Here is a 112,959-nt window from a genome sequence, read left to right as displayed (position 1 = left end):
CGTAACCGGTCTGGCCGGGAAAGGCCCGCGCCGCGTCGGTGGAGATGTTCACGACGCACAGGGGCTCCCCCTCCCGGCGCCGCCCCACGACCTCGGAGGTCAGCACGGCCGGAGCGACGGCGTTGACCCGGTAGTGGCGCTCCAACGAGGCGTGCGTGAACGACCCGACACCGTCGGGGCTCTCACAGTGCGCGGCGTTGTTGACCAGCACGTGGACCGCCCCGGCCCGCTCGGCCACCTCACCCGCAAGAAGGGACGGCCCCTCGGGGTCGGACAGGTCGGCGCTCACAGCGAAGGAACCGTGGCCCAGCTCGCTCGACAACCGGTGGGCCTCCTCCTCGTCGGGGGTCACGTGCGCCCACACGGTGTCCTTGGGCGCGGGCCGCTCCTGTGCCAGACAGTGGACGGCCACGCGCGCCCCCTGCGCGGCGAAGGCGCGGCTGATCGCCGCGCCGATGTTGCCGGAACCGCCCGTGACCAGGACGGTGCGTCCCGCGAGGCCGGTGTCGATCATCAGTTCCCCTCCATGGGTGTTGGCTCGAACAGACACAAGAACACACCGGACGAGGAGGGCCACGGGGCCAACACGGGAACACGAAAGAAGGAGAATCGACAGGCACGGGCGTCCTGGACCAGGGCGGGATCACCACCCGGCAGTGACGCTCGCCCTCACTCCCGAGCCAGCGCCACCACCCGCCCCAGGTGGTACTCCACGATGCCCAACATCTCAGCCCGGTCAGGATAGTCCCCGTCCAACAACCGCAACGGCCCTGCCACCAACGACAGGTGCTCGGCCCACGTGTACAACTCCGTGCGCGCCGGGTCCAACCCCGGCCGCTCCAGGTACCGGTACAGGTCACCGAACCGGAACCGCAGGAACACGTGCTCCCACTCGACGTCGAAGAACATCAACCCCTCGACGTCGATCAGCACCGGCTCCCCCGCCGGGTCCACCAACACGTGGTCGGGCCCCAGTTCGCTGTGCACCAACCCGTGTTCGAACCTGGGCCCCACCCGTTCGAACAACTCGTCCAACCGCACCCGCACCCGGGAGGAGACCTCCGCCAACTCCGGCCTGCGCCGCGCCCCCTCGTCCAGATCCACCAACGCGTGCTCCACCACCAGCTCCGCACACGAACGATCCCGCACCAGCGGCCGCGACACCTTTCCCACCCCCGCCTCCGAACGGGTGCCCATCGCCGCCAACGCCTCACCCAACCGGCCCAGCACCCCCCGCACGAAGGCGGGATCACCGTGGGCCATGTGCTCCTCCAGCGTGGGGCCACCCACGTCCTCCACCAGAGCCACGTCCGCGCCCAACTCCCGGTGGTCGCGCTCCACCCACAACACACGCGGGGTACGCACCCCCACCGACGCCAACGCCTCGGTGGCACCCACGAACAGGTCCAGGCCGTCAGCGTGCGCGAAGGGCCCCTCCCCGGTGTGCGGCTCCGGCCAGTAGTTCTCCGCGCCACTCCACACGTAGGCGACGACACTGGAGTCATCGGCCAGCACCAACCGGTACACGCCCTTCTTCGTGCCGCCGCGCAACCGCTCCACGCCCACGACACGGCCCCGACCTCCCAGGGCGCGACGGGCCAGTTCCTTCAAGGGGGCTGTGGGAGAGAAGGCACGCATCGAACACCTCAAAGGGGGGTGGGGGGCCACAACCACATCAGCCTAGACTCCCGCCCCTTCGTCGACCCCAGGCAGGCTCACCGTCCCCCCGCGTTCACACTCCGTTACACGCCCTTGGCTAGCCTCACCAGCGTCCCGCCCCCACACGAAGGCGACCCCCTGATGACCGCCTCCCCCCGCTCGGCCACACGCCGCCCGCTGCGCATCCGCCACGCCCTGGCCCTGCTCGGCGCCAGCGCCCTGACCCTGACCCCCGTCGTGGCCCTGCCCGTCACCGCCGCCGCCCAGCAGGCCCCCGAACGCCTCACCCTGTCCCCCACCGCCGACCCCGCCACCTCCCAGACCGTGACCTGGCGCGCCGACCACGGCCCCGACGCCGTCCTGGAGATCGCCCCCAGCACCGACCCCGACCAGGTCACCCCCGTCCCAGGGCACGTCAGCGGCCACGCGGGCGCCACCCACTACGCCGCCACCGCCACCGGCCTGACCCCCGACACCACCTACCGCTACCGGGTGGGCGACGGCGACCGCACCGTCGGCGACTGGCACACCTTCACCACCGCCTCCCAGGACGCCGACCCCTTCAGCTTCCTGTACTTCGGCGACATCCAGAACGACATCACCTCGGGCGCCGCCCCGGTGGTACGCGCCGCCCTGGCCGCCGCACCCGACGCCGAACTCGCCGTGCACGCCGGAGACCTGATCGACCACGCCAACAGCGACTCCCAGTGGGGAGAGTGGTACAACGCCTTCGGCACCCGGACCACCGGCGGCATCAACCACGTGACCGCACCCGGCAACCACGAGTACTCCGGCAGCAACCTCAGCGACCACTGGACCCCGCAGTTCCCCGGCGCGGGCAACGGCCCCACCCAGGGCGCCGACCTGAACGAGACCGTCTACCACACCGACTACCAGGGCGTCCGGTTCGTGGTCCTGAACTCCAACTACCGCAACACCACCCCACTGCGCCCCGGCGCGTGGCTGGACACCCAGCAGGAGTGGCTCGACCAGGTCCTGGACGACAACCCCCACCCGTGGACCGTGGTCACCTTCCACCACCCGGTCTTCTCCAACAGCCCCGGCCGCGACAACGCCCCCCTGCGCCAGTCCTGGCTCCCGACCCTGGAGAAGCACGACGTGGACCTGGTCCTCCAGGGCCACGACCACTCCTACAGCCGCGGCAACCTGACCGCGAACCGCACCGAGGACCCCCGCACCCACACCGGCCCGGTGTACGCGGTCACGGTCACCGGACCCAAGATGTACGACGCCCGGGACGACAACTGGACCGCGAACGGCGCCGAGGCCCGCGTCCAGCTCACCGACACCCAGACCTTCCAGACCGTGGAGGTGGACGGCCCCACCCTGGAGTACGTCGCGCGCACCGCCGACGGCCGGGTCGTGGACTCCTTCACCATCGTCAAGGACGACCAGGGCAAACGCGTGACCACCACGTCCTGACCGGACCCTCCCCCTGGGGGCGCCCGAAGCCGCGTGCGGGCGGCTCGGGCGCCCCGCCCCGTCTTCGGGGTGCCTAGTGGGCCCGGTCCAGAGCCGACTGGGCCTCGGCCATGACCAGGTCGGCGTTGATCGCCGCCCCCGCCCGGTTACCCGCCGCGGCCGACCCGATCACCTGCTCACTCAGCGAGGTGACGTTGCCCGCCGCCCACACCCCCGGCACCGAGGTCGCACCCATCGCGTCCACCTCCACGTGGGTGCCCATGACGTGCTCACCCATCCGCTGCTCGCTCACCGCCACCCCCAGATCGGTCAGCAGCCCCGCACGCGCACGCATGAACGTGGGCACCACCACCGCACGCACCGCGACCACCGCGCCGTCGCGAGTGCGCACCCCGCTCACCCCCCGGTCGTCGGACTCCACCGCCCGGACCGGGGTGTCGACCACGGTCACCCCGCGTGCCAGCAGCTTCTCCCGCCCCTGCGGGCCCATGTCCCGGTCAGGGTCGGCGAACACCGTCACCCGATCGGTCCACTGCCGCCACAACAGTCCCGCGTGCACCGCCACCGGACCGTCGGCCACCACCGCCACCGGCTCATCACGCACCTCCCACCCGTGGCAGTACGGGCAGTGCAGCACCCCCGAACCCCAGTGCTCGGCCAACCCCGCGATGTCGGGCAGCTCGTCCACCAACCCCGTGGTCACCAGCAACCGCCGGGCCACGACCACCGAACCGTCCTCACACCCGACCCGAAACCCCGACCCGGCCCGCTCCACCGACACCACCCGCCCCGAGGCGACCACACCCCCGTAGGAAGCCACCTCCGCGCGGCCGCGCTCCAACAGCTCCCCCGGGGCGACCCCCTCCGACCCCAGCAGTCCGTGCACCCCCTCAGCAGGGGCGTTACGCGGACGCCCCTCGTCCACCACCAACACCGACCGGCGCGCCCGAGCCAGCACCAAAGCGCCCGCCAAACCAGCCACACCACCACCGACCACCACGACATCCACATCGTGCACGGGTGCGTTCATCACAGACCTCCCTGAGTTCGTGCCCCCATACTCACCCCCACCCCACCACCCGACAACAAACCTTGCCAGAACAGCAAAACACCAGGTGGAAACCGCCCCCACCACGCAACCCCACCCACCATGCCCTAGGCTCCCCACCCATGGACAGCCTGTGGAACACCGACACCGTCTGGCTCAACACCGCCCAGTACGGCATCCCACCCACCACCGCACACCAGGCCCTCACCCACGCCACCCACGCCTGGCACACCGCCACCGCCAACCCCCACCACTGGAACCAGGCCACCGAAACCACCCGCACCCGCTTCGCCCAACTCCTCAACGCCCCCACCGACGACATCACCCTGGGCGCCAGCACCGCCCAACTCGTCGGCACCATCGCCGCCTCCCTCCCCGACGGCGCCCACATCCTCCTCCCCGAAGGCGAATTCACCTCCACCACCTTCCCCTTCCACGCCCAGGCCGACCGAGGCATCACCGTGCACACCGCACCCCTGCACGCCCTGGCCGACCACATCATCCCCACCACACACCTCGTCGCCTACAGCCCCGTCCAATCCTCCAACGGCGCCCTCGCCCCCACCGACGACATCCTCACCGCCGCCCGCACCCACCACACCCTCGTCCTGGCCGACGCCACCCAAGCAGCAGGCTGGCTCCCCCTCGACGCCACCCGCTTCGACGCCCTCGTCTGCTCCGCCTACAAATGGCTCATGGCACCCCGAGGCCTGGCCATGGCCTACCTCTCCCCCCACCTACGCACCCAACTACGCCCCACCAACGCCGGACCCCTCGCCGACGCCGACCCCACCACCGCCTTCTACCGCGACCACTTCACCCCCGACCCCACCGCCCGCGCCTTCGACCTCTCCCCCAACTGGCTCGCCGCCGTCGCCGCCGCACCCGCCCTGGACACCCTCCTCCACCACGGCACCAACCACATCCACACCCACAACACCCGCCTCGCCGACCGCTTCCGCGCCCACCTCGACCAACCCCCCGCCCACTCCGCCATCACCACCGTCAACCACCCCGACGCCCTGACCACCCTGCGCCAAGCCGGCATCATGGCCACCGAACGCGACGGCCACACCCGCCTGGCCTTCCACCTGTACAACACCGAAGCCGACGCCGACCTCGCCGCCAAGACCCTCACCACCTGACCCCCACACACACAAAAAAGGGGACCGGCGCGCCCACCCAGCACACCAGCCCCCACACCCACCCTCAGGGAACGATCCCCGAACGCTCGGGCCGCACGTTCCCCATCACCCGCGTCACCACGATCTCGATCACCGCCCGATCCGGATTCTCACGCGGCTCCCGATACCGCAACGCGTACCGGCGCACCGCCTCAGCCACCGCCTCCGGATCACGACTCACCCACGCCTCACCCTCCAACGTCGACCACAGGCGCCCCTCCACCTGACACACCGACACCCGCGCCCCCGGCCTCGCCTCAAGGTTGCGCACCTTGAAACTCGACCCCGCGGAGATCACCCGCGCCACGTGCCGCTCCGGGTCATAGGTCACCCCCACCGGCACCTGGTGCAGACTCCCGTCCGGACGCGGCGACGCCAACGTGCACAGACGCCGCTCACCCCAGAACACCAGGAACGGATCCGTCTCCTCCAGCACGGACTCCCCCTCCACCCCACGCACACCTGGCTCTCCCACCACAGGACCCCCTCCACGCTCGAACAACTCCCCCCACCCTCCCAGCCCCACCACCACCGCCCACACCAACCCACACGAAAGAGACCCCCCATGTACACCGCCACCACCCCCCACACCAGCGGCCACCTCACCCGACCCGACGGCCACCGCCTCTTCTGGCAGGAATGCGGCAACCCCCACGGCACACCCCTCCTCGCCGTCCACGGCGGCCCCGGCTCCGGCTCCCACCCCCACTGGTCCGCCCTCACCAACCCCGACCACTACCGCATGATCCTGCTCGACCAACGCGGCACCGGCCACAGCACCCCCGACATCGCCCACCCCACCGCCGACCTCACCACCAACACCACCCCCCACCTCATCGACGACTTCGACGCCCTACGCACCCACCTCGGCATCACCCGCTGGCACGTCCTGGGCGCCTCCTGGGGATCCTGCCTCGGCCTGGCCTACGCCCAAGCCCACCCCGACCACGTCATCTCCCTCACCCTGTTCGCCGTCACCACCGGCACCCGCGCAGAGATCACCTGGATCACCCACGACATGCGCCGCGTCTTCCCCGAACAATGGGAACGCTTCCGCGCCGCCGCCGGACCCGACGCCGACCCCCGCGCCCTGCCCGCCGCCTACGCCCACCTCCTCGCCGACCCCGACCCCCAGGTCCGCCACGACGCCGCCCAGGCCTGGTGCGCATGGGAGGACACCCACGTGGCCACCGTCCCCGGATTCACCCCCAACCCCCGCTACGCCGACCCCGCCTTCCGGCTCACCTTCGCCCGCGCCGTCACCCACTACTGGGCCAACGACTGCTTCCTCGCCCCCAACCAACTCATGGACGACCTCGACCGCGTCACCCACATCCCCGCCACCCTCATCAACGGCCGCCTCGACATCAGCGGCCCCGCCGACACCGCCCACGACCTCGCCCAACGCTGGCCCGCCGCCGAACTCGTCATCGTCGACGACGCCGCCCACACCTCGGGCACCCTGGGCATCGGCGCGGCCGTGGTCGCCGCCACCGACCGCTACGCCCACCTGGACTGACCCACAGGCAACAAAGGGGGGACCGGCCCCCACCGGTCCCCCCTCTCAGGCCCTACGCCAACTCCCGCACCAACCCCACCGTGCGCTCCAACTCCTCCTCCGAGTTGTAGTAGTGCACCGACGCCCGCACCACCGCGTGCCCCGGGCCCGGAGACCACCGCTGATCAAAGGGCCGCGCCACATTCGCGCGCACCCCCCGCTCCCGCAACGCCCCCACCACCCACTCGGCCTCACGCCCGGCCACCGAGAACGTCACGATCCCCGACAACTCCCGCCCCCGGTCATGCACCACCACCCCCGGCACCCCCACCAACGCCGACCGCAACCACCCCGCCAACCCACCGATGCGCTCCCGCGCCCACCCCATCCCCACCCGCCGCGCGTAGGAGGCGGCCACCCCCAACCCGACCTGCGCCGCCACCGCGTGTTCGAACACCTCGAACCCCGCCGCGCCGGGCAACACCCGGTACTCCTCCGGACCACTCCACCGCCCACCGACGTGGTTCACCGCCAACGGCTCCCCCAGCCGCGTCCCCGCACGCACGTACAAGAACCCCGTCCCCCGAGGCGCCCGCAGGAACTTACGGCCGGTCCCCGAGAGCAGGTCACACCCGATCCGCTCCACGTCCACCTCCCACTGCCCCACCGACTGGCAGGCGTCCAACAGATAGGTCACCCCGAACCGCCCGCACAACGCCCCCACCACCTCAGCCGGATTCACCAACCCGCTGTGCGTGGGCATGTGGTTGATCGCCACCAACCCCACATCCCCGCGCCCCAACTCCTCCTCCAACACCGCCACATCCACCACCCCGTCGGCGTCATCGGGCACCACCTCCACCCGCACCCCACGCAACGCCGCCAACCGCAACAACCCCACCCCGTTACCGGAGTACTCACTGGTCGTAGTCAGCACCCGCTGCCCCGGCTCCAACACCACCGCCCCCACCGCCATCGACCACGCCTGCGACGCCCCCTCGAAGAACACCACCTCCTCCGGCGACGCCCCGATCAACGCCGCCACCTCCCGCGTGGAACCCTCCACCGACTCAGCGGCCACATCCCGCGCCTCGTACCCGCCCACCCGAGCCTCCAACTCCAGATGAGCCACCACCGCCTCGTGCACCGGGGACGGCACCAACGCCGACCCCGCGTTGTCCAGGAACACCAACCCCGCACACCCCGGCGTCTGCGCCCGCAACTCCGCGACGTCCACCAAGCACCACTCCTCACGTCCGCCAACACCCACCCCCGAACCCTGCCCCACCCGCACCGCACCCACCACCCCCGCACCTGACCAGATGTGGCCCACACCGCCCCCGCCGCCCACCCACCACAGACCAACCCACCCCCCGCCATCAGCCACAATGGCCAACAACCCACACCACCCCGAAGAAAGGGCCCCCGGCTGCCATGGCCATCCCCAAAGCCGAACTCCACCTCCACATCGAAGGCACCCTGGAGCCCGAACTCGCCTTCCACCTCGCCGACCGCAACGGCATCACCCTGCCCCACACCGACATCCAGGCACTGCGCGACGCCTACTCCTTCACCGACCTCCAGTCCTTCCTGAACCTCTACTACGCACTCATGGACGTCCTGCGCACCGAAGCCGACTTCCGCGACCTCGCCGAGGCCTACCTCACCCGCGCCGCCACCCAGGGCGTCCGCCACGCCGAGATCTTCTTCGACCCCCAGGCCCACACCAACCGCGGCATCCCCCTGGACACCGTCATCAACGGCCTGGCCGCCGCCCTGGACACCAGCCTCGAACGCCACAACATCTCCACCACCCTCATCCTGTGCTTCCTGCGCGACCGCCCCGCCAGCGAAGCCATGGACACCCTCAACGCCGCCCGCCCCCACCTGCACCACATCAGCGCCGTCGGCCTGGACTCCGCCGAGATCGGCAACCCACCCGAGAAGTTCACCGACGTTTTCCAAGCCGCCGCCGACCTCGGACTGCGCCGCGTCGCCCACGCCGGAGAGGAAGGCCCCGCCGACTACATCTGGCAGGCCCTCAACCTCCTGGGCGCCGAACGCATCGACCACGGCATCCGCTGCCTGGACGACCCCGCCCTGGTCACCCACCTGGCCACCACCCAGACCCCCCTCACCGTCTGCCCCTTCTCCAACGTGCGCCTGCGCGCCGTCGACACCCTCGCCGACCACCCCCTGCCCGCCCTCATGGACGCCGGCCTGCTCGTCACCGTCAACTCCGACGACCCCTCCTACTTCGGCGGCTACGTCCACGACAACTACCTCGGCCTCCAAGAACATCTGGGCCTGGACCACGACCACCTGCGCACCCTGGCCCGCAACTCCTTCACCGCCTCCTTCCTGCCCGAGGAACGCCGCCAGGCCCTGCTCGCCGAAGTCGACGCCTACACCTTCTGACCCACACAACCTCGAAGGGGCCCCGCGCACACGCGAGGCCCCTTCGACGTTCGACCGATCACCGCCAGGCCAACGACTGACCGTGCTCCCCCGTGTAGGCCACCACCCGACCGTCCACCGCCAACGTGAAGTCGTTCCCCACCGGCGGCCGAGCCCCCTCCCACTCCGGGAAGACCCGCCACCCCTCGTTGGACACCCAGTGCCCCGGCAACCCGCCCATCAGCCGCTCCAGATCCGCGCGCCCACCCTCGGACAGGTAGGCCGCCACCGCACTGTGCAACACCACCAACGTCGCCCCCTCGGGCGCCCGCGCCGCCAGCTCCGGCAGGGCCTCCACCAGGTCCCCCGCCACCATCACCGGCGGATCGGCCGCCACCACCGACGCCGCCGCACGCAACCGCTCCACCCGCTCGCGCCGGTGCTCCCCGGGCCAGACCAGCGACTCCAGCCAGCGCACGTCGCCCTCGTCACCGGCGTCCAACGGGTTCAGGTCCAGCCCCGCCCGCCACACCACGTCCGGCACCCGCCCGGGCAGGGGCACGCCACCACTGGTGCGGCACTCCAGCAGCACCGGACTCTCCCGCGGGCCCAGGGGTACGCCCCCGTCGTAGGAGTACCGGTACCGGTCCGGGTACAGACACAACCCCGCCGAGGCCCCCACCTCCACCAGTGCCAGCGGACCCTCCAGCCGCGCCAGGACCGGCAACAGCGTCGCGCACCGGCGCACCTCGTTGGTCTGGGTCATGCGCGCCATCACCACACCGCGCACCCGGTCCCAGTGTTCGGCCACCCAGTCCCGGAACCCCTCCCAGGTCCCGGTCGGCCCACCCAGGTAGCGCACCGCCCCCAGCAGCAGGTTGGGTTGGCGTTTGTTCCCCTCCGGCAGGGTCAGCACCAGGTCCTGCGTCCGCGCGTCCCCGGCCACCCCCAGGGCGATGCGCTCGTAGTCGGGCGAACCCCCACGCGCGTAGCTGGTCGCCAACCACCGGTACCGGTCGGCGACCCGTGCGCGCTCGCGCTCGGCCGCCGTGTCAGCACTCACCGTCGCACCCTCCTCCACGAAGACACCAGGTGCGCGGCAACCTACCGCCTCCGGTGCGGACCCCCGCGGACCGCCCCCTCCCCACGGTCCCCCACACTCCCGGAGACACCGTCACACGACCACACACCCCACCACACCAACCGAAGGACACCCCAAGTCCCACAAAAACCCCACCAAGCTGATGTCCCCCTCACCCACCCGCCCCTACGCTGAACAACGAGACCAAGGACACGAACACATAACGAGAACTCTCACACGCCCGGGACGATCCCAGGCAGGAGACAACCACCCACAGGAACGGACACCCGTGAGGCTCTCCACCCGCCACCACCTACGGCACACCACCCACCACACCCCCACCGCAACACCCCTGCTCACCCTCCACGACGTGTCCCTCACCCACCCCACCGAACCCCACCCCCTCCTCCACCACCTCGACCTCACCATCAACCCCGGCCAACACATCGCCCTCATCGGCCTCACCCCCACCGCCACCCGCGCCCTCACCCACCTCCTCCACCACCACACCACCCCCACCACCGGACACATCACCACCCACACACCCCTACACACCACCCACCCCAACGCCACCCTCGCCCAAACCATCACCGGCCACACCCACCCCAACCCCCACGACCCCCACCTCACCCACGCCCTCACCACCACCCACCTCGACCCCCGCCACCTCAACACCCCCACCGCCGACCTCGACCCCACCCTCACCACCCACATCCACCACGCCCGCACCCTCTACGCCCACCACACCGGCGCCCGCCTCCTCCTCATCAACCAACCCACCACCCCCACACCCCGCCCCACACCCACCACCGCCCACCTCACCCTCACCAACCACCCCTCACTCGCCCGCACCGCCGACCGCATCCACCTCCTCCACCACGGACACACCACAGAAACCGGCACCCACCACCAACTCCTCCTCCGCGGCAGCACCTACGCACGCCTGTACGCACTCCAGAGCACCCCCACCTAAACTGACCCCGTGCCACCCATCACCAAGGAACTCACCGTCGGCCAGGTAGCCGAACGCGCCGGAGTCGCCGTCTCCGCCCTGCACTTCTACGAACGCCAGGGCCTCATCCACAGCCGCCGCACCACCGGCAACCAACGCCGCTACCGCCGCGACACCCTCCGCCGCGTCTCCTTCATCCGCATCTCCCAACGCGTGGGCATCCCCCTGGCACGCATCCGCGACGCCCTGGACCAACTCCCCGAGAACCGCACCCCCACCCGCTCCGACTGGGCCGCGGTCTCCGCACAGTGGCGCGACGAACTCGACGCACGCATCACCCAGCTCATCCGCCTGCGCGACGACCTCACCGGATGCATCGGCTGCGGCTGCCTGTCCCTGGACACCTGCGTGCTCTCCAACCCCGACGACGAACTCGCCTCCACCGGCCCCGGCCCCCGCCGCCTCATGGTCGACTCCTTCAAAGGCGAGGACTAAACCACCCCAACACCGACCGGGACACGGCGTCGCACTCCGCGACACCCACCAACGGGCCCGACCAACGCCCCCCGATCAGGCGCACAAGCAGCGCCCCACCCCACACACGACGAAGCGGCGGCACCCCAGGGGCACCGCCGCCACACACACCCGCTACAGACCAGCGGCCTCGTCACGCCCGCGCCGGGCCAGCTCGTCGGCGCGTTCGTTTCCCTCGTCGCCGCTGTGCCCGCGCACCCACTTCCACTCCACCTCGTAGCGCGAGGCCACCTCGTCCAGGCGCTGCCACAGGTCCACGTTCTTCACCGGCTTCTTGTCGGCCGTCTTCCAACCGCGCTTCTTCCACCCGTGCACCCACGAGGTGATGCCGTTGCTGACGTAGGAGGAGTCGGTGTGCAGCAGCACCGGCACGTCGCGTTTGAGGCTCTCCAGTGCCTGGATCGCCGCCATGAGCTCCATGCGGTTGTTGGTGGTCTGCGCCTCGCTGCCGAAGAGCTCGCGTTCGTGTGCTCCGTAGCGCAGCCACACACCCCAGCCCCCCGGGCCGGGGTTGCCGCTGCACGCCCCGTCGGTGTAGATGACCACGCGTTCCGTCGACTCCTGGTCGACCTCGTCCCCGTTGTGCATGCGGGGCAATCTACCGCCCTCGCCGGTCACGAAAAGGCCACAACCCCCATGACAAGAGCCACTTACAGGGCCAATCAGCACCAATGGAGCCCACAAACCAACCATTGCGGACGACCACCCTGATCAAAGGCGCCCCCGACCCCACACAGGACCGGCCACCCGTAGACCCCCTCCCCGGGTCGCCCGCCCCCGAACACGCCGATGGGGGCGCACCGGGACACACCCGGTACGCCCCCACACGAGGCTCAGAAAGGCTCTACTCCGCCAGTTCGCTCTCCAGCTCCCGGGCGCGCTCCTCCCGGCGGGCGAACACGTTGTCGGCCATCTCGTTCATCTTCTTCAGCACCCGCTTGCGCTCACGCGCGGAGAGCCGGTCGACGTAGAGCTTGCCGTAGGTGTGGTCGGTCTCGTGCTGCAGGCACCGCGCGAAGTAGCCGCTGCCACTGAGCACCACCTCACCGCCGTCCCTGTCCAGGCCGCGCACCGTGGCGTGCTCGGCCCGCCCCAGGTCCGCGTGCGGCCCGGGCACCGACAGGCACCCCTCGCTCTCCACCACCACGGCGTCGTCGAGGTCGCGCTCGTCCAGGACCGGGTTGACCACGTGCCCCACGTGCCGCACCCCGTCGTCGTCGTGGCAGTCGTAGACGAACAGGCGCAGGTCCACTCCCACCTGGTTCCCCGCCAACCCCACGCCCTCGGCGGCGTACATCGTGACGAACATGTCGTCGATCAGCCGAGCCAGCTCGGCACCGCCCAGCATGGAGGCGGGGACGTCGGCGTTGGGCCGGTGCAGGACCTCCTCACCGGTGACCGTGATCCTCAGGACACGGCCCCGGGCGGCCTCGGGGGCCAGATCGGGATAGTCCGACACCTCCCGGCCCTGGACAACGGTTACGGGCACGGGCATGGACTGCTCCGACATGGTCCTTCTCTCAAGGCGGGCTCAAGGGGATGGGCGGCCACAACACCGCCAACCACGAAAAATAGCACGAACCGACAGGTCACGCCGGTGCGCGATGCCCCTGGGCGCCGACCCCTAACGGAACCACGCGTTGCCCTGAATGAAGCACCGCGCCAGGTAGTCGCGCAAGGACACCACCACCAGCCGCCTGCGGTCGCTCTCATGATCCCACACGACGATGCCCGGACCGTAGTCCGTGTGCACGTAGGCGAACTGGGGTCCCATGTCGGAGTCGCCGAAGAAGATCATCTCGTCGAAGGGGGCGTACAGCTCCAGGTAGTCCGGTTCCTGGCGCATGGCCAGGTTGTCCTCCAGCAGTCGGCGGGCACTCCACACCACCGCGTCCCCGTACTCGTTGGTCACCCCGTCGGTCTCCCTCAGCAGGGAGGCCAACTCGAACGGCAGGGGCAGCATCAGGTGCTTCTCGACCTCGGCCAGGGTCACCTCGTCGGCCGGATCGCTCAGATCGGCCTCGGGATACATCTCCAGGATCAGTTCACGCCACACACCCACGATCATCACAGGTCGTGGCAAGACACGGGAAATCGTGGTCGGCGAGTTGCGCCGAAAATCAACCGAATCCCCACCCACATCCACCACAAAACACCACCCAAGCCCCATAGCCGCCCACCCATGGACCAGCGGGTCAGCCCTCGCACCCATCACACCGAAGATCCACGCACACGCCCTATGTCCCTAATGCCCATAAACGCCATGGATGTCACTCTGCGTGCACACACCATCACCATTAGCACATAATGCAAGGCATGAAACACACCACACCACGGCTCCTCGCCGCCCTCGCCCTCACCGCGGCCGCCCTCCACGCGCCCACCCCCGCACACGCGGCCGAACACCCAGGCCAGGCCACCACCTACCCCGGCCACACCACCAGCCAGTACGTCCCCCTCACCAACGCCACCACCCACCACGCCCACCAGTCCGGCTGCACCCAGGCCAAGACCAAAACCCCCGGCGTCCGCGTCCTCTTCTTCGGCACCCAGGAGAAGAACAACCAACTCCGCGAACCCGGCACCAGCGCAGGCACCACCACACCCCGCACCCACACCGACAAAGCCATCGAATACGCCCACCACTGGGCCCGCGGCTACGCCGAGTGCGACACCACCAACACCCCCACCCACCTCGCCCTGGGCATCAACAACAAGGACGACGGCGGCATCAACGGCACCACCGCCGGACGCCAGTGGGCCACCCTCGTCGACAACGCCCGCAAAGCCACCACACCCCAGGTCACCCTCACCGCCGCCATCGACGCCGAACCCTCCTGGTCCACCCCCGCCTGGGCCCGCGACTGGATCAAGGCCTACACCGACGCCACCACAACCCCCCTCTACGCCGCCAACTCAGCCGACGGCTGCCCCTCCACCGGCAACGGCTCATGCAACAACGGCTGGACCCTCAAGGACGTCCACCTCGCCTCAGGCGGCAACCAACCCACCGTCGCCACCATCCCCCAGATCTACCGCACCGACGGCATCCAAGCCCGCCAGTGGGCCAACATCAGCAACTGGGGCCACACCAACACCGGCGACCCCCTCCGCTTCGCCGCCGCCATGTCCCAGAACACCGCCTGCGAACAGCGCACCTGCAACAACACCGACAACACCCCCCAACAGGCCTGGACCCAACTCAAACAAGCCCTCGACACCCACGCCAACACCCGCATCACCCACCTCGGCCCCGCCACCGACATGCGCTGGCCCTAAACCACACCCACAACACGCCACCACACACGAACACACCCAAAACCACCCCACCCACCACCAAGGCCCGGGTTCACACGAACCCGGGCCTCACCCACTCCCAACAGGGGAGCCACCACCCCCGCGACCACCCACACCCACCCCCCAGAATAGAAACGGAAGGCGCCCACCACCCACCACCGGAGACACCACCATGGCCACCACCAGCCCCAGAACCGGGCCCCTCACCCACCTGGCCTACACACTCCTCCTCGTCTCCCACAACACCGCCGCCTTCCTCCTCACCCCACTCGTCCTCGCCTCCTCCCTCCTCACCCTCATCTGGATCGGCCTCCCCTTCACCATCCTCACCGCCACCACCCTGCGCACCATCGCCAACGCACAACGCACCACCCTCACCCACCTCAACCCCCACCAACCCGTCCCCGCCACCTACCGCCCCATGCCCCCCACCGGAGTCCACGCCCGCGTCCGCGTCATCCTCACCGACCCCGCCACCTGGCGCGACATCCTCTGGCTCGCCTCAGCCCCCCTCCTCACCCTCCTCGCCCTCCTCAGCTACACCCTCTACGCCCACGCCCTCTACCAAACCCTCTACGCCCTCATCCTCTGGCGCCACACCCCCGGCCTCTACGGATTCATCACCCCCCACACCCCCACCGAAGCCCTCCTCGCACTCATCCCCGCCGCACTCACCCTCCTCCTCGCCCACTTCCTCCACCCCCTCACCACCAGCGCCCACCACAAACTCGCCCGCATCATCCTCGCCCCCTCCGAAAAAGCCCGACTCACCGCACGCGTCGCCCACCTCGCCACCAGCCGCGCCGACACCATCGACACCCAGGCCGCCGAAATCCGCCGCATCGAACGCGACCTCCACGACGGAGCCCAAGCCCGCCTCGTCGCCCTCGGCATGAACCTCGCCATGGCCGAACAAATCGTCGACACCAACCCCCACAACGCCAAACACATGCTCGCCGAAGCCCGCGAAACCACCCGCAGAGCCCTCACCGAACTCCGCGACCTCGTCCGCGGCATCCACCCACCCGTCCTCGTGGAACGCGGACTCGACGGAGCAGTCCACGCCCTCGCCCTCACCCACCACCTCCCCATCACCGTCACCACCAACCTCAACGGCAGACCCGCCGACCCCGTCGAATCCGCCGCCTACTTCGCCATCGCCGAACTCCTCACCAACACCGCCAAACACGCCCACGCCACCCACGCCTGGGTCCACATCAACCACGGCCGCCAACGACTCGTCACCACCATCACCGACAACGGACAAGGAGGCGCCAAACCCACCCCCGAAAGCGGCCTCACCGGCATCGCCCGACGCCTCGACTCCTTCGATGGCACGATGAACATCACCAGCCCCCACGGCGGCCCCACCATCGTCACCCTGGAGATCCCATGCGCGTTGTCATCGCCGAAGACCTTGCCCTCCTCCGCGACGGCCTGATCCGACTCCTCGAAGCCCACACCTTCACCGTCGTCGCCGCCGTCGATAACGGACCCGACCTCCACACCGCCCTCATCGACCACAAACCCGACGTCGCCGTGGTCGACGTCCGCCTACCCCCCACCTTCACCGACGAAGGCCTCCAGGCCGCCATCGGCGCCCGCACCCAGATCCCCGGCCTGCCGATCCTCGTCCTCTCCCAGCACGTCGAACAGCTCTACGCCCGCGAACTCCTCTCCGACGACGCGGGAGGCGTCGGCTACCTCCTCAAGGACCGCGTCTTCGACATCAACCAGTTCATCGAGGCCATCCGCCGCGTCGCCGCCGGAGGCACCGCGATGGATCCCGCCGTCATCTCCCAACTCCTCGCCCGCCAGGACCAGAGCGGCCCCCTCGCCCAACTCACCCCCCGCGAACGCGAGGTCCTCGCCGAAATGGCCGAGGGCCGCTCCAACTCCGCCATCGCCGGACGCCTCTACATCACCGAAAAAGCCATCAGCAAACACATCAACAACATCTTCACCAAACTCGACCTGCCCCCCTCCAGCGACGACAGCCGCCGCGTCCTCGCCGTCCTCGCCTACCTCAACGGCCAATGAAAAAAGGCCGCGGCCCCCACCGGGACCACGGCCACACACCCACCTCAACCACTACTCACGACGCACCCGATACAGCCCGTCGATCTCCTCGGAGAACGCACGCAACACCGCCTCACGCCGCAACTCCCCCGAAGGACGCACCAACCCCGACTGCACCGTGAACTCCTCGGCCAACACATGGAACGACCGCACCGCCAGATGCCGCGGCACACTCCGGTTGGCCTCGTACACCAACCCCTGCACCTCCCGCAGCAGATCACGGTCCCCCGCGATCTCCTCCGGCGCCATCGACAACGGCCGACCGTTCACCAGACGCCAGTACTCCAACTGATCACGCACCAGCGTCACCAGGGCACTCGCGAACGGCCGCCCCTCCACGATCACCAACACCTGACTGATCAACGGATGCGACCGCAACCGAGCCTCGAAACCCGCCACCACGTCGGCGTCCCGCGACCCGTCACCCACCGCCGCGAACTCACCCGTCCCCGACAACTCCCCCCGAGACCCCCCGGCATCCACCGCCGGAGCGACCTCCAACTCACGCGTCGGAGCCTCCACCACAGGCAGCGACGCCGTGGCCACCACCCCCGGAGCCACCTCCGTCTCCGGCTCGGCCACCACGTCGAGCACATTCGCCCGAGGCACGAACCGCCCCGGAACCTCCGCCACGGACGCCTGCGGACGCACCCGCCCCCGCACCCGGACGAACCCCTCAGCGTCCTCCTCGGCCAACACCCCCGTGGCCAACCAGCCCTCCCGGAACGCCGACCGCGAACCCTCACCGTCCGCCCAGTACCCCAGGAACACCGCACCGCCGCGCACGAACAACTCACCCTCGCGCGACACCCACACCTCACGCCCCGGCATCGCCTGACCCACCGAGCCCGCGACCCGCTCACCCGGCGCGTTCGCCACGAACACACCCGCCGTCTCAGGCACACCGAACACCTGCATCACCGGCACACCCACACCGCTGAAGTAGCTGTCCAACCGATCCGTCAGCCCACCGCCCCAGCACACCGCCAGATGCACCCGGCCACCCAGCATGTCCCGGATCTTCGAGAACGACCAGTCGTACATCGACCGCGACAACCGACGCCAGGCACCCTTCTTCGGTGACTGGTCGAACGACACCGCCGCGTCCATCGCCGCGTTGAACGTCCCCACCGAGTCCCAGTCCGTGGAGTGCGCCGTCGCCCGCTCCGAACCGTGCACCCGCTCGAACAGGTGCGGTCGGCACACCAGCACCGTCGGCCGGAACCGGTCCAGCTCACGCCGCAACCGCCCCGGAGCCACCAGACCCACCCGGACCCGGCCCACCACGCACGCCACCAACGACGCCAACCCCGGCAGCTCCGACATCGGCAGGTCCAGCACCGCGCTCGCCCGGCCCGGAGCCAGCTCCGACAACCGTGGCCACATCCGGTCAACCAGGTCAGCCGCCGCCGTCAGCAGCGCCCCGTGCGACAGCACCACACCCCGCGTCCGCCGCGAGACCGTGCTCATCGGGTACAACACCACCGCGGGATCGTCGGCGACCACCTCGTCACGACGGAACCGCACCGCCGAGGCGTCCATGTACGTCCCCAGACCCGCCACCACCGGCAGGCCCTCCTCGTACCGCCACACCCGGCCCAGGTCCGGCAGCTCACGCTGCAACCCCACGGCCGTCCGGTACTGGCGCTCCCCCTCGACCACCGCGGCCGCCGGACGCGTCTCACGCACCACGTGCTGCACCCGCTCCGCTGACGCCGTCCTCGGCAGCGGCACCAACACCGCCCGCACCGACCATACGGCGAACGCGAAACGCACCCAGTCATGGTGCGAGTCGGCCACCAACAGCACCCGGTCACCCTCGGCGACACCGGCCGCGACCAGCCCCTTCGCCAGAGCCGTCACCTCGGTGGCGAACTCCCCGGCAGTCCGACGCTCCCAGTCCCGACCCTCCAACACGGAGAACACGTGCGCGTGGGCGTCCGTGGTCGCCACCTCGTAGATCAGGTCACTCAACCCGGAGTGTTCTCGAGCCAACGAACCGGGGGTCTCGCCCATACCCACTCATCCTCTGTCGCGTCAGTAGGCGGGCCCGACACGATCCCCACCCGCCTCAGTCGGGGAATTGTGCCCTACTGTGCCCATTTCCCCACCGAACGGCAACCTCGCCGTCCGGCCCGAAATCACCCGAGACCTGGGCTCATCGGACCTTCACTCGCGCGGCCCAGACGAACGCCAGCAACGACAGCACGGCCACGGAAGCCATCACCACGGCCATGCTCACCAACGAGGCCTCACCCGAAGGCGTCAACCCCGCCGTGGCCGCGATCAAACCACCCAGAGCGAACTGCATCGAACCCATGAGCGCCGAGGCCGTACCGGCCACCGCCTTGGGCTGCCCGTCCAGAGCCGTCACCGTCGCGTTCGGCATGATGAAACCGACGCTGAACATCATCAGAGCCAACAGCCCCGACACCATCCACAGCTCGGCCAGCCCGGTCAGCGCCACCACCAACAGGCTCAACACCGCCACCAGGGCCAGCAGCAGACCCATCAGCAACCGCCGGGCCGTGTCCACACGACCCACCAGGAAACCGTTGCCCTGGGTGCCCGCCATCGACGCCAACGCGTTGACCGCGAACAACCACCCATAGGTCTGCGGCGAGATCCCGAACTCGTTCTGCGAAACGAACGAGAACGCCGACACGTAGGTGAACAGCATTCCGAAGCTCAGCCCCAGAGTCAGCACGGGGCTCACAAACCGCGGGTTGCGCACCAATCCCCACACCGTCGAGGCCAGCTCACGCGGCCCCTGGGACCGCCGGGCCTCCGGCGGCAGGCTCTCCGGCAGCCACAGCAGCACCAGCACGAAGCTCAGCGCCGACATCGCCGCCAGCACCCAGAAACTCAACTGCCACGGGCCCACCAGCAAGAGCTGCGCACCCACCAGCGGAGCCAGCAACGGGGCCAGCATCATCACCAACGCCAGCCGGGAGAAGAACCGCACCGCGTCGTCACCCTGGAACATGTCGCGCACGATGGCCCGGGCCACCACGGCACCGGCCGCCCCCGCCACGCCCTGGAGGAAGCGCAGCGCGACGAACACCGCCACGTTCGGTACGAACACACACAGCACCGACGTCACCGTGAACAGCGCGACACCCACCAGCAGCGGACCGCGTCTCCCCCAGGCGTCGCTCATCGGCCCGATGACCAGCTGCCCCACGGCCATGCCGATCATGATCGCCGTCAGGGTCAGCCCGATCTGCCCCTCCGTCGCCCCGAGTTCCCGGGTGATCTGGGGAAAGGCCGGAAGGTACATGTCGGTCGCCAGCGGGCCGGTGGCGGTGAGCACACCGAGGACCAGCACCAGCAGGGCGATCGACTTGCGCGACCGCGTCGGTTCGGGGGCGACCCCCTGGTCGGGGGAGATGGAGGGGGACGATGGGGACTGCACAGGCACTCCAGTTCGCAGACAGGCCGATCCGCACACCGGCGTACCGGAGCCGCGACGGATCAGGGATGGTTGGGAGCGTGCCCAAAGGGATGGACCACTCCATACCAACACCGAAGGGGAGGATTTCTCTCCCCACCCAACCACCCGAAGGCCTGTGATGTCCCTTACGCCGGCGTTACGGTCATCTGCACCCCCGCCACCGGCCACCCGTCACCGCACCAGCCGGTCCAGCAGCCTCTCCACCTCAGCCTCCGGATCCTCCGTCAGACCGCCGTGGATCGGCCCCGGCTGCACGATGGTGCTCCTGGGAGCGGTCAGCCACCGGAACCGCTGCCCCGGCCTCTCACGACCGGCCAGCCCCGCCTCGGCACCACCCCGGCACATCATCTCGACAGCCTCCAGTGCCCGCCGCACGCCGACGACGTCCACCGCCGCGTCCACGGCCAGCAACCGGGCCTCGTCCAGGTCCGATCGCGACGCCAGGAACGCCCGCTCCTGCGAGTAGACGATCACCCCGGCGTTCACGCACTCACCGCGGTCCAGACGCGGGATCACCCGCAGCAGCGCGTACTCGAACACCGCCCGTTCACGTTCCACACCCACCTGTCCGGTGGTCACCGTGGTGTAGCGCTCGCTCACGAGGTCACCTCCGGCAGCCAGGAACGGTCCGCCACACGGGCCACCAGGTGCTTCACGTACGCCTCTCGTACTTCCTCCGGCGAGCCGAACCCAGGCTCGCCCTCCAGCCATTCGTCGGGCACCAGACGCACCACACCGCGCAGCAGGTCCTCGTCCACGAGCGGGGCCAGGGCGGCGTCGGCCGCCGCGAGGTCGGGGGCGGCCCCCGACAGCACGTGGTCGGAGGCGTCGTAGGCGCGCCCGACGAACCGGTCGGCGTTGGCCCAGCTGTGGTGGAAGATCAGCGTCGCCCCGTGGTCGATCAGGTAGGGCCGACCGTGCCACAGCAGCATGTTCGGGTTGCGCCAGGAACGGTCCACGTTCCCGGTCAGGGCGTCGAACCACAGCACCCGACCGGCGAACTCCGGGTCCACCTCGAAGGTTAGCGGGTCGAATCCCAGGGAACCGGGGAGGAAGTCCATCCCCAGGTTCAGCCCGCCGCTGGCCTTGAGCAGCTCCTGGACCTCGGGGTCGGGTTCACCGCGGGCGATGACCGCGTCGAACTCCACCTCGGCCAGTTCCGGGACCGGAAGCCCCAGGGCCCGGCCCAGCTCCCCGGTGATGACCTCGGCCACCAACGTCTTGCGCCCCTGTCCGGCACCGATGAACTTGACCACGTACATTCCCAGGTCGTCGGCCTCGACCAACCCCGGGAGCGAACCTCCTTCGCGCAGCGGTAGCACGTACCGCGTCGCGATCACCTTTTTCAGCACGCTGGCCAGCATAGGCACCGAACCGACGACCGTGTTCACGCGCTCGTTCGCCGGCGACCGGTGTCGTCCGGCGCTCAACCGGACACAGGCGAGAGCTCCGACCAGGCCCACCCGGGGCCCGCACGTCTTTCCTCCGCGCTCGCCTAAACAGGGCTGAACACGTTCTAGATACGGGCCCCACGGGGCCCGACACACCGCACCCCTCCGGAACGAGGAGTTGGGAGGCGGGCGGCGTAGCCGCGCGAATACGGTTTTTGGTAGGGCGGTTCGACAGAACAGCCGCGCCACCTTTACGACGTAGATTTATAAGTGGAACACCCGAGCGTCTCGGAGATCCTCGGGAGGATCCGGTGCCGGGTAGTCCGCAGACACGAAGCGGGTGGTGGGCCCCGGCCCACCACCCGCTCCTCCAAACGTCCTCGGCCCCACCTCGGACCCGCGCTCCCCCGGTACCGCTAGAGGTTGTCCTCGGGGTCCTCTCCCCAGTCCCCGTCACCCTCATCCCCCGGCGCGGGGAGCGTGGGCACCGGACTGGCCGGGTCCCCCTCCCCCTCCTCGGGGCTCGGGGCCGACCCCGGCTCCTCGGCCGGCTTGGACTGCTCCGCCCCGGGCTCACTCGGAGACGGCATCTCCGGAGGAGGGAACTGCATCATCCACAGGTACAGCGCGAACACCAACAACAGGAGCAACAGCAACAGCGCGCCCAGTCCGCCGATCAGCCACCAGTTGGCCTCCCCACGGGCCACCGGACTGTCCCGGCGCCCCGCCCAGGGCGCCCAACGCACCGCCGAACCGCCCCGCTCCCCCGCCCAGTACGGCATCACCACCGGTCCGCGCAGGACCACGGGACCACCGCGCCCGGCCTCCTCCAGGAACCGGCCCGCACCCGCGCCGCCCTCCTCGTAGGGAACCGCCACCCACAGGGCCGACCTCCCGCTCGTACGCGCCGCCGCCACGCCCTCGCCGTCGCGCACCGCGCGCGCGAACCGCTCCCGTGTGGGCTCGTCGATGCCCGCCGCGTCGTTGAGCATCGCCACGCTCATCCGCTCCCCCGCGGAGTCGCGGCCCAGGTAGACCACGCCCAGACGTGACTCGTGCAGTCGTCCGAGCAGCCGGTACCCGCCGAGCTGGCGCGGGTCGACGTCGTGGAGGCCCCTCGTGGGCGCCGTCATGTCACTTCCCCTCTCCGACACGTCGCGGTCCGCCACCCGTCGTCCCGCCGTCCGTCCCGGTCCCAGTCTCGCGTTGTCTACCGGCCCGAGAGCACCTAAACAGGTAGTGTCGCCACAGGTGATCCACAACCTACTCCTTACCGGCGCCCACGCACGGGGGTGCCGAGTCCGGGAAGGACGGGACATGGCAGAAACCCCACCCGGGAACGGCCCCGCGTCCGCGCCGGGGCCGGAGAGCACTCCGGGCGAGCCGACCCGCTTGCTGCGGGCGGCGCTGCACGAGGTGTCCACGGTGATCGTGGGCCAGGAGCGCATGGTGGAGCGCTCCCTCATCGCCCTGGTCGCCCAGGGGCACTGCCTCATCGAGGGGGTCCCCGGCATCGCCAAGACGTTGGCCGTCTCCACTCTGGCCAAGGTCACCGGCGGGTCGTTCTCCCGCATCCAGTTCACCCCGGACCTCGTGCCCTCGGACATCGTCGGCACGCGCATCTACCACCCGTCCACCGAACGGTTCGACGTCGAGCTGGGCCCGGTCTTCGCCAACTTCGTACTCGCCGACGAGATCAACCGCGCGCCCGCCAAGGTGCAGTCCGCGCTGTTGGAGGTCATGGCCGAGCGGCAGGTGTCCATCGGCGGCACCACGCACCCGCTGCCCTCCCCCTTCATCGTCATCGCCACGCAGAACCCGGTGGAGTCCGAGGGGGTCTACCCGCTGCCCGAGGCGCAGCGCGACCGCTTCCTCATGAAGGTCAACGTCCACCACCCGAAGGCGCACGAGGAGATGGAGATCCTGCGCCGGATGAGTTCGACGCCGCCCACCGCCCACCAGGTGCTGGACCCGGTGACCCTGGGCGAGCTCCAGGCCGACGCCGAGCGCGTCCACGTGCACCAGTTGATCGCCGACTACGTCGTGCGCCTGGTCATGGCCACCCGCGAGCCGGAGAACCACCAGATGCCCGACCTGCGCCAGGCTCTGGAGGTGGGCGCCAGCCCGCGCGCCACCCTGGGCCTGGTCGCGGCGGCACGGGCGCTGGCCCTGCTGCGGGGGCGCGACTACGTGCTCCCGGACGACGTGCGGGTCCTGGCGCACGACATCATCGCGCACCGTCTGGTCCTGACCTTCGACGCCCTGGCCGACGGGGTCACGCCCGACCAGGTGGTCGACCGCATCCTGTCGACCGTTCCCGCGCCCCGGGTCATCTGGGACGAGCCGCCCTCGGGTGAGACCGCCTCCTTCGCCACGCAGAGGTAGGAAGGAACCAGAGGTGATCGTGTGAACACTCCCGCCATCGGTTCCGACCCGCGGCTCAGGGCCGCGCTGCGCCGTCTGGACCTGCGCATCGTGCAGCGACTGGACGGTCTCCTGCACGGCGAGCACCTCGGGCTGCGGTTGGGCCCGGGGTCCGAGGCGGCCGAGGCCCGCCTGTACCAGCCGGGCGAGGACGACGTGCGGCACATGGACTGGGCGGTGACCGCGCGGACCGACACCCCCCACGTGCGCGACGTGGTCGCCGACCGCGAGCTGGAGAGCTGGACGCTGCTCGACCTGTCTCCGAGCATGGACTTCGGCACCGGGCTGAGGTCCAAGCGTGAGATCGCCGTGGGCGCGCTGGTGGCGACCAACCTGCTCACACAGCGGGTGGGTGACCGCTTCGGAGCGCACTTCCTGCACCAGGGGCGGGTGCGGCGCTGGCCCGCGAGGTCGGGCAAGGAGGCGCTGCTGTCGTTGTTGGCGACGGTGGCCGCCGCGCCACAGGAGGACGTGCGCACGCCGGACGAGAACCGGGCCGGTCTGGCCGACGCCGTCACCGACCTGGTGCGGACCCGGCGCAGGCGGGGGCTGCGCGTGGTGATCTCCGACTTCCTCGACACTCCGGCCTTCGGAGACGAGGTGCCCTGGGAGCGGCCGCTGCGGCAGCTGGGATCGCGCCACCAGGTGCTGGTGGTCGAGGTGCTGGATCCCCGTGAGCTGGACGTGCCCGAGGTGGGTGACGTGGCGTTGCGTGATCCGGCCACCGGGCGGGTACGTGACGTGCGTCTGACCCGGGCGGTCCGTGAACGCTACCAACGGGCCGCCTCGGCGCAGCGGGCGGCGGTGCGCGGTGCCCTGCGCCGCTGCGGGGTACACCATCTGGTGTTGCGCACGGACCGGGACTGGGTCCTGGACACCGCCAGGTTCGTGATCAACCAGCGCCGGACCGCGCACCACATGGCCCGGCACACGCCGGGGGTGCCCAGGTGAGCGGCTCCGGCGGAGTGGGGATCCCGGGCCGGGACGTGGGTGCGGGAGGTTCCCGTGCGGGTACGGGCAGGGGGGACGTGGGGCGGACATGACCTTTCTGGAGCCGCAGCGGCTGTGGTGGCTGCTGATCCTGGTGCTGCTCGTGGGCGCTTACGTGTTCACGCAGCGCCAGCGTCGTGAGTACACGGTGCGCTTCACCAACCTGGAGCTGTTGAACCAGGTGGTGCCGCACCGGCCGGACGTGCGCCGACACGTGCCCGCCACGCTGTTCACACTGGCGCTGGGGGTGTTGATCGCCGCGATGGCGGTGCCCGCGATGCCGGTCGAGGCGCCCCGGGAGCGGGCGACGATCATGGTGGCGGTGGACGTGTCGCTGTCGATGGCCGCCAACGACATCGAGCCGGACCGGTTGCACGCGGCCAAGGAGTCGGCCCGGGGGTTCGTGGAGACGTTGCCGGACCGGTTCAACGTGGGGTTGGTGTCGTTCTCCTCGACGGCCACGGTGGTGGCCCCGCCCACGCAGGACCACGAGTCGGTGACGGGGTCGATCGAGACGCTGCGGCTGGGTCCGGGGACGGCGATCGGTGAGGGGGTGTTCGCCTCTCTGGAGGCGATCCGCACCTTCGACGAGGACGCCGAGGAGGACCCTCCGCCCGCGGCGATCGTGCTGCTCTCGGACGGTGAGAACACGAGTGGTCGGGACATCCTCCAGGCGTCGGCGGAGGCGGCCGACGAGGAGGTCCCGGTGTCGACGATCGCCTTCGGCAGCGGGGCCGCGATGATCGAGATCGACGGCTACCAGGTGCCGGCCGACATCGACAAGGAGGCGCTCCAGGGGCTGGCCGAGGACACCGGCGGGCACTTCTACGAGGCCGAGAGCGAGACGGAGCTGGACGAGGTGTACGAGGACATCGGGTCCTCGCTGGGCTCGGAGATGGTGCATGAGGAGATCGTCACTCGGTTCGTCATGGCGGCGATCGTCCTGGCGTTGGCGACGGCATTGACCTCACTGCTGTGGTTCCAACGCCTTCCCTGATCAGCGGCGATTCAATCCCCACGCCCGGTGATGTTGGTCACATCCCTTTAGGTGGGGTTTATACCTTTTCCCGTTCTGCCACGGGTTAGCGTTGGCATGTTTTGTCATGACCACCCCACTTCGAGGAACGATGCCGAACACACCCGCTCTCCCGGCCGCGATCTGTTTCGACCTGGACGACACACTCATCGACGACCTCGCCGCCTCGTCCGTGGGTCTGCGCACGGTCATGGAACGGCTCGGCCACCCCGACTTCGGTTCGGCCCGCGCACTGTGGGACACCCAGACCGAGATCTCCTTCGGCGCCTACCTGCGCGGCGACCTCACCCTGGACGAGCAGCGCCGCCAGCGCGTCCGCGCCCTGGCCCTCCAGGCCGGCCACTCCGACCTCGCCGACCACCACTGCGACGAGCTCTACCGCATGTACCTGGACGGCCACCGCAGCGGGTGGCAGGTCTACTCCGACACCTTCCCGGTGCTCAACGCGCTCTCGTCGGCCGGATACCGGCTCGCCGTGCTCACCAACGGCATCGAGTCCCTGCAGCACGCCAAGCTCCAGGCCCTGGAACTCACCCCCTACTTCCATGCCGTGGTCTGCGCCGACACCGTGGGCGCGGGCAAGCCCGACCCCCGGATCTTCCACACCACCGCCCAGCGGCTGGGCGTGGACCCCGGCGCCTGCTGGCACGTGGGCGACCAGATCCAGGCCGACGCCGTGGGCGCCGTCTCCTCGGGCATGCGCCCGGTCATCGTCGACCGCCAGGCCCGCGAGCCCGTGGAGGGCGTCACCACCCTGAGCGACCTGGACGGCCTCCTGCGCATGGTGGGGCTGTCCAGCAGCATGGCCGCGACGGGTCTGCTGTGACCTCGATCGACGACTGGATGGCCCGTCGGGTCACCGTCCACCTCGTCACCTCCGGACCCACCGGCCCGGTCCTGGTCGGAGCGCGCGTGCTCTTCGGCGAGGACCCCGAGGAGGTGGCCCGCGGACTGGGCGACCTGCCCGAGGGGGCTCCGCTGGTGGCACTCGACGTGCTCACCGAGACCGTGAGCCTGCCCCGCGGGCGCGCCCTGCACGTGGACCGGATCGTGTTCGCCGAACCCGGCCTCGTCTCGGCCTGGCCAGCGGTCGTGCCGACCGAGGGTCTGGTTCCCCCGGCTCCCGCCCTGGCGGCCGAGGAGGACCCCGCACCGGAGGGGGCGCGCCCCCGTATGCGCCGGTTCTCGTCCTACGGGATCGTCACCGACCCGGCCGGGCGGGTCCTGCTGAGCCTGATCGCCGAGGGCTACCCCGCCGCCGGTACCTGGCACCTGCCGGGCGGAGGCGTGGACACTGGCGAGGACGTGCGCGCCGCGCTGCGGCGCGAGGTGCTGGAGGAGTCCGGCCAGGCCGGTGTGGTCGGTGAGCTGATCACCGTGGCCAGTCACCGGCGGACCCAGAGCACCGGCACCGACATCTACGCGGTCTGGGTGTTCTCCCACGTGCACGTGGCCGAGCCGACCGTGCCCCGGGTGGTCGAGGTGGACGGCTCCACCGCCGACTGCGGATGGTTTACTCCCGCCGAGCTGACGGAGCTACCGCTGTCCACCACGGCACAGCGCGGCATGGAGTTCTTGGTCCGGCACCGCCGTCGCGGCTGACCGGAACCGACCGGGCCGGGCCGGCGGCCCGGCGCCCGGTGGGGTGTGACCGGACCGCGGAGTCCGGGCCGCGGCTAGACGAGGACGCGGTGGCGCAGCCACCACAGTCCCGCTCCCAGGCCCAGGACCAGGACCCCGGTGCCGACCACCGGCAGGGGCAGGCTGGTCGCGAGCACCACGCACCCCACCAGGCCCACGACCGGAGCGATCAGCGGCGGGCGGTTCTCGTCCGGGCCCAGGCGCAGCGCCGAGGCGTTGGTGATGGCGTAGTAGACCAGCACGCCGAAGGCGGAGAAGGCGATCGCGCCCCGCAGGTCGGCGACCAGCACGAGGACGATCACCACGGCTGCCACCACGGCCTCGGCCCGGTGGGGGACTCCGTAGCGTTCGCTCATGGCCGCCAGGGGACGCGGCAGGTGGCCGTCCGAGGCCATCGCCGCGGCGGTGTGCGAGATCCCCATCAGCAGCGGGAACAGGGCGCCCAGGCTGGCCAGGGCCGCACCGGCCACCACGAACGGCACGAGCATCGGGAACCCGGCGACCTGGACCGCGTCGGCCATGGGCGCCTGGCTGGTGGTGAGCTTCTCGCGGCCCAGCACGATGAGCAGGCCGGTGCCGATCGTCAGGTACACGACCAGGACCGTCCCCAGGGAGAGCGTGATCGCGCGGGGGATGGTGGTGCGGGGGTCGCGGACCTGACCGCCCAGGGTGGCGATGCGCGCGTACCCGGCGAAGGCGAAGAAGATCATGCCCGCCGCGCCCAGGACGCCGAAGGAACCGGGCCAGGGCCCGAGCCCGTCCACCTCCGCGACCGCGGCCAGGCGGCCGCTCATGAGCATCGCGACGAACACGGCCGTCAAGACGGCCAGCACCATCAGGAGCAGCACCTTGATGACCAGGGTCGAGCGGCGCACTCCCCGGTAGTTCACCGCCGCCAGGACGACCACGGCGGCCACCGCGACCGGTTTCTGCCACTCGGGGAGGGTGTAGGCGGCGAAGGTCATGGCCATGGCCGCGCAGGAGGCGATCTTGCCGACCACGAACGACCAGCCCGCCAGGTAGCCCCACAGGTCGCCCAGGCGTTCGCGTCCGTAGACGTAGGTGCCGCCGTCCTCGGGGTGCTGGGCGGCCAGGCGCGCCGAGGAGATCGCGTTGCAGTAGGCGACCAGGCCCGCGATGAGGATGGCGACGGGCAGCCAGGCCCCGGCGCCCAGCGCCGCGGGGGCGAAGACCGTGAACACTCCGGCGCCGAGCATCGCCGCGGCGCCGATGGCGGCCGCGTCGACGGTTCCCAGCGTCCGGGCGGGTCTGGCCTGCGGTCCGGAAGAGGTGGCCAACGGGGTCTCCTTGCGTGGGTGTCTCCGGTCGTCGACCGGTGGACGCCCCTCGTCACCGCTGGTGGAGGCCGTGGCCCGAGGGGGCCGGGGCCTCCGGAAGCGCGGCGAGGGTCGCGTCCGACTTCCGAGTGTGCCCGATACCGGTGACCGACGAGAGCGAACCCCCAGTACGGGGGTGGCCGGTTCCGGACCGTCGCCCGCTCCGCCCCGGGGGAGGCGCGGGCGCGGGTCGGGGTCCCCGGCCACGGCCGGGGACCCCTTCGGTTGCTGGGTTTCTCGATGGGTGCGGGCGCTACCGGGTCAGGTGGGACGCCAGGGTGAGCCCGCGTTGTCATTGATGTCCTCGGCCGCCACCTGACGGAGCTGGCGTGAGAGGTCTGACAGTGCCCGGGAGACGGCGAGCTCCTCACCGATCTCCGGTACGTCCAGGTCGGTCGGGTGCTTGCGGGCCATTCCGTGACCGCGCAGGGCCGTGCCGTCGTCGGCGACCAGGCCGACCTCCGCCCACGTGCGGGCGGCGTCGCCCTCGCTCTCCTCGGCGACGACCACGTCGACGTTCCAACGCTTCATCGTCTGCATGGCATCCGCTCCCTCTCCGGCCGCGCCCGGGCCGGGCGTGTGTTCGATGTGCGCGTCGGGTCCCGGGTGGACCAGAGCCACGTGCTCCGGTTCGGTACCGATCCAGTGCACCTGATAGGGCGGTGACCCCTCCGCTCCCCGGACTCGGGTGACCACCCCCGTGCGACGGTGGGTGTCGGCGTTCGGACTCTCGACGACCAGTCGGTCTCCTACCTCTGCTCGCATGGGTTCCCCCACAAACCTCGCTTATCTCCATCATCGGTGCTGTTTCGGCGCTCTGCGAGGGGTTGGTTGTTTCGTTCCCGGTGGTATGCGAGGTTTTTGCCGTCCCGTCACCCGCTCCGTGCCTGGTAGCGTCACGGCGTGGCCCAGCACTACTTCGACTCCGATCCGGGCACCGCCAGTCGGCCCTCCACCGCCGACCTGGTCCTGCCCGACCTCCACCTGCGCCTGCGCACCGACCGCGGCGTGTTCTCACCCGACAGGGTCGACCTGGGCACCCGGGTCCTGTTGGAGAGCGTGCCCGCGCCTCCCACCGAGGGGCGGCTGCTCGACCTGGGCTGCGGATACGGACCGATCTCCCTGACGATGGCCTCGCGCGCGCCTGGGGCCCGGGTACTGGGGGTGGACGTCAACTCCAGGGCCGTGGGGCTGGCCCGGCGCAACGCCGACGACCACGGGCTCGACAACGCCTCGTTCGGTGTGGTCTCCCCCGAGGGAGAGCTGGCCGGGGAACAGGGCGAGGGCCGCTCCCCGGCGTCCGAGGACCTGCTCGGCCCCTTCGACGCGATCTGGTCCAACCCGCCGATCCGCGTGGGCAAGGACGTGTTGCACTCGATGCTGCGCACCTGGCTGAACCGGCTCACCCCCGAGGGTGTCGCGCACCTGGTGGTCCAGCGCCACCTCGGCTCGGACTCCCTCCAGAAGTGGCTGGACGCCCAGGGCCTGCCCGCCGAGCGCGTGGCCTCCCGGTCCGGTTTCCGGGTCCTGGCCGTGCGCCGCGCCGCGTAGTTCCGCCCACGTCCACCGGACCGGGGACGCGCGCGAAGCCCGGACCTGCACGGACTCCGACCACGCCCGAACCACACCCCTCTGTCCGAACTTGCCGGTATGTGTCCCGGGTCACGCGTGCGCGAGCGACCCCCGACCGGTAGCCTGTACCGACCACGCCGGACCGCCCGGCCCCCACCACGAGGAACACACCGCAGTTGAGCACGCAGTTGCGTCCCACGGACGTCAAACGCCTGAACCGCCAGTGGCGCAGGCGCACCGAGGGGCGTCTGGCCCTTCTCGTCGAATCGGTCACCCAGCCCTACAACCTGGGGTCGATCCTGCGCACGTGCGCGACCTTCGGCGTGGACCAGCTCTGGCTCACCGGTAACAGCGCGGACCCCGACGACCCCAAGGTCGGCAAGACCGCCCTGGGTACCGGCGCGAAGGTCCCGCACACCCGCCTGTCCGGCACTGCCGAGGCTCTGGCCGCCGCCCGCGCCGACGGCTACAAGATCGTCGCCGTGGAGCTGGCCAAGGGCGCCGTTCCCCTGCACGCCGCGCCGCTGGAGCCCGACGTGTGCCTGGCCGTGGGCGCAGAGGACCACGGCTGCTCCCCCGCCCTGCTCACGGGCGCGGACGCCGTCACCTACATCCCGCAGATCGGCCGGGTCGGATCGCTGAACGTGGCCGTGGCCACGTCGATCGCCCTGGCGGAGGCGCGACGCCGCGAGTGGGCCACCTTCGACGACGAGGCCAACGCGCCCGTCGGAAGCTGAGCCCCCGGGAATCTTTCTTCCCCGCTGGACGTCCCTCCTGTGACACACAGACCACTCCATTCACACCCGACGCGCAAAGGCGCAGAGAGAGGAACAGTGGACCCGTCCCGAAGTACCAGCAGCATCCCCAAGGGATGCTGTGACCCAGACTCCGACGAGCCCCCTTCTGTGAAGGGCGCGCACCTTCGTAGGATCCCTGCCCACAGGCGGACCCAGGCGGTGTGTGCCCGATGATCAGCACCGTTCTCAGTATCGCCTTCGGTGCCCTGGTGGTCTTCCTGATCACCGTGGCGACGGGTTACTTCGTCGCCCAGGAGTTCGGCTACATGGCCGTGGACCGTTCGCGACTCAAGTCGCGGGCCGCGGCAGGTGACGCGGGCGCGAAACGCGCCCTGTCCATCACGAACCGAACCTCGTTCATGCTCTCCGGTGCCCAGCTGGGCATCACCGTCACCACCCTTCTGGTCGGTTACGTCGCCGAACCGATGATCGGTCAGGGTGTCGGTGAGCTTCTCGGCGGCGCGGGCGTGCCCGTCGGCACCGGCCTCGCCATCGGCACCGTCCTGGCCCTGTTGTTCTCCACCGTCATCCAGATGGTGTTCGGCGAGCTCTTCGCCAAGAACCTGGCCATCGCCCACCCCGAACCAGTGGCCCGTTGGCTGGCCCTGTCCACGGGGATCTACCTGAAGGTCTTCGGACCGGTGATCTGGCTGTTCGACCAGGCGGCGATCTGGTTGCTCAGGCTGGTGAACATCACCCCGGTGGAGGACGTCCAGCACGCGGCGACCCCGCGCGACCTGGAACGCATCATCGCCGAGTCCCGTGAGACCGGTGACCTTCCCGCCGAGGTGTCCACCCTGCTGGACCGCACCCTCGACTTCCACGACCGCACCGCCGGGCACGCGATGATCCCGCGTCCCGAGGTGACCACCGTGGAGGAGGGCGACCCGGTCAGCCGGGTCGTGGAGCTGATGGCCTCCGACCACTCCCGTTTCCCGGTCCTGGGTGAGGGCGTGGACGACATCGTGGGCGTGATCTGCCTGCGCGACGTGCTCGCGCTGGGCGACCGCGACCTGTCCGGTGTCCGGGTCAGCGAGGTGGCGCGGGCGACCGTCATGGTCCCGGCGTCGCTTCCGCTGCCGGGCGTGCTGGACCAACTGCGCGAGGCGGGCGAGGAGTTCGCCTGCGTGGTGGACGAGTACGGCGGCCTGGCCGGCGTGATCACCACCGAGGACCTGGCCGAGGAGCTGGTCGGCGAGATCGCCGACGAGCACACCCCGGAGGAGGAGGCCCCGGCCCACCTCGACGGGGAGAACGGCTACGTCGTTCCGGGCGCCCTGCACATCGACGAGGTCGAGCGGCTGATCGGCCACGACCTGCCCGAGGGCGACTACGAGACCATAGGCGGTCTGGTCATCCACGAACTCCACCGGCTGCCGCAGGTCGGCGACCGGGTGGAACTGCCGCTGCCCCGGCCCTCCAGCGCCCATGACGGCGATCCCGACATGGCGCTGACGCTGACCGTGAACGCGGTCCAGCGGCACGTTCCCAACACGGTGGAGCTGCGGCTGCGTGAGGTTGTCGAGGACGGCGCACGGGAGGTGCGGGCATGAGTGACATGAACGTGTGGTTGGCCATGGGGCTGACCGTGGTGTTCATCGCGCTGAGTGGCTTCTTCGTGGCGATCGAGTTCGCCCTGGTGGCGGCGCGCCGCTACCGGCTGGAGGAGGCCGCGCACACCAGCGCGTCGGCGCGCGCGGCGCTCAAGAGCGCCCGCGACCTGTCGTTGCTGCTGGCCGGTTCGCAACTGGGCATCACCCTGGCCACGCTGGCCCTGGGTGCGATCTCCAAGCCCGCGTTCCACCACATGCTGGAGCCGTTGTTCGGCGGTCTGCCGGACTCGGTGGGGTACGTGCTCTCGTTCACGTTCTCGCTGATCATCGTCACGTTCCTGCACCTGGTGATCGGTGAGATGGCGCCGAAGTCCTGGGCGATCTCGCACCCGGAGAAGTCGGCGACGATGCTGGCGATCCCGATGCGGGCGTTCATGTGGCTGACCCGCCCGCTGATCGTGATGCTCAACGGCATGGCCAACTGGGTGCTGCACCGGTTCGGTGTGCAGGCGGTGGACGAGCTGGTGAGCGGACACAACCCGGAGGACGTGCGCGAGCTGGTGGAGCACTCCGCCAAGGCGGGCGCGCTGGACTCCGAGCGCCGCGACCAGCTGGCCACGGCCCTGGAGGTCAACTCCCAGCCGTTGGACGAGCACTTCACCCCGCGCGAGGAGATCGCGTGGGTGGAGCCGGGCGCCGGCGTGGAGGAGGTCAAGCGGGTCTCGCGCGAGTCCACGCACCTGCGGCTGGTGGTGATGGAGGCGGGTGAACCGGTCGGGGTGCTGCACGTGCGTGAGGCGCTGAACAGCCCGGACGGGACCACCGCGGCCGACCTCATGCGCCCGGTGCTGACGTTGTCGGTGGGTACGCCGATGTACGCGGCGATGGGCATCATGCGGGACAGCCGCAGCCACCTCGCGCTCGTCGAGAGCGAAGGCGAGCTGGTGGGTCTGGTGACCCTCCAGGACATGCTGGACCGGTTGCTGCTGCTGGACACGGCGGCCTAGCGCCCGGAGCGGTAACGAACACGGCGGGGGCCGGTCACGTGAGTGACCGGCCCCCGCTTCGTGTGACCCCGTGGGGTCTGGCTGTGACCTCAGGCGGTCTTCGTGGTCAGGGTGACCTCGATGTTGCCGCGGGTGGCCCGGGAGTAGGGGCACATCTGGTGTGCGGCCTCGACCAGCTTCTCCGCCTCGTCCTGCTCCAGGCCGGGGATGGTGACGACGAGCTCGACGGCGATGTCCAGGCCCTCCTCGGACTTGCCGAGGCTCACCTTGGAGTCGACGGTGGAGCCGTCGACCTTGGCCTTGGCCTGGCGGGAGACGTTCTTCAGGGCGCCGTGGAAGCAGGCGGCGTAGCCGATGGCGAAGAGCTGCTCGGGGTTGGTGCCGGGGCCGTCGTCGCCGCCAAGGCCCGCGGGCACGGACAGGTCGACGCCCAGACGGCCGTCGTCGGTCTTGCCGGTGCCCTTGCGGCCCTCGCCGGTGACACTGGCGTTGGCGGTGTAGAGAACGTTGTAGGCCATGTTCGATCCCTCTCTGTGGCCCGGCGAGGCCGGGCCCGCGTGTGTCGTCGTGGAGTGGTTCGGGTGCGTTCTCAGGTGTCCGGGTCCGGGTCGGGCACGGAGGTCCGGCCCGCGGCTCCGGTCACCGAACGCGTGACGTGGTCGAGCAGGCCCCGGAGCTCCTCGATCCTGGCGACCGGGAGGCCGGTGGCGCGCAGGACCTGGTCGGGGACTCCCTGGGCCAGTTCGCGCAGGCGGCTGCCCTCGTCGGTGACGCTGACGTGCACGATCCGTTCGTCCTCGGGCCCGCGCCTGCGGGTGAGCAGACCGGCTCCCTCCATCCTGCGCAGCAGGGGTGAGAGCGTGCCCGAGTCCAGGCTGAGGGCGATTCCGAGCTCCTTGACCGGCAGGGTCCCGCGTTCCCACAGCACGAGCATCACCAGGTACTGCGGGTAGGTGAGTCCCATATCGGCCAGGATCTCCCGGTAGAGCCCGGTCAGGGCCCGGGAGGCCGTGTAGAGGGAGAAGCACAGCTGCCGGTCCAGGGCGAGGGGGTCGCCCTCGTCGGTTCCCGCCATGGTCACTCCTCCCCTCGTCGTCCCGCCCACCGTAACAGGAAATGGTTGTGCACAACAGTGTTGCCCACAACTATTGTGGGGCGGACGCACCCCGCATACCCCGGGAACACACGGGGCCCGGGTCCCACGGACCCGGGCCCCGCCACTCGCCCAGCGCCTACAGGAAGCGCACCCCCTGGGCCAGCGGCAGCTCGCCGCCGTAGTTCACCGTGTTGGTGGCCCGGCGCATGTACGCCTTCCAGGAGTCCGAACCCGACTCCCGGCCGCCGCCGGTGTCCTTCTCCCCGCCGAAGGCACCGCCGATCTCGGCGCCCGAGGTGCCGATGTTGACGTTGACGATGCCGCAGTCGGACCCCGCCGCCGACAGGAAGCGCTCGGCCTCCGCCTGGTCCTGGGTGAAGATCGCCGAGGACAACCCCTGCGGAACACCGTTGTGCAGCTCCACCGCCTCCTCCAGAGTGCGGTAGGTGAGCACGTAGAGGATGGGCGCGAAGGTCTCCGTGCGCACGACCTCCGTCTGCGCCGGCATGCGCACCACGGCGGGCTCGACGTAGAAGGCCCCGTCGGCGTCCTTCTCCAGCCTCCGCTCACCGCCCACCAGCACGTCGCCGCCGTCGGCCCCGGCCTGCTCCAGCGCCTCACGCATGCCCGTGTACCCGCGCTCCCCCACCAGCGGACCCACCAGGGTCGCCTCGTCGTAGGGATCGCCGATCCGCTCGCGCAGCTGCTGGTAGCCGTCCACCACGCGCTCGACCACCTGGTCGACCACGTCCTCGTGCACGATCAGGCGGCGCAGCGTGGTGCAGCGCTGTCCGGCGGTCCCCGCCGCGGCGAACACGCTGCCGCGCACCACCAGGTCCAGGTCGGCCGAGGGCGCCACGACGGCGGCGTTGTTGCCACCCAGCTCCAGGAGGTACCGGCCCATCCGGGCGGCCACCTTCGGGGCCACGGTCCGACCCATGGCGGTGGAGCCGGTCGCCGAGACCAGCGCCACCCGCTCGTCGTTCACCAGCACGTCGCCGACCTCAGCGCCGCCCAGGACCACCCGGTGGACGTCTGCGGGGGCACCGACGTCGGCGGCCGCGCGCATGAGCAGGCCGTGACAGCCCAACGCCGTCAACGGGGTGAGCTCGGAGGGCTTCCACACCACGGTGTCACCGCACACCAACGCCACACAGGTGTTCCAGGACCACACGGCGACCGGGAAGTTGAAGGCGGTGATGACGCCGACCACGCCCAACGGATGCCAGGTCTCCATCAAACGGTGACCGGGGCGCTCGGAGGGCATGGTGCGGCCGTAGAGCTGGCGCGACAGGCCCACGGCGAAGTCGCAGACGTCGATCATCTCCTGGACCTCGCCCAGGGCCTCCGAACGGATCTTGCCCGCCTCGATGGTGACGAGCTCGGCGAGGTCGGCCTTGTGCTCGCGCAGCAGCTCACCGAGCCGGTGGACGAGCTGCCCGCGCACCGGGGCGGGGGTGTCCCGCCACACGGAGGTGAAGGAACCGTGGACTTCGGCCACCGCCCGCTCGGCGGAGGCGGGGGTGTCGAACTCGACCGGGAAGAGCGTCCCACCGGTGATCGGCGAGCGGGCCTGACCGGGTGCCCCGAGGGGTTCGGGCAGACGGGTCGCGCCGCACCGTTCCAGGGCGGTCCGCGCGCGTTCGGCGAGGACCTCGGTGTCGGGGAGGGCACCAGTGTGCATGTGTGTTCTCTCTCCGTTGAGAGGGGAGGCGGTCATCACACACCTTGCCAACTCCGGGCCCGGCGGTCCACCCCCGGCGCCCGGATCGCGGGGCGTGGCGCCCGCACCTGGACCGGGTCCCGAACGGGCTCCCCGAGGCCCGCACCTGGGCGGGCGCCGGCCCGCGCGGAGTGTCGTGGGGGACCGTTAGAATCGCGGAGCCGCTCCCCCGTCCCCGACCCAGACAGCTGGCCCGTGCACCCCGACACCACCCTCGAAGAGGCCCGCGCCGACCGTCCCGAGCCGCGCCAGATCCTGGCCCGCTCCGGTTTCGGCGCCGCCGACCCCCTGTTCGCCGCGGACCTGCGCGCGAGCACCGACCTCGGACAGGCCCGGGAGGTGGTCGCCTCTCACGCCTCGCGGCTCTGGACCGAGTCCACCCGCACCGGCCCCGGCCCGGTCGACGACCGCCCCCTGTACTGGGCGCGACTGGTCCTGCGTTCCCGGCTGCGTGCCTGGGAGCCGTCCTTCCCCCTGACCGAACCGGAGCGCGCCGGACTGCTCCACCTGTGTGAGACCGCCTCCCGGGGCATCACCGACCTCGACTTCCCCCCGGGCGACAGGTGGGTGCGCGTGGTGGTCACCGGGTTCGACCCCTTCCACCTGGACACGGACCCGGGCTGCTCCAATCCCTCCGGCGCCGCCGCCCTGGACCTGCACGGGTGGACCTTCCCGGTGGGTGAGCGCACCGCGGTGGTGCGCGCGGCCGTGTTCCCGGTGCGCTGGGGCGACTTCGACGCGGGGCTCGTCGAGGAGGCGCTGGCCGACCAGTACGGGGTGGCCGACGCGGTGATCACGCTCAGCCGTGGCCGCGGCCGGTTCGACCTCGAGGTCTGGAACGGGGCGTGGCGCGGCGGCGGCACGGACAACCTCGGGGTGTCGCGGACCGGACGCGCCCCGGTGCCCGGGCCGGACGCCCCGGAGTGGACCCGCACGTCCCTCCCGCTGGATCGGATCGTCGCCGAGACGACCGGCCCGGCCGCGATGGTCGTCAACACCGAGGTCACCGAGGTGCCCGAGGGCGGTGACACTCCCGTGACACGCCCGAACGGGCCCAGCGCCGATTCCTCTTCCAGAAAGGGGGGTGGCGGCGACTATTTGTCCAATGAGATCGCCTACCGCAACACACTGCTGCGGGACCGGGCCGGTTCGAACGTGGCCGCCGGGCACGTCCACCTGCCCAACACCCGGCGTCCGGCCGAGCACACCGACACCGTGGCGCGCACCCGCGCCCTCGTGGCGGTCGTGGCCTCCGAGGCACTGACGGCCCCGCCCCCCGAGACCGACCCGGAGGCCCCTCAGGGGGGCTGAGGTTCGGCGGGCCCGGTGGTGCCGGGGTGGCCGGGAGGGCGGTGGTGACACGCCCGAGCGCGGGCCGGGTCCGCAAAATTCGCCTTCCGGCCACAGAGGGGCAATTCGTCACTCTGCGAGCACGTTCCATCACTCCGGGGTCGTCTGGCGGGCGTGCGGCTTCGATATGGTCCCCACGTGGCTGACACCTCACTGCGAAGAAATCTCACTGTCAGTGCCGCTCTGGGTCTGCTACTGGTCCCGGGCTGCCACTCCGCGGAACAGAGCCTGCCCTACGCCGAGGCGATCCAGTTCTCTCCGGACACTCTGGAGAAGCTGGTCACGCGCACGGTGGCGGTGCAGGACGACCACAGCACGGTGAGCTACCGCTATCCCATCCTGGGCGAGTCCCATCCGCTGACGGCGGAGATCCGCACCGGGATGGCCGAACGCCAGACCGCGTTCCTGGAGGAGCTGCCCGACCACGGCAGCCCCGAACTGGTCCAGGACGTGGAGCTGCTGGCCGCCTCCGAGGACGTGATCGGGGCCAGGACAACCGCCCTCACCTCGGGTGTGCGCGGGGCCGGCACCGAGACATCGACTCTTTGGTACGACGCCGGCACAGGCGAGGTCCTGCCCTGGACCTCGCTCTTCAGGGACGAGGGTTCCCTGGAGGCGGCGCACCTGGCCGTCGCCCAGGTACTCAAGGACGGTTACCAGCTCTCCGTCGACCAGATGCCCGGGCTCCTGGGCGAGATCGCCACGCGAGCGGAGGCCGACCCGGACTCCGTCTCGGCCGTGGCCTCCGAACCGGCCGCGTCACCGGAGGCGCAACCCGAGGAGAACGGGGAGGAGGCCGGGACGGACGGTGCGGCTCCCACAGCCGGTGACGCCGATCTGACCGACCCGGAACAGGCCTGGGAGGCCGCCGAACGCTGGGCGGCCTCGCCGCTGGCCGACCTGGCCTTCAGCACGGCGGGCGGTCTGGCCGTGCGGCTCGACCCGTCCGACGTCCCGAGCGCGGGCCGGGTGAGCGAGGTCCTCCTGCCGGTGGAGCCGGAGGAGACTGAGGAGGTCCTCTCCGAACTCGGCTACCACGCCCGCAGCGCCGCCGTGGGAGCCAACTCCGACCCGGAGGACTTCCCGTTGGACGGCACCCTGACTGCCGAGGGCAGCAGTCTGGACTGTGAGCGCCTCAAGTGCGTGGCGCTGACCTTCGACGACGGCCCGGGCGAGCACACCGAGGAACTGCTGGACCACCTGGGCGAGTACGACGCCAGGGCCACCTTCTACGTGATGGGTTCCCTCGTGGGCGAGTTCCCCGAGATCGTGGAGCGCACGCACGCCGAGGGCCACGAGATGGGCAACCACACCTGGAAGCACGACGACCTCACCACGCTCTCCGCCGAGGGGGTGGCCGAGGACCTGAAGCGCACGGACGAGGCGATCCAGGAGGTGACCGGGGTGGCACCGCCCACCCTGCGCCCGCCCTACGGTGCGATGAACAGCACCGTGAGCGATGCCACCGAGCATCCCATCATCCTGTGGGACGTGGACACGATGGACTGGCAGAACCGGGACACCGGCGCGGTGTCCAAGCACGCGCTCGACGAGTCCAAGCCGGGCAGTGTGGTCCTGTTCCACGACATCCACAAGTCCACTGTCGACGCCATCCCTGACGTGCTGGAGGGCATGCACGCCGAGGGGTTCCACTTCGTGACCGTGAGCGAGATCTTCGGTGAGGACGGCCTGAAGCCGGGCCAGCCCCACACGGACGCCCGGGTCGACTGACCCACCGGTCCCGCACGGGCCCCGGTCGCCGCGCTGGCGACCGGGGCCCTCCGCGTTCCGGGTCGGCGCCTCCCTGGTCACCCCCACACCCTGAGACGCGCCGCATATTGCACCTGTTGTCTGATTCGTCTAGATTTCGACGCGTGAAAGTTACCTCTTTGACGCGCAGGGTCACCGTTGGCGCCGCCGGGGCGACACTGATCACCTCCGGCCTCCTGCTCGGAGCAGCGCACCCGGTGACGGCCGCACCCTCCGAGGAGGCTCCGGACTGCGACGAGGTCGCGTGCGTGGCGCTGACCTTCGATGACGGCCCCGGGGAGTACACCGACGCGCTCCTGGACACCCTGGCCGAGCACGACGCCAGGGCCACCTTCTACCTGCTCGGGTCCAAGGTCGGCGACCACCACGAGGAGGTCCGGCGCATGGCCGAGGAGGGCCACGGGATCGGCAACCACACCTGGAAGCACGACGACCTCACCACGCTCTCCCACGACCAGATCAGGGACGACCTCGCCCGCACCGACCGCGCCGTCGCCGAGGTCACCGGCGAACGCCCCCGGAGCATGCGCCCGCCCTACGGCGCGCTCGACGACACCGCCCGAGAGACGATCCCCCACCCCATGGTGCTGTGGGACGTGGACACCCTGGACTGGCAGCACCGCGACGGCGACCGGATGCGCGAGATCGCCCTGGACGGGGTCGGTGACGGCAGCGTGATCCTGTTCCACGACATCCACGGGACCACCGTGGAGGCGATCCCCGCCCTCTTGGACGACCTCACCGAACAGGGCTACCACGTCGTGACCGTCAGCGAGCTGTTCGGGGACGACCTCGAACCGGGCACCGCGCACACCGACGCCCGGTCCGGGTAGTCCGCTCAGAGCAACCGGCGCAGGATGCGCTCCTTGACCTGGCTGATCGGCGCGTAGGCCACGCGCATGGTGTCCATCAGCAGCGACTTGTCGAGCACCGCCTTGGTGTGCGAGAAGGTGTCGATGGAGGCCGCCGAGTGGTAGGCGCCCATGCCGCTCTCCCCCACTCCCCCGAAGGGCAGTTCCGGAACGGCCAGGTGCGCGATCGGCAGACCGAAGCCCAGACCGCCCGAGGAGGTCTCGGTGGTCAGACGGCGCTTGGTGGTCTCGGAGTCGGTGAACCCGTACAGCGCCAGCGGCTTGTCGCGTTCGTTGACGAACCGGATCGCCGCGTCCAGATCGGGCACCCGCACGACCGGCAGGATCGGCCCGAAGATCTCCTCGGCCATCACGGGCGAGTCCGGGTCCACGTCGGCCAGCACCGTGGGGGCGATGTAGAGGTCCCCACGGTCGGTGCGCCCGCCCGCGACAACCTTGCCGCTCTCCAGCAGGGCGCTGAGCCGGTCGAAGTGGCGTTCGTTGACGATGCGCCCGTAGTCCGCGCTCTGCGCGGGGTCGGAACCGAACATCTCGGTGATGGCGGCGGCCAGCTCCCTCTGGAGCCTGTCCGCCGTGTCACCGACGGCCAGCACGTAGTCCGGGGCCACGCAGGTCTGCCCCGCGTTGGTGAACTTGCCCCAGGCCAGACGGCGGGCCGTGGTGGCCAGGTCCACGCCGGGCTCGACCACCGCCGGGCTCTTGCCGCCCAGCTCCAGGGTGAGGGGGGTCAGGTGCCTGACCGCCGCGGCCATGACGATCCGGGCCACCGCCGAGTTGCCGGTGTAGAAGATGTGGTCGAAGCGCTGCTCCAGGAGAGCGGTGCTCTCGGCGACACCGCCCTCGACCACGGCGACGGCCTGGCTGTCCAGGTAGCGCGGGATCAGGTCGGCCAGCGCCGCCGAGGTGGCCGGGGAGAGCTCGGAGGGCTTGACCACGGCCGAGTTGCCAGCGGCGATCGCCCCGACCAGCGGGGACAGGGCCAGGTTGACGGGGTAGTTCCACGGGCTGATGATCAGCACCGCGCCCAGGGGCTCGCGGACGCGGCGGGCCTTGGCGGGGGCCAGGGCCATCGGGACGGACACCCGCTGGGGGCGCAGCCAGGAGGCCAGGTGTCTCAGGGTGTGGTCGATCTCGTTGACCACGAACCCGATCTCGGTGGTGTGCGCCTCCACGGGGGGCTTGCCCAGGTCGGAGCGGAGCGCCTTCTCCAGGGTGGCGCGCTCTTCGGTGAGCAGACGGCGCAGCGCGCGCAGCTGGGCGCGACGCCAGGAGAGCGGCTTGGTACGCCCGCTGTCGAAGGTGGCACGCAGCCGGGCCACGATCTGGGGGATCTCGGTGATGAGCGTGAGCGGTTCGGAGGCGTTCGTGTGAGCCATGGCCCAAGAATAAACGAAAACGTTTCGTTTCCAAGTGCCCTCTCGCATACGATTCGGGTATGACGACGGACCATCTGCCGGAGGCGTCCGCTGGTTCCGCCCCAAGGGGACGGCCCCGCGACGCCAGCCGGGATCGCGCGCTGATGGACGCCACCCTCACCGAACTCCAACTGCACGGCTACAGCGGGCTGACCACCGCAGCCGTCGCACGTCGGGCGGGGGTCTCCACCGCCACCCTCTATCGCCGTTGGCGCTCCAAGGAGGACCTGGTGGTGGGGGCCGCCCGGGCCTGGGCGGAGAACCTGGGCCCCGACCACGACCACGGAAGCCTCGCCGCCGACCTCGGTGTGCTGCTCCGGGACAAGGCCGCCGCGCTGGAGGGCCCCTCCGGCCGTCTGCTGCGCGCGGTGCTGGGCGAGGCCGCCCACAACCGGGCCCTGGCCGACGTGCTCTTCGACGCCTTCGTGATCCCCCTCCAGAGCCGGGTGCTCGCCCTGCTAGACCGAGCGGTCGAGCGCCGGGAGATCCCCGAGGTGGAGGACCCCCTGGTGGTCGCGGAGCTGGTCATCGGCCCGATGGTCAGCCACACCTTCCTCGTGCCCCCGGAGACGGGCGGCGGCCACGCCGCCACCCCCGGCGCTGACATCGCCGAGCGCCTGCTCCCCTACCTGCTCAGGGCGCTGGGCGCACGGAGAGCGTGAGGGGCGCGTCGCCGCCCCGTTTCAGCTCACGGCCTTCCTGACCAGTTCGGCGATGGTCTGCTCCGCCCGTTCGCCCAGCTCGGTCACGGCGTAGGCCGTGGGCCACAGGCCTCCCTCGTCATCGAGGCGGGCCTCCGTGGTGAACCCGAGACTGGAGTAGCGCTCCTTGTCGACCTGCCCGCTGCGGAAGAAGCACACGACCCTGCCCTTCCTCGCGTACGCGGGCTGTCCGTACCACAGCTTGGGTGACAGCTCCGGCGCGTGGGCGGCGACGATCGCGTGGATCCGCTCGGCCACCGCCCGGTCGGCCGGCTCCATCTCCTCGATCTTCGCGAGCACGTCGAGCTCGGCCGTGGCCGCCTTGTTGCCGCGCCCGCGTTCGGCCTCCTTCCTCAGTTCGGCGGCGCGCTGCCTCATCGCGGCGCGCTCCTGTTCGGAGAAGCCTCCCGACCCCTCGCCGGTGTCCTGCGTCATGGGTGTCTCCTCTGGTAGCGGTACCTCTCGGGGTCCTCCAGGCTAGCCAGGCCGGATCCCGGGTGCTTCTCGATTCCTGACCGACCCTCCGCGTCGTGTCGGTCAGGAATCGAGAAGCCCGCGCCCGGACCCGCGGCCTAACCTGGTCGGGTCGGAACCCAGAGGCCACCGATCCACCCACCGAACGAAGGGACCGCGCGATGGCGCTCTCACTGGACACCGTCACCGTCGAGGCATCACGGGCGGAGGACGCGCGCGCCTTCCACGCGTCTGTGTTCACCCCGGGGGCACCGGCCGACTCCCCCGTCGTGGACCTCAACGGCACCGGTCGGCTCTCCTTCGAGGGGACCGACTCGATCGCCACGGGCTTCCGTGGCTGTGTACTGAGCGTGATCGTCGAACGGCCCGCCGAGGTCCAGGCCCTGGTGGAGACGGCCGCCGCCCACGGCGCCGAGGTGGTCAAACCTCCGAGGAAGGAACTCTTCGGCGAGTACACCGCCGTCTTCCGGACACCGGACGGGACCCTCTGGAAGCTCGCCGCCGCCACGAAGAAGAACCGCGGCGCCGTCCCCGAGCCTCCGGAACCCGTCGAGACCGCCGTGTACCTCGGAGTCACCAGCCCCAAGGCCTCCCAAGGCTTCTACGGGGCTCTGGGCATGGAGACCCGCCACGACTACGGCGACAAGTTCGTCGACTTCACCGCGGTGACCGGCACGTCCCGTCTGGGCCTGCTGCGGCGGGCCGCACTGGCCAAGGACGTCGGTGTCGACGAGCACGGCACGGGCCCGACCGGAGTGGTCCTCACCCACACCGCGGCCTCGCGCGCCGACCTCGACGCGCTCCTCTCCCGCGCGGACGCGGCGGCCGCGGCAGTCACCGTCCCCGAACCGGGCACGCACACGGGCGGCTTCACCGACCCCGACGGGCACCGCTGGCGGATCACCGCCATGGTGTGAGGAAGCGGGCTCTGGGTCCAGCGGTGCGTCGCCCGGCTGGCCAGTCGGCCGTCCGGTACCCGCGGCGTCCGCGCGAGGACCTGGACGCGTGCGCGTCAATCCCCGTTCGGGCACGGCACCGCGTCCGGAACGCCAAGGGTTGTGGCGGATGTGACCTGGGGAAAATCGGGAGGCGACGCAGATCGCGGCACCGACCGAAAAGACGGGGGACCCCTTGTTGCGCTCACCGATCCTCGACTACCTCGACGACATCATCGGCGACACCGACGACGTGCTCTCGGGCGCACGGGCCGACTACATCCCGGAACTGGCCACGGCCGATCCGGACCGGGTCGCGGTCGCGCTGTGCACGGTGAACGGAACCGTCTACGCGAGCGGGGACGCCGACCACGAGTTCAGCATCCAGTCGATGTCCAAACCCTTCGCCTACGCGCTGGCGATCGAGGACCACGGTCTGGAGTTCGTCCTCGACCGCGTCGGGGTGGAGCCCAGTGGCGAGGCCTTCAACGAACTGTCCCTGGACCCGGAGACCGGCAGGCCCCGCAACCCGATGATCAACGCCGGGGCCATCGCCACCCACACACTGGTCCGGGACGACGAACGCCCGGCCGTCGAGCGCGTCCTCGGCCTCTTCTCCGACCTCGCGCAACGACCGGTGGTGATCGACGAGGGGCTGGCCGCCTCCGAACTGGAGACCGGCGACCGCAACCTCGGGCTCGCCTACCTCCTGCACGCCTCCGGGCGCCTGGGCCAGGACCCCGCCGCCGCCGTGGCCGGGTACGTCCGCCAGTGTTCGGCCAACGTCACCGTGCGCGACCTGGCGCTCATGGCCTGCACGCTCGCCAACGGCGGCGTGCAGCCCAACACCGGTCAGCGGCTGTTCAGCAGGCGCACCACCCGGCACCTGCTGAGCGTGATGACCTCCTGCGGGATGTACGACGCCGCCGGGGACTGGCTCACCAGCGTGGGCATCCCCGCGAAGAGCGGCGTGGCCGGGGGGATCCTCGGCGTGCTGCCCGGACAGGTGGGGGTGGCGGTGTTCTCCCCGCGCCTGGACGCGCACGGCAACAGCGCACGCGGCGTGGCCATGATGGAGCGCATGTCGGAGGATCTGGGGCTGCACCTGATGGAGGCTGGCAGACCCGCCCGTTCGTCGCTGCGCGAGACCCGCAAGGAGATCGTCGACGGGGAACCGGCGACGGTCTACGTGCTCCAGGGCGACATGGTGCTCAGCAGCATCGAGGCCCTGGTGCACGAGCTGGTCGGGAACCCGCCCTCCACCCACCTGGTGGTGTTCGACATGAGTCGGGTCGACGAGGTGCTGCCCGTGGCCCGCCGCACGTCAGCCGCGATGGCCGCCAAGCTCATCGACACCGGCCACCGGATCATCCTGGTGGACCCGGAGGAGACCGTCCCCGACTTCCAGGACAGCCGGGGGCGCGGAGTGGAGCGGTGGACCCCCGAACACCTCACCCGGAGTCAGGCCCGGTAGCCGCTCGACGCCTCGGGTCCCACCGAACGTGATCCACAACCCCACCGCACCACTGGACAGGCGTTCGAAAACATGTTCGAATTGACCCCATGCGCTGGGAGAACCTCCGAGAGGGAACCAAGGACACCGGGCAGGAGTCACTGTTCGAACCCGCACCGCCGCCACCCGAACGCGGCACCGGGCGGGCCGGTCTGGGCGCGCCCGCGCCCGGGCCGGTGCTGGCCGGACAGGACGGCGAGGCGGTGGCCATCGAGATCCAGGCCCGCAGCATCATCAACCGCGTGCCCGGAGACGACCCCATGTTCCGGTGGACCATCAACCCCTACCGGGGCTGTTCGCACGCCTGCGTGTACTGCTTCGCCAGACGCACCCACGAGTACCTCGACCTGGACAGCGGCCGCGACTTCGACACCCGCATCCTGGTCAAGGTCAACGCCGCCGAACGGCTGCGCGCCGAACTCGCCCGCCCCTCCTGGCGCGGCGAGCACATCGCGATGGGCACCAACACCGACCCCTACCAGCGAGCCGAGGGCCGCTACCGGCTGATGCCCGAGATCATCGCGGCGCTCCGCGACACCGCCAACCCGTTCTCGATCCTCACCAAGGGGACCCTGGTCCTGCGCGACCTCCCCCTCCTGGAACAGGCCGCACGGGTCACCCGGGTCGGCTTGGCGGTGTCCGTGGGCTCCGTGGACACCGGTGTCTGGCGCACCGTGGAGCCCGGGACCCCGAGCCCCCGCGCCCGCCTGGGCGTGGTCCGCGCGCTGAGCGAGCGCGGACTGGAGTGCTCGGTGCTGATGGCCCCGATCCTGCCCGGGCTGACCGACTCAGCGGAGCAGATCGAGGAGACCGTCGCCGCCATCGCCGAGGCCGGGGCCACCCGCGTGTCCCCCGTCGTGCTGCACCTGCGCCCGGGCGCGCGCGAGTGGTACCGGGCCTGGCTGACCCGGGAGCACCCGCGCCTGCTGCCGCTCTACCGCGAGCTCTACGGGCGCGGTTCCTACGCCTCCGACTCCTACCAGCGGATCGTCACCACGGCCGTCCGCGAGGTCGCGGCCAGGTACGGCCTGAACAGACCCGGGTCACCCCGGGACGCAGAGAGGCCGTCCGAGCCCTCCGCGCCCCAGGGGCAGCTCTCTCTGGATCTGCCCACGTCGGCCTGAGTGCGGGGCAGGTCCGAGACACCGGCGTCGAGGTGGCGACCACGCCCCGGCTCGGTGCGCTGGCGCCGACCCGGTTCTGACGCACCGAACCAGAAACGGGGTTCGCGCGAAGCGGCGGATCGGGCCGGACCTGTCGATCGAGGCCCAGGAGTGGCCACGCACGAAAAGCCCCCTCCCGCCGAAGCAGGAGGGGGCAACAGGCCCAGGGAAGGTCAATCCCCCAGCGCAGAGAACTGGTTCACCGTGACTCGGCCCATGGACCGTCTCCGGGCAACGCGCCCGCAGGACACGGGTACGCGGCGGCACAGGGTTCGCGACCGCATGATGGCGGATGGAGCCAGGACCCCGGACCCGGAGGAACCGCACATGCGCGACCGCGATCCCGACCAGCCTCTGACCGTGCGCGTCGGTCACCGAGAACTCGTCATCCGACGGCGTTACGAGGTGTTCAGCATCCTCAACGACGTCCTGATCGCGCTGTGGTTCATCGCGGGCAGCATCATGTTCTTCTTCCAGGAACTGATGACCGCGGGAATCTGGTGCTTCCTCGCTGGCAGCCTGGAACTGCTGATCCGGCCGCTCATCCGACTCGGCCGCCACCTGCACCTGTCCCGGGTCCGGGCGGGCAGGCGCCATGCCGGGATGGCGGCCGAGACCTCCATGGACTTCTGAGCGCGGCCGGACACTCGGGGCGCACGAACCAGGAGCCGTCAACACGAGGTGACCGGGCGCCACGGACCCCACTCGTTGGACTCCGAGGGGGAGCTCTCCGAGTTCCACCACGCGGCTTCGTACTCCTTGCCCTCGTGCACGACACGGGCGCCCTCCGGGTAGGTGGCGCCCTCGGACCAGCCGCCGGAGGTACAGGGAGCGGGCTGCTCCTGCTCCTCCTGCCGGGGCTCCTCGGAGTGCTCCTGGACCGGCGGAGCGGCGGCCTGCCCCTCCTCGCGATCGTCCTCGGTACCCGTGTCCTCCTCCTGCGCGGCCTCCTCCTCGTCCTCCGCCTGCCCCGCGGAGACCGCGAGCACCACGAGTGCGCCCTCATCGACCACGGCCCCCGGACCGGGGGTGTGGTTCTCGACCTCGCCCGAGGGCCGCTCGGACCCAGCGGCCTCCTCGACCCGGGACTCCAGGCCGAGTTCGGCCAGCGTGTCGACGGCCTCCTGTTCGGAACTGCCGACCAGGTCGGGAACGGTGACACCCTCCACGACGGTGAGCACCACGGCGGCGTCGTGGGGAACGGTCTCGCCCTCCTGCGGGTCACTCTCGGTGACCGTTCCGGCGGGCAGGCCCTCGGACGGTTCCTGCACGACCTCGACGTCGGTGAACCCTTCCTCTTCCAGGGCCTCGCGCGCGTCCTGTTCCAGGGAACCGACCACCTCGGGCATCAGGACGGTCAGCGGTCCCGCCGCCACCGACAGCCGAACGTCGGCCCCCTCCACCAGCTCGCGACCGCTCTCCGGACTGGAGGCGGTGACCAGCCCGGCCTCGACGTCGTCGCTGCGTACGTCCCTGTAGGTGACCTCCAGGGCGACCGGTAGTTCGGCCAGAAGGTCGGATGCCTCTTCTGGGGAGAGCCCGACCAGGTCGGGCATGAGCGCGCCGCCGGGCTCGGCGCCCTGCTGGGTGACGGCCCACAGCGCCGCTCCCCCGACCAAGGCGACGACGAGGGCCAGGGCGGCCCACAGCAGCGCGCGGCGGCGCGGCGGCGTGCCTTCGGCGACTCCCCGGTCGGCGGGGGCCGCACGTGCCACGTGCCTGCCCTCGGCCGGGGGCAGGGATCGGACGGTCTGACCGAGCAGGGCACGGTACTCAGCCGCGTCGGCCGGACGTTGCCGGGGGTCGGGGTCGCTTCCCCGGGCCACCAGGGCGCTGATCGCCCTGCCCACGGCGTCGCGGCCAGCGTGGGAATCCCCGGCGTCCGCTGTGGCGTCCCCGGCGACCATGGCCTCCAACAGGGCGGCGACGGCGGCGATGTCGTCCTGAGGGCCGAAGACGGCCCCGCCCCGGCCCGGGCCGGTCGGCGCGGCCAGGAGCAGGAGGCCGACACCGCCGTCGTCGGCCAGGGTGACGGTCCGGGGTCCGATGTGCCCGTGGACCAGGTCCTGTCCGTGCAGGACCTCCAGCGCTTCAAGCAGGACGTCGACGATGTCGAGCGCCTCTCGGCGGGAGACCCTCTCCTGGAAGCGCTCACCGATCAGGTCGTCCACCCAGGCACCGTGGTGGGGTTCGGTGACCGCGTACGCGGTGCCCTCGCGCATCCCCCCGGACAGGACGGGAGAGAGGACCGGGTGGTCGAGTTCCTCGAAGGCCCGCAGGCGCTCCCGGAAGCCCTTGGTCAGGTCCGCTCCGTCCGCGCCGCCGACATCGAACAACTCCACACGGACGGGGTTGCGGGTCTGGGTGTCGTCCGCTTCCAGCAAGGTGGTGCGCGCGGAGAGCTGACGCTCGTCGTGCACACGGAAACGCCGCCGGAGCGTCTCGTTTCCGGGGGGTTCGGGGGAAAGGGTCACCATAGGAGGATTTCAGTAACCCTGCGAAGCCTCGAAACCCTGGCCCGACCGGCACCGGGCCCCCTCCCAGCTGCCTGAGGGAGAGTCCCTCTCTTCTTGTTCCACGCGAAATGCCGTATCGGCACTTCAGGGTGCAGATGGACGCCCAGGACGGACACAACCGGGACGCGGACGGGAAGGGGTGCGCGGTGGCGACGCCGACCGGTACTCGAGCGAACAACACGCGAGGGGCCAGGCCGTGCACAACTCCTCGGGCCGCGCGCACCGCGACCACCTGCGAGAACAACCCCTCCGAACAGAACCCCGGAGCGATCGGTGGGCCCTTGGTCACTTCTTTCGGCACGAGAGGCTTCTGTTCTCGGAGCGAGAGCGTCGTGCCTGTCAGAGTGCACGACATCGGTGCACCTTTACGTCGTAGATTCCTTACGGCGCACCATCTCGTTGATCCACACCGGCGCGAACGGGGTCAGGCAGCCGGGTGAGGTCGGGTAGTCCTTGAGCACCTCCAGGCGCTCCCCGATCCCCACGGCCCGCTCGCGGTACTCGGCGTGGTCGATGCCGATCCGCGCCAGGCAGTTGTTCATCTCCCACTGCAACCGGTCCGGAGCCGACCCCATCTCCTCCTCGATGGTGTCCAGCAGTCCCGACAGGTCCAGCCCCTCGGGCCGCTTCCCCACTCGTTCGGTGGTCAGGGCCCAGCCCGCGCTGGCGACCACCGGATCCGGATCGTCGAACCAGGTCAGGCGCAGCTCCTCAGCGTGCGGACCCTTCTTGACCACGTAGTTCACCAGCCAGTCGTGCACCTTGGGGGTGCGGGCCCCGCGCAGCATCACGTCCAGCTGGTCGCGGCCGAACTCCCTGGGCCGACAGATCAGCAGCGCCAACAGCCGAGCCGAACTGTCCCCCGTCTCCCAGAGCTCCACCGCGAGGTCCTGCTGCTTCCGCAGCCGCTTGGCCACCGCGCGCAGCTTGCCCAGGTTCACCCCGTGGTCATCGCCGTGCCGCGTGTTCACCTCACGGATCCGGGCGTCCTCCAGCCCGGCCAGCTCGGCCATCACCTCGTCCACCGTGGTCTCAGCCATCACGTCTCCCCTCCCCCACTCGACGCGTCCAATGTATGCCGCAGGTCAGACCACTCCTGGAGCAAGAAGCCGAGGTCAGCGCCAGGCCGGGGGTGGTCATCTGTGTGCACTGAGAGAGTGCGGTCCATCCCCGCGTGCTCGGGGCTCACACCTCTGAGGAGCCCTGAGCGTCCTGAGCTTTCGGTCCATCCCCGCGTGCGCGGGGCTCACGGCAAATTACCTGCACAAACGCGAGGCGTGATCCCCGCGTTATCTCTGGGGCGAGATGTGGAGAGCAGCACGCCAGCGGCCATCCCCTGTCACGCCCTGACGAGTCGCCGTCCGCTCGACTGCCGAAGCGACGACCTCTCCGGAGTGCTCTGACCTCGCAGCCGATCGCGTGCGTTGTCGATAACGGTCCTGCTCCTTGGCGAGATTCCGGATCCGAAGTGCTTTCGGGGGCCGTCATGCAGCAACGGAACCCGGGAAAGGTCACCTTCACCGAGTGAGGCGGTCATCCGCTCCCACAGCTTCGGGTCCAGGGCGGCCTGCTGCACCGCCGGGGAGGGTGCGGCCGGATCGACGGCGGGCTTCGGCTTCGGCTCGTACACGAGTTCGTCGGGCACCGAGCGGCAGAGCCGTCCGCAGATCACGCAGGTACCGCCGGGGGTGTTGCGCACGGTCGGATGGTGCGGGCAGGTACCAGCGGCTCTTCCCTGGCCGTCGACCAGGAACCGCTCCGTACGGGCGAACGGGTCGGCGTCGTCCATCACCGGCCGCCCGGGTGGGGAGGCCTCCACCCCGGCGATTCCCCGACCCAACGCACCGTCCAGGAACGCGCGTGCGGCCCGCATGTCGCGCAACCGCCGCATCAGCGCGGGGAAGGGACGCCGTAAGCGTTCCGCACCCGAGAGGAGCACCCTGATGTCGGCCGCACGCAGCCCCTGGCACAGGAGTCTCTCCGCCGACCTCGCCAACCTGTTCCGATCCGTCACCGGGTCGGTGAGCAGCGCAGCGGGAATATGGTCGATCATCTCGAACCATCCACGCCTGGGCCTTTGTCCCTTTTGTTCACCTGTGCCTGAGGGGCCACGGACGGAATCGCCCACCCCCTCATCAGAACCGTTCCCAGGGGAACGGTCTGTGGGTCGATCTGAACCGGGGGTGGGCTCAACCTGAGCTGGGGTCCGGCGCCCCCTCAACGACGGCCGGGTCTGCGGGGTGAGCGGCTCCTCCCCCAACCGGGCCCGGCAGGCGTTGATCTCCTCCAGCACCAGATCGGGGTAGTCCTCAGCGGGAACCAGGAGCTCCAGGACACACGGCAGGTGATGGGAGGAGCGGCCCCGGGCGATGTCCCCGGCGAAGAACTCGACGGTCTCCGCACGGGTCAGCTTGCGGACCACACCGGCCTCGACCAGGTCGTCGATGGCTCGCTTGAGACTGCTGACGCTGAGAGTGCCGCCAGAGCGTTTGGCCAGGTTCTCCAGCAGGAAGTAGCACCACCGCCCGTCGGCGTCCACCACGTCCGCGATGGCCATCAGAGCGGGCAACGAGCGCAATGTGGGCAGCACTCCCCTGCGGAAGACCTGCTGGACCCAGATAGCGAGGATGAAGCCGATCCCCTTGAGGGCGCCCTGGGGGCGTTTGCGCGGCGGGAAGAACCCGACCGGGTTGCGGGAATCGGATGTGCGGGAGGGAGGTGAGGCGTTAGACTCCATGATGAGTCGCCTTCCTTGTTAGAGGGGTGGGGTGGCTCAGTCGACCAACCTGTTTGTGCAGGCGTCGGCCACGACCCGATCCGGTGTTGGTGCACCGGGTCGGGTCTTTCTTTTCGGAGACCAATCTAGTGAGTCGAACAGGAGTTCGCGGGCTTTCTCTCAAATCCACAGAGGCGAGAGAAGGAAGGAACAACGCGCGAAACCACAAAGTGCGATACGCGCAATTGTGGGCAATTACGCCAGTTCTTCTTTCTCGCACGAAGGAAAGGCACCCCGCCACACGCCCGAACCGGTGCTCCGTCGCGGTGCTGGCTCCCTGGCGGCGCGGCCGTGGGTGGCCCGACAGGTGGTCCCACGAGCTCCCAGGGGTGAAGAACCCAACGACTCCTCAGGGCTTGCGGGCCACTCCGCAGTACTGGTCCACCTCGGTGGCCTCCCCCACCTCGGCCTTCGCCGGGAGCCAGAAGGGGGCTGAGACGACGCCGGGCTCCAGCAGTTCGAGCCCCGCGAAGAAGCCCTCGATTTCCTTGGGGCTGCGGAGGTGGTAGGGGATCGCGGCGGTCTCGTTCCAGCGTTGGGCGGCCTCCACCATCGGTTCGCTGGTGTCCGTACCGTCGCACAGGGCCAGGAAGCTGCCCGCGGGCAGCGCGTCCACGTAGGCCCGCACCGCCGCGTAGGCCTGTTCGGTGTCCGGAGTGTGGCCCATGGTCCCCAGGATGGTCAGACCGATCGGTTCGGAGAAGTCCAGGTGATCCCGGGCGGCGGAAAGGACGGTCGCGGGCTGGCGCAGGTCCGCGTCCACGTAGTGCACCTCGCTGAGGGCCTCGCCGGTCAGCAGGGCACGGGCGTGGGCGAGCACCATGGGATCGTTGTCGACGTAGACCACCCTGGCATCCGGGGCCACGGCGTGGGCGACCTGGTGGGTGTTGTTGTGGGTGGGCAGTCCGGTGCCGATGTCCAGGAACTGGCGGACTCCGCACGCATCGGCCAGGTGGGTGACGGCCCTGATGAGGAACTGCCGGTCGGCGCGGGCCGCACCGACCATCTCGGGGTGGGCCCGGAGCACGTAGTCACCGACCTCCCGGTCGACGGGATAGTTGTCCTTGCCTCCCTGCCAGTAGTTCCACACCCGGGCGGAGTGGGCCTTGGTGGTGTCGATCTCGGGGACGTGTGCGTTCATCGAGGGTGCCTTCCTCGGGGGGGGTGGATGCCCGCATTCTTCCGCCTGCTCCTGGTGCGGACAAACCTGGAGCTCGGCACAGGAAACGACGAGATCCAGGGCCCCACAAGGATTCGTGCGATCGGGTCGTCAGTCAGGGAGCGCGGCCGCCACCAGGTCGGCCGTGAACCGTTCGAGGGGAGGGAAGTCCTCCATGCCACCGGAGAAGGCCTCGAAGAAGCCTCGTTGGAAGCACGCTCCGACCAGCAGGGAGGCCACGGAGTCGGGATCGGTGTCCGGCCGGATCCGCCCGAGGTCGCGCTCGGCCCTGAGGTAGTCGGCCAGGGCCCGGTTGACTTTGAGCGGACCGGCGCCGCGCTGGGCCAGACCCTCACGGTGTCGCCGGAGCAGTTCCGGATCGGCGAACAGGGAGCCCATGAGCGCAGACCCGTGCTCGAAGAACCTGACCGCCCTCGTCATCACCTCGGTGAGAGTCTCGCGCACCTGGCCGTGGCCCACCCGCGTGGGCAGCTCGGCGATCACGTCGACGAAGGGAGGGAACCTGTGGCGCATGACCGCCAGCAGCAGGTCGGTCTTGTCCTCGAAGTGTTTGTAGAGGGTGGCCTCGGAGTACCCGGCGACCCGAGCGATCTCCTTGGTCCTGGCCTGCGCCAGACCGGAACGGCGCAGGACCTCGGCCGCGCTGTCCAGGATGTGCTCACGCGTCTCCTCCGCGCTCGCGCGGCGCCGCTTCCCGGGTCGCTCGTCCATCCGTCTCCAAGCGTGTCGGCTGCGGCACCGTTCGCACGTGGCCGTACGAGGACAGCAGCCGATGGCAGCGCACCAGTTCCCCCGCGACATAGGACCCGACGAAGAAGGCGAGGATCACGGCTCCGAGGGCGATCCACGCCAGCACGGCCACTCCGGGGTCGGCGATGTCCGATGCACGAGTGTACAGCCACCACGCGGACGCGGACGTGCACGCCAGCCCGGCGAGCAGGGCGAGGGCGCGCGACCGCCCCAGAGCGGCGGCGGTGTAGAGGGCGACCATCGGGGCCAGGAACATCCCGAGTTCGAAGTCACGGAGGACGAAGGCCGAGTAGGCCACGGTCGTGATCGCGAGGGTGACCACCGGGTGGGTACGGCGCCAGTAGAGCGCACCACAGCCCACCACGACGAGGACGAAGGCCCACGGGTCGGTGTGCTGTGCGGTGTTCCAGCCTGCGACGGGGTTCAGCGGTTCGCCGTCCAGGGACCCGTAGGCGTCGAGGAGTTCGATGGCGAGCACGACCCCGGCGATGAGGGCGTCGACGAGGGGGCGCGTTCTGGTCGGTTCGGGTGCCATGACTTCCTTAATTAGTAAGTACTTACTCACCAACGTAGAAGCGGAGTGGTCCCCTGACAAGCCCCCGTCGACCACCGGCACGGCGAAGGGGGTGGCGGGCCCCGCAGGCCCGCCACCCCCTCTCAGCTCCCCGTGCCTACCTCGCCGGGAGGATGCGGCCCGTGACGTCGCCGAAGTCGATCCTCGCGCCGTCCGGTCCGGGCGCCGTGGCCGTGATGGTGACCTCGTCACCGTCCTCGAGGAAGGTGCGCTCCGTGCCGTCGGGCAACCGGAGCGGCTCCTTCCCGGACCAGGTGAGTTCCAGGAAGGAGCCGCGCTGGGTCGGCTCGGGGCCGCTGACGGTCCCGGAGGCGTACACGTCACCGGTACGCAGGGAGGCGCCGTTGACGGTCATGTGCGCGAGCTGCTGCGCGGCGGTCCAGTACATCTCGGAGAACGGCGGCGTGGAGACCAGGTGCCCGTTGAGCCGCACCTCCAGGCGCAGGTCCAGACCCCACGGCCGTGACCCGCGCAGGTAGGGCAGTGGTTCGGGGTCCTGGGCGGGCTGCTCGACCCGGGCGGACTCCAGGGCGGCGACGGGCACCACCCACGGCGAGACCGACGTGGCGAACGACTTCCCGAGGAACGGGCCCAGCGGCACGTACTCCCAGGCCTGGAGGTCGCGGGAGGACCAGTCGTTGAGCAGGAACACACCGAACACGTGGTCGGCGAACTCGTCCACCGCCACACGCTCCCCCATGGGGCTCGGCGTACCGACGACGAAGCCCACCTCGGCCTCGATGTCCAGGCGCACCGACGGTCCGAACACCGGGACGGGCTCCGTCGGGGGCTTGCGCTGGCCGGTGGGCCGGACGATGTCGGTGCCCGAGACCACGATGGTCCCCGACCGACCGTGGTAGCCGATGGGCAGGTGCTTCCAGTTGGGGGTGAGCGGTTCCTGCTCGGGGCGGAAGATGCGCCCCACGTTGGTGGCGTGGTGCTCCGACGCGTAGAAGTCCACGTAGTCGGCGACCGTGAACGGCAGGTGCAGGGTCACGGCGGCGCGGTCCACCAGGTGCGGGCGCACAGCGGCCTCGTGCGCCGGGTCGGTGACCCACGAGGTGAGCGCGGCGCGGACCTGGTCCCACACGGGGCGCCCGGCGGCCAGGAGCGGATCCAGGTCGGACCCGGAGACGGCGGCGGTGAAGGGGGCGTCGAGGGCGCGGGCGAGGGACCCGAGGTCCAGGACGTGGTCGCCGATGGCCACGCCCACGCGAGTGGCGGGGTCGTCTTCGGTGGAGAACACACCGTAGGGCAGGGTGGCCGGGCCGAACTGCGTGTCCGGGGCGATGTCGAGCCAGCTGTCGGGCATGGAGTGTGCTTTCTGCGAGTGGGTGTGTCAGGCGTGGAGCGCCCCGAGGACGACGAGGTCCTCCAGGGGTTCGGCGATGCTGCACGTGCCGAAGGAGCGGAAGCTCGCCCGGACCCGGGTGGCCTCGGCGGGGGTGAGCTCCCGGGCGCGGCTGGCCAGGGCTGGCCCGTCCCGGTCGGCGAGAACCTTCACGGCCACGCCCTCGCCCCCTCCGGTGAGCAGGGCGTGGGTGGCGAGCAACACGTTGAGGAACCCGTGCTGCTCGAAGCCCTCCGGGGTGGTGTGGCGGACCGCGTGGTGGAGCCCGGCCGTGCACTTGAAGGGCACTCCCGCGGTGACGGCGGCGTCCAGGAGTGCGGCGAGTTCGTCCTCGTCGGGGTGTGCCTCGGGGGTGAGCCCGCCGGTGCGGAACTTGGCGTGGGCGCCCGTTCCGGCGAGGGCCGCGACGTCGGCGGCGGCGTCCCCGCCCCGGGCGACCTCCACGTAGCTGTCGGTGTCGGGCCCCAGCGCGCTGACCAGGGTGTGGGCGGTGGAGGCGGACCGCCCCGGGGGGGCAGCCACCTCGACGCCGGCGAGGTACAGGGCCGGATCGGAGCGCACGGCCTCGATCGCGGGTGCGACGCCCTCGGCCCCGCCGGGGACGGTGACCACGAGCGCGAGCGGAGCGTGGTCACCGTCCTCACGGGAGAGCACCGTGCGCAGCTCGGCCACCCGGGCGTCCGCGACCAGCAACGGGCCCACGTAGGGCGCCCGTCGGGACTCCCGGTGCGCCCGGTGCGCCGGGATCGCCTCGCCCATGGGCGCGTTGCCGGGCGGGAAGAGCGCAGCGTCGTCGAACAGGGTCCCGTAGAGGGTGTGGCGGGGTTCGGTCATGCCTGCTCCCGCCGCGCCCGCTGGCCCCTGGCCCAGGTCCAGGCGTAGCTGCCGTCGTCGACGGCGGTGCCGCCCTCACCCAGGTCCAGCGGGCGAAAGGTGTCCACCATGACGGCGAGTTCGTCGAAGGCCTCCGTGCCCACGCTGCGCTCATAGGCGCCGGGCTGCGGGCCGTGCGAGTGGCCGCCGGGGTGCAGGGAGATGGAGCCCTGACCGATCCCGGAGCCCTTGCGGGCCTCGTAGTCGCCGCCGCAGTAGAACATGACCTCGTCGGAGTCCACGTTGGAGTGGTAGTACGGCACCGGGATGGCTCCCGGGTGGTAGTCCACCTTGCGCGGCACGAAGTTGCAGATGACGAAGTTGTGGCCCTCGAACACCTGGTGCACGGGCGGCGGCTGGTGGATACGGCCGGTGATGGGCTGGAAGTCGTCGACGTTGAACACGTACGGGTACAGGCAGCCGTCCCAGCCCACCACGTCGAAGGGGTGGGTGGGGTAGGTGTAGCGGGTGCCGGAGATCCCGCCCGGACCGTCGCCCCGGTGCTTGATGAGCACGTCCACGTTCTCACCCTCGGCGACCAGGGGTCCGTCGGGTCCGCGCAGGTCCCGCTCGCAGTACGGGGCGTGCTCCAGCAACTGGCCGTAGCGGGACAGGTAGCGCTTGGGCGGGGCGATGTGGCTGTTGGCCTCGACCACGTAGGCGCGCAGCGGCTCGTCTCCGGTGGGCACCCAGCGGTGCGTGGTGGCGCGCGGCAGGATCACGTAGTCGCCCCGGCCGACGTCCAGCACGCCGAACACCGTCTCCACCCGGGCGGTGCCGGACTCGACGTACACGCACTCGTCGCCGATGCCGTTGCGGTACAGCTCCGAGGGGGCTCCGGCGACCACGTAGGAGATGCGCACGTCTCCGTTGCCCAGCACGAGGCGGCGGGACGCGACGACGTCGTTGGTGCGCCACTCCTCGCCCTGGAAGAGGTCGTGGAGTTTGAGGTGGCGCGGCACCATCGGGGCGTTGCGCCGCAGGGACTGGTCGGGGACCTCCCACTCGGAGGCGTCGACGATCGCCGAGGGGATGGCCTTGTGGTAGAGGAGCGAGGAGTCGGCGGAGAAGCCCTCCTCCCCCATCAGCTCCTCGTAGTACAGGCCGCCGTCGGGGTTGTGGTGCTGGGTGTGGCGGGTGCGGGGCACCTCGCCGACCTTGCGGTAGTAGGCCATCTCCGGTCTTCCTCCTTGGTTGGGGTCCGGTGGTCCGTCGGGAGCGCGCCTCTAGGCCGGGACGGTGTCGGCGGCCGGGTGGCCCAACGCCGTGCGGACCGCCACGCGGACGGCGTCGGTGTCCGCACCTGGGACGACGGCGGCCACGTGGGCATCGGGGCGCACCAGCCAGACCTGCCCGGGCAGGGGTTCCAGGGCGCGGCGCAGGGCACCGGTGGTGTCGATCTCGTCGAGGTGCAGCGTGGTGACGGGTGCCCGTGTGGCGCGCGTGGCGACGGCGTGCACGGTGGCGCGTTCGGCGCCCTCGCCGAGCAGCAGGGTGAGTCCCTCACGCAGGAGGGGGCGCAGGCGGGCGAGTTCGGGGCGTCCGGGCACGCTCACGGGGACGTCGGGCAGGATCACGCCGGGGCAGGGCGCGGGGGCCAGCCCGCGTGGCGGACGGCCGCCGAAGGGACGTTCGGGGCAGGCGGTGGTCAGCGCGGAATCGGTGTACCAGAACGGTTCGGCCAGCCTCCCGGAGTCCACGTCCGGGTGCGCCGCGGCGTCGGTGACCGCGCGCTCCAGGACGCTGACGCGCCGCTCGTGCTCGGCGTCGTCCCGGGGCACGAGGAAGCGCATGGTGGCGCTCGTGACGTCGGCGTTCTCCAGGGCGGCGGCGTGGCGTTCGGTGTGGTAGCTCTCCAGGAGGTCCTCCCCCGCCCAGCCGTCGCGGACGTAGGCGAGCTTCCAGGCGGCGTTCTCGGCGTCCTGGACCCCGGAGTTGAGGCCGCGCGCTCCGAAGGGCGCCACCAGGTGGGCGTTGTCCCCGGCCAGCAGGACGCGTCCGGCGCGCATGCGGTCGGCGACGCGGGTGTGGAAGCGGTAGACGGAGTGCCACACGATCTCGTAGGGGGTGTCCCCGATGATCTGCCGGATGCGGGTGTCCAGGCGGCCGCTGGACTCCTCGGCGGGGAGGTCGAAGTCGGAGGGCACCTNGCCAGTCGATGCGGAAGACCGAGTCGGGGCAGGGGTGGATGAGGACCTGGCGGCCCGGGTTCCACTCGGGATCGAAGTAGAAGCGGCGTTCGCGGGCCCAGTCGCCGAGGTCGGCGCGGATGTCGCAGATGAGGAAGCGGTCGTCGAAGCTGGTGCCGGAGAAGTCCAGGCCCAGGTCCCGGCGCACCACACCGCCGTGGGCGCCCAGACACGACAGGGCGTGGGTTCCGCGCAGGCGCACCGGGCCCCGCGGGGTGGCGCACTCGACGGTGACCCCGTCGGCGTCCTGCTCGATCCCGGTGACCTCGTGGCCCCAGCTGGTGAGGACCCCCGCATCGGCCAGGAGTTCGTCGAGGACCTCTTCGGTGCGGGACTGGGAGATGTTGACGAAGGAGGGCAGGGACGAGGCGCCGGGGTCGGGCAGGCGTACGCTGAACAGCTCATGGTCCCGGTAGAAGGTGCGGGCCGTGTCCCAGGTCAGCCCCTCCTCGATGATCCTTCCGCCGCCGAGCCAGTCCCAGACGTCGAGGACGTCGCGTTGCTGGCAGATGGCCTTGGAGCCGACGGCGTCGCGTTCGGGTCGGCTGTCGACGACCAGCACGGGGACCCCACGGCGGGCCAGCAGCAGGGCCGCGGTCTGTCCGACCGGTCCCGCGCCGAGCACCAGGACGGGGTCGGTGCCGGTGTCGGCGGGGGTGCGGGGCGCAGGGGGGCGCATGGTGGACTCCGTTCGTGGGGCGCCCCGTGCGGGCGCGGTCGTGGGTGGGAGCGGGGTGGTGGGGCCCCGGGCCGGTCAGCCCTGGAGCTGGGCCCAGACCTCGCGGTCCCGTTCGGCGGTCCAGATGACGGGGCGCTCGATGCCGGAGAACTCGTCCCACAGGCGCGAGACGTCGAAGGGCAGGCAGTGCTCGAAGATCGGCCAGTGGCCGTAGTCGTCGACCAGGGCGGCGTGGGTGGCGGTGAAGGCCTCCTTGAGGGTGCCGCCGCGCTCGTGGACGGCGCCGACCTCGCGGATCATCACGTCGAGGAAGTTGCGGGTCTGCTCGATGGCGGCGTCGACCTCCTCGCGGCCCCGGCTCACGGCGCCGCGCCCGCCCACGAGCATCTCGGCTCCGAGGGCCTTGACGCGGTCGAGGGTGGCTCCGGCCCAGTCCCTGTGGAAGGCGTCGCCGGTGTAGAGGGCGGCCTGGGCCTCGACGAGGTCGCCGGCGAAGAGGATCTTCTGCTTGGGCAGCCAGGCGACGATGTCGCCCTCGGTGTGGCCCCGGCCGAAGTACTCCAGGACCAGTTCGCCGCGATCGCCGCCGAGGTCGATGGTGGTGCGGTCGGCGAAGGTCTGGGTGGGCCAGGTCAGGCCGGGGACGGAGTCGGCGTCCTTGGCCAGGCGCGGCATGCGGCCGAACTCGCTGGCCCAGTCCTCCTTGCCGCGCTCGCGGATGAGCTCGTGGGTCAGCTCGTGCGTGAGGATGACGGTGGCGTCGAAGGCGCTGGCGCCCAGGACGCGGACCGCGTGGTAGTGCGAGAGCACCAGGTAGCGGATGGGCTTGTCGGTGTGCTCGCGGAGCTTGGCGAGCCACTCCTTGGCAGCGGTGGGGGTGGCCAGGGCCTCGAAGGCGACCACGAAGTCCTCGCCCTCGATGGCGCCCACGTTGGGGTCCCCCTCGGCGGTGAGGGCGTAGACGCCGTCGGCCAGGACCTCCAGGGTCTGTTCCTTGACCTCGGTGTCGGCGGATGAGGCGAACGGCTTGGCTGCCATGGTCAGACCCTTCACTCGTCGCGGGCGACTGCCGCCGCCCAAATGATCAAACGTTTGATGAACCAGACCATAACGTGCTCCACGCCACAGGGCCAAGAGGCCCACGTCCACCGGGGTGGTGATGCAGATCACCCCAACAGGCTACTCGCCGTGCCCTTCATGTCACGGGCCGAACCTCCCTCAACGGAGAGCGACCGGGCAGCGACGGAGAAGTCACGAGGGGACGAACACCGAACCCGCCCCGTACTAGGCTGGTCGGCGTGACTCACAACACGGCACCCCCTGACGAGCTCACCTTCTGGTCGTTCGTGGACTACGCGGTGCACAAGGCCGAACGGGAACTCCCCACGGTCAACGCCGAGGCCATGCGCATGGTCCTGACCCTCAACAGGGCGACGAGCATGGTGGTCTACGACCTGGAGTCCTCCGTCCACCGCCCCCGGGGATGGACCTGGCCGGGGTTCCGGGTGCTCTTCGCCCTCTGGCTGGCCGGACCCATGGAGGCCAAGACCACCGCCGAGATCTCCGGCATGAGCCGCGCCGCGCTGTCCGCCCTGCTCAACACCCTCGAACGCGACGGCCTGCTCACCCGCGAACGCGCCACGCACGACCGCCGCGCCCTCCAGCTCAGCCTCACCGAGTCCGGGTACGGAGCGATCCTGGGGGTCTTCCGCGCCCACAACCGCCGGGAGAGCGCCTGGGCGGAGGCCCTCGAACCCGAGGAGCGCCTTGAGCTGGTCCGCCTGCTCAACAAACTGATGGCCGGGTCCACCGACGCGCAGGCCAAGTTCCGCAACTGACTCCTCCCCCAGCAGGCCGGGACGGCACACGTAGAGAGGACCCACCACGATGCGGGAGCCGCAGTTCGGGCGGGCGGTGGCCGCCGCCACCTCCGTCGCCACCTCCCTCGGGCTGGACGCCGACGAAGCGGTCGTCCTCCACGACTCGAACAGGCTCACCCTGCGCCTGCTGCCCTGCGACGTCCTGGCCCGGGTGGCTCCGGCGGAGCACGGCGTGGCGCGGTACGAGGTCGAACTCGCCCTGCGGCTCGCCGCCACCGGGAGCCCCGTGGCCGCGCTCGACCCCCGCGTGACCCCCGGCGTCCACGAACGCGACGGCTTCGAGGTCACGCTGTGGACCCACCACGCGCCGGTGCCCGCCACGAAGGTTCCCCCACCCGACTACGCCGACGCGCTCGCCCGCCTGCACCACGGCATGCGCGCGGTCGACCACCCCTCGCCCCGGTTCACCGACCGCGTCGCCAGGGCGCGGGGCCTCGTCGCCGACCGCGACCGCACCCCGGAACTGACCGCGCCGGACCGGGAACTGCTCGCTCGGGCCCTGGACGACCTCGAACGAGAGGTCACCGGGCACGGCGCACCGGAACAGCTCCTGCACGGCGAGCCGCACCCCGGCAACCTGCTCGCCACCGCCGTGGGACCGCTCTTCGTCGACCTGGAGACCTGCTGCCGCGGGCCGGTGGAGTTCGACCTCGCCCACGCCCCCGACGAGGTCGCCGCCCACTACCCGGGTACCGACCCCGAACTGCTGCGTGCGTGCCGACTCCTCGTGCTGGCGATGATCACGGCCTGGCGCTGGGACCGGGACGACCAGTTCCCCGACGGCCGTCGGTGCGGCGCGCAATGGCTCGCCCGCCTGAGGGAACAGGTCAGCGCCCCGGACTGAACCCGACGGCGGAAAGAGTCCAATCTCGGTGAAGTGGCCCTTGTCCCACCCCACCGCGCCTGTGAGCATGCGGAACATGGACCAGACCGCACGCACGCGCCTCAAGCAGGCCCAGAGCCAGTTCTCACCCGAGGGCACCTACCTCAACTCCGCCACCCACGGTCTGTTGACCCACCGGGCCCGGCAGGACCTGGAGCGCAACCTCCGGGAAGTGGCCTCCGGGCGGTTCTCCCCCGGCTCCGTCGACGGGGTCGTCGACGCCGCGCGCTCCACCTACGCCCGGCTGGCGGGGGTCGACGCCGACCGGGTCGCCGTGGGCACCCACACCTCGCAGTTCGTCGGGACGGTCGCCGCGAGCCTGCCGCCCGGCTCGGAGGTCCTGCTCGCCGAGGGGGAGTTCACCTCGGTGGTCTTCCCGCTGATGGCCCGGCAGGCGGACGGCGTCCGGGTCCGCGAAGTGCCCTTGGAGCGCCTGCCCGACGAGGTCGGCCCGAGCACCACCCTGGTGGCGGTCGCGGCCGTGCAGTCGGCCACCGGGCTGATCGCCCCGCTCCAGGACCTGCGCGCCGCGTGCGCCGACCACGGTGCCCGCCTCCTGCTCGACACCAGCCAGTCGGCGGGGTGGCTGCCCGTTCCCCTGGACGGCGTGGACTATGTCGTGTGCAGCACCTACAAGTGGCTGCTGGGACCGCGCGGGGCGGCCTTCCTCACCGGGACCGACGAGGCCCTGGCCGCACTCTCTCCCCTGGCGCCCGGCTGGTACGCGGGGGCGGAGCCGTGGGACGCGCTCTACGGTGGGCCGCTGCGGCTGGCCTCGGGGGCGCGACGCCTGGACCTGGCCCCCGTGTGGCCCGCGTGGATCGGTCTGGCACCGGGCCTGGACCTGCTCGCGGAGGTCGGACCGCAGACGGTGCACGAGCACGACGTCGCCCTGGCCGACCGGTTCCGCGACGCGATGGGACTGGAGGGCACCGGTTCGGCGATCGTGTCGCTCCCCGTGCCGGAGGGGACGGCCGAACGCCTCGGTGAGGCGGGGATCGCCGCCGCCGTCCGGGACGGTCGGCTCAGGGTGGGGTTCCACCTGTACAACACGGATGAGGACGTGGACCGCCTGGTCAGCGCACTGACCTGAGAAGCCGGCGCCCCTCCGGGAGGGGCGCCGGCCCGGAGTCAGCCGGTTCGTTCGACCACGAACACGGGGATGACCCGGTCCGTCTTCTTCTGGTAGTCGGCGTAGGGCGGGTAGGCCTCCACGGCGCGGTCCCACCACCGCTGCCGCTCCTCGCCCTGGACTTCCCGGACGCGGGCGGCGAAGGGGGTGGGGCCGTCCTGGAGCGCGACCTCGTCGGGGGCCGCCCGCAGGTTGGCCACCCACGCGGGGTCCTGGGGCGCCCCGCCCTGGGAGCCGATCACCGCGTAGGCGCCGTCGTGCTCCACCCGCATGAGGGCGGACTTGCGGACCTTTCCGCTGCTGCGGCCGCGTGTGCTCAGGATGATCACCGGCATGCCGGTGTCCATCAGCGTGTTGCCCTCCTGACCACCGGTGCGCTCGTAGAGCTCCACCTGGTCTCGGACGAACTTCGACGAACTCGGCTCGTACTCGCCCTGGAGTACGCCACTGGCGGTCATCGCTCTCCCCGGTGTTCGGCTACGGAGTCCACCCCCGATCGTGCCATGCCCGTCCCCCGCGGTGGAGGCCGACTCGCCTCCCTTCCCGAGGGCCCCCGTCAGAAGCCCTGATCGCAGAAGGGGGCCTCAGGCCGGAAGAGGGCCGTGTCCAGGCCGAACACCGATCCCGGGGTGTGTTCGGTGATCAGCCCGGTGCGCAGGTAGCCGGAAAGGGTGTTCGCGCCCAGATGGACGGCGCCCAGGTGGGACACGTCCAGCGACAGGTCCGGGGCCCGCGAGGTGCGTTCGCAGGTGGCTCCGTTCCGGTCCGCGCGCAGCCTCCAGCGGCCCTCGTTCCAGGGCGCGTGCCGGTCCGAGACCTCCAGGACCACGTCCGCCGGGACGGCGTAGGAGCGCTCCGCGAGGGCCCCGGGCACGTCCACCAGCCGCACCCACAGGGAGTCGTCGAACCGGGTGACCAGCCGCTTGGGATCCGCGAGCAGGAAATGGAGCGGGTCGTCCTGCGCCATGCTCTCGAAGACCAGCTGGGTGACGAGGTCCCGGCTGAACAGGTGCTCGTACAGGGCGGTCCAGGCCTTCGGTGTGGTGGCCACAGCCTCCTCCACGTGCAGTCGGGCGCAGGGGTTGGCGTTCTCCCAGCGGTCCCGGGTGCGGTGGAGCGCGTACCCCAGTGGTCCTTCCGGACCGTGTACCACGGCCGCCTTGAGAGAACTCCTCCCCGCGCGGGCGTCGGGGGTGTCCGCCAGAGCGCGCTCCCAGAACGCCGGGGAGCGCTGGAGTCGACCGACCTGCCGAGCGGTCGCGGCTGCGTGGACGCGCTCCAGGTCCGAACGGGCCCGCGAGGCGCGGACGAGCTCCACGGAGAGATCGGCGCCGCGAGGCGCGTCGGGGCGCAGGCGAGCGTGGGCGTAGGCCAGTTCGCCCTTGTACTCGCTGTTGGCGGGACCATAGCCGAAGCGGCCGTAGATAGAGCCCTCGGAGGCCCACAGGATCGCGAGGTTCTCGCCCCGGTCGCGGATGTCCGCGAGCTGGCGGCGGATCAGGGCCGTGAGCACACCCTGGCGACGGCGGGTGGGCCACACGCCGACCCCGGTGATCCCCGCGACCGGCCGGGAGCCACCAGGGAGCGTCATCCGGAAGGAGAACGCGTTGACCGAGCCGATGACCCGGCCGTCCCTGACGGCACGTTCGTCCTCAGCGTCCCGTTCGGATCGGCCTGACTCGATGGCCACCAGCAGGCGCCCGAAGTCGTCTTCGGCCAGCAGCGGTGTGAGACGTGCCAATGAGGTGGCACGGTCATCGGAGACCACGAGTGCCTCCCCCACGGTCTCGACGACAGCGGGGAAGTCGTCCTCGCCACCGGAGCGAATGCTCCAGTCACGTCCCAAGGCGGCCTCGTCCATGTCGTCGTTCCCTCCGATGTGCGTCCCGCGCCCGATCAACCAGCGTGGGCTCGTTCTACCAGTCGGCTGGGGAGGGCAGCCAGCGGATTTACGCGGCGCACGACACAAGCGTGTGAAGAGGCGAACCGGCCCCGGGACCCCACCCCACGTGTTCTAGCGGGGTCCCTTTCACCGTTGCGCACAGGACGCGTTCGGGTCAGAGGCTGACGTTGATGGGATCACTGACCAGACCGACGAGGCTGCCCCCGACCCCGATCCCGATGAGAGATCCGGCGGCGGCCGCCGGCGCGGAGAGCCCTGCGGTCAGGGCAGCGATCAGGGCGAACACGGTGATGATGCGGCGCATCGGTCTCCTCAAAGGTCGTTCCGGGGTTCCTCCAGCCCCAGAGTTCCCCCGCCACACAGGCATGAAAACACCTGCAACAACACCTCACGTGACCTCAAGGTGAGTCAGGCCGCGAGTCGCCCGGGGCCCGGTTGCCCGGCCAACGGAGGAAGGACCGTGGCGCGGAGGTTCACCTCGATGGGCCGGATCATCGACCCACCGTGGCATCGGCCTCTCCCGTCCACGCCCGGTGGGCTCACGAGGACCGCGCGCTCGCCGTCCAGGTGGACGATGGGATGCCCCGGCGCGCACAGTTCACTCGACCAGGGCACCCGTATCCCATCGGCCCTCTAGAAGATGACCCCGCAGAAGGGTGCGTCGATCCGGTGCAGGGCCGTGTCCAGACGGGCCACGGCGCCCGGGGTGTGCTCGGTGATCAGGCCCGCGCGCCGGAAGCTGGTGAGCGTGGTCTGGCCGAGGTGCGCGGCGCCGAGGTGGGACACGTCCAGGGACAGGTCCGGGTCCGCGTCGGTGAGTTCCACGCGGGCGCCGTCGGTGTCGGCCTTGATCCGCCACCGTCCCGCGTTCCACGGCGCGTAGCGGTCGGTGACGGCCACGACCCCCTCGAAGGGCGCCGCGTAGGGGCGCTCGGAGAGGGCCCCGGCCAGATCCACCAGCCGCACCCACAGGGAGGTGGAGTGCTTGGCCACCGCACGGCCACGGTCCGGGAGGAGGTGGTGGAGCGGGCAGTCCACGGGCAGGAACGGGAAGTACACCTTGGCGACGAGGTCCCGGCTGAACAGGTGCTCGAACAGGGCGGCCCAGGCGGCGGGGGTGGTGGCGGTGATCTCCTGGACGTGCGCCTCCCCTTGAGCGCCGTCCTCCTCCCACCTGGCCTTGACCCGGTACAGGGCGTACCCGAGGGGCCCGTCCGGGCCGCCCACGACGGCCGCCATCAGCGGGGCCTTGTCGCCCCGTCGGACGGGGCCGTCGTACAGCGCGCGGTCCCACCAGGGCTTGGTGCGGCGGAACTGGCCGACCTGGACCTCACAGACCGCCTCGTGCACGCGTTCGAGGTCGGTACGCACCCGCTCCGGTTCGCGCAGGACCACGCGCAGGTCCGGGTCGCGGGGCGCCTCGGCGCGCAGCGCGCCGTAGGGGCGGGTGAGGGTCGTGTCCAGTTCCGTACAGGCGTTGCCGTAGCCGAAGCGCTCGTAGATGGACCCCTCGGAGGCCCACAGCGCGGCGTAGCGCACGCCCGCCGCGTGGATGTCGGCGAGCTGGCGGCGCATGAGGGAGCTGAGCACCCCCCTGCGGCGGTGGGTGGGCCACACCCCCACGCCGGTCACCCCGGCCACGGGGACGCGGCCGGACGGCATGGTCATCTCGAAGGGGAAGTGGTTGGTGGTGCCGATGACCTCGCCCTCGGCCTCGTCCACGGCGATCAGGGCCCGTTCGTAGCCCAGCTCGTCGTGCAGCGGTCTCATCCGCTCCAGCAGGCTGTCGACGTCCTCCGGGAACAGCAGGCTCTGCCCGAAGACCCTGGCCGCCTGGGCGAATTCCTCGGCGTCGGTGTGGCGTACGGTCCAGCCCTGGTGGGGTGCGGAGGAGTCCGCCCTCGTCTTGTCACTCATGACTCAGGCTTACCAGTGGTCACGAACCCGCGGCCACTGGTTTTGGGCGTGGTGAGGACCTCCTGCGACGTAGTCGGGGGCGGTGTGAGTAAGGCGGGCGGGGGTGGGGCACGCTCTGGTCGTGACGACACGACGAAACCCCTCCCCCTCCCCCACGCTGGTCGTCGGGGTGGACGCGGGGGGCACCACCACCCGTGCCCTGGTGACCACACTGACCGGCGAGCGCCGGGGCGAGGCCAGGTCCGGGGGCGCCAACCCCAACACGCACGGCCCCGAGGTGGCCGCGGAGCGGCTGACCGAGGCGATCGGTTCCGCGCTGGACCGGGCGGGTCCCGGGGCACGCGACGCCGTGGCCGCCAGCGTGGTCGGGCTGGCCGGGTACTCCGGGCTGCGCGACGTCAGCGTGCGCGCCCGGTTGGACAAGGCGCTCGCCAAGGCGGGGCTGAACCCCACCGGTGAGGAGTTCTCCGGGGACGACACCGTGGCCTTCGCCTCGGGGACCTCCGAGCGCGACGGCACGATCCTCATCGCGGGGACCGGGGCGATCGCCACCCGGATCGAGGCCCGGACCCGCGGCAGGTCGGCGGACGGCATGGGCTGGCTGATCGGCGACGAGGGATCGGCGTTCTGGATCGGCCACCAGGCGGCCCGGGAGACCGCGCGCCAGTTAAGTCGCGGCGGCGATCTCAGCCCCCTGGCCCGCACGGTGGCCAAGCGGGTGATCCCCGGTCAGCGGCCGAGCGGCCCCGACCAGTGGCCCGAGGAGCACGCCCGCAACTTCGCCCGCACCCTCACCGCGGCCCCGCCGATCAGTCTCGCCGAGCTCGCTCCGTTGGTCTCGGAGGCGTTCCTGGTCGGCGACCCGGCGGCCGTGGTGATCGTGAACGCCGCCGCCGGTCACCTGGCGCAGTCCGTGCACCAGGTGCGGGTACCCGGGGAGCACCTGCCGGTGGTCCTGTCCGGGGGCGTGCTCACCCGTTCGGGTCCGGTGAGGGAGGCGCTGACGCACAAGCTCACCATGGGGACCGGCGCGCCGGTGCTCCTGGCCGGGAGCACGTCGGGCGGCGCCGCCTGGTTGGCGGCCCTGCGTGCGGGCGCCAGCGAGCGCGACGTGGACCTGCACGGCGCGTTCACCCGCCCGGAGGGGTGGTCCGGGGACTGAGTCCCACCCCGGTTTGCCCGGCGCCGTCACGGCACCCTACTGTGTGTCCGGTTAGGTTTACCTAACCCAAACAGAGGAGGCGTCGTGACGGAGCGGCAGGAGCGTCCGAGAAGGACGACCGTGCACACGGGACGGGTCGAGCGTGTGGAGCGGCTGACCCCGCACATGGTGCGGGTGGTCCTGGGCGGCGGGGGGTTGTCCGGCTTCGCCACGAACGGCTGGTCGGACAGCTACGTGAAGCTGCTGTTCCCGGCTCCGGAACCGGGTGACCCCGAAACCTACGACCTCGACGCGATCCGGGCCGAGCGCCCCCGCTCGGAGTGGCCGGTCACCCGTACCTTCACCGTGCGGTCCTGGGACGCCGCGACCCACGAGATGACCATCGACTTCGTGTACCACGGCGAGGTCGGTCTCGCCGGGGTGTGGGCCGCTGGCGCCCGCCCCGGCGACCGGCTCCGCCTCCTCGGCCCCGGCGGCGGTTTCGCCCCCGACGCCGAGGCCGACTGGCACCTGCTGGCCGGGGACGAGAGCGCCCTGCCCGCCATCGCCGCCAGCGTCGAGGCCCTGCCCGAGGGCCGCCCCGCGCACGTGTTCGTCGAGGTCGACAACGCGGCCGAGGAGCAGCGCCTCACCGATCGCCCGGACGTTCATGTGACCTGGTTGCACCGCGACGGCGGCGTCCCGGGGTCCCTGCTGGTCCCGGCCGTGCGCGGGCTGGAGTTCCCGTCCGGGGAGGTGCGGGCCTTCGTGCACGGCGAGGCGAACTTCGTCCGTGACCTGCGCCGTCTGCTCCGCGTCGACCTGGCCCTGCCCAAGGAGCACCTCTCGGTCTCCGGTTACTGGCGGCTGGGCCGCGACGAGGACGGCTGGCAGGCCTCCAAGCCGGAGTGGAACCGGAGTGTGGAGGCCGAGGAGGCCGCCGCTCTCGGCGCGCCCTGAACCCGGTTCACAGGTCCAGGGCGTCCAGCGCGATCAGGTAGCCCTCGTTGAAGGTCGGGAACTGCGGGACGGTGTCGCGCAGGGCGGCGATCGGCAGGCCCAGGCGGATCGCGAGCGCGGCGGTGTGGATCCACTCCGAGGCCTGCGGCCCGAACGCCCAGGCCCCCACGAGCACACCGTGTTCGCGGTCGGCGACCAGCCCCAGCGAGCCGCGCGGGTCGGTCTCCATGGTCCAGGGACGGGCCAGCGCGGCGGTCAGGTCCGTCTCGGAGGTGGTCACGTCGATCCCCTGGTCCCGGGCCTGCGCGGAGGTCAGGCCGACGGCGGCGATCTCCGGGTAGGAGAACACCACCCGGGGGACTCCGGTGTAGTCGGCGACGTGGTCGGTGCCGAGGACGTTGTCGCTGATCACCCGCCCCTGGTACTTGGCCACGTGGGTGAACATCGAGCGGGCCGTGACGTCCCCGGCGGCCCACAGCCCGGGCGCGACCCGGCAGTGGTCGTCCACCGGAAGGGCCTTTCCGTCCAGTTCGACGCCGAGCTCGGCCAGCCCGAGCTGGTCGCCCCGGGGCTCCCGCCCGGTCGCCAGGACCATCACGTCGGCCCGAACCCGTTCGCCTCCGGACAGCACGGCGAGGACTCCGTCGCCGTCCCTCGTCACGGACGTGACCTGGCTGCCCAGGTGCACCGTGGTGCCGTCCCGTTCGAACTGGTCGCTGATCAGCTCGCACAGCCGGGGTTCCTCGCGGTCCAGCAGCCGGGGTCCGCGCTGGACCACGGTGACGCGGGTGCCCATCCGCGCCAGGAAATGGCCCAGTTCGACACCGACCGCGCTGCCCCCGACCACCAGCGCGCTGCCGGGGATCTCGGTGAGGGTGGTGGCCTCCCGGTTGGTCCACAGCACGTCCGGGCCCAGGTCCTCCAGGCCCCCGATCGGCGGGACCAGGACCCCCGATCCCGTGGAGACCACCACGTGGTCGGCGGTGTGCTCGGCGTCGCCGACAGCCACGCGCCAGGGGTCTCGGCCGACGATCCGCGCGTCGCCGCGCAGGACCAGGGCACCGCGTTCCTCGTAGCCCTCCGCCTGCTTGGAGTCGTCCAGGTGGCGGATCATCTGGTCGCGGTAGGCGCGCAGGGCGGGCCACTCCAGGGCCGCCTCTCCGACCCCGGCGGCCCCGTCCGCCTCGGCGCGCACCTCGGGTGGGCGCAGCAGGGTCTTGGTGGGGACGCAGGCCCAGTAGGCGCACTCGCCTCCGATGAGGTCGCGTTCGACCACAGCCACCCGCTGACCGGCGGTGAGCAGACGGTCCGTGACCGTCTCCCCTCCGGGCCCCATGCCGATCACGATCGCGTCCAGGTGTTCCATGTTGCTCGCTCCGCCCGTGGTCCGGTGGTTCACTCCCCGATGGTGTCCGGCCGCGCCGGGCCGGAGGGGAACCGACACGCGTGTCGGTTCCCCGGACGGAGCGATCCCACTCCGGATCGCGCCGCCTGATCCGTCCGGCCCCGGCTCCGGTGGCACGGCGCGCCGTTCCCGGCCGCGCACGCGGGACCCTCCCGGGCGTGATGGAATAGCCGATCGGCGCAGACCTCCTCCGCGTCTGCTCGCCCCGCACCTCACCTCGTCACCCCGTACCGCGCTTCGTCGCGCACCGCACAAGGGACCTCCGCACGGCCATGTCCACGCTCGACCTGCTTCTCCTCCTCGACCTCCTCGGTGTTTTCGCCTTCGCGCTCGATGGATCGTTGACGGCGATCCGCACCGCGCGGGTGGACATCGTCGGGGTCATGGTGCTGGGGATGGTGACCGCCCTCGGCGGCGGCATCATCCGCGACGTCCTGCTGGGCGAGACCCCGGCCACCTTCCAGGACTGGCGGTACCTGGTGACGGCGCTGGCCGGAGGGACCCTGGCCTTCTTCCTCAGCCGTCAGCTCACCCACCTGAGCAAGCCGATCCTGGTGTTCGACGCCGCCGGGCTCAGCCTGTTCGCCGTGATCGGGGCGACCAAGGCGCTGGAGTTCGGCTTCGGGCCGCTCCAGGCCGTGCTGCTGGGCGTCATCACGGGTGTGGGCGGCGGCACCATCCGGGACGTGCTGCTCAACCGCGTGCCCACGGTGCTCAGCGCCAACTCGCACCTGTACGCGATCCCGGCGCTGGTCGGGGCGTCGTTCGTGGTGCTCGTGGACCTGACCGGATTCGGCCCGGGCTGGATCGCGGTGATCGGTTCACTGCTGTGCCTCACCCTGCGCCTCCTGGCCCTGCGCTACCGCTGGAACGCCCCGAACCCGCCCGGCGCTCCCCCGCTGTAGGGGTCAGGACTGGACGGTGACCTGCCACAGGTGCCCGTCGGGGTCGGCGCAGACACCGTCGTAGCCCCACGGCCGCCGCTCGGCCGCGTTGACCACCTCCCCTCCCGCCTCGCGGACGCGGTCCAGCAGCGCGTCGACGTCCGCCTCGGTGGGCACCACCCTGGTCATCAGGCACTCGCTGGTCCCGGGCCGGGCGACCTGGCGCGTCTCCCCCAGGACCCAGGCGAGGCCGTCCGCGGGAATCAGTGTCAGCACGGCGTGGTCGTCGACCCGGATCCGCAGCGGTTCGGGCGCTCCGTCCTCGGCGGGCTCCCCCAGGGCCTCGAACCCGAAGGCCTCGCGGTAGAAGACCATCGCTCGCCACCGGTCGGCGATGGGGAGGGCGATCTCGAAGGGGTTCGTGGTCATGGTCGTCCGTTCGTCGGGCTCGGCGTCCGTGATGTCACGGAGCATGGTCACCAGTACCGACCGCCGGTGTCGTCGAAACTCATCGGGCCGGAGCCGCCCCCTTCCGGCGGATCAACGCGGGAGTCGGGTCCGGAGGCTGCGGGCGGCGGTGCGGCGCAGGGTGGCGACCATGCCGGGGACCGGTGCGGGCGGGCGCGGACGGTGCACGGTGTAGATCTCCCGAGCCAGCCGGGCGCCGTGCAGGGGTCGGCTGACCCAGCCTCCGCCGTGCGACGCGTCGAGGATGCTCTGGGGGATGAGGGCGATCCCCACCCCGGCCGTGATGAGCGCCAGGGCCACCTCGTAGTCGCGGGTCTCGTAGGCGACGGTCAGGCGCACCCCGGCCGCCGCCGCGACGGTGTCCAGGCTGACCCGGTTGTGGATGCCGGGGGCGCCGCAGATCCACTCCTCGTCGGCCAGGTCCGCCAGGGAGTGTTCGGCGTCGGTGACGGGGTGTCCGGTGGGCGCCACCACCAGGAGGGGGTCCACCAGGAGGCGTTCGCGGTGCAGACCGTCTGCGCGCGGCAGCGGCACCCCGGGGTAGCGGTGGGTGATGAGCAGGTCGAGGTCGCCGGAGGTGACCAGCCCGGGGCCGCCCGGCGGTTCGATGTCGGACAGCGACAGCCGCACGTGGGGGTGTTCGTGGCCGAAGGCGGCGAGCGCCCCGGGGAGCAGGACCTTCCCCGCGCTGGCGAAGGCCCCCAGGGACAGGCGGTCGGCGCGGTCGCCCGCGACGGCGCCGATGGCGGCCTCGGCGTCGCGGAGTTCGCCCAGGACCCGTTCACCGTGTTCGAGCAGGACCTCGCCCGCCCTGGTCAGGGTGGCTCCGGTGCGGCCGCGTTCCACCAGGCGGGTGCCGACCTCGCGTTCCAGCTTGGTGAGCTGCTGGGACAGGGCGGGCGGGGTGAAGGAGAGCCGGTCGGCGGCGGCCGCGATCGACCCGGCGTGCGCGATCTCCACGAGTACGCGCAGACGGTTGGCGTCCAGCACGCGACCACCTCTTCCCTCCAGGCACGACGCGGAACGTACAGGACAAAGTCTGACACAAAGGTCCGCTTGGCCCTCCTTAGCAGTCTCCACTTTGCGTTCCTGGTCAGGAGCGGCAGAGTGGGAGCATGAGCACCACGACCGCGCCCGCCGTACCCACGGCCACCGACGTCCGAGCCGCCGCCGAACGCATCGCGCCGTACGTCCGACGAACCCCGGTCATGCGTGCCGAGATCGACGGTCGTCCCCTGACCCTGAAGCTGGAGCACCTCCAGCGCACGGGAGCGTTCAAGCTCCGCGGCGCTCTCAACGCCCTGCTCGGCGGTGAGCCCACCGACCGGGTGATCACCGCCTCCGGTGGCAACCACGGCCTCGGCGTGGCCACGGCCGCGAGCATGCTGGGCGTGCACGCCACGGTGTACGTTCCCGAGACGGTGCCCGAGGCCAAGGCGGAGCCGCTGGCGGCCACCGGCGCGGAGATCGTCCGGGTCGGCGAGCAGTTCGCGGTGGCGGCCGAGGCCGCCGTGGCCCGCGCGGAGTCCGAGGGCGTGCGCTACCTGCACGCCTACGACGACGCGCTGGTGGTGGCCGGTCAGGGGACCGTGGGCCTGGAGATCACGGCCGACGCCCCCGAGTGCGACTCGATCGTGGTCGCGGTGGGCGGTGGCGGGCTGGTCGCGGGGGTGCGGCTGGGCGCCGGGGGCCGCCGTGTGGTCGGGGTCGAGCCCGAGGGCTGTCAGAGCCTGGGGGCGGCGCTGGCGGCCGGACAGCCGGTCCGGACCCCCGTGGACTCGGTCGCCTCCTCGGCCCTGGGCGCGGCCGTCCTGGGCCGGGTGCCCTTCGAGGTGCTGCGTCAGCGTCCGGTGACGCCCGTACTGGTCAGCGACGCCGAGATCATCAGCGCCCAGACCCGTCTGTGGCAGGAGTTCCGTATCGCCGCCGAACCCGCCGCGGCCGTCCCCTTCGCCGCTTGGCTGGCCGGACGCGTGCCCGGCGACAACCCCTGCCTGGTGGTGTGCGGAGCCAACGCCGACTGGCGCCTGCACGGCTGAACTCCGCGTCCGCACGACGCCTCCAACCTCCCAATTCGTCACGATTTGGTCTGATACGTGACGTGCGGCACTCTGTGTTCCGCCGGTCATCATTACCGGCGAGTCACCCTTACATTGAGGTCGGCCACGTCCGACAACACAAGGGAGAACACGTGCTCTACGGTGCGTTGCGGCAGACCGCGGCGGTACTCGCCCGGACCCTGTGCCGACCGACCATCGAGGGCCGTGAGAACGTCCCAACCACCGGTGCGGTCCTGCTCGCCAGCAACCACCTGTCGTTCGTGGACAGTGTCGTCATCCCCCTGTCGGTCACCCAGCGCCCCGTGCGCTTCCTCGCCAAGTCCGACTACTTCGAGGGCACCGGGATCAAGGGGCGGGTCACCCGGACCGTGTTCGGTTCCCTGGGCGCCATGCCGGTCCAGCGCGGCAACGCACGCGACGCCATGGTGTCGCTGGAGATGATGCTGGACCGCCTCAACGAGGGCGAGGCCTGTGTGGTCTATCCCGAGGGCACCCGTTCCCGTGACGGCCGCCTGTACCGGGGCCGCACCGGAGTCGCCCACCTGGCCCTGGAGTCCAAGGCGCCCATCGTGCCGGTCGCGGTCTCGGGCACCCAGCAGGTCCAGCCCATCGGCGCCAACATGCCGCGCCCCCGCCCCTTCACCGTGCGCTTCGGCGAGCCGATGGACTTCTCGACCGGCTTCGACAGCATGGCCCCCGGCAAGGCCCGCCGGGTGATCACCGACGAGGTCATGGACGCCATCCACGCGCTGTCCGGCCAGGAGCGGGCCAACGAGTACAACAGCTACGGCGGCGACGAGTAACGAGCGGGGTCGGGCGAAGGCGAAGCGGGTCCCGACAGGGTCCCTCCCGCCTTCGTGTCACCGCGTCCTCAGTCGCGCGCGAGGACCCCGCCCCGCTGGCGGAGGGGCTGACCGCATCCAGCCAACTGGGCCTGGTTCTGGCGCACGGACGGTTCCACGCCGCGGTCGACCGCCCCGCCCGAGCTCCTGGCCGGGGTCCACGGGGCGTAGGACACCAACGGTTCAAGAAATCGCAAAACACCAGTCCACGGCTTGATAGGCAAGTAAGCACTTGCCTATAGTGAGCGCGTGTCCGACGAACTGTTCAAGGCCCTGGCCGATCCGACCCGGCGACTGATCCTCGACGAACTCGGTGAACGGTCCGGGCAGACCCTGTTCGAACTCTGCACCCGGCTGATCACCAAGCACCAGCTCAACATGTCACGCCAGGCGGTCTCCCAGCACCTCGCGGTCCTGGAGGGTGCCGGACTGGTCGAGAGCAGGCGCGAGGGGCGCTACAAGTTCCACACCATGAACCCGGCACCGCTCACGCACATCGTCGAGCGGTGGCTCGGGCCGGACCGACCGGAGAGCGACTCATGAGAATCCACATCAACAGCGTCTTCGTGGACAGCCAGGTCAAGGCCCTGGACTTCTACACCAACGTCCTGGGCTTCCGGAAGAAACACGACGTACCACTGGGCGCCCCCGAGGAGGAGAACCGCTGGCTGACCGTGGTCTCGCCCGAGGACCCCGAGGGTGCCGAACTCCTGCTGGAGCCCTCCGGCCACCCCGCCGTGGGCCCGTACCGGGAGGCGCTGGTCAACGACGGCATCCCGGTGACCCAGTTCCAGGTGGACGACGTCCACGCCGAATATGAGCGACTGCGCGCGCTCGGGGTCACCTTCACCCAGGAGCCGCTCACCATGGGCCCGGTCACCACCGCCGTGCTGGACGACACCTGCGGGAACCTCATCCAGCTCGTCACCCCCGCCTAGTTCCCGCGCGGATCCGTCAGTGGTGGGCGCCGTGGTCCGCCTCGTCCGGGGTCGGGCCGGTCATCTCCTGCACGGGGACGTCCAGCTCGATCTCGGTTCCGCTGGCGAAGCCCAGCGTGACGGTGACGGAGTCCCCGACGAAGAGGGGTTCGGGGATGTCGTTGACCATGACGTGATAGCCGCCGTCGACGAAGGTGGTGGTACCGCCCGCGGGGACGGGGATCTCGTCGAGGGTCCGCATCACGGCGGCGCCCGAGTCGGAGGTCTCGGTCGTGCACAGTTCGGCGTCGGGCGAGGCGTCGGTGCGCACGTCGACCACGGCGTCCGCGGTGGAGGCGTCGGTGTTGGTGATCGCCATGTAGACGACACCGACCTCGAGGTTGGCCGGTTCGGGCATCCAGGCGTCCTCGACGATGAGCGCGTCGACCTCGGCGCCGCCCCGTTCGGGCGTCTCGACGACGGCCTCCCGCACGGCGGTGTCCGTGGAGCAGCCCGTGACGAACAGTGCCAGGGCCAGCAGGGTCAGGGTGTGTGTCTTCATGATGGTGTCCTGTGTGTCGGTCGGCCGGTCACCAGAGGGTGTGGGCCGGGTGGGAATCGAGGGCTGGCGGCACCGCGAAGACGGCGCTCCCCTCGTGTCGGACATAGGTGTTGAGGGCGTCCCCGCCCCGGTCGAGTTCGTTCTGGACGGCGGTGAAGCCCGTGCGCGGGTCGGCCTGCCAGGCGGTGAACAGCAGCCCGGCCTCGCGCTGACCGCCCCTCCAGCCGAGGTCGTAGTTGAACCCGCGCCGCAGCATGCGTGCGCCGAGGGTGCGTTCCGGACTGGCCAGGCGGATGTGGGCGTCGGCCGGGACCACCGGGTGACCGTCCGCGTCCCTGGCGGCGAGGTCGGGGAGGTCGTCCTCCCGATCGCGCCCCAGGGGCGCGCCGTCCGACAGGCGTCGGCCGATCACGCGCTCCCGGGCCTCGGGCGCGAGGTCGAACCAGTCGTCCAGCAGCATGCGGACGCGCCGCACCACCACGTAGCTCCCGCCGTCCATCCACGCGGTGTCCGGCTCGGGGTGCGCGGCCAGGACCTGGGGGCCGAACGCCGCCTCCGAGGGCTCGGGGTTGACCGTGCCGTCGACCTGGCCCATGAGGTTGCGCGGGGTGGCCGAGGCGTCCCGGGCGGTGGCGGCGGCGCGCTGGAACCCGGGCAGGGACCAACGCACGGCGGCCCGGTCGCGGACCAGCCCGAGCAGGTGCTCCACGGCGGCGCTGACCACGAGCGGGTCCTCGGCTCCCACGTGCAGCATCAGGTCGCCCCCGCACAGGGCGGGGTCGAGCCGGTCCGACGCGAACGCGGGCAATTCCTCCAGGGGTGCGGGTCGCCGGTCGCCCAGGCCGGCCCGGTCCAGCAGGGCTCCGCCCAGGCCGAGGGTGACCCCCAGTGAGGCGGGGCTCAGTCCCTGGGTGGGCGCGCCGGGCGCGAGTGCGGCCAGCCCCCTCTCGTGCAGTTCACGGGCGTGCTCACCCCAGAGGGCCAGGACCTCGCGGGCCTGTTCGGAGACCTCTCCGGGTTCCTCGGCGCGCAGGTCCACGGCGACCACGTGGACGTGGGCCGGTGTGGGGGTGAGCAGCGCGGGCGGACGCCCGTCCTCCGGTCCGCTCCGGGACAGCGTCAGGTCGCGGGCCGGGTCCTCCCCTCCGGGAACGCGCGCGGCCCCGGCGCCCAGCAGCCCCCCGGTGGTCAGGCCCACGGCACCGGCGGCGCCCAGGCCCGCGAGCAGGCCGCGCCGGGAGACCCCCGTCCTGGGGCTCACAGCAGTTCCGAGCGCAGAACGGGCAGCAGCGGGGCGATGTCGTCGGCGCCCACGCCCTCGTCGAACATGCCCGCCGCCTCACCGCCGGGGGTCAGCACCAGGATGCGGCCGCCGTGCGAAACGAGGTACTCGCCCTCGGTGACCTCGGGGGCATCGATGGGCACGCCGTAGTCCAGGGCGGCCTGCACGGTGTCGTCCACGTCCCCGCGCACGCCCTGGAAGTCCGGGTCGAAACGGTCCAACCAGGAGCGGAGCTGGGCGTCAGTGTCGCGCTGGGGGTCGCTGCTCACCATCACCACGTCGAACCCGTCGGCGTCCTCTCCGGCCTGTTCCAGGGCGACGTTGATCTCGGCCATGGTCATCGGGCACACGTCCGGACAACTCGTGTAGCCGAAGAACAGCAGGGTGAGCCGGTCGTCAGCGACGTCGGTGAACCCCCAGGGCTCCCCGTCGACGGTGGCGAGCTCGATACCGGACGCGGCCATGGGCTGGTCGGAGAGGTCGAGGTAGTGCTCCGCCTCCGCCAGGTCGGGCCCTCCGCAGGCGGTGGCGGCCACCAAGGCGGCCGCTGCGACCGCGAGAGCGCGGATCGGGAGTCGGGTTCTCATCGGGTGGTTCCTCACGGGACGGTGGTTCGAACGGGTGGGACACGGGGGGTCGGCGAGCGCGGCGCTCACGCCGCCTCCCGCACCAGGCGGGCCAGGTCGCGGCGGCCCCGGGCCACCCGCGAGCGGACCGTGCCGATCGGGACGCCGGTGAGCGCCGCGACCTCGGCGTAGGGCAACCGCTGGACCTGGGTGAGGACGAAGGCGGTGCGCCGGTCCTCGGGCAGGTCCTCCAGCAGGGAGACCAGGGCGAGGTACTCGTCGAACCGCCCGGGCTCAGCCGAGTCGGCGCCGAGCACCCGCTCCCAGTCGTCGACCGGTTCCGTGCGGGGTGAGCGCTCGCGGCTGCGGTAGCGGTCGGCGACGGTGTGGCGGGCCACGGACAGCAGCCAGGCCCGCACGGGGGCCCGTCCGGCGTATCCGGGCAGCCCGCACATGGCTCTGTGGAAGGTCTCTTGAGTGAGGTCCTCGACCCAGGCGGGTTCGACCCTGCGCGCGATGTAGCGGACCACGTCGGCGCGGGTCAGGGTGAACAGGGCGTCCATCGCCCCGGGAACCCCCGCTCTGGCGCGCTGGGCCAGCGGGGCCAGGTCGGGGGGTGTGTGGACCGTGGTGAAAGCGTCACTACGGGTCATGAGTCTCGTGCTTTCTGTCACCGCCCGCGCGGCCGCCCCGCCGTCTCTGGACAGCGGGGGCCGCGGGGTGTTCTGGGCAGGTGGCGCCGAGGGCACCACGGGGGACACCGGGAGGACGGCCTGACGACGCCGGGTGCTCCATGCCCCGGCGCGGTGGAAACCTCGGTCAGGCGGCCAGAACGGGCGGTGGTCCGCGCAGGACGCGGGAGTGGCACAGATAGGGCGGGCGCGGGCGCGGGTGCTGGTCAGCGGAGGAGAACCGCACGGACGTGGTGGCCCGTGTGCTCGGAACGGCGCCGACCACCAGCAGCAGCGGGATCAGCGAGAGCGCCATGAACCGCAGGAAGGCGAAGAGGGCGTTCTCACCCAGGTGCAGCCACCAGGCACTGACCAGGGCCATCACCAGGTGCATCGAGATCATCGCCCAGGCGGGCATCGGGTCCTGGACCAGGACCGCCCCGGTGTGGTCGGCGTGGCCCGCCGCCTGGGTGTAGGAGAAGGTCACGTGCAGGGCGAGCTGGCCCCACAGCATCCACGCGGTGAGCATGCCGGGGCCGTGCCTGCGGCCCGACAGCACCCACGCCACGGCGAGGACCACGGCCGTGCCCAGCAGGAGGCCGGTGAGGGGGACGTCGTGCCCCGAGCTCACCACATGGCCGACCGCGGACAGGCTCACGCACACCAGGGTGAACACCCCGGTGCGCAACGGTCGGCACAGTTCGCTCTCGGACATGGTCCCCACATCGTCGCACCCGTCGCCGCGCGGCCGCCAGGGGGGTGGGGATCGCCGGGCCCCGGCGCGAGGTCCTCCACTATGCTCGCTTGCGTCCCCGGAGTCAGAACAGAGGTCGCCCGTGTCCGTCTCCCCGCTCACCCTGCTGAACGAGTGGAGTGCCCGCACCAACGAGGCTCCGCTGCGTGAGTTCCTGCTGGTCGGGACGGTGATGGATCTTTCCGCCCTGGAGTCGGGGCTGGTGCCCGCCGCCCAGGACCTGGGGGCGTCCGTCACGGTGCTCGGCACCGCCGCTGAGGAGGCCTCCGTACGGCGCCCGGACCGCACCTACGCGCTGACCGACCGGCCCGTGCCCGATCTGGCCCTGCTCCTGGGTGACGAGCACGTTGTGGCCGCCTTCGGTTCCGGTGCCCCCACCACCGAGGACCGCGTCTGGACGGTACTGCGCGGCGGCCCCGACGGGGTTCCGTGGGCGCTCGCCGAACTGGGCGCGTGGCTCGCCTCCTGCGCGAGCCGGATCACCCTGCCCGTGTCCCTGGCCGAGCGACTGGCCGCCCTCGCCGAACGGCTGGAGGACCTGCTGCTCACCAACCCGACGGAAACTTCCGTCCGGGTGGTGCACAACCTGGACGCCCCGCTCCTGTCACACCTGCCCGAGGGGCCGGTCGACGAACTCACCCTGCACGCGCCGCTGCGCGGCTACGACGCCCCGGCGCTGGCCGCCCTCACCGAGCGTCTGTCCCCGGCCCACGTGCGCCTGGGCGTGCCCGGATCGTGGGCGGTGCAGGACCGTGAGGACGCGGCCCGTTCCCTGGCCGAGGCCGGGACGGAGGCGGCCGTGAACCCCGTGGCCGAGGGGTTCCCCGAGCACGGCGGGCTGGTCGAGTGGCAGGTGGGCGACCAGCGCTCCGCGCTCACCTGCGGCGCCAACCTGGCCGCGCTCACCGGAACGGCCTCCTCAGGGGCGGGTCTGGAACTGGGCCTGGTCGTCCCCGCCGTCCCCTCCCCCGAACCCTCCGAGGTGGCCGCCCCCACCGGGGACGACGGCCACCTGTCGCGCGTGGCCGCCGAACTGGAGGCCTCGGGCTGGACCCTGGAGTACGACTCCGGCACGTACAGGGTCCGCGGCGCCTTCACCAACCCGGTGCCGGTCGCCGCGCAGGTCGTCGAGTTGCTGGAAGCCCAAGCGGACCCCCTCTTCGTGCACGCCGAGGGGCCCAAGGGGTGGGCGCTCATCGTGTGGAAGCGGCCGAGTCTGCTGCTGGCCTCCGCCCCCAGGGGCAGCGCCTGGCGCCTGTACCGGGTGGACCCGCCCGCCACCCCGTCCTCCCGTCTGGGCGGTGGCGAGGGGTTGTCGCGGGTCGGTCTGACCCGCACCAGCGCCCCGCTGCACCGGGTCCCGCACCGGGACGTGATCGCCTTCCTGGAGTCCCTGGGCACCGACCACATCTCGCTGCTGGAGAGCGTCGGCCACCTCACCAAACCGCTCTGAGCGCCCGCACGGCCCGGGTTCGTTCCGCTGAGACGGGATTTGGGGTCATCCGAGAAGGAACCTCCGGAACCGTCGCCACGGTGGGCCACATCCCCACTGTGGCGTCGGTCCTGGCTCACTGACCTCCCCGTTCGAAGCCGTGAGGGTGCTCGAAGCTGGTGGGAACGGGCGCTAGGCTCTGGGCTCATGCGGATTCTCGTGTTGGGCGGTACCTCGTTCGTCGGTCGGGCGATCGTCGACGACGCGCTGCGGCGCGGACACGAGGTCACGCTCTTCAACCGGGGACGGACCGCGCGGGGACTCTTCCCCCGGGCCGGGCTCCTGTTGGGGGACCGCGAGGAGGGCGACCACACCGCCCTGGCCGGGGGCTCCTGGGACACGGTCGTCGACGTCAGCGGGTTCGTGCCCAGACACGTGCGGCAGGCCCATGAGGTACTGGGCGACCGCGTGGGCCGGTACCTGTTCGTGTCCAGCAACGCCGTCTACGCTCCCGGCGCCGGTCCCGGGGCGGACGAGTCGGCTCCCCTCCACGTTCCCGAATGGGACACCGAGGAGGTCGGCCGGGAGACCTACGGTCCGCTCAAGGTCGCCTGTGAGCGGGAACTGGGCTCCCGGTACGGCGAGCGCGCCACCATGGTGCGGCCCGGGATGCTGGCCGGACCGCACGACAACGTCAACCAGTTCACGTACTGGGTGCGCCGGGCCGCGCGCGGCGGCAAGGTCGTCCTGCCTGCGGACCCCGGGCAGCCGGTGCAGCTCCTTGACGTGCGGGACCTGGCCCGACTCGTCGTGCTGTTGGCTGAGGACGACCGCGGCGGCGTGTTCAACGCCATGGGACCGGCCGAACCGCTCACCCTGATGGAGATGCTGCGCACCTGCGCCCGAGCTGCGGGGAGCGAGGTGGAACCGGTTCTGGTGCCGCCGGAGACGATCAAGGCCCGTTTCCCGCTGGTACGGCCCGATCCGGTGTGGGAGCAGACCTTCCAGCGCGACTTCGGCCGGGCGCGGGAGGCCGGGCTGCCCTCGACCCCGCTGGCCACCACCGCCGCCGACGTACTGGCCTGGGACCGTCAGAGCGGCGAACCGCCGCTGGGCGTGGGCCCCTCGGAGCAGGTCGAACGCACCCTGCTCTCCTACGTTCAGGGCGCCTGACGCCCACGGCGACGCGGCGGCAGGGTTGGGGAGGGGCCCCGTTCCCGCCCGAGCAGCGCACTCTGGCGCTTCGCCGCGTCCCGCTCGCCCTTTCGTGTCCTTCGTGCCAGGCGGCCGATTGTGGCCACGGGGCGCGGTCTCCAGGTCCGGAACCCGGCCAGACGCCCACGCAGGGCGCCCACCGGGCCGCTCGGGGCCACGGCCCCGTGTTCGGGCTCCCCCACCGGCCGCTGAGCGGCGCGGTCGACCTCGGCCACACGTGCGTGCAGGCGGTCCCTGACCTGTTCGGGGGTGTAGGCGCGGCGCTCGCGTTCGGCACGCGCTATCGCCACTCCGGTGGCCGCCACACCCACGAAGGCGGCCACTCCCAAGGCCTTCCACCACTTCATGCTCATAGGCTAGTGCCTGTGGCAGACACGAGCATGGACCTGGACACGGCGGTCGAGCTGACCAGAACCGGTGACGTGTGGGTGTTCCGGGGCACGAGCGTGCCGGACCGGGCCATCCAGCTCACCACCAACAGCCCGGTCAACCACGTCGGCATGTCCGTCGTGGTGGACGACCTCCCACCGCTGATGTGGCACGCGGAGCTGGGCAGGTCCCTGGTGGACATGTGGACCGGCACCCACCAGCGCGGGGTCCAGCTGCACGACCTGCGCGACGCCGTGCTGGTGTGGGGGCGCCGCTACGGGCAGCAGGCGTGGCTGCGGCAGTTGGACCCGCTGGCCGACCGCGCGATGGAGGACGCCGCGCTGCGGATGGTGGCCCGGCTGAACGGCACCCCGTTCCCCTCCACCGCGCAGCTGGCCGGGCGGTGGGCGCTGGGCCGGATGCCGTTCCGGAACAGGGCGCGCGAACGCCGGTTGGAGACCGCCTACTGCGCGGAGGTCATGGCTCTGACCTACGAGGAGATGGGGCTTTTGACCCAGGCCAGGCGTCCCGGGTACTACGACCCGGGACGGTTCTGGAGCGGGGACTCCCTGGAGCTGGAGGGCGGCTTCGCGCTGGGCGGGGAGATCCGGGTCGACCTGCCGGAATAGTCGTCCGGCCCGTGTATCGGACCGTTGGGATGGGCACGCACTGTTCAGGTCGCATCCGCATCGGAGGACACATGACGGAGCATTCTCTGGACGGCGCGGCCGTCGCCGAGTCCGACCTGGTCGTGCGCAGGGGCACGTTCCGCTGTGTGGCCTTCCGGGATCCGGTCGACGGCCAGGAGCACATGGCCCTGGTCCTGGGTTCGCTTGGGGACGGCGAGGAGGTCCTGGTCCGGGTGCACTCCGAGTGCGTCACGGGGGACGTCTTCGGCGCGCTGCGCTGTGAGTGCGGTGACCAGCTCGGCGCCGCCCTGGACACGATCCTGACCGAGGGCCGTGGCGTGCTGGTGTACCTGCGCGGCCACGAGGGTCGCGGGATCGGACTGGTGAACAAGGTCCGCACCCAGCTGCTCCAGGACGAGCGCGGGCTGGACACCGTGGACTCCGCGACGAGCCTGGGGCTGCCGGTGGACGTGCGGGACTACGGCCCGGCGGCGCGGGTGCTGCGGTACCGGGGCGTGCGCTCGGTGCGGCTGCTGTCCAACAACCCCGCCAAGGTGCGGGCACTGGAGGACCACGGGGTGAAGGTGGCCTCGCGGGTACCGCTGCTGGTTCCCGCGCACGAGAACAACTCCCGCTACCTGGTCGCCAAACGGGACCGCCTGGGGCACGACCTGCCGCACCTGAACGGGGACGCGAGGCGGGCGGGTGGCTGACCCGGCCTCCTGGCTCGGGCCCCGGGGCTGGGGCGCGGCGCTGCTCTACGCGGTGTTGGTGACGGTGGCGCTGATGGCGACGATCCGCCGGTACGAGCGGTGGCCCCTGGGTCCGGCGGACCTGGTGACCCTGGTGCGGGTCGGCCTGATCGGCGTGGTGACGGCGCTGGTGGCCGAGGGCGGACCGGTCGGGCCGCTGGTGTCGGTGGCGACCCTGGCCCTGGTCCTGGACTGGGTGGACGGGCTGGTGGCCCGGGGGACGCGCACGGAGTCCGACTTCGGGGCCCGGTTCGACATGGAGGCCGACGCGTTCCTCATCCTGGCCCTGAGCGTGTACGTCTCCGGGTCCCTGGGACCCTGGGTCCTGGCGATCGGTGCGATGCGGTACCTCTTCTGGGTCGCCGCCCGCGTGGCGCCGTGGCTGCGCGGCCCGCTGCCGCCGAGCGTGGCACGCAAGGGCGTGGCCGCGGCACAGGGGATCGTGTTGACGGTGGCCGCGGCGGGGGTCCTCCCCCGGTCGGCGGGGGCCGTCGTGGTGGCGGTGGCACTGGTCGCCCTGCTGTGGTCGTTCGGACGTGACGTGGTGGGACTGTGGCGGGCGCGTGTTCCCGTGCCCGGTGCCGCCGAGAGGAAGAGGTGAGGGATGGCGAGGACGGCTCGGGCGTTCTGGGTGCGCTCCCCGGGCGTGGGCGAGGTCCGGGAGGTGGAGCTGCCCGAACCCGGACCCGGCGACGTGGTCGTGCGCGCCCTGTGCTCGGGGATCAGCCGGGGCACGGAGACGCTGGTGTTCGGCGGCGGAGTGCCGCCCAACCAGTACGGGGTGATGCGCGCGCCCTTCCAGGAGGGCGACTTCCCCGGCCCCCTGAAGTACGGGTATCTGAACGTGGGTGTGGTCGAGGAGGGGCCGGGGGAACTGGTGGGGCGGACGGTGTTCAGCCTGTTCCCACACCAGACCCGGTTCGTGGTGCCCGCCTCGGCGGTGTCGGCGGTCCCCGAGGGCGTTCCCGCCGCCCGGGCGGTGCTGGCGGGCACGGTGGAGACCGCGATCAACGCGCTGTGGGACGCCGCACCGCTGGTGGGCGACCGGGTGACGGTGGTCGGCGCGGGCATGGTGGGCTGCTGTGTGGCACGCCTGCTGTCCCAGGTACCGGGGGCCCGCGTCCAGCTGGTGGACGTGGACCCGCGCCGGGCCGCGACCGCCCGACGCCTGGGGGTGGACTTCGCCCGGCCCGAGGAGGCCGAGGGCGACCGCGACCTGGTCTTCCACACGAGCGCCACCGAGGCGGGCCTGGTCTCCTCCCTGCGGCTGCTGCACGTGGAGGGCGAGGTCGTGGAACTGAGCTGGTACGGCGACCGGAGGGTCATCCTGCCCCTCGGGGAGGACTTCCACTCCCACCGGTTGACGGTGCGGGCCAGCCAGGTCGGCATGATCTCTCCGGCACGCCGCTCGCGCTACGACCACGCCGCGCGCCTCCAGCTGGCGCTGCGTCTGCTGGAGGACCCCGCCTTCGACGCCCTGCTCACCGGGGAGAGCCCGTTCGACGAGCTGCCCGCGGTGCTCCCGAGGCTGGCCAGCGGCGAGCTCGCGGCCCTGTGCCACCGCGTCGTGTACGAGAACTGACAGAACTGACAGAACCGACCGGTCCCGACACCCTGGGGAGTCCTCTTGTTCAGTGTCACCGTCCGCGACCACCTGATGGTCGCCCACAGCTTCCGGGGCGCGGTCTTCGGCCCCGCCCAGGCCCTGCACGGGGCGACGTTCGTGGTGGACGCCACCCTGCGGCGCCCCGAGCTGGACCCCGACGGCATCGTCGTGGACATCGGCGCCGCCACCCAGGAGCTGGGCGCGGTGGTGGCCGAGCTGAACTACCGCAACCTGGACGAGGTGCCCGAGTTCGCGGGGGTGAACACCTCCACGGAGTTCCTGGCCAGGGTGGTGGCCGACCGCTTGGCGGAGCGGATCGCGGCGGGGGCTCTGGGGGCGCACGCCGACGGTCTGACCGCGCTCTCGGTGACCCTGCACGAGTCGCACGTGGCCTGGGCCTCCTACGAACGCGAGCTGTGACCGGGGCCGCGCTGACCCCGGCGCTGTTCGTCGTTCCGGAGGCGGGAGCGCCCAGCGGCGGGCACACCTACGACCGGCGGATCGCGGACGTGTTGGGCGGGGAGGGTGCGCCCGACGCCCCGCGCCGCCCCGGACGACCGGTACGGACGGTGACCGTGCCCGGCTCGTGGCCGCGGCCGGGACCGCTCGGTACCGATGCGCTCTCCACGGTGCTGAGCGGGGCTCCCGATGGCGCGTGCGTGCTGGTGGACGGCCTGGTGGCGTGCGGTGTGCCCGAGGTGGTGCTGCCCCACGCGGGGCGGCTGCGGCTCCACGTGCTGGTGCACCTTCCCCTGGCCGACGAGTCGGGACTGACGGCGCGGGAGGCCCGGGACCTGGACGCGCGCGAACAGGCCGTCCTGCGGTGCGGGGTGACGGTGGTGGCCACGAGCGCGTGGGCGGCCCGGCGGCTGGCCGCGCACCACGGTCTGGCCGAGGCGGGCGTGCCCGTGGAGGTGGTGCGGCCGGGGGTGGACACGGCGCCGCTGGCGCGCGGCAGCGGGTTCGAGGAGGTGCCGGGCCGCGTCCCCCGGCTGGTGTGCGTGGCCTCGTTGACTCCGCGCAAGGGCCACGACCTGTTGCTGCGCGCCCTCGCCTGTCTCGTGGAGCTTCCGTGGGAGTGCGTGTGCGCGGGCCCGGGTTCCCCTCCCCCGCTCCCGGCCCCGCTGGCGGAGCGGGTGCGGTTCACCGGTCCGGTCGTCGGCGCGGAACTGGAGGGTGTGTACGCCTCCGCCGACCTGTCGGTGCTGGCCTCCCGCGCGGAGACCTACGGGATGGTCGTGACCGAGGCGCTGGCCCGGGGTGTGCCGGTGGTGGCCACCGAGGTGGGCGGGGTTCCCGAGGCGTTGGGCCGGGCCCCCGACGGACGCGTGCCCGGTCTGCTGGTGCCGTCGCGGGACGCTGCGGCACTGGAACGGGCGCTGCGGGACTGGCTGATCGACCCCGACCTGCGCGCGTCCCTGCGCGACGCGGCTCGACTGCGCCGTACGGATCTGGCGGGGTGGCCCGAGTCAGCCCGGGAGATGGCGCGCGTGCTCGGTCTTTGAGCGGCTCGGGAACAGGTGACCGCGTGTGACCGGGTTCTCCGGAGGCAGCATGTCCCCGTAGCAGGCCCGGTGGTATCGTGCATAGGGTGCAAAAATTCTTACAATGCATTTTTGCCGCCGCGGCAGATCTCTTCCGCCCGCGCACCCTCACCCGTTTCTCCTTCACCAGAGGCCAGCCTTGAGTACTCCTCAGTCCCAGGGCACCGCACGTACACCGATCATGCGCACCCTGAGCGGGCTGCTGATCGTCCTCGGCGTGACGATGCTCAGCGGCACGATCGTCTCGGTCGCGCTACCCCAGATCCTCGGGTCCCTCCAGGGCACCCAGTCCCAGTACACCTGGGTGGTGACCGCGACGCTCCTGGCGTCGACAGCGTCCACCCCCGTCTGGGGCAAACTCGCCGACCTCTTCCCGAAGAAGCGGCTGCTCCAGATCTCGATCGTGCTGTTCATCGTGGCCTCGCTGCTGAGCGGGTTCGCCCAGAACACCGAACAGCTCATCGCCTTCCGCGCCCTCCAGGGACTCGGTATGGGCGCCTCCCAGGTCCTGGTCCAGGCCACCATCGCGGCTCTGGTGAGCCCCAAGGAACGCGGTCGCTTCAACGGCATCATCGGCGCCATCATGGCGGTGGCCACCGTCGGGGGTCCGCTGATCGGCGGGGCCCTCACGGACGCCTCCTGGCTGGGCTGGCGCTGGTGCTTCTTCATCGGCGTCCCGTTCATGCTGGTCGCGCTGGTGGTGCTCACCCGCACGCTGCACCTGGTGGAGGAGCACCGCGCCAACGTGCGCGTGGACTACCTCGGCGCCACACTGATCGCCGCCGGGGTCAGCACCATCCTGCTGTGGGTGACCTTCGTCGGCGGGAGTTTCGCGTGGGTCTCCTGGCAGAGCGGCGCCATGGTCACCGGCGGTCTCGCGCTGCTGGCCGTGGCCGTGTGGGTGGAGAACCGGGTGGCGGAGCCGGTCATCCCGCTGCACCTGGTACTCCGCCGCGAGCCCATGATCGCGATCGTGGCCAGCGTCGCGGTGGGCATGGCGATGTTCGGTGGAGCGGTCTTCCTGGGCCAGTACTTCCAGCTGGCCCGGGGCTACTCGCCGACCGCCGCCGGGCTGCTCACCACCCCGCTGATGCTCGGCATGATGGTCTCCTCCACCATCTCCGGATGGCTGGTCTCCCGATCGGGCCGGGTCAAGGCCTACGTCGTCACCGGCCTGGTGTTCCTGTCCCTGGGGTTCCTGCTGCTGTCCACCATCGACGCGACCACCTCGCTGTACGTCGTGGCCCTGGGCATGCTGGGGGTCGGGGTGGGCGTGGGCATGTCCATGCAGAACCTCGTGCTCGTCGTGCAGAACTCGGTCCCGCTGCGTGAGCTCGGGGCCGCCAGCGGAGCGATCACCTTCTTCCGGTCCCTCGGCGGCACGATCGGCGTGTCCGTGCTCGGGGCGATCCTGGCCAACCGGGTGAGCACGAACGTGACCGACGGCCTGGCGTCCTCGGGCGTGGAGGTCCCCGCTGGAGGCTCCGACGGAACCACTCTCGATCTGGCGGGCATGCCTCCGTTCCTGCGCGAGATCGTCGAGGGCGCCTACGGCTCCTCCACCGGCGACATCTTCCTGGTCGCCACCGGCATCGCCGTGGTCGGCCTGATCGTCGCGCTCTTCCTTCCGCGAGTCCAGCTGCGCGACACCGTGGACATGGCACCGCCCGAGAAGGAGGAGCGGCCGGAGCCCGGGGAGCGGGCGACACTGTCCTCCTGATCCGGAAGGCCCCGCACGGGGCCTTCCGGCTTGCGCGGGGGTGGTGCGGGACTGGAGACTGCGGAGTGGTCCCCCGACCCCCCACACCCACAGGAGCGCGAGACCCCCATGACGCACCCCCCGATCGACGGCACCGTCGCCCACACCGCCCGTGTGTGGAACTACTGGCTGGGCGGAAAGGACAACTACCCCGTCGACCGCGAGGTCGGTGACCGGGTCAGGTCCCTGTTCCCCCAGGTCGCGGAGGCGGCACAGGGAGACCGTCTCTTCCTGCGCCGCGCCGTCAGCCACCTGGTCAAGGAGGAGGGCCTCACCCAGTTCCTCGACGTCGGTACCGGGCTGCCCACCGCCGGCAACACCCACGAGGTGGCCCAGACGCTGGATCCCTCGGCCCGGGTGGTGTACGTCGACAACGACCCCCTGGTCCTGGCCCACGCCCGCGCGCTCCTGGTGGGCACCGACGCTGGCCGGACCCAGTACGTGGACGCGGACCTGCGCGACGTGGACGGGGTCCTGGAAGCCGCCGGCGAGACGCTGGACCTGGAGCGGCCCGTCGGGCTGACCCTGATGGGCACCATGGGCCACTTCGAGATCGGCGAGGCGGTCCGCCTGGTGCGCGCCTACGTCGACCGCCTGGCCCCGGGCAGTTTCTTCGCGGTGTGCGACGGCGTGCTGGCGCACATGGAGGTCGAGGACGCCGAGCGGGCCGCCGAGGGCATGCGCGTCTGGGAGCAGCACGTGGCCCAGAAGTACCACATGCGCACCGTGGAGGAGTTCCGGAGCTTCTTCGACGGCTACGAGGTGGTGAAGCCGGGCGTGGTCTCGGTGTTCCAGTGGCGGCCGGAACCCACCGAGGTGGGCACCGTGCGCCCCATCCCCCAATACGCGGGTCTGGCCCGGAAAGCCTGACCGGCCCGGGCGCCGGGAGGGGCCCGGGAGACAGATCCGGGCAAAGGCTTCCTGGATCGGACCTCCCGGACGCACCCGAGCTGGCACTCTGGGAGGAGGCGTCCGCACGTTGGCGGTCGCACCCACCGGGAGGAGTCCCGTTGAGCTCTGTGTCCGAGAACCCACCGCCCGCTTTCGATCCGGGCTGGTTGGCCCTGCGGGAGGGCGCCGACTCCGAGGCCCGCGCCACCGCGACGCTCGAGGCGCTCCGCGCCTTCCTGGAGCGACGCGGCGGCGGATCGCGCGGGAGGCCGGTCAGGATCGCCGACCTCGGGTGCGGCTCCGGTTCCCAGGGGCGCTGGCTGGCACCCCGGTTGGCCGGGGCCCAGCACTGGACCCTCTACGACGTGGATCCCGGCCTGCTGTCCCTGGCCGGGGCGTACCTGCCCGCGACCTCGGCGGACGGTGCGCGGGTCAACGCGCGGATGTGTCTGCGGGACGTGGGTACGATCACCGCACAGGACCTTTCCGGGGTCGACCTGGTCACCGGATCGGCCCTGCTCGACCTGCTCACACACGCGGAGTTGGAGGCCATCGTGCGAGCGGTGACCGGTGCGGGCTGCGCCGCCCTGTTCACGCTGTCGGTGGCGGGCCGGGTGCAGCTCTTCCCGGACGACCGGGACGACCCCGCGCTGACGGAGGCGTTCAACGCCCACCAGCGCCGGGGCGGGCGGTGGGGGCCGGAAGCGGCCCGGGCCGCCGCGGGGTCGTTCGGCGAACACGGGTACGGGACCCTGATCTCGGCGAGTCCCTGGCGGTTGGGGCCGGAGAGCGTTCCGCTCGTCCGTTCCTGGCTGCGGGGATGGGTGGACGCGGCCCTGGAGCAGGACCCCGACGCGGCCGTGGGCGGGTACCTGGAGCGTCGGCTCGGCGAGTGCGATCGGGGGGAACTGGGCGTGATCGTGCACCACGACGACCTGTTGGCGCTGCCCGAGGAGCAGTCGCCACCCGAGGGGGCCGTGCCCCGCCCATGAACGGCACCGGAGGACGGTGGTCCAGGATCGTGCGCCCGACGGTCGGGGTCGCGGTGCTGGCCGGGGTGGTGTGGTGGTTCCCGTTGGAGGCCTTCACCGCCGCCTTCGGCGCGGTCGACCCCGCGACGGTGGCGGCGGCGTTGGGGATCGGACTGTTCACGACCCTGTTGTGCGCGGCCCGCTGGATCCTGGTGGCGCGCGGTGTGGGCCTGCGTCTGCCCTGGCCACGGGCGGTGGGCGACTACTACCGCGCGCTGCTCCTGAACGCGGTCCTACCCGCCGGTGTGCTCGGGGACGTGCACCGGGCGTTCAGCCACGGACGCTACGCCGGTGACCTGGCCCGTGGGGTGCGCGCGGTCCTGTTGGAGCGCATGGCCGGGCAGGTGGTGCTCGCCGCGACCTGCGCGGTGCTGCTGTTCACCCTGCCCGCCGCCCTCCTGGGCCCGGGGCTGCTGGCGGTGGCCGCCTCCCTGGGCGTGTTCGCCGTGCTGGCGCTGGTGGTCGCGGTCGGCTGGGTGCTCGGGCGCCGACGCGGGTCGGCCTGGTGGCGGACGCTGTCGGCGACGGTCGCGGACACCCGGGCCGGTCTGTTCACGGTGTCGACCGGCCCGGGGGTGATCCTGCTGTCGGCGGCGGCGCTGGCCGGACACCTCACCCTGTTCCTGGTGGCCGCCCGGGCGGTGGGGATCGCGGTGCCCGCTCCGGCCCTGCTCCCGTTGCTGGTTCTGGCGCTGGTGGCGATGAGCGTCCCGGCCAACGTGGGCGGATGGGGGCCGCGCGAGGCGGTGACGGCGCTGGCCTTCGGCGCCGCCGGACTGGGCGCGCAGGCGGGTGTGACGGTGTCAGTGGCGTACGGGCTGCTCGCCCTGGTCGCCGCCCTTCCCGGCGGACTGGTGCTGGTGTGGCGGCTTCTGCGGGTCGAGCACGTTGAGATACCCGGCGAACACCTGCACCAGGTGCGCCAGAAGATCACGGCCCTCGGCGGCCGTGGCGCGTGAGGGCTGACCCACCACACCGGAGCGCGTGTAGCGGGACAGCCCGGTGGTGAGCATGTGGTCGCGCCGGTCGGCGAGGTGGTCCGCCTCCTCGTAGCCGGGCCGGACCAGGTCCGGACGCACGTGGAGCAGGACCGAGGTCTCCAGCTCCCCGGCGTGCATGTCCCGGTCGTTGGTCGTGTTCATGCCCGACGCCCGGCGGGCGGCCTCCCAGTCGTGTGGGCCGGGGAAGAGTGCCATGTCGCCGCGCGAGGCCTGGACGAGGTTGGCGAGCACGTGGTTGCCGCCGTGCCCGTTGACCAGGACCAGCTTGGTGGTGCCCGCGGCCCGCAGGGACGCCGCGATGTCGGAGGCCATCGCGTACAGGGTGGGCGCCGTGACGCTGACGGTACCCGGCCAGGCATCGTGTTCGTGCGAGCAGCCGAAACTGATCGGCGGCAGTACCCGCAGCCCGGGGTGGGCGTCGGCCAGGCTCCGTGCCAGGGCGCAGGCGATGACGGTGTCGGTGGTCAACGGCAGGTGGGGGCCGTGCTGTTCGAGACTGCCCACGGGCAGCAGCGCCACCCGGGCGCCCCGTGCGCGCTCGTCCTGGCTGGTGTCACCGGGGAGGGGATCGGAGAAGTCCATGGGCCCATCCTCCCCCGTGGCCACGACGGAACGCGGCGCCCTCCGCCTCCGGGCGCGCCGGGCCCCCGCCCCGGCTTCGGGGGCTCTCCGGCCCCGCCCGCTGGAGGCGGGCCGGAGAGCCCCCCTCGCCCGTCAGTGCCCCAGGCGTCCGCGCCAGGCGGTGAGTTCGTGTGAGGTGCGCACGGCCCTGTCGGGGTGGATGGTGGCCACGGCCTGCACGAGGGCGTCGGCGACGATGATGCCGGTCAGGGCCTCGGCCGTCATGCCGGTGGGGGTGTGCGGGGCGGACAGGACGATGTCCACGCTGTCGCGCAGTTCCTCGGTCAGTTCGTCGGTCACCAGAACGGAGTGGGCGCCCACCGCGCGGGCCCGTTCGAGCAGCACCTCCACCTCCGGCAGGACGCGCCCGGGGGCGAAGACCACGACGGCGTCGCCCCGGTGGATGCCCAGCAGGTCGTCGGCCAGCCGGAAGCCGTCGGTGTCTATGGTGCGGGCGCGGGCGCCGGTGCGGTTGAGTTTGAGGGCCAGGTGCTCGGCGGCGATGTTGGAGGAGCCGACTCCGTAGGTGACGGTCTGCCCGGCCTCGGCCAGGACCTGCACCGCGCGGGTGAGCTCCTCGGATGAGGTGGCCGTGCGCACGTGTTCGACGCGGTCGCGGGCCTCGTCCACGACCCGGTCCCAGAGCGAGGTGAAGTCCCGTCCCATGCGGTCGATGCGTTCGCGCAGGCGTACGTCCGGGGCGACCTCGGAGGTGAAGGGGGCGGCGATCTCCTGTTTGAGGGCGGGCAGTCCGGAGTAGCCCAGGCGGCGCAGGGTGCGGATGACGCTGGCGTTGCTGGTGCCGCTGGCGGTACCGAGCTCCTGGGCGTTGGAGTAGAGGATCTGCTCGACCGGCGAGGCCGTGAGCAGGCGACACACCGATCGCTCCGCTGGCGAGAGGCTTTCCCAGTGAGTGCGCACCAGGGTGTGGAGGCGTTCCAGCCCCGGATTCGAAGAACTATTTGTTACAGCTCTTGACTGTGGCGTAGCACTCATTACACTCCTGAGGAAACAGTCGTTTCAACTATGCACGTCTTCGTAATGGATGTTACATGACGTGATCGGGGGACCACCATCATGACCACCACCTCGTCGCGAACGCCCTCGGGCCTGCCGCTCATCGAGATCAGCGGCGGCCCACGTGAGCGCGGCGTCGCCTATGGAGAGGCCGCCCGGGACCAGATCACCGCGGCCATGGGCTTCTACGAACGCGCCTTCCACCAGCAGACCGGCCTGAGCTGGGGCGGCGTCCTGGACCGCGCCCGCGGGTGGCTCGACACCTGCCGCGCCTTCGACGCCGACATGGTGACCGAGATGGAGGGCATCGCCGAGGGCGCCGGGGTCGGTCTCCTCGACGTCCTGGCCCTCAACGTGCGCGGGGAGATCATCTACGACTCCTCCTTCCGCGCCATGCCCACCGTCACCGAGGCCGACGACCGCGAGGCCTCGGACGGCTGCACCTCGTTCGCCCTCGCCGAGGGCGCGACCGGTGACGGCCACGTCTACGCGGGCCAGAACTGGGACTGGCGGCACGGCACCGCCGACACCGTCCTCATGCTCCGCGTGGTCCAGCCGCCCCGGCCCACGCTCATCATGCAGGTCGAGGCGGGCCAGGTGGGCCGGCACGGCGCCAACTCCGCCGGGATCGCCCTCAACGCCAACGGACTGGGCGGGCGGTTCGGGTCGGCCGTCGGCGTCCCGCAGACCCTCGTCCGCCGTCGGGTCCTGGACTCCTCCCGGCTCTCCGACGCCCTGAACGCGCTGGTCAGGACGCGTGCCCACATCGCCAGCAACGCGCTGCTCACCCACCGCTCCGGATACGCCATCGACGTCGAGACGACCCCCGGCCCGTGCCAGTGGATGTACCCCGACGACGAGGGTGTGCTCGTCCACGGCAACCACTACCAGGCCGGTGTCCCGCCCCAGCTGGCAGAGTCCTACCGCCCGCTCGCCACGGACTCGCTCATCCGCGTGCCCCGCGCCCGGCGCGGCCTGGCCGCCGTCCGGAACGCCGGCACCTCCGAGGAGGTGCGCGCCGCCGTCCACGAGGCCATGTCCGACCACCTCGGCCACCCCGAGTCCCTGTGCACGCACCCCGACCCCGCCGCTCCTGAGGTACGCCGCTGGTCCACCCTGCTCTCCAGCCTCGTCGACCTCACCAGCGGCGAGTACCGCGTCGCCGCCGGGAACCCCTGCGAGCACGACTACGAGCTCATGCCCTGGAACCTCTACGACGGCCCGGGCGCCCAGGGCTGACCCACCGTCCGCATCCCCCTCTTTCCTGGAGAAGACCGTTGTGAAGGACAGACCACCACGCCGCGCCGGAGCGGTGATCCCCGCCGCCGTCCTGGCGCTCGCAGTGACCGCGTGCACGGCCCCGCCCGCGGGCCCGGAGCTCGAACTGACCCCCACCACCGCCCCCGCCGCGGGTGAGCTGGACTCGGTGACCTGGATGCTCCCCTCCGAACCCACCTCGCTCGACCTGGACGCCAACGGCGGCACCGCGCAGAACACCGTCCTGGCCAACGTCTGCGAGCGGCTCATGCAGGTCGCTCCCGACCTCAGCGTCGGCCCCGGGCTGGCCGAGTACGCCGAGTGGGAGGACGACTCCACCGTCGTCTTCCGCCTGCCCCCGGAGGCCGCCTTCCGCGACGGCACCCCGATCACCGCCGACGACGTGGTGTGGAGCATGGAACGGCACGCGGCGGAGGGCGCCGAGGAGTCCGACGAGTACACGAATGTCGAACGGATCGAGGCCACGGGAGACCGCGAGATCACCGTCCACATGGGCCAGCGCGACGCCGTGTTCGTGCCCGCCATGGCCGGGAACGGGGGCATCGTCTACGACCGCCGCGCCCTGGAGGCCAACGGCGACGCCTATGGCACACCGCAGGGCACCGACGCCTGCACGGGCCCCTACCGGCTCACCGAGTGGAGCTCGGGCAGCCGGGTCGTGCTGGAGCGCGACGACGCCTACTGGAACACGGCCCGCGCCGCGCGCGTGGAGCGGGTGGAGTTCCGCTGGGCCGTCGAGAACGCCGTGGTGAACACCCTGAACACCGGCGAGTCCGACGGCGCCTACCTCGACACCGCGTCGGCCGCCGTCCCGCTGCTGCGCGACGAGACAGTGCAGGTGTACCAGGGTCCCTCCACCAATGTGTGGTCCCTCATCACCACCGAACGCGGCGGCCTGGCCGACCCCCGGCTGCGCCGCGCCCTGTCCCTGGCACTGGAACGCGACGGCATCTCCCGGGCGGCCTTCGGCGGCCTGGCCGAGCCCTGGTCCGCTCCCCTGGGCCCGGGCGGCTGGGGGTACGAACGCGAACGGTTCGAGGAGGCCTACGCGGCGATCGACGCCGCCCCCGCCGACCCCGACGAGCCCGAACTGGAACTGGCGCGCGCCCTGGTCGAGGAGGCCGGGGTCCCCGACGAGCCCATCGTCATCGCCAACGACGGTGAACCCGCACGCACCATCATCGCCAACGCCTTCGTGGACGCGGCCGCCAGGATCGGACTGGAGGCGCGGATCGCCACCGTGCCCCGGCAGCAGTTCGGCAGCTACTACGTGGACCCCGCGCTGCGTTCCCAGGTCGACCTGTTCTCCGACGAGTACTGGGTCTCGAAGAACGACCCCGTGGGCTTCTACAAGAACGGCGCCTCCGACGCCGGGGTGAACTACTCCGGCTTCGCCGACGAGGAGTACGACAGCCTCGTCAAGGAGGCCCAGGCCGCGACCGACGACGCCGAACGGGCCGAACTCGCCGTGGAGCTCCAGGACCGCTGGACCGAGGCCATGCCGTGGATCCCCGTCGTCCAGGTCCCCACGACCCTCGCCATGGGACCGGGGGTGACGGGGGCGCCCGCCTCCTCCGCGTTCCTCTTCTACCCGTGGGCCGCCGACCTCGGCGCCCGAGAGGACGAAGGCCGATGACCACGCACGTGCTGCGCCGCCTCGGCGGCATGCTGCTCACCCTGGCCGTCAGCTCGGCGCTGATCTTCGGCGCCATGTACGCCGCACCGGGTGACCCGGTGTCGTTCCTGGTGGGCGACCCCGAGAACGTCACCCCCGAGCGGATCGCCGCGGTCCGCGCCGAGTACCACCTGGACCAGCCCCTGCTGGTGCAGTACTGGCTCTGGCTGAGCGGCGCCGTCACCGGAGACCTCGGAACCTCGTTCCAGTACAACGCGGCGGTGAGCGACCTCATCCTCACCCGCCTGCCCACCACCGTGTCCCTGGTGGCCTACGCGGCGGTGCTCTTCACCGTCCTGGGCATCGCTCTGGGCACCCTGTCCGCCGTGCGCCGCGGGCGCCGCACCGACGCCGCCGTCACCGCGGGCACCACGCTGGCCGCCTCGGTACCGTCGTTCGTCCTGGCCATCGCGCTGATCTCCCTGTTTGGGGTGCGTCTCGGGTGGTTCCCGGTGACCGGCCTGGGCGAGGGGTTCCTCGGCCGGGTCCACCACCTGACGCTGCCCGCGATCGCCCTGGCCACCGGTGCCCTGGCCATCGTCTCCCGGGTCACCCGGCAGACGATGGTGGAGCAGTTCGACCTGGAGCACGTGGCGGCGGCGCGGGCGTCGGGGATCGCCGAACGGCACGTGGTCCGCCGCCACGTGCTGCGCAACTCCCTGGGCCCCGTCGTGACGATGTGCGGCCTGGTCACCGCCAGCATGCTCAGCGGGACCGTGGTCATCGAGTCGGCGTTCGGTCTCAGCGGGATCGGCGCGCTGCTGGTGGACGCCATCAACAACCTCGACTTCCCCGTCGTGCAGGCCGTCCTGCTGTGCATGGTGGTCGCCTACATGGGGGTCACGACCCTGATCGACCTCGTCCACCCGCTGCTGGACCCGACGGTCCGTATCGAAAGGAACCGGGTATGACCGCCCAGACGCCCACCACGGCCGTCACCGTGAGCACCGACCTCGGGCGTGCCCGCGGTTCCGGGGAGCGCGGCGCCCTGTGGGTCAGCGGAGGGTTCCTCGTCGCGGTGGTCCTGGCCGCCGTGTTCGCCCCACTGGTCGCTCCGGCCGACCCCAACGCCATCGATTTCGGCAACATCTGGGCGCCACCCGGCGCCGACCACTGGCTGGGCACCGACCAGATGGGCCGCGATCTGCTGTCCCGGGTCGTCCACGGCGCCCGGGAGAGCCTGCTCGGCCCGCTGGCCCTGCTGCTGCTCGCCTCCGCGCTGGGTGTGGCGATGGGCACGCTGGCCGCCTGGCGGCGCGGCTGGGTGGACGTCCTCCTCGCCCGTGTCACCGACGTCATGTACGCCTTCCCCGGACTGCTGTTCGTGGTGCTCGTGATCGCGGTGTTCGGCAGCGGCATGACCACGGCCGTCGTGGCGCTGGGGCTGGCGTTCACTCCGATCATCGCCAAGTTCACCCGCAGCGTCGCGTTGGCGGAGTGCGCCAAGCCCTACATCGACGCCTACCGGGTGCAGGGGGTGAGCGGGCTGGTCATCTGTCTGCGCTACCTCATCCCCAACATGGCACCCGCCCTGCTCGGGTACCTGGTGGTGCTCTTCGGTGAGGGCCTGATGAGCCTGGCCACCCTCAGCTTCCTCGGGTTCGGCGCACAGCCGCCCAGCTCCGAGTGGGGCCTGATGGTCCAGGAGGGGCAGTCCGCGCTGATCCAGGGCGTGCTGTGGCCCGCGCTGGTCCCCGGCGCGGCCATCGCCCTGGTCGTGGTCGCGTTCAACATCGTCGGGGTGCGTGTCGCCGACCGGCTGAACTCACGGAGGTAGGCCCATGCTGCTCGACATCGAGAACCTCACCGTCACCCTCCCCAGCGCCGAGACGCGTCGGCCCGTCCTGGACGAGGTCGGCCTCACCGTGCGGCCCGGCGAGGTCGTCGGCCTGGTCGGCGAGTCCGGGTCGGGGAAGTCCACCACCGCCCGCGCCGTCCTGCGGCTGCTGCCCGAGGGCGCCGCCGTCGACGGCCGGGCCCGCGTCGGCCGGACCGACGTGCTCAGCGCCGCCCCGGCGGAGCTCACCGAGCTGCGCTCCCGCCGGGTGTCCATGGTGTTCCAGGACCCGCGCTCGGTACTCAACCCGGTCCGCCGCGTGGGCGACTTCCTCACCGAACGCCTGGTCCTGGCCCTGGGCACACCGAAGGCCGAGGCCCGTGCCAGGGCCCTGGACCTCATGGCGGAGGTGGGCCTGAACCGGCCCGAGGAGCGTTTCCGCCAGTTCCCGCACGAGATGTCCGGGGGCATGCTGCAACGGGTCGTGCTCGCCGCGGCCCTGGCCACCGAGCCCGAACTCCTGCTCGCCGACAAGGCCACCAGCGCCCTGGACGCCACCACCCAGGCGGAGGTGCTCTCGGTCCTGCGCGATCTGCGTGAGACCCGGGGCATGGGAGTCCTGTTCATCACGCACGACCTCCACCTGGCCGCCGCCTACTGCCATCGGGTGCACGTCATGTACGCGGGCCGGGTGGTGGAGTCCCGCGAGGCGTCGGCGCTCTTCGCCGACCCGCGCCACCCCTACACACGCGGGCTGATCGCCTGCAACCCGGGGCTGGACTCCGACCTGGCCCCCGAACCCATCCCAGGGGCGCCGCCCTCGCTGTCCACGGCCTTCACCGGTTGCCCCTTCGCGCCACGGTGCGCCGACGCGACACAGGTCTGCGCGACCTGGCGTCCGGAGACGTTCCCGCTCGACGACGGCGGAGTCGCCTGTGTCAGGGCCGACACGACGAGCCGTGGAGCGGACCCGTCCCGCACCGAGGAGGAGATCCGATGACCCCGAACGAACCGGCGCTGTCAGTGAGCGGACTGCGCAGGGCCTACTCCATGGGCCGGCGCGTGCCGGAGCTGGTGGCCGTGGACGACGTCTCGTTCGAGCTCGCGCCCGGTGGCTCGCTGGGCGTGGTCGGCGAGTCCGGGTCCGGCAAAAGCACCGTGGCCAGGATGCTGGTGGGCCTGGAGCGGCCCGACTCCGGGGAGATCCGGGTGTCGGGCCGGGTGCGCGGCGTCCGTGAGCGCGGACGCGCCGCGCGCCTGCGCCGGGCGAGGGAGGTCCAGCTGGTCTTCCAGAACCCGTTGGAGTCCCTGGACCGCCGTCTCACCGCCTCCCAGTGCCTGTGCCACGTCCTGCGGCTGCACGGCGCCGACCGGACCGAGGCGGAGCGGCGCGCGCTGGCACTCCTCGAACAGGTGGGGTTGGGCGCGCGGGAGGCGGAGGCGAGGCCGCACCGGCTCAGCGGCGGTCAGCGGCAGCGCCTGGCCATCGCCCGCGCGCTGGCGGCCGACCCGGCCGTGCTGGTGCTCGACGAGGCGGTCTCCGCGCTGGACGTGTCCGTGCAGGCCCAGATCCTGCGGCTGCTCACCGGTATCCGGGAGGAGTCGGGGGTGTCCCTGGTGTTCGTCTCGCACGACCTGGCGGTGGTCGGGCAGGTCACCGACGAGGTCCTGGTGATGTACCGGGGTCGGGCCGTCGAACACGGGCCGACCCGCCGCGTGCTGCGCGAGCCCGAACACCCCTACACGCGCATGCTGGCCTCCAGCGTGCCGGGACCGGGCTGGGACCCGGCCGAGGTGGTCCGGCTGCGCGCGAAGTTCGCGGCGGCCTCGGGGGCGTGACGCCACGGATCTGACGGAACGAGGCCCGGCCCCGCGCGTGAGCGGGGCCGGGCCTCCCGGCGTCGTGGGAGGTCAGCCGACGGCGTCCGTGAGGACCTCCTCGGCGGCGCGGCGGCCCTGGCGCAGCGCGCCGTCCACGTGCTGGTAGCCCTCGGCCGCCAGGTCCGAGCAGGCCCAGCCGATCGGCCCCACGGGTGCGCGCTGGTCAGCCCCGTAGCGGTGCAGTCCGCCGAGGTCGTAGCTGGCGGCGTAGGCCCCCCGGGTCCACTCCTCGGAGGCGAAGTCCGACTCGAAGTAGACGACCGGTTCCAGCGCCTCCTCACCGAGATAGTGGGAGAGGGAGCGCAGGACCGCGGCCCTGCGCTCCTCGGCGGACCGGCGCAGGAGGTCGTCGGCGGGCTCGTCGGAGACGAAGGCCACCAGGGTGCCGCGCTCGTCCCCGTGGTTGGTGTTGTCGTAGACCTCCTGGCAGAGCTCCCTGGCGCCGAACCCGGTTCCGGAGAGCCCCCGGTCCCGCCAGAACGGGCGGTCGTAGACCGCGTGGACCTTGATGACCAGGCCCATCGACGAGTGCTGGTGCATCTGCTGCTGGAGCCACGGCAGGGCGGGCTCGAAGGTGATCCGTGAGTACAGGGTGGGCGGGACGGCCACGATCACGCGGCGGGCCCGTACGGTCGCGCGTTCGGAGAGGACCGTGACCCCTTCCTCGCTCCAGCGAACGGTCCGGACCGGGGTGTCCAGGAGGACCGTGCCCTCCTCCAGGGCGTCGGCCATGGTCCGGGAGACTGACTGCATGCCGCCGACCACCCGGCGGTCCAGGATGAAGTCCTCGTCCACCAGGTGGGAGAACGACCCGGCGGAGGCCGCCATGAGGACCGCCTGGAGCGCGGAGAAGGCGTGGGCGGGTTTGGTGAGCATGCCCCCGGCCATGAAGATGCCGATGTTCTCGCGGGCGGCCTCGTCGTCGGTCTGCCGCCGCAGCCACTCGGTGAAGGTGACGGTGTCCAGCTCACGGGCGAGCGGGTGGTCCCAGGGGCGTTCGACGCCGATCTCCTCGACCAGACCGTCCAGGGTCGCGATGACCCGCGTCATCTCCGCCTCGGTCCGCTCCCCCGCCGGGAACATGTCCCCGGTGTACTCGTGCCGGGAGCCGTCGGGGGCGAGGTAGACGTTGGCGCCCTCGCGGTGGCGCGGGTAGGTGTCCAGCCCGAGCTCGTCCAGGAGGCCGAGCAGTTCGGTCTGGTCGGGCGAGACCCACTGGCCGCCCAGCTCCAGGAAGGCCCCGTCGACCTCCCGTGACCAGGTGCGGCCGCCCACGCGGTCGCGGGCCTCCAGGACGGCGACGGTGCGTCCGGCCGCCTGGAGGGTGCGTGCGGCCATCAGCCCGGCCGGGCCCGCGCCCACGACCACGACGTCACGGTCGATGACCTCGTCGCTGCCGATGACGTGTGTGCCACTCATGGGTGCGCTCCTTCGAACCATTAAATGAATACCGTTCATTAACGGACACGGAGTCCCCCGGTGTCAAGCGGGACACTCCCGCGAGCAGCACCGATACGGGCGCGGGCGCGCCGCTCCTAGACTGGTGGCGACCTCGTCCGGGCCGACAGGAAGCAGGCGCCAGTGAGTCAGGGAACGCGCAGTGGGCGGGGCAGGGGCAGACCCTCCTCACCGGTGCTCTCACGTGAACGCGTCACCCTGGCCGCGATCCGGATCGTCACCGAACAGGGCTACCGGCACCTGACCATGGCCGCTCTGGCGAAGGAGCTCGGCGTCGCCGCCTCGGCGCTGTACAACCACGTCGCCTCCAAGCGCGACGTACTCATCCTGTTGCAGGAACGCGTGAACGAGCGGATCGACGACTCCGCCTTCGGCACCGAACCCTGGGACCGGGCGCTGCGGCAGTGGGCGCGTTCCTACCGGCGGTGCTTCATGGAGCACACCGCGCTCATCCCGGTCATGGCGGTACTGCCCGTCGCCGACTCCCCCCGGACGCTGCGCATGTACGAGCGCGTGACCCGGGCCCTGGAGGACGCCGGGATCGTCGGCGCGGACGCGGTGGACATCATCGTCGGCGTCGAGGCACTGGTCTTCGGCGCCGCCTACGACGCCTCCGCCCCCGAGGGGATCTTCGACCCGGGTGGCATGGAGGAGGTCGCGCCCACCTTCACGCGGTTTGCCGCGCAGCGGTCGGCGGACCCCCGCGCGGCCGCCGACCGGGCCTTCGAGCTCGCGCTCGACGCGCTGGTCAGCGGCCTGCGCCAGAGGTACACGGACTGAGCCGTGAGGACCGGGTTCACCCCTCCAGCGCGTGCATCACGTGCTTGACCCGGGTGTACTCCTCCACCGAGTACAGCGACAGGTCCTTGCCGTAACCCGAGGACTTGAAGCCGCCGTGCGGCATCTCCGCTGTGAGCAGCACGTGGGTGTTCACCCAGACACAGCCGAAGTCGAGGTCGCGGGTGAGGCGCATCGCGGCGGCGTGGTCGGAGGTCCACACGCTGGAGGCCAGCGCGTAGTCCACATCGTTGGCGAGCTCCACGGCCTCCGCCTCCGAGGAGAAGGTCTGGACGGTCAGGATCGGACCGAAGGTCTCCTCCTGCACCAGCTCGTCGTCCTGGCGCACGCCGGTGATCACCGTCGGCTCCACGAAGTAGCCGTCGCCCCCGACCGCCCGACCCCCGGTGACCACGGTGGCGTGTTCGGGCAGACGCCCGAGCTTGTCGGTGACCGACGCGAAGTGGCGGGCGTTGTTCAGCGGGCCGTAGTCGTTGCGGGACTCGTCGGCGTCTCCCGTCCGAGTGCCACGCGCGGCTTCGGCGAGCAGCTCCACGAAGCGGTCGTGGGCGCTCTCCTCGACCAGGACCCGGGTGACGGCGGTGCAGTCCTGCCCCGCGTTGAACGTGCCGAACTCCACCAGGGCCTTGGCGGTGGCGGGCAGATCGGCGTCGGCGAAGACCACCGCCGGGGCCTTGCCGCCCAGCTCCAGGTGACCGCGCTTGAGCCCCTTGGCTGCCGAGGCGGCGACCTGACGGCCCGCGCGGACCGATCCGGTGATGGAGACCATGGCCGGTTCGGGGTGCTCCACCAGGAGCCGTCCGGTCCCGGCGTCGCCCAGGACCACGTTGAACACGCCCGCCGGGAGGATCTCACCCAACAGACGGGCCAGGACCAGGGTGGACTCGGGGGTGGTGTCGGAGGGCTTGAGCACGACGCAGTTGCCCGCGGCCAGGGCGGGGCCGATCTTCCACACCGCCATGAGCAGCGGGTAGTTCCACGGCGTGACCTGGGCGACGACCCCGACCGGCTCGCGGCGGACGTAGGAGGTGTGGCCCTCCATGTACTCGGTGGCGGCGCGGCCCTCCAGGGTGCGGGCGGCACCGGCGAAGAAGCGCAGGTGGTCCACGCCCATGGCGATCTCCTCCTGGGAGATCATCCACCGGGGCTGGCCGGTGTTGCGGTGCTGGGCCTCCACGATCTCCTCGGCGTTGGCCTCGACCGCGTCCGCGATCCTGAGCAGCAGCCGCTGCCGCTCCCCCGGGGTGACGCGCCGCCAGGTGGTGAAGGCGGCGCGCGCCGCGTCGAAGGCGGCGTCGACGTCGGCCTGGTCGGAGACGGGTGAGACCGCGACGGTGTTCCCGTTGGTGGGGTTGACGACGTCGAGCCGGTCCTGACCGTGGGCGTCGACGAAGGCGCCGTTGATGAAGTTCTGGAGGGGGCTGCTCATGGGGTCGCTCCTGGGACGCCGGTTAATGATTGGCGTTCATTTTAGAGGCCGAGGGAGTGAGCGGCAACACACCGAGCGGGTTTCGGAGGCGAGGGGAGCCACAGCCTTTACGTCGTTGCTTTCCCATGGGAGTGGGGACACGGTGTCGGCGCGGCCCTTCCGGAACTGTCGGAGCGGGTCCGTAGAGTGCGCCTATGGAGACGACCGACCCCAGGCGACTGCTCGCCGTCGAACACGCGGCCCTCGTGTCCGACCTGCGCGAACTCACCGACGAGCAGTGGAACCAGACCTCACTGTGCACCGAGTGGAACGTGCACGAGGTGGTCGCGCACCTCGGTTCGGGCATGACCATCGGCCAGCTCGGATGGATCGTCTCCATCCTGCGCTCGGGCCTGCGCCCCGCGGCCCACAACCGCAGGCAGATCGCCCGTTTCGCCCGGTCCGAGCCCGCTGCCACACTGGCCAGGTTCGCCGCCCTGGGCACCGAGGGCGGCGAACCCGTCCGACTGCCCTCCGGCGACCCCTCCCCCTGGCTCGGCGAACTCGTCGTGCACGGCCAGGACGTGCGCCGTCCGCTCGGGATCGAGCGCGAGCCCACACCCGAGGCGGTGGCCGAGGTGGCGCGGTTCCTCGCCTCCCGCGACTTCGCCGTGAACAGCAGGTCCCAGGTCAAGGGGTTGCACCTGCGGGCCACGGACGCGGACTTCACCACGAACGACCCCGGACTGCCCGTGGTGGAGGGTCCGCTGCTCGCGCTCGTCATGCTCATGGCGGGCCGTCCCGCCTACCTGGACCAGGCGGGCGGCACGGGCCTGCCGGAACTGCGCAGCAGACTGGAGGGCTGACCCGGGGGCTCAGCCGTCGTGGGCGGCCCAGTACGCGGCGAGTTCCGGACCCAGCGCGTCGGCGGCCTGCATGGGCAGGGAGTGGGTGGTCTCCGGCCAGACGGTGACGGGTTCCCTGCCCAGTTCCCGGGCACGGTCCCCTGCCTCCTCGCCACCGGCCAGGGAGCTGTCGCTGGCCAGGTCGATCCGGACCGGCATCGACATGGACCGCCACTCCTCGTCCGAGAGGGTGCGCGGCACCAGGGTGACCGAGTCGTAGTGCCGTGAACCCTGGTCGATCATCGACGACATCGGAGTGCGCTCGCGGACCTCCTCGACCGTGACCCCACCGATCTCCGCCATGCCCCGGTCCTTCCACGACTGCGGCACGGGGAGCAGCAGCAGCGAGGACCACAGGTAAGTGGAGGCGGGCAGCCCCCGCAGGACCATCACCGGTTCGAGGAGCGTCAGCGAGGCCACCCGACCGGGATGTTCGAGCGCGTGGACGGCGGCGATGGCACCGCCGAAGGAGTGCCCCACCACGTGGACGCGTTCCAGCTCCAGACCGGCGAGCACCTGTTCCACCCAGGCCGCCTGGTCGTCGAACGAGGTGAACGGCGTCGACTGCGTGGACATCCCGGCGTCACCGATCGCGTCCATCGCGTAGAGGGTGCGCTGGCCGACCCAGTGGGTGATGTTCGCGCCCCACATCGGTGCCCCGGATCGGATTCCGGGCAGCAGCACGACCGGCGGATCCTCCTCGGCCCCCTCCTCGGTGGCGGTCCACTCGTACACCCGCACGAAGCCGTACTCGGTGGCCACGTCGTGGGAGCGGGTGGGCTCGGGCAGGGTCGCCATCACGTCCTCGTAGGCCTCCCGGTAGGAGGCGTACCCCTCCGAACTGCGCCAGTGCCCCACGGTGGGCTCGGGCGCGACGACCGCGACCGCCTTGTCGACGACCAGCCAGGCCACCGCCAGCACCGCCAGGACCTGGAGCGCGCGGCGAAGCCGGTGACGTCGGTTCTCGTGGTCGCTCATGACCCCTCCAAGGGAAATACGATCGTATTGACCGCACTCCGAGTGTACACCCATCTCAATACGATCGTATTTCCCTTGGTTAGGATGGGGGGATGAACAACCCGGAACCCGACCCGAGACGGACCGAGATCTTCCATGCGGTGTGGCAGGTGATCGCGGAGAACGGCATGGGAGCCGTGTCCATGCGCAACGTCGCCGCGGCCGCCGGGGTCTCGGTCGGACGCATCCAGTACTGGTTCCGCAGCAAGGACGAACTCCTCCAGGCCAGCCTGGAGGCGATGCTGTCGAGCGCCGCACGGCTCCACGACGAGTCCACCAGGGAAACCGACGACCGTGAGACCCTCTGGGAGCTGGTCGGGCACCCCATCCCCCGCGCCGAGACGGCCCGCGCCGGGGTGTCGGTCTTCCACCAGTACGTCGCCGCCGGGTTCAACCACCCGACCCTCGCCCGCCTGCTGGCCGAGGCCAAGGACGGGGAGGAGGCCGAGGCCGCCCGCCTCCTCGCCAGGGTCGCACCCGAACTCCCCGACCCCCGCGCCGCCGCGCGGGGCCTCATGGCCACCGCCGACGGCCTGTCCATGCGCGTCCTGATCGGCGGCCTGTCCTCACTGGAGGCCGAACGGACCCTGCGCGGCCAACTGGACCGGCTCCTGGCCCGCCCCTAGGCTGCCGGACCCGAGACCATCCACAGAAGGGGACAGAGCACATGGGCTGGCAGGCGCCGAACATGGACGGACGCACGATCGCGGTGACGGGTGCGACTTCGGGGATCGGACTGTGGATCACCCTGTTCCTGGCCCGAGCCGGAGCCGACGTCGTGCTGCTGTGCCGCGACACCCGGCGCGGCGAGCGGATCGCCTCGGCCCTGCGCGCGGAGGTCGAGGGAGCCCACGCACGGGTGGTGCGGATCGACACCTCGGACCTGGGCAGCGCCAGGGCCGCCGGAGCCGAACTCGCCGGGCTCCCACGGCTGGACGCCCTGGTCAACAACGCCGGACTGGTGGGCGCACCGGCGCGGCGCGAGGTCAGTGTGGACGGGCACGAACTGACCCTGGCCACCAACGCGCTCGGCCACCACGTCCTCACCCACGAGGTGTTGGAGTCACTGGAGCGGACCTCCGGCCGCGTCGTCTGGATGGGGTCGATGAGCGCCAAACTGGTCCGCCCCTCCCCCGACGACCTCGAACTGGAGCGCACGTACTCACCGTGGCGGGCCTACGCGCAGTCCAAGCTGGTCACCCACGCGCTCGGGTTCGAACTGCACCGAAGGCTGGCCGAGCGCGGATCGAGGGTGCGGAGCCTGGTCGTGCACCCCGGTTACTCGCTGCCGGTGCTCTCACCGAGCGTGGGAGAGCTCTTCACCCCGCCCCGGCCCACGGCCCTGGACCGGCTCCAGTACCCGTGGGCCCAGGGAACCGACCGGGGCGCGCTGCCCGCCGTGTTCGCGGCCACCTCCCCCGATGCGCTGAGCGGCCAGTTCCACGGGCCCCGCAGTGGTCTGCGCGGTGAACCCGCTCTGTCCGGAGGGGTCGCCGGGGTGGAGGGCGCGGGTTCGCGCGGAACCGGCGGACCGGGACGCAGGAGCATCGACCCGTTGGTCGGGGCGGCCGTGTGGTCGTTCGCGACACGGGCCTGCGAGCTGCCCTGACCAACGTGGGGAAGGGCACATGGGGAAGTTAGTTGCACAGCGCGCAAAATCGGGCGAGACGGGACGTTCCGTCGCCTAACCTGGAGGACACAGTGGCGTTCTCGGCGGAATATCCCCTTCCGCCCCGGAATACTGCCGTGACCAGCGGGGTTGATCCTTCGACGGCACAGCCCGCACCCCGCTCATCCCCCGGATCCAGGCCACCCCAAGCGCGCAAGGAAGTATGTGACCAGGCAACCCGACGTGACAAACTCCGACGAGGTCGCGGACCAGCGCGCGACCCGACTCGTCATCCCGCTCCTCCTTGTCTCGGCCTTCGTCGTCATCCTCAACGAGACGATCATGGGTGTGGCCCTGCCCGCGCTCAACCGCGACCTCGGCATCTCGGTCTCCACCGGACAGTGGCTGACCTCGGCCTTCATGCTCGTGATGGCCGTGATCATCCCCGTGACCGGGTTCCTGCTGCAACGGTTCCACCTGCGGCAGGTGTTCATCGCCGCGATGACCCTGTTCACCCTCGGCACCCTGATCTGCTTCCTCGCGCCGAACTTCACGGTCCTCCTGCTGGGCCGGATCGTGCAGGCCAGCGGAACCGCCATCATGATGCCGCTGCTCATGACGACCATCCTCAACACGGTCCCCGCTGACCGCCGCGGCCGCGTGATGGGCAACATCTCCATNCGGGGGGGTGGCCCCCGCCGTCGGCCCGACCCTGTCCGGGCTCATCCTGAGCGTGCTGGACTGGCGTTGGCTGTTCGGACTCGTGCTGCCGATCGCCCTGCTCGCCCTCGGACTGGGCGCCGCCTTCATCCGCAACGTCACCGAACCCCGCGCCGCCCGTATCGACGTGCTCTCGGTGATCGTGTCCGCCTTCGCCTTCGGCGGCCTGGTCTACGGCTTCTCCAGCCTGGGCAAGGCGGCCGACGCCGACGCGGCCATCCCGCCGTGGGCGGCGCTCCTCGTGGGTGCCGTCGCCCTGGTGCTGTTCGTGTGGCGCCAGATCGGGCTCCAGAAGGAGGACCGGGCCCTGCTCGACCTGAGGGTGTTCCAGTCCCGCCAGTTCTCGATCTCCATCGGGCTGGTGCTGGTGAGCTTCATGGCGCTGTTCGGCACGATCATCCTGCTGCCGCTCTACATGCAGAACGTGCTCGGCCACGACACGCTCGCGACCGGTCTCACCCTGCTGCCCGGTGGTCTGGTGATGGGTCTGCTGGCCCCGTTCGTGGGTCGGCTGTACGACCGCTACGGGCCCCGCCCCCTGGTCACCCCGGGAGCCGGTGTGGTCACGCTCGTGATGTGGAGCATGACCTTCTTCGGCACCGAGACTTCGCTCGGGTACGTCGTCGCCGCGCACATGGCGCTCAGCGTCGGGCTCGGCCTCATGTTCACCCCGCTGCTCACCGGTGCGCTCGGTTCCCTGCGTCCCTCGCTGTACTCCTACGGCAGCGCCGTGGTGGGCACCGTGCAACAGGTGGCCGGTGCCGCCGGCACCGCGACGTTCATCGCCGTGATGTCCGCCGTCGCCGCCAGTCAGCTCAACGACGGCGCGGACGCCGTCGTCGCCGAGGCGGGCGGTATCCACATGGCGTTCGTCCTGGGTGCTGTGATCGTCACCCTGGCATTCTTCGCGACCTTCCTGGTGCGCCGGTCCGAGGCCGGTCAGGAACCCGAGAGCCTTCCAGTCCACTGATCCCGAGCTGTAGGGGGCGGCGACCGCCGCCCCCTACAGTGGGCTCCGTGAACGAGTCGCTCGTACGATCCCTCCTCGAAGAACAGCACCCGGATCTCGCTGACCTGGACCTGCGTCCCGTCGAGGGCGGCTGGGACAACCAGATGTGGCGCCTGGGCGAGGACCTCGCTGTCCGGATGCCCCGTTCTCAACGCGCACCCGACCTCCTGCGCATGGAGTACCAGTGGTTGCCAACGCTGGCCCCAGATCTCTCTCTGCCCGTCCCTGTCCCCGTGCGCCTCGGCAGGCCTTCCCCACACTTCCCCCACACCTGGCTGATCACCACGTGGATCACCGGTGATCCTGCGGACCTCTCTCCTGTCACCAGAGACCCCCACACGCTCGCGGACTTCCTGACCGCGCTCCATCGCCCAGCCCCAGCTGACGCCCCGGTCAACCCCCAGCGCGGCATGCACCCGCTCGACCTCATCAAGGACCTCGATGACTTCGAGCGATACGCCCGTAGCACTGTGGACCCCGACCAGATTCCCCGGATCCTGGAGGTCTGGCAGGCCGCAGTTGACGCACCCCACTGGCACCACACCCCGGTGTGGCTGCACGCGGACCTGCACCCGGCCAACGTCGTCACCACCAACGGAGCCCTCACGGGTGTCGTGGACTTCGGTGAACTCTGCTCAGGTGATCCCGCCACGGACCTCTGTGCCGCGTGGGTCCTGCTCCCCGACGCCACTGAGTTCTTCACCGGATACCCCACCGACAAGGCCACCATCCAACGCTCCCGAGGCTGGGCCGTCCTTCGGAGCCTCGGCCTCATCGAGATAGGCCGTGCCGGTGAACAGGGCCTCCCAGGAGGCAAACCCACCTGGAAACCCGCAGGCGAGAAGGCCCTTTCCCGAGTACTCGCGTCATTCCCCTAGCCAACGCACTATCCCGCGTGCGCGAATCGTTTGTCTCTGCTTCGGGCAGTTTTGAAACCTGCGCGGAAGCACTCCAGCCACATGCGGCGCCATGGTGGCCTCCTTGGGCCCATCCCCGCGTGCGCGGGGAGCAGTGACGCTGGGCATGTGAGGCGGTGTACTCGGTGGGTCCATCCCCGCGTGCGCGGGGAGCAGAACGACCCCGACTTCCCCGAGCCCGCGAAACGGGGTCCATCCCCGCGTGCGCGGGGAGCAGCGCGCGCGGATCACCATCCGCCCCACGCGCGGGGGTCCATCCCCGCGTGCGCGGGGAGCAGATGGTCCGGCGCTCTTCGCGCTTGAGCTTGGGGGGTCCATCCCTGCGTGCGCTGGGAGCAGTGAATCGGTGGCTCGTCCGCTGGTCTCCCTCTGGGTCCATCCCTGCGTGCGCGGGGAGCAGCATCGGGCGCCGAGCGCTCGCGCCAGCGGGCGAGGGTCCATCCCTGCGTGCGCGGGGAGCAGGCTGTCTCGAACGAATGGGACCTGCTGCTCGTGGGTCCATCCCTGCGTGCGCGGGGAGCAGGCTGTCTCGAACGAATGGGACCTGCTGCTCGTGGGTCCATCCCTGCGTGCGCGGGGAGCAGGCTGTCTCGAACGAATGGGACCTGCTGTGCGCGGGTCCATCCCTGCGTGCGCGGGGAGCAGCGGGCCGTCTGGGACATCACGTCGCTGAAGCGGGGGTCCATCCCTGCGTGCGCGGGGAGCAGGCTGTCTCGAACGAATGGGACCTGCTGCTCGTGGGTCCATCCCTGCGTGCGCGGGGAGCAGGCTGTCTCGAACGAATGGGACCTGCTGCTCGTGGGTCCATCCCTGCGTGCGCGGGGAGCAGGCTGTCTCGAACGAATGGGACCTGCTGCTCGTGGGTCCATCCCTGCGTGCGCGGGGAGCAGGCTGTCTCGAACGAATGGGACCTGCTCCAGCAAGGTCCATCCCTGCGTGCGCGGGGAGCAGTGGTCGTCAGGTCGCGGGGGATCCAGAACAGGATCGCGGGTCCATCCCTGCGTGCGCGGGGAGCAGTAGTGAGCTGCTGAGTTGGGTTAGCGGGTGATGGGTCCATCCCTGCGTGCGCGGGGAGCAGGCTGTCTCGAACGAATGGGACCTGCTGCTCGTGGGTCCATCCCTGCGTGCGCGGGGAGCAGGCTTTTTCACCTGCGAACTTACCGGTGGCAAGCGCTCGTTTTTCCAACTTGTCGAGAAACAGACAAAACCGACATCCACCTTTGTTGTTGCGGTCACGGGTGAGCCTACGGCCACAGCGATGTGTTTCTCCATGCCTGCGCTGACCGGGATTCGTGTCGCGGCCGGTCACGCTTTCCGACGCAACAGCGGCAGCGAAGGAAGGTGCGGGACCAGGGCTGGTGTTCATCGTTTCGCGTGTCGTGGCGGTGGGGGTGGTGGACGGAAAAGCGGCGGCGAGGGAAGGCGGGTCCCCAGGCCTGTGGTGAGCGGGTCGCGAGTCGCGGCTGGTCACTCGTGCCATCGCAACAGCGGCAGCGAAGGCGGCGTGGGGGGTGGGTGGTCCTCGTCTGGAGGGGGGTGGAGGCCGACCCTGGCCCGGTGGTGGTGGATGCTCCTGCGGTGGGGTGCGGGGTGGGGTTCATGGGTGGGCCTCCTCTCCCGTGGTGTGGGTTGGGGTTCGTGTGGGGCAAGTGTGGGTGGCAGGGCATGAGCGGGTGCCCGAGGGCACGGGCGCATAGGGGTGCGGGTGTGGGCGTGCGGGGGTAGGGGCCCGGGTGCTCACTCGCGGGGATGCGGTGGGGGTGGTTCCGGCGGTGGTGGTTCCGGTTTTGGTGGTGGGTGTGGGGGTGCGGGGCGGCCTTTCCAAACAGCCCGGTGGGGGTTGTTCTCCCGCCGCCACTTGAGCCGGTTGTGGGTGGAGCACAGCGGTTGAATGTTGTGGGCGCTGGTGTTCCCGCCTTGGGAATAGCTGGTGATGTGGTCGGCCTCGGTGGCGCTAATCGGGACATCGCAGCCCTGGGGCCAGGCGCAGGTGGTGCGCCCGTGGTGGGCCACGGTACGGATCTGTTCGGGGGCGTTACGCATCCCGCGTCCCACGTCCAGGGGTTTGCCGGTGGACGGGTCGGTGATCACCCGGCGCAGCACGCTGGTGGGGGCCATGGTGCGCACGGCTTCCATGGC

108 protein-coding genes, 3 pseudogenes and 1 CRISPR repeat array (1 of these 112 only partly in view) are annotated in these 112,959 nt (G+C 71.2%); of the genes and pseudogenes, 60 read left to right on the top strand and 51 right to left on the bottom strand.

Annotated elements, in window-relative coordinates; genetic code table 11:
* Window positions 1-514 carry the 5' portion of an SDR family NAD(P)-dependent oxidoreductase gene (locus D452_RS0105825; protein WP_017543209.1) on the bottom strand. Its footprint begins 269 nt before the window's first position, so only the first 514 of its 783 coding nucleotides appear in the window; the start codon lies at window positions 512-514; its stop codon lies off the left edge, out of view.
* A gap of 155 nt (window positions 515-669) precedes the next feature.
* Entirely contained in the window at window positions 670-1,638 is a 969-nt protein-coding gene (locus D452_RS0105820) for a phosphotransferase family protein (protein ID WP_026129005.1), read from the bottom strand.
* Between the two features lie 162 nt (window positions 1,639-1,800).
* Here D452_RS0105820 and D452_RS0105815 point away from each other — a divergent pair, with 162 nt between their 5' ends.
* Window positions 1,801-3,102, top strand: coding sequence for a purple acid phosphatase family protein (locus tag D452_RS0105815; protein WP_017543207.1), 1,302 nt, complete (start codon window positions 1,801-1,803; stop codon window positions 3,100-3,102).
* 73 nt (window positions 3,103-3,175) lie between these two features.
* On the opposite strand, the gene D452_RS0105810 is transcribed toward D452_RS0105815, so the two are convergent.
* Window positions 3,176-4,132, bottom strand: coding sequence for an NAD(P)/FAD-dependent oxidoreductase (locus tag D452_RS0105810; protein WP_086002843.1), 957 nt, complete (start codon window positions 4,130-4,132; stop codon window positions 3,176-3,178).
* A 140-nt stretch (window positions 4,133-4,272) separates the two neighbouring features.
* Here D452_RS0105810 and D452_RS0105805 point away from each other — a divergent pair, with 140 nt between their 5' ends.
* Complete coding sequence (locus D452_RS0105805; RefSeq protein WP_017543205.1) at window positions 4,273-5,295, top strand: aminotransferase class V-fold PLP-dependent enzyme; 1,023 nt, start codon at window positions 4,273-4,275, stop codon at window positions 5,293-5,295.
* Between the two features lie 64 nt (window positions 5,296-5,359).
* Here D452_RS0105805 and D452_RS0105800 read toward each other — a convergent pair whose 3' ends face one another.
* Window positions 5,360-5,770: a pyridoxamine 5'-phosphate oxidase family protein gene (locus D452_RS0105800; protein WP_239646327.1), complete on the bottom strand. Its 411-nt coding sequence runs from the start codon at window positions 5,768-5,770 to the stop codon at window positions 5,360-5,362.
* Between the two features lie 129 nt (window positions 5,771-5,899).
* Here D452_RS0105800 and pip point away from each other — a divergent pair, with 129 nt between their 5' ends.
* Entirely contained in the window at window positions 5,900-6,853 is a 954-nt protein-coding gene (gene pip / locus D452_RS0105795; protein WP_017543203.1) for a prolyl aminopeptidase, read from the top strand.
* Window positions 6,854-6,905: 52 nt separating this feature from the next.
* Here pip and D452_RS0105790 read toward each other — a convergent pair whose 3' ends face one another.
* Entirely contained in the window at window positions 6,906-8,069 is a 1,164-nt protein-coding gene (locus tag D452_RS0105790) for an aminotransferase class V-fold PLP-dependent enzyme (protein ID WP_017543202.1), read from the bottom strand.
* Window positions 8,070-8,266: 197 nt separating this feature from the next.
* On the opposite strand from D452_RS0105790, the gene D452_RS0105785 reads away from it, so the two are divergent.
* Window positions 8,267-9,250, top strand: coding sequence for an adenosine deaminase (locus D452_RS0105785; protein ID WP_017543201.1), 984 nt, complete (start codon window positions 8,267-8,269; stop codon window positions 9,248-9,250).
* A 58-nt stretch (window positions 9,251-9,308) separates the two neighbouring features.
* Here the strand turns inward: D452_RS0105785 and D452_RS0105780 are convergent, their stop codons facing one another.
* Window positions 9,309-10,292 carry a DUF2332 domain-containing protein gene (locus tag D452_RS0105780; RefSeq protein WP_026129002.1) on the bottom strand — a complete coding sequence of 328 codons (984 nt, stop codon included), beginning with the start codon at window positions 10,290-10,292 and terminating at the stop codon, window positions 9,309-9,311.
* A 307-nt stretch (window positions 10,293-10,599) separates the two neighbouring features.
* Here D452_RS0105780 and D452_RS30660 point away from each other — a divergent pair, with 307 nt between their 5' ends.
* Window positions 10,600-11,283: a bacteriocin/lantibiotic ABC transporter gene (locus tag D452_RS30660; protein WP_026129001.1), complete on the top strand. Its 684-nt coding sequence runs from the start codon at window positions 10,600-10,602 to the stop codon at window positions 11,281-11,283.
* A 9-nt stretch (window positions 11,284-11,292) separates the two neighbouring features.
* On the top strand, window positions 11,293-11,757 hold the full coding sequence (gene soxR / locus D452_RS0105770; protein WP_017543199.1) for a redox-sensitive transcriptional activator SoxR: 465 nt from the start codon (window positions 11,293-11,295) through the stop codon (window positions 11,755-11,757).
* 153 nt (window positions 11,758-11,910) lie between these two features.
* On the opposite strand, the gene rnhA is transcribed toward soxR, so the two are convergent.
* The 3 genes from rnhA to D452_RS0105755 all read right to left on the bottom strand — a co-directional run bounded on the left by rnhA (window position 11,911) and on the right by D452_RS0105755 (window position 13,864).
* Window positions 11,911-12,384 carry a ribonuclease HI gene (gene rnhA, locus D452_RS0105765; RefSeq protein ID WP_017543198.1) on the bottom strand — a complete coding sequence of 158 codons (474 nt, stop codon included), beginning with the start codon at window positions 12,382-12,384 and terminating at the stop codon, window positions 11,911-11,913.
* Between the two features lie 256 nt (window positions 12,385-12,640).
* Entirely contained in the window at window positions 12,641-13,306 is a 666-nt protein-coding gene (def, locus tag D452_RS0105760; protein ID WP_017543197.1) for a peptide deformylase, read from the bottom strand.
* Window positions 13,307-13,420: 114 nt separating this feature from the next.
* Window positions 13,421-13,864, bottom strand: a complete 444-nt coding sequence (locus tag D452_RS0105755) for an SMI1/KNR4 family protein (protein ID WP_017543196.1) — start codon at window positions 13,862-13,864, stop codon at window positions 13,421-13,423.
* Window positions 13,865-14,112: 248 nt separating this feature from the next.
* On the opposite strand from D452_RS0105755, the gene D452_RS0105750 reads away from it, so the two are divergent.
* From D452_RS0105750 to D452_RS0105740, 3 genes are all read left to right on the top strand, one after another.
* Window positions 14,113-15,075 carry a hypothetical protein gene (locus D452_RS0105750; protein ID WP_017543195.1) on the top strand — a complete coding sequence of 321 codons (963 nt, stop codon included), beginning with the start codon at window positions 14,113-14,115 and terminating at the stop codon, window positions 15,073-15,075.
* 190 nt (window positions 15,076-15,265) lie between these two features.
* Entirely contained in the window at window positions 15,266-16,534 is a 1,269-nt protein-coding gene (locus D452_RS0105745) for a sensor histidine kinase (RefSeq protein ID WP_017543194.1), read from the top strand.
* Window positions 16,486-17,133, top strand: a complete 648-nt coding sequence (locus tag D452_RS0105740) for a LuxR C-terminal-related transcriptional regulator (protein ID WP_017543193.1) — start codon at window positions 16,486-16,488, stop codon at window positions 17,131-17,133. The genes D452_RS0105745 and D452_RS0105740 overlap by 49 nt, the downstream gene beginning before the upstream one ends.
* A 51-nt stretch (window positions 17,134-17,184) precedes the next feature.
* On the opposite strand, the gene D452_RS0105735 is transcribed toward D452_RS0105740, so the two are convergent.
* From D452_RS0105735 to D452_RS0105715, 5 genes are all read right to left on the bottom strand, one after another.
* On the bottom strand, window positions 17,185-19,188 hold the full coding sequence (locus D452_RS0105735) for an AMP-binding protein (protein WP_017543192.1): 2,004 nt from the start codon (window positions 19,186-19,188) through the stop codon (window positions 17,185-17,187).
* 142 nt (window positions 19,189-19,330) lie between these two features.
* On the bottom strand, window positions 19,331-20,587 hold the full coding sequence (locus tag D452_RS0105730; RefSeq protein WP_017543191.1) for a multidrug effflux MFS transporter: 1,257 nt from the start codon (window positions 20,585-20,587) through the stop codon (window positions 19,331-19,333).
* A 210-nt stretch (window positions 20,588-20,797) separates the two neighbouring features.
* Window positions 20,798-21,226 (bottom strand): DUF3037 domain-containing protein, encoded by a 429-nt coding sequence (locus tag D452_RS0105725; RefSeq protein ID WP_017543190.1) that lies wholly within the window; start codon window positions 21,224-21,226, stop codon window positions 20,798-20,800.
* On the bottom strand, window positions 21,223-21,990 hold the full coding sequence (locus D452_RS0105720) for a HipA family kinase (protein WP_017543189.1): 768 nt from the start codon (window positions 21,988-21,990) through the stop codon (window positions 21,223-21,225). The genes D452_RS0105725 and D452_RS0105720 overlap by 4 nt, the downstream gene beginning before the upstream one ends.
* Window positions 21,991-22,433: 443 nt before the next feature.
* Window positions 22,434-23,150, bottom strand: coding sequence for a hypothetical protein (locus tag D452_RS0105715; protein ID WP_026129000.1), 717 nt, complete (start codon window positions 23,148-23,150; stop codon window positions 22,434-22,436).
* Window positions 23,151-23,334: 184 nt separating this feature from the next.
* On the opposite strand from D452_RS0105715, the gene D452_RS0105710 reads away from it, so the two are divergent.
* From D452_RS0105710 to D452_RS0105690, 5 genes are all read left to right on the top strand, one after another.
* Window positions 23,335-24,402 (top strand): AAA family ATPase, encoded by a 1,068-nt coding sequence (locus D452_RS0105710; protein ID WP_026128999.1) that lies wholly within the window; start codon window positions 23,335-23,337, stop codon window positions 24,400-24,402.
* 21 nt (window positions 24,403-24,423) lie between these two features.
* Entirely contained in the window at window positions 24,424-25,392 is a 969-nt protein-coding gene (locus D452_RS0105705) for a DUF58 domain-containing protein (protein WP_017543187.1), read from the top strand.
* Window positions 25,393-25,480: 88 nt separating this feature from the next.
* Window positions 25,481-26,428, top strand: a complete 948-nt coding sequence (locus D452_RS0105700; protein WP_017543186.1) for a VWA domain-containing protein — start codon at window positions 25,481-25,483, stop codon at window positions 26,426-26,428.
* Between the two features lie 130 nt (window positions 26,429-26,558).
* Window positions 26,559-27,293, top strand: coding sequence for an HAD family hydrolase (locus D452_RS0105695; RefSeq protein ID WP_017543185.1), 735 nt, complete (start codon window positions 26,559-26,561; stop codon window positions 27,291-27,293).
* Entirely contained in the window at window positions 27,290-28,069 is a 780-nt protein-coding gene (locus tag D452_RS0105690; RefSeq protein WP_017543184.1) for an NUDIX hydrolase, read from the top strand. Before D452_RS0105695 ends, D452_RS0105690 begins: the two co-directional genes overlap by 4 nt.
* A 74-nt stretch (window positions 28,070-28,143) precedes the next feature.
* On the opposite strand, the gene D452_RS0105685 is transcribed toward D452_RS0105690, so the two are convergent.
* Together D452_RS0105685 and D452_RS29445 are read right to left on the bottom strand one after the other, a co-directional pair.
* Window positions 28,144-29,406 (bottom strand): APC family permease, encoded by a 1,263-nt coding sequence (locus D452_RS0105685; protein WP_017543183.1) that lies wholly within the window; start codon window positions 29,404-29,406, stop codon window positions 28,144-28,146.
* Window positions 29,407-29,706: 300 nt separating this feature from the next.
* A complete protein-coding gene (locus D452_RS29445) occupies window positions 29,707-30,210 on the bottom strand; it encodes a dsRBD fold-containing protein (protein WP_017543182.1) in 504 nt (167 codons plus the stop codon).
* 138 nt (window positions 30,211-30,348) lie between these two features.
* On the opposite strand from D452_RS29445, the gene D452_RS0105675 reads away from it, so the two are divergent.
* The 4 genes from D452_RS0105675 to D452_RS0105660 all read left to right on the top strand — a co-directional run bounded on the left by D452_RS0105675 (window position 30,349) and on the right by D452_RS0105660 (window position 34,374).
* Window positions 30,349-30,996 carry a class I SAM-dependent methyltransferase gene (locus D452_RS0105675; protein ID WP_017543181.1) on the top strand — a complete coding sequence of 216 codons (648 nt, stop codon included), beginning with the start codon at window positions 30,349-30,351 and terminating at the stop codon, window positions 30,994-30,996.
* A gap of 197 nt (window positions 30,997-31,193) precedes the next feature.
* The gene (locus D452_RS0105670; RefSeq protein WP_017543180.1) at window positions 31,194-31,754 is read left to right on the top strand and encodes a TrmH family RNA methyltransferase; all 561 of its coding nucleotides are present in this window, start codon (window positions 31,194-31,196) and stop codon (window positions 31,752-31,754) included.
* Window positions 31,755-31,984: 230 nt separating this feature from the next.
* Window positions 31,985-33,367, top strand: coding sequence for a hemolysin family protein (locus D452_RS0105665; protein ID WP_017543179.1), 1,383 nt, complete (start codon window positions 31,985-31,987; stop codon window positions 33,365-33,367).
* Complete coding sequence (locus D452_RS0105660; protein ID WP_026128997.1) at window positions 33,364-34,374, top strand: hemolysin family protein; 1,011 nt, start codon at window positions 33,364-33,366, stop codon at window positions 34,372-34,374. Before D452_RS0105665 ends, D452_RS0105660 begins: the two co-directional genes overlap by 4 nt.
* 89 nt (window positions 34,375-34,463) lie before the next feature.
* Here the strand turns inward: D452_RS0105660 and D452_RS0105655 are convergent, their stop codons facing one another.
* The 3 genes from D452_RS0105655 to amaB all read right to left on the bottom strand — a co-directional run bounded on the left by D452_RS0105655 (window position 34,464) and on the right by amaB (window position 37,154).
* Entirely contained in the window at window positions 34,464-34,892 is a 429-nt protein-coding gene (locus tag D452_RS0105655) for an organic hydroperoxide resistance protein (RefSeq protein WP_017543177.1), read from the bottom strand.
* Between the two features lie 71 nt (window positions 34,893-34,963).
* A complete protein-coding gene (locus D452_RS0105650; RefSeq protein ID WP_017543176.1) occupies window positions 34,964-35,449 on the bottom strand; it encodes a MarR family winged helix-turn-helix transcriptional regulator in 486 nt (161 codons plus the stop codon).
* A gap of 157 nt (window positions 35,450-35,606) precedes the next feature.
* Window positions 35,607-37,154, bottom strand: coding sequence for an L-piperidine-6-carboxylate dehydrogenase (gene amaB / locus D452_RS0105645; protein ID WP_017543175.1), 1,548 nt, complete (start codon window positions 37,152-37,154; stop codon window positions 35,607-35,609).
* A gap of 234 nt (window positions 37,155-37,388) precedes the next feature.
* Here amaB and D452_RS0105640 point away from each other — a divergent pair, with 234 nt between their 5' ends.
* The 3 genes from D452_RS0105640 to D452_RS0105630 all read left to right on the top strand — a co-directional run bounded on the left by D452_RS0105640 (window position 37,389) and on the right by D452_RS0105630 (window position 41,146).
* On the top strand, window positions 37,389-38,504 hold the full coding sequence (locus D452_RS0105640) for a hypothetical protein (RefSeq protein ID WP_017543174.1): 1,116 nt from the start codon (window positions 37,389-37,391) through the stop codon (window positions 38,502-38,504).
* A gap of 177 nt (window positions 38,505-38,681) precedes the next feature.
* The gene (locus D452_RS0105635; RefSeq protein ID WP_017543173.1) at window positions 38,682-40,274 is read left to right on the top strand and encodes a polysaccharide deacetylase family protein; all 1,593 of its coding nucleotides are present in this window, start codon (window positions 38,682-38,684) and stop codon (window positions 40,272-40,274) included.
* Between the two features lie 158 nt (window positions 40,275-40,432).
* Window positions 40,433-41,146, top strand: coding sequence for a polysaccharide deacetylase family protein (locus D452_RS0105630; protein ID WP_017543172.1), 714 nt, complete (start codon window positions 40,433-40,435; stop codon window positions 41,144-41,146).
* Window positions 41,147-41,151: 5 nt separating this feature from the next.
* On the opposite strand, the gene D452_RS0105625 is transcribed toward D452_RS0105630, so the two are convergent.
* Window positions 41,152-42,561, bottom strand: a complete 1,410-nt coding sequence (locus tag D452_RS0105625; RefSeq protein ID WP_017543171.1) for an aldehyde dehydrogenase family protein — start codon at window positions 42,559-42,561, stop codon at window positions 41,152-41,154.
* Window positions 42,562-42,620: 59 nt separating this feature from the next.
* On the opposite strand from D452_RS0105625, the gene D452_RS0105620 reads away from it, so the two are divergent.
* Entirely contained in the window at window positions 42,621-43,262 is a 642-nt protein-coding gene (locus D452_RS0105620; protein ID WP_026128996.1) for a TetR/AcrR family transcriptional regulator, read from the top strand.
* Between the two features lie 21 nt (window positions 43,263-43,283).
* Here the strand turns inward: D452_RS0105620 and D452_RS0105615 are convergent, their stop codons facing one another.
* Complete coding sequence (locus tag D452_RS0105615; protein WP_017543169.1) at window positions 43,284-43,736, bottom strand: DUF1801 domain-containing protein; 453 nt, start codon at window positions 43,734-43,736, stop codon at window positions 43,284-43,286.
* A gap of 200 nt (window positions 43,737-43,936) precedes the next feature.
* Here D452_RS0105615 and D452_RS29205 point away from each other — a divergent pair, with 200 nt between their 5' ends.
* From D452_RS29205 to D452_RS0105595, 4 genes are all read left to right on the top strand, one after another.
* The gene (locus D452_RS29205; protein ID WP_017543168.1) at window positions 43,937-44,692 is read left to right on the top strand and encodes a VOC family protein; all 756 of its coding nucleotides are present in this window, start codon (window positions 43,937-43,939) and stop codon (window positions 44,690-44,692) included.
* Window positions 44,693-44,909: 217 nt separating this feature from the next.
* Window positions 44,910-46,184 carry a glutaminase gene (locus D452_RS0105605; RefSeq protein ID WP_017543167.1) on the top strand — a complete coding sequence of 425 codons (1,275 nt, stop codon included), beginning with the start codon at window positions 44,910-44,912 and terminating at the stop codon, window positions 46,182-46,184.
* A gap of 89 nt (window positions 46,185-46,273) precedes the next feature.
* Window positions 46,274-47,347 carry an Rv2578c family radical SAM protein gene (locus D452_RS0105600; protein WP_017543166.1) on the top strand — a complete coding sequence of 358 codons (1,074 nt, stop codon included), beginning with the start codon at window positions 46,274-46,276 and terminating at the stop codon, window positions 47,345-47,347.
* A 366-nt stretch (window positions 47,348-47,713) separates the two neighbouring features.
* Window positions 47,714-48,019: a YrhK family protein gene (locus D452_RS0105595; RefSeq protein ID WP_017543165.1), complete on the top strand. Its 306-nt coding sequence runs from the start codon at window positions 47,714-47,716 to the stop codon at window positions 48,017-48,019.
* A gap of 38 nt (window positions 48,020-48,057) precedes the next feature.
* On the opposite strand, the gene D452_RS0105590 is transcribed toward D452_RS0105595, so the two are convergent.
* The 11 genes and pseudogenes from D452_RS0105590 to D452_RS0105540 form a co-directional block, all read right to left on the bottom strand.
* Window positions 48,058-49,863 (bottom strand): PASTA domain-containing protein, encoded by a 1,806-nt coding sequence (locus D452_RS0105590; RefSeq protein ID WP_017543164.1) that lies wholly within the window; start codon window positions 49,861-49,863, stop codon window positions 48,058-48,060.
* 404 nt (window positions 49,864-50,267) lie between these two features.
* Window positions 50,268-50,942: a DNA alkylation repair protein gene (locus tag D452_RS0105585; protein ID WP_017543163.1), complete on the bottom strand. Its 675-nt coding sequence runs from the start codon at window positions 50,940-50,942 to the stop codon at window positions 50,268-50,270.
* A 299-nt stretch (window positions 50,943-51,241) separates the two neighbouring features.
* Window positions 51,242-52,639 (bottom strand): helix-turn-helix domain-containing protein, encoded by a 1,398-nt coding sequence (locus tag D452_RS27755; protein WP_017543162.1) that lies wholly within the window; start codon window positions 52,637-52,639, stop codon window positions 51,242-51,244.
* Window positions 52,640-53,027: 388 nt separating this feature from the next.
* Window positions 53,028-53,819 (bottom strand): SAM-dependent methyltransferase, encoded by a 792-nt coding sequence (locus D452_RS0105575; protein ID WP_017543161.1) that lies wholly within the window; start codon window positions 53,817-53,819, stop codon window positions 53,028-53,030.
* A 129-nt stretch (window positions 53,820-53,948) separates the two neighbouring features.
* Entirely contained in the window at window positions 53,949-54,569 is a 621-nt protein-coding gene (locus D452_RS0105570; protein WP_017543160.1) for a TetR/AcrR family transcriptional regulator, read from the bottom strand.
* Window positions 54,517-55,143, bottom strand: coding sequence for a DUF7134 domain-containing protein (locus D452_RS0105565; protein ID WP_017543159.1), 627 nt, complete (start codon window positions 55,141-55,143; stop codon window positions 54,517-54,519). Before D452_RS0105565 ends, D452_RS0105570 begins: the two co-directional genes overlap by 53 nt.
* A 136-nt stretch (window positions 55,144-55,279) precedes the next feature.
* The gene (fahA, locus tag D452_RS0105560; protein WP_017543158.1) at window positions 55,280-56,494 is read right to left on the bottom strand and encodes a fumarylacetoacetase; all 1,215 of its coding nucleotides are present in this window, start codon (window positions 56,492-56,494) and stop codon (window positions 55,280-55,282) included.
* Between the two features lie 27 nt (window positions 56,495-56,521).
* A complete protein-coding gene (locus tag D452_RS0105555) occupies window positions 56,522-57,367 on the bottom strand; it encodes a hypothetical protein (RefSeq protein ID WP_017543157.1) in 846 nt (281 codons plus the stop codon).
* Entirely contained in the window at window positions 57,364-58,581 is a 1,218-nt protein-coding gene (locus tag D452_RS0105550; protein WP_017543156.1) for a homogentisate 1,2-dioxygenase, read from the bottom strand. The genes D452_RS0105555 and D452_RS0105550 overlap by 4 nt, the downstream gene beginning before the upstream one ends.
* Window positions 58,582-58,632: 51 nt before the next feature.
* A pseudogene (locus D452_RS30220) lies at window positions 58,633-60,274 on the bottom strand (FAD-dependent monooxygenase).
* Between the two features lie 75 nt (window positions 60,275-60,349).
* The gene (locus D452_RS0105540; protein ID WP_017543154.1) at window positions 60,350-61,312 is read right to left on the bottom strand and encodes an MBL fold metallo-hydrolase; all 963 of its coding nucleotides are present in this window, start codon (window positions 61,310-61,312) and stop codon (window positions 60,350-60,352) included.
* A gap of 260 nt (window positions 61,313-61,572) precedes the next feature.
* Between D452_RS0105540 and D452_RS0105535 the strand changes: the two genes are divergently transcribed.
* The 3 genes from D452_RS0105535 to D452_RS0105525 all read left to right on the top strand — a co-directional run bounded on the left by D452_RS0105535 (window position 61,573) and on the right by D452_RS0105525 (window position 64,130).
* Window positions 61,573-62,112: a MarR family winged helix-turn-helix transcriptional regulator gene (locus D452_RS0105535; protein ID WP_017543153.1), complete on the top strand. Its 540-nt coding sequence runs from the start codon at window positions 61,573-61,575 to the stop codon at window positions 62,110-62,112.
* Between the two features lie 49 nt (window positions 62,113-62,161).
* Window positions 62,162-62,998: an aminoglycoside phosphotransferase family protein gene (locus tag D452_RS0105530; protein WP_017543152.1), complete on the top strand. Its 837-nt coding sequence runs from the start codon at window positions 62,162-62,164 to the stop codon at window positions 62,996-62,998.
* A gap of 76 nt (window positions 62,999-63,074) precedes the next feature.
* Complete coding sequence (locus tag D452_RS0105525; RefSeq protein ID WP_017543151.1) at window positions 63,075-64,130, top strand: aminotransferase class V-fold PLP-dependent enzyme; 1,056 nt, start codon at window positions 63,075-63,077, stop codon at window positions 64,128-64,130.
* A gap of 38 nt (window positions 64,131-64,168) precedes the next feature.
* On the opposite strand, the gene D452_RS0105520 is transcribed toward D452_RS0105525, so the two are convergent.
* The 4 genes from D452_RS0105520 to D452_RS0105505 all read right to left on the bottom strand — a co-directional run bounded on the left by D452_RS0105520 (window position 64,169) and on the right by D452_RS0105505 (window position 67,989).
* A complete protein-coding gene (locus D452_RS0105520) occupies window positions 64,169-64,627 on the bottom strand; it encodes a nitroreductase family deazaflavin-dependent oxidoreductase (protein WP_017543150.1) in 459 nt (152 codons plus the stop codon).
* Between the two features lie 98 nt (window positions 64,628-64,725).
* Window positions 64,726-66,030 (bottom strand): GNAT family N-acetyltransferase, encoded by a 1,305-nt coding sequence (locus D452_RS0105515; RefSeq protein WP_026128995.1) that lies wholly within the window; start codon window positions 66,028-66,030, stop codon window positions 64,726-64,728.
* Window positions 66,031-66,226: 196 nt separating this feature from the next.
* Window positions 66,227-66,376: a hypothetical protein gene (locus tag D452_RS30655; protein WP_017543148.1), complete on the bottom strand. Its 150-nt coding sequence runs from the start codon at window positions 66,374-66,376 to the stop codon at window positions 66,227-66,229.
* A gap of 329 nt (window positions 66,377-66,705) precedes the next feature.
* Window positions 66,706-67,989 carry a GNAT family N-acetyltransferase gene (locus D452_RS0105505; protein ID WP_017543147.1) on the bottom strand — a complete coding sequence of 428 codons (1,284 nt, stop codon included), beginning with the start codon at window positions 67,987-67,989 and terminating at the stop codon, window positions 66,706-66,708.
* A gap of 169 nt (window positions 67,990-68,158) precedes the next feature.
* On the opposite strand from D452_RS0105505, the gene D452_RS0105500 reads away from it, so the two are divergent.
* Both D452_RS0105500 and D452_RS0105495 read left to right on the top strand, forming a co-directional pair.
* On the top strand, window positions 68,159-69,151 hold the full coding sequence (locus D452_RS0105500; RefSeq protein WP_017543146.1) for an N-acetylglucosamine kinase: 993 nt from the start codon (window positions 68,159-68,161) through the stop codon (window positions 69,149-69,151).
* Between the two features lie 84 nt (window positions 69,152-69,235).
* Window positions 69,236-70,090 carry a siderophore-interacting protein gene (locus tag D452_RS0105495; protein WP_026128994.1) on the top strand — a complete coding sequence of 285 codons (855 nt, stop codon included), beginning with the start codon at window positions 69,236-69,238 and terminating at the stop codon, window positions 70,088-70,090.
* Between the two features lie 7 nt (window positions 70,091-70,097).
* On the opposite strand, the gene D452_RS0105490 is transcribed toward D452_RS0105495, so the two are convergent.
* The gene (locus tag D452_RS0105490) at window positions 70,098-71,456 is read right to left on the bottom strand and encodes a dihydrolipoyl dehydrogenase family protein (protein WP_026128993.1); all 1,359 of its coding nucleotides are present in this window, start codon (window positions 71,454-71,456) and stop codon (window positions 70,098-70,100) included.
* A gap of 311 nt (window positions 71,457-71,767) precedes the next feature.
* Between D452_RS0105490 and D452_RS0105485 the strand changes: the two genes are divergently transcribed.
* Window positions 71,768-72,400, top strand: coding sequence for a trimeric intracellular cation channel family protein (locus D452_RS0105485; RefSeq protein WP_017543143.1), 633 nt, complete (start codon window positions 71,768-71,770; stop codon window positions 72,398-72,400).
* 3 nt (window positions 72,401-72,403) lie between these two features.
* On the opposite strand, the gene D452_RS0105480 is transcribed toward D452_RS0105485, so the two are convergent.
* Entirely contained in the window at window positions 72,404-72,853 is a 450-nt protein-coding gene (locus D452_RS0105480; protein ID WP_239646326.1) for a VOC family protein, read from the bottom strand.
* 66 nt (window positions 72,854-72,919) lie between these two features.
* Complete coding sequence (locus D452_RS0105475) at window positions 72,920-73,837, bottom strand: LysR family transcriptional regulator (RefSeq protein WP_017543141.1); 918 nt, start codon at window positions 73,835-73,837, stop codon at window positions 72,920-72,922.
* Window positions 73,838-73,962: 125 nt separating this feature from the next.
* Here D452_RS0105475 and D452_RS0105470 point away from each other — a divergent pair, with 125 nt between their 5' ends.
* The 4 genes from D452_RS0105470 (at window position 73,963) to D452_RS0105455 (ending at window position 76,687) form a co-directional block, all read left to right on the top strand.
* Window positions 73,963-74,886 (top strand): threonine/serine dehydratase, encoded by a 924-nt coding sequence (locus D452_RS0105470; protein ID WP_017543140.1) that lies wholly within the window; start codon window positions 73,963-73,965, stop codon window positions 74,884-74,886.
* A gap of 152 nt (window positions 74,887-75,038) precedes the next feature.
* On the top strand, window positions 75,039-75,710 hold the full coding sequence (locus D452_RS0105465) for a lysophospholipid acyltransferase family protein (RefSeq protein ID WP_017543139.1): 672 nt from the start codon (window positions 75,039-75,041) through the stop codon (window positions 75,708-75,710).
* Window positions 75,711-75,998: 288 nt separating this feature from the next.
* Window positions 75,999-76,292 (top strand): ArsR/SmtB family transcription factor, encoded by a 294-nt coding sequence (locus D452_RS0105460; protein ID WP_017543138.1) that lies wholly within the window; start codon window positions 75,999-76,001, stop codon window positions 76,290-76,292.
* Window positions 76,289-76,687 carry a VOC family protein gene (locus tag D452_RS0105455; protein ID WP_017543137.1) on the top strand — a complete coding sequence of 133 codons (399 nt, stop codon included), beginning with the start codon at window positions 76,289-76,291 and terminating at the stop codon, window positions 76,685-76,687. Before D452_RS0105460 ends, D452_RS0105455 begins: the two co-directional genes overlap by 4 nt.
* Window positions 76,688-76,703: 16 nt before the next feature.
* Here the strand turns inward: D452_RS0105455 and D452_RS0105450 are convergent, their stop codons facing one another.
* The 5 genes from D452_RS0105450 to D452_RS0105430 all read right to left on the bottom strand — a co-directional run bounded on the left by D452_RS0105450 (window position 76,704) and on the right by D452_RS0105430 (window position 80,462).
* A complete protein-coding gene (locus tag D452_RS0105450) occupies window positions 76,704-77,228 on the bottom strand; it encodes a copper chaperone PCu(A)C (RefSeq protein WP_017543136.1) in 525 nt (174 codons plus the stop codon).
* 28 nt (window positions 77,229-77,256) lie between these two features.
* A complete protein-coding gene (locus tag D452_RS0105445) occupies window positions 77,257-78,489 on the bottom strand; it encodes a Dyp-type peroxidase (protein ID WP_017543135.1) in 1,233 nt (410 codons plus the stop codon).
* On the bottom strand, window positions 78,486-79,097 hold the full coding sequence (locus D452_RS0105440; protein ID WP_017543134.1) for an SCO family protein: 612 nt from the start codon (window positions 79,095-79,097) through the stop codon (window positions 78,486-78,488). The genes D452_RS0105445 and D452_RS0105440 overlap by 4 nt, the downstream gene beginning before the upstream one ends.
* A 65-nt stretch (window positions 79,098-79,162) precedes the next feature.
* Window positions 79,163-79,729: an RNA polymerase sigma factor gene (locus tag D452_RS0105435; protein ID WP_017543133.1), complete on the bottom strand. Its 567-nt coding sequence runs from the start codon at window positions 79,727-79,729 to the stop codon at window positions 79,163-79,165.
* Between the two features lie 166 nt (window positions 79,730-79,895).
* Window positions 79,896-80,462, bottom strand: a complete 567-nt coding sequence (locus D452_RS0105430; protein ID WP_017543132.1) for a hypothetical protein — start codon at window positions 80,460-80,462, stop codon at window positions 79,896-79,898.
* Window positions 80,463-80,583: 121 nt separating this feature from the next.
* Here D452_RS0105430 and D452_RS0105425 point away from each other — a divergent pair, with 121 nt between their 5' ends.
* Window positions 80,584-81,954 carry a hypothetical protein gene (locus tag D452_RS0105425; protein WP_017543131.1) on the top strand — a complete coding sequence of 457 codons (1,371 nt, stop codon included), beginning with the start codon at window positions 80,584-80,586 and terminating at the stop codon, window positions 81,952-81,954.
* A 186-nt stretch (window positions 81,955-82,140) separates the two neighbouring features.
* Entirely contained in the window at window positions 82,141-83,106 is a 966-nt protein-coding gene (locus D452_RS0105420; RefSeq protein ID WP_017543130.1) for an SDR family oxidoreductase, read from the top strand.
* Here D452_RS0105420 and D452_RS27750 read toward each other — a convergent pair.
* Entirely contained in the window at window positions 83,094-83,495 is a 402-nt protein-coding gene (locus tag D452_RS27750) for a hypothetical protein (RefSeq protein WP_086002842.1), read from the bottom strand. The two genes, D452_RS0105420 and D452_RS27750, sit on opposite strands and share 13 nt — an antisense overlap.
* Window positions 83,496-83,528: 33 nt before the next feature.
* Between D452_RS27750 and D452_RS0105410 the strand changes: the two genes are divergently transcribed.
* The 10 genes and pseudogenes from D452_RS0105410 to D452_RS0105365 form a co-directional block, all read left to right on the top strand.
* Window positions 83,529-84,146, top strand: a complete 618-nt coding sequence (locus D452_RS0105410) for a hypothetical protein (protein WP_017543128.1) — start codon at window positions 83,529-83,531, stop codon at window positions 84,144-84,146.
* Between the two features lie 71 nt (window positions 84,147-84,217).
* Window positions 84,218-84,859, top strand: a complete 642-nt coding sequence (locus tag D452_RS0105405; protein ID WP_017543127.1) for a GTP cyclohydrolase II — start codon at window positions 84,218-84,220, stop codon at window positions 84,857-84,859.
* The gene (locus D452_RS0105400; RefSeq protein WP_017543126.1) at window positions 84,852-85,499 is read left to right on the top strand and encodes a CDP-alcohol phosphatidyltransferase family protein; all 648 of its coding nucleotides are present in this window, start codon (window positions 84,852-84,854) and stop codon (window positions 85,497-85,499) included. The genes D452_RS0105405 and D452_RS0105400 overlap by 8 nt, the downstream gene beginning before the upstream one ends.
* Before the next feature lie 3 nt (window positions 85,500-85,502).
* The gene (locus D452_RS0105395) at window positions 85,503-86,480 is read left to right on the top strand and encodes a zinc-dependent alcohol dehydrogenase (protein ID WP_017543125.1); all 978 of its coding nucleotides are present in this window, start codon (window positions 85,503-85,505) and stop codon (window positions 86,478-86,480) included.
* A gap of 45 nt (window positions 86,481-86,525) precedes the next feature.
* A complete protein-coding gene (locus tag D452_RS0105390; RefSeq protein ID WP_017543124.1) occupies window positions 86,526-86,924 on the top strand; it encodes a 6-pyruvoyl trahydropterin synthase family protein in 399 nt (132 codons plus the stop codon).
* Window positions 86,921-88,009, top strand: coding sequence for a glycosyltransferase family 4 protein (locus tag D452_RS0105385; protein ID WP_017543123.1), 1,089 nt, complete (start codon window positions 86,921-86,923; stop codon window positions 88,007-88,009). Before D452_RS0105390 ends, D452_RS0105385 begins: the two co-directional genes overlap by 4 nt.
* 220 nt (window positions 88,010-88,229) lie before the next feature.
* Entirely contained in the window at window positions 88,230-89,768 is a 1,539-nt protein-coding gene (locus D452_RS0105380) for an MFS transporter (protein ID WP_017543122.1), read from the top strand.
* 108 nt (window positions 89,769-89,876) lie between these two features.
* Complete coding sequence (locus D452_RS0105375; RefSeq protein ID WP_017543121.1) at window positions 89,877-90,677, top strand: SAM-dependent methyltransferase; 801 nt, start codon at window positions 89,877-89,879, stop codon at window positions 90,675-90,677.
* 149 nt (window positions 90,678-90,826) lie between these two features.
* Complete coding sequence (locus D452_RS0105370; protein WP_017543120.1) at window positions 90,827-91,690, top strand: class I SAM-dependent methyltransferase; 864 nt, start codon at window positions 90,827-90,829, stop codon at window positions 91,688-91,690.
* A pseudogene (locus D452_RS0105365) lies at window positions 91,687-92,517 on the top strand (lysylphosphatidylglycerol synthase transmembrane domain-containing protein); the annotation flags it as partial. The gene D452_RS0105370 and the pseudogene D452_RS0105365, both read left to right, overlap by 4 nt.
* Before the next feature lie 15 nt (window positions 92,518-92,532).
* Here the strand turns inward: D452_RS0105365 and D452_RS29435 are convergent.
* Together D452_RS29435 and D452_RS0105355 are read right to left on the bottom strand one after the other, a co-directional pair.
* Window positions 92,533-93,312: a creatininase family protein gene (locus D452_RS29435; RefSeq protein ID WP_026128991.1), complete on the bottom strand. Its 780-nt coding sequence runs from the start codon at window positions 93,310-93,312 to the stop codon at window positions 92,533-92,535.
* A gap of 132 nt (window positions 93,313-93,444) precedes the next feature.
* Window positions 93,445-94,230: a MurR/RpiR family transcriptional regulator gene (locus D452_RS0105355; protein WP_017543118.1), complete on the bottom strand. Its 786-nt coding sequence runs from the start codon at window positions 94,228-94,230 to the stop codon at window positions 93,445-93,447.
* Window positions 94,231-94,428: 198 nt separating this feature from the next.
* Here D452_RS0105355 and D452_RS0105350 point away from each other — a divergent pair, with 198 nt between their 5' ends.
* From D452_RS0105350 to D452_RS0105325, 6 genes are read left to right on the top strand one after another with little or no spacing between them, the layout of a single operon-like run.
* The gene (locus D452_RS0105350; protein ID WP_017543117.1) at window positions 94,429-95,607 is read left to right on the top strand and encodes a C45 family autoproteolytic acyltransferase/hydolase; all 1,179 of its coding nucleotides are present in this window, start codon (window positions 94,429-94,431) and stop codon (window positions 95,605-95,607) included.
* Between the two features lie 40 nt (window positions 95,608-95,647).
* On the top strand, window positions 95,648-97,282 hold the full coding sequence (locus tag D452_RS0105345; protein WP_026128989.1) for an ABC transporter substrate-binding protein: 1,635 nt from the start codon (window positions 95,648-95,650) through the stop codon (window positions 97,280-97,282).
* Entirely contained in the window at window positions 97,279-98,232 is a 954-nt protein-coding gene (locus tag D452_RS0105340; protein ID WP_017543115.1) for an ABC transporter permease, read from the top strand. The genes D452_RS0105345 and D452_RS0105340 overlap by 4 nt, the downstream gene beginning before the upstream one ends.
* Entirely contained in the window at window positions 98,229-99,098 is an 870-nt protein-coding gene (locus tag D452_RS0105335; RefSeq protein WP_017543114.1) for an ABC transporter permease, read from the top strand. The genes D452_RS0105340 and D452_RS0105335 overlap by 4 nt, the downstream gene beginning before the upstream one ends.
* Before the next feature lie 4 nt (window positions 99,099-99,102).
* On the top strand, window positions 99,103-100,098 hold the full coding sequence (locus D452_RS0105330; protein WP_017543113.1) for an ABC transporter ATP-binding protein: 996 nt from the start codon (window positions 99,103-99,105) through the stop codon (window positions 100,096-100,098).
* Entirely contained in the window at window positions 100,095-100,937 is an 843-nt protein-coding gene (locus D452_RS0105325; protein ID WP_017543112.1) for an ABC transporter ATP-binding protein, read from the top strand. The genes D452_RS0105330 and D452_RS0105325 overlap by 4 nt, the downstream gene beginning before the upstream one ends.
* Window positions 100,938-101,009: 72 nt before the next feature.
* Here D452_RS0105325 and D452_RS0105320 read toward each other — a convergent pair whose 3' ends face one another.
* Window positions 101,010-102,398: a flavin monoamine oxidase family protein gene (locus D452_RS0105320; RefSeq protein ID WP_017543111.1), complete on the bottom strand. Its 1,389-nt coding sequence runs from the start codon at window positions 102,396-102,398 to the stop codon at window positions 101,010-101,012.
* A 162-nt stretch (window positions 102,399-102,560) separates the two neighbouring features.
* Here D452_RS0105320 and D452_RS0105315 point away from each other — a divergent pair, with 162 nt between their 5' ends.
* Entirely contained in the window at window positions 102,561-103,217 is a 657-nt protein-coding gene (locus tag D452_RS0105315; protein ID WP_026128988.1) for a TetR/AcrR family transcriptional regulator, read from the top strand.
* 16 nt (window positions 103,218-103,233) lie between these two features.
* Here the strand turns inward: D452_RS0105315 and D452_RS0105310 are convergent, their stop codons facing one another.
* On the bottom strand, window positions 103,234-104,664 hold the full coding sequence (locus D452_RS0105310) for a gamma-aminobutyraldehyde dehydrogenase (RefSeq protein ID WP_017543109.1): 1,431 nt from the start codon (window positions 104,662-104,664) through the stop codon (window positions 103,234-103,236).
* A 194-nt stretch (window positions 104,665-104,858) separates the two neighbouring features.
* Between D452_RS0105310 and D452_RS0105305 the strand changes: the two genes are divergently transcribed.
* A complete protein-coding gene (locus D452_RS0105305) occupies window positions 104,859-105,509 on the top strand; it encodes a maleylpyruvate isomerase family mycothiol-dependent enzyme (RefSeq protein ID WP_017543108.1) in 651 nt (216 codons plus the stop codon).
* 9 nt (window positions 105,510-105,518) lie between these two features.
* Here the strand turns inward: D452_RS0105305 and D452_RS0105300 are convergent, their stop codons facing one another.
* Window positions 105,519-106,526, bottom strand: coding sequence for an alpha/beta fold hydrolase (locus D452_RS0105300; RefSeq protein WP_017543107.1), 1,008 nt, complete (start codon window positions 106,524-106,526; stop codon window positions 105,519-105,521).
* A gap of 92 nt (window positions 106,527-106,618) precedes the next feature.
* On the opposite strand from D452_RS0105300, the gene D452_RS0105295 reads away from it, so the two are divergent.
* From D452_RS0105295 to D452_RS0105280, 4 genes and pseudogenes are all read left to right on the top strand, one after another.
* Window positions 106,619-107,191: a TetR/AcrR family transcriptional regulator gene (locus D452_RS0105295; protein ID WP_017543106.1), complete on the top strand. Its 573-nt coding sequence runs from the start codon at window positions 106,619-106,621 to the stop codon at window positions 107,189-107,191.
* A gap of 41 nt (window positions 107,192-107,232) precedes the next feature.
* Entirely contained in the window at window positions 107,233-108,174 is a 942-nt protein-coding gene (locus tag D452_RS0105290; RefSeq protein WP_017543105.1) for an SDR family NAD(P)-dependent oxidoreductase, read from the top strand.
* Between the two features lie 225 nt (window positions 108,175-108,399).
* A pseudogene (locus tag D452_RS27745) lies at window positions 108,400-109,864 on the top strand (MDR family MFS transporter).
* Window positions 109,865-109,902: 38 nt separating this feature from the next.
* Complete coding sequence (locus D452_RS0105280) at window positions 109,903-110,781, top strand: aminoglycoside phosphotransferase family protein (RefSeq protein ID WP_017543102.1); 879 nt, start codon at window positions 109,903-109,905, stop codon at window positions 110,779-110,781.
* Window positions 110,782-110,886: 105 nt separating this feature from the next.
* A CRISPR array of direct repeats spans window positions 110,887-111,959; the repeat unit is 29 nt; unit sequence GGGTCCATCCCTGCGTGCGCGGGGAGCAG.
* A 598-nt stretch (window positions 111,960-112,557) separates the two neighbouring features.
* Here D452_RS0105280 and D452_RS29430 read toward each other — a convergent pair.
* On the bottom strand, window positions 112,558-112,959 hold a 402-nt coding region (locus D452_RS29430), incomplete at its 5' end, for an HNH endonuclease signature motif containing protein (protein ID WP_169336553.1).

Source organism: Nocardiopsis prasina DSM 43845 (assembly GCF_000341265.1).
In the GTDB taxonomy this organism is placed as follows: domain Bacteria; phylum Actinomycetota; class Actinomycetes; order Streptosporangiales; family Streptosporangiaceae; genus Nocardiopsis; species Nocardiopsis prasina.
The sequence above is the reverse complement of the archived record's forward strand: the minus strand, read 5'-3'. Positions and strand labels throughout refer to the sequence as shown.

What these genes read in the sequence shown, in the direction of transcription:
- D452_RS0105820 (WP_026129005.1), bottom strand. Translation starts at nt 1,638, where the DNA reads ATGCGTGCCTTCTCTCCCACAGCCCCCTTGAAGGAACTGGCCCGTCGC.
- D452_RS0105815 (WP_017543207.1), top strand. Translation starts at nt 1,801, where the DNA reads ATGACCGCCTCCCCCCGCTCGGCCACACGCCGCCCGCTGCGCATCCGC.
- D452_RS0105810 (WP_086002843.1), bottom strand. Translation starts at nt 4,132, where the DNA reads ATGAACGCACCCGTGCACGATGTGGATGTCGTGGTGGTCGGTGGTGGT.
- D452_RS0105805 (WP_017543205.1), top strand. Translation starts at nt 4,273, where the DNA reads ATGGACAGCCTGTGGAACACCGACACCGTCTGGCTCAACACCGCCCAG.
- pip (WP_017543203.1), top strand. Translation starts at nt 5,900, where the DNA reads ATGTACACCGCCACCACCCCCCACACCAGCGGCCACCTCACCCGACCC.
- D452_RS0105785 (WP_017543201.1), top strand. Translation starts at nt 8,267, where the DNA reads ATGGCCATCCCCAAAGCCGAACTCCACCTCCACATCGAAGGCACCCTG.
- rnhA (WP_017543198.1), bottom strand. Translation starts at nt 12,384, where the DNA reads ATGCACAACGGGGACGAGGTCGACCAGGAGTCGACGGAACGCGTGGTC.
- def (WP_017543197.1), bottom strand. Translation starts at nt 13,306, where the DNA reads ATGTCGGAGCAGTCCATGCCCGTGCCCGTAACCGTTGTCCAGGGCCGG.
- D452_RS0105755 (WP_017543196.1), bottom strand. Translation starts at nt 13,864, where the DNA reads ATGATCGTGGGTGTGTGGCGTGAACTGATCCTGGAGATGTATCCCGAG.
- D452_RS0105750 (WP_017543195.1), top strand. Translation starts at nt 14,113, where the DNA reads ATGAAACACACCACACCACGGCTCCTCGCCGCCCTCGCCCTCACCGCG.
- D452_RS0105745 (WP_017543194.1), top strand. Translation starts at nt 15,266, where the DNA reads ATGGCCACCACCAGCCCCAGAACCGGGCCCCTCACCCACCTGGCCTAC.
- D452_RS0105740 (WP_017543193.1), top strand. Translation starts at nt 16,486, where the DNA reads ATGCGCGTTGTCATCGCCGAAGACCTTGCCCTCCTCCGCGACGGCCTG.
- D452_RS0105735 (WP_017543192.1), bottom strand. Translation starts at nt 19,188, where the DNA reads ATGGGCGAGACCCCCGGTTCGTTGGCTCGAGAACACTCCGGGTTGAGT.
- D452_RS0105720 (WP_017543189.1), bottom strand. Translation starts at nt 21,990, where the DNA reads ATGCTGGCCAGCGTGCTGAAAAAGGTGATCGCGACGCGGTACGTGCTA.
- D452_RS0105715 (WP_026129000.1), bottom strand. Translation starts at nt 23,150, where the DNA reads ATGACGGCGCCCACGAGGGGCCTCCACGACGTCGACCCGCGCCAGCTC.
- D452_RS0105710 (WP_026128999.1), top strand. Translation starts at nt 23,335, where the DNA reads ATGGCAGAAACCCCACCCGGGAACGGCCCCGCGTCCGCGCCGGGGCCG.
- D452_RS0105700 (WP_017543186.1), top strand. Translation starts at nt 25,481, where the DNA reads ATGACCTTTCTGGAGCCGCAGCGGCTGTGGTGGCTGCTGATCCTGGTG.
- D452_RS0105695 (WP_017543185.1), top strand. Translation starts at nt 26,559, where the DNA reads ATGCCGAACACACCCGCTCTCCCGGCCGCGATCTGTTTCGACCTGGAC.
- D452_RS29445 (WP_017543182.1), bottom strand. Translation starts at nt 30,210, where the DNA reads ATGCGAGCAGAGGTAGGAGACCGACTGGTCGTCGAGAGTCCGAACGCC.
- D452_RS0105665 (WP_017543179.1), top strand. Translation starts at nt 31,985, where the DNA reads ATGATCAGCACCGTTCTCAGTATCGCCTTCGGTGCCCTGGTGGTCTTC.
- D452_RS0105660 (WP_026128997.1), top strand. Translation starts at nt 33,364, where the DNA reads ATGAGTGACATGAACGTGTGGTTGGCCATGGGGCTGACCGTGGTGTTC.
- D452_RS0105655 (WP_017543177.1), bottom strand. Translation starts at nt 34,892, where the DNA reads ATGGCCTACAACGTTCTCTACACCGCCAACGCCAGTGTCACCGGCGAG.
- D452_RS0105650 (WP_017543176.1), bottom strand. Translation starts at nt 35,449, where the DNA reads ATGGCGGGAACCGACGAGGGCGACCCCCTCGCCCTGGACCGGCAGCTG.
- amaB (WP_017543175.1), bottom strand. Translation starts at nt 37,154, where the DNA reads ATGCACACTGGTGCCCTCCCCGACACCGAGGTCCTCGCCGAACGCGCG.
- D452_RS0105625 (WP_017543171.1), bottom strand. Translation starts at nt 42,561, where the DNA reads ATGGCTCACACGAACGCCTCCGAACCGCTCACGCTCATCACCGAGATC.
- D452_RS0105620 (WP_026128996.1), top strand. Translation starts at nt 42,621, where the DNA reads ATGACGACGGACCATCTGCCGGAGGCGTCCGCTGGTTCCGCCCCAAGG.
- D452_RS0105615 (WP_017543169.1), bottom strand. Translation starts at nt 43,736, where the DNA reads ATGACGCAGGACACCGGCGAGGGGTCGGGAGGCTTCTCCGAACAGGAG.
- D452_RS29205 (WP_017543168.1), top strand. Translation starts at nt 43,937, where the DNA reads ATGGCGCTCTCACTGGACACCGTCACCGTCGAGGCATCACGGGCGGAG.
- D452_RS0105600 (WP_017543166.1), top strand. Translation starts at nt 46,274, where the DNA reads ATGCGCTGGGAGAACCTCCGAGAGGGAACCAAGGACACCGGGCAGGAG.
- D452_RS0105595 (WP_017543165.1), top strand. Translation starts at nt 47,714, where the DNA reads ATGCGCGACCGCGATCCCGACCAGCCTCTGACCGTGCGCGTCGGTCAC.
- D452_RS0105590 (WP_017543164.1), bottom strand. Translation starts at nt 49,863, where the DNA reads ATGGTGACCCTTTCCCCCGAACCCCCCGGAAACGAGACGCTCCGGCGG.
- D452_RS0105585 (WP_017543163.1), bottom strand. Translation starts at nt 50,942, where the DNA reads ATGGCTGAGACCACGGTGGACGAGGTGATGGCCGAGCTGGCCGGGCTG.
- D452_RS27755 (WP_017543162.1), bottom strand. Translation starts at nt 52,639, where the DNA reads ATGGAGTCTAACGCCTCACCTCCCTCCCGCACATCCGATTCCCGCAAC.
- D452_RS0105575 (WP_017543161.1), bottom strand. Translation starts at nt 53,819, where the DNA reads ATGAACGCACACGTCCCCGAGATCGACACCACCAAGGCCCACTCCGCC.
- D452_RS0105570 (WP_017543160.1), bottom strand. Translation starts at nt 54,569, where the DNA reads ATGGACGAGCGACCCGGGAAGCGGCGCCGCGCGAGCGCGGAGGAGACG.
- D452_RS0105565 (WP_017543159.1), bottom strand. Translation starts at nt 55,143, where the DNA reads ATGGCACCCGAACCGACCAGAACGCGCCCCCTCGTCGACGCCCTCATC.
- fahA (WP_017543158.1), bottom strand. Translation starts at nt 56,494, where the DNA reads ATGCCCGACAGCTGGCTCGACATCGCCCCGGACACGCAGTTCGGCCCG.
- D452_RS0105555 (WP_017543157.1), bottom strand. Translation starts at nt 57,367, where the DNA reads ATGACCGAACCCCGCCACACCCTCTACGGGACCCTGTTCGACGACGCT.
- D452_RS0105550 (WP_017543156.1), bottom strand. Translation starts at nt 58,581, where the DNA reads ATGGCCTACTACCGCAAGGTCGGCGAGGTGCCCCGCACCCGCCACACC.
- D452_RS0105540 (WP_017543154.1), bottom strand. Translation starts at nt 61,312, where the DNA reads ATGGCAGCCAAGCCGTTCGCCTCATCCGCCGACACCGAGGTCAAGGAA.
- D452_RS0105530 (WP_017543152.1), top strand. Translation starts at nt 62,162, where the DNA reads ATGCGGGAGCCGCAGTTCGGGCGGGCGGTGGCCGCCGCCACCTCCGTC.
- D452_RS0105525 (WP_017543151.1), top strand. Translation starts at nt 63,075, where the DNA reads ATGGACCAGACCGCACGCACGCGCCTCAAGCAGGCCCAGAGCCAGTTC.
- D452_RS0105520 (WP_017543150.1), bottom strand. Translation starts at nt 64,627, where the DNA reads ATGACCGCCAGTGGCGTACTCCAGGGCGAGTACGAGCCGAGTTCGTCG.
- D452_RS0105515 (WP_026128995.1), bottom strand. Translation starts at nt 66,030, where the DNA reads ATGGACGAGGCCGCCTTGGGACGTGACTGGAGCATTCGCTCCGGTGGC.
- D452_RS30655 (WP_017543148.1), bottom strand. Translation starts at nt 66,376, where the DNA reads ATGCGCCGCATCATCACCGTGTTCGCCCTGATCGCTGCCCTGACCGCA.
- D452_RS0105505 (WP_017543147.1), bottom strand. Translation starts at nt 67,989, where the DNA reads ATGAGTGACAAGACGAGGGCGGACTCCTCCGCACCCCACCAGGGCTGG.
- D452_RS0105490 (WP_026128993.1), bottom strand. Translation starts at nt 71,456, where the DNA reads ATGGAACACCTGGACGCGATCGTGATCGGCATGGGGCCCGGAGGGGAG.
- D452_RS0105485 (WP_017543143.1), top strand. Translation starts at nt 71,768, where the DNA reads ATGTCCACGCTCGACCTGCTTCTCCTCCTCGACCTCCTCGGTGTTTTC.
- D452_RS0105480 (WP_239646326.1), bottom strand. Translation starts at nt 72,853, where the DNA reads ATGCTCCGTGACATCACGGACGCCGAGCCCGACGAACGGACGACCATG.
- D452_RS0105470 (WP_017543140.1), top strand. Translation starts at nt 73,963, where the DNA reads ATGAGCACCACGACCGCGCCCGCCGTACCCACGGCCACCGACGTCCGA.
- D452_RS0105455 (WP_017543137.1), top strand. Translation starts at nt 76,289, where the DNA reads ATGAGAATCCACATCAACAGCGTCTTCGTGGACAGCCAGGTCAAGGCC.
- D452_RS0105450 (WP_017543136.1), bottom strand. Translation starts at nt 77,228, where the DNA reads ATGAAGACACACACCCTGACCCTGCTGGCCCTGGCACTGTTCGTCACG.
- D452_RS0105440 (WP_017543134.1), bottom strand. Translation starts at nt 79,097, where the DNA reads ATGAGAACCCGACTCCCGATCCGCGCTCTCGCGGTCGCAGCGGCCGCC.
- D452_RS0105435 (WP_017543133.1), bottom strand. Translation starts at nt 79,729, where the DNA reads ATGACCCGTAGTGACGCTTTCACCACGGTCCACACACCCCCCGACCTG.
- D452_RS0105430 (WP_017543132.1), bottom strand. Translation starts at nt 80,462, where the DNA reads ATGTCCGAGAGCGAACTGTGCCGACCGTTGCGCACCGGGGTGTTCACC.
- D452_RS0105420 (WP_017543130.1), top strand. Translation starts at nt 82,141, where the DNA reads ATGCGGATTCTCGTGTTGGGCGGTACCTCGTTCGTCGGTCGGGCGATC.
- D452_RS27750 (WP_086002842.1), bottom strand. Translation starts at nt 83,495, where the DNA reads ATGAAGTGGTGGAAGGCCTTGGGAGTGGCCGCCTTCGTGGGTGTGGCG.
- D452_RS0105410 (WP_017543128.1), top strand. Translation starts at nt 83,529, where the DNA reads ATGGACCTGGACACGGCGGTCGAGCTGACCAGAACCGGTGACGTGTGG.
- D452_RS0105405 (WP_017543127.1), top strand. Translation starts at nt 84,218, where the DNA reads ATGACGGAGCATTCTCTGGACGGCGCGGCCGTCGCCGAGTCCGACCTG.
- D452_RS0105395 (WP_017543125.1), top strand. Translation starts at nt 85,503, where the DNA reads ATGGCGAGGACGGCTCGGGCGTTCTGGGTGCGCTCCCCGGGCGTGGGC.
- D452_RS0105380 (WP_017543122.1), top strand. Translation starts at nt 88,230, where the DNA reads ATGCGCACCCTGAGCGGGCTGCTGATCGTCCTCGGCGTGACGATGCTC.
- D452_RS0105375 (WP_017543121.1), top strand. Translation starts at nt 89,877, where the DNA reads ATGACGCACCCCCCGATCGACGGCACCGTCGCCCACACCGCCCGTGTG.
- D452_RS29435 (WP_026128991.1), bottom strand. Translation starts at nt 93,312, where the DNA reads ATGGACTTCTCCGATCCCCTCCCCGGTGACACCAGCCAGGACGAGCGC.
- D452_RS0105350 (WP_017543117.1), top strand. Translation starts at nt 94,429, where the DNA reads ATGACCACCACCTCGTCGCGAACGCCCTCGGGCCTGCCGCTCATCGAG.
- D452_RS0105340 (WP_017543115.1), top strand. Translation starts at nt 97,279, where the DNA reads ATGACCACGCACGTGCTGCGCCGCCTCGGCGGCATGCTGCTCACCCTG.
- D452_RS0105335 (WP_017543114.1), top strand. Translation starts at nt 98,229, where the DNA reads ATGACCGCCCAGACGCCCACCACGGCCGTCACCGTGAGCACCGACCTC.
- D452_RS0105330 (WP_017543113.1), top strand. Translation starts at nt 99,103, where the DNA reads ATGCTGCTCGACATCGAGAACCTCACCGTCACCCTCCCCAGCGCCGAG.
- D452_RS0105325 (WP_017543112.1), top strand. Translation starts at nt 100,095, where the DNA reads ATGACCCCGAACGAACCGGCGCTGTCAGTGAGCGGACTGCGCAGGGCC.
- D452_RS0105320 (WP_017543111.1), bottom strand. Translation starts at nt 102,398, where the DNA reads ATGAGTGGCACACACGTCATCGGCAGCGACGAGGTCATCGACCGTGAC.
- D452_RS0105310 (WP_017543109.1), bottom strand. Translation starts at nt 104,664, where the DNA reads ATGAGCAGCCCCCTCCAGAACTTCATCAACGGCGCCTTCGTCGACGCC.
- D452_RS0105305 (WP_017543108.1), top strand. Translation starts at nt 104,859, where the DNA reads ATGGAGACGACCGACCCCAGGCGACTGCTCGCCGTCGAACACGCGGCC.
- D452_RS0105300 (WP_017543107.1), bottom strand. Translation starts at nt 106,526, where the DNA reads ATGAGCGACCACGAGAACCGACGTCACCGGCTTCGCCGCGCGCTCCAG.
- D452_RS0105295 (WP_017543106.1), top strand. Translation starts at nt 106,619, where the DNA reads ATGAACAACCCGGAACCCGACCCGAGACGGACCGAGATCTTCCATGCG.
- D452_RS0105290 (WP_017543105.1), top strand. Translation starts at nt 107,233, where the DNA reads ATGGGCTGGCAGGCGCCGAACATGGACGGACGCACGATCGCGGTGACG.